The 115343-nt window shown below is 40.2% G+C and carries 93 protein-coding genes and 2 pseudogenes (1 of these 95 running past the window's edge); 57 read left to right on the forward strand and 38 right to left on the reverse strand.

Features of this window, described 5'->3' with window-relative positions; translation table 11 throughout:
• Positions 1 to 75: 75 nt before the first annotated feature.
• Positions 76 to 598, forward strand: a pseudogene (locus RH40_RS08715) (DUF2058 domain-containing protein).
• 36 nt (positions 599 to 634) lie between these two features.
• Here the strand turns inward: RH40_RS08715 and RH40_RS08720 are convergent.
• Both RH40_RS08720 and cspE read right to left on the reverse strand, forming a co-directional pair.
• Positions 635 to 847, reverse strand: coding sequence for a hypothetical protein (locus RH40_RS08720; protein ID WP_009601084.1), 213 nt, complete (start codon positions 845 to 847; stop codon positions 635 to 637).
• Between the two features lie 256 nt (positions 848 to 1103).
• Entirely contained in the window at positions 1104 to 1316 is a 213-nt protein-coding gene (gene cspE / locus RH40_RS08725) for a transcription antiterminator/RNA stability regulator CspE (RefSeq protein WP_009601085.1), read from the reverse strand.
• Positions 1317 to 1740: 424 nt separating this feature from the next.
• Between cspE and RH40_RS08730 the strand changes: the two genes are divergently transcribed.
• Positions 1741 to 1992, forward strand: coding sequence for a DUF3081 domain-containing protein (locus RH40_RS08730; protein WP_009601086.1), 252 nt, complete (start codon positions 1741 to 1743; stop codon positions 1990 to 1992).
• 21 nt (positions 1993 to 2013) lie between these two features.
• Here the strand turns inward: RH40_RS08730 and RH40_RS08735 are convergent, their stop codons facing one another.
• On the reverse strand, positions 2014 to 2376 hold the full coding sequence (locus RH40_RS08735; protein WP_009601087.1) for a MaoP family protein: 363 nt from the start codon (positions 2374 to 2376) through the stop codon (positions 2014 to 2016).
• Between the two features lie 180 nt (positions 2377 to 2556).
• Here RH40_RS08735 and RH40_RS08740 point away from each other — a divergent pair, with 180 nt between their 5' ends.
• From RH40_RS08740 to RH40_RS08755, 4 genes are all read left to right on the forward strand, one after another.
• Positions 2557 to 3453 (forward strand): LysR family transcriptional regulator, encoded by an 897-nt coding sequence (locus tag RH40_RS08740; protein WP_009601088.1) that lies wholly within the window; start codon positions 2557 to 2559, stop codon positions 3451 to 3453.
• Positions 3454 to 3681: 228 nt separating this feature from the next.
• Positions 3682 to 5040 (forward strand): DNA-3-methyladenine glycosylase 2 family protein, encoded by a 1359-nt coding sequence (locus RH40_RS08745; RefSeq protein WP_039954507.1) that lies wholly within the window; start codon positions 3682 to 3684, stop codon positions 5038 to 5040.
• Positions 5037 to 5540 carry a methylated-DNA--[protein]-cysteine S-methyltransferase gene (locus RH40_RS08750; protein ID WP_009601090.1) on the forward strand — a complete coding sequence of 168 codons (504 nt, stop codon included), beginning with the start codon at positions 5037 to 5039 and terminating at the stop codon, positions 5538 to 5540. The genes RH40_RS08745 and RH40_RS08750 overlap by 4 nt, the downstream gene beginning before the upstream one ends.
• A complete protein-coding gene (locus tag RH40_RS08755) occupies positions 5521 to 5949 on the forward strand; it encodes a lipoprotein (protein ID WP_009601091.1) in 429 nt (142 codons plus the stop codon). The genes RH40_RS08750 and RH40_RS08755 overlap by 20 nt, the downstream gene beginning before the upstream one ends.
• Here the strand turns inward: RH40_RS08755 and nhaD are convergent.
• Positions 5938 to 7371 carry a sodium:proton antiporter NhaD gene (gene nhaD, locus RH40_RS08760; protein WP_009601092.1) on the reverse strand — a complete coding sequence of 478 codons (1434 nt, stop codon included), beginning with the start codon at positions 7369 to 7371 and terminating at the stop codon, positions 5938 to 5940. The two genes, RH40_RS08755 and nhaD, sit on opposite strands and share 12 nt — an antisense overlap.
• 197 nt (positions 7372 to 7568) lie before the next feature.
• Complete coding sequence (locus RH40_RS08765; protein ID WP_009601093.1) at positions 7569 to 8873, reverse strand: dicarboxylate/amino acid:cation symporter; 1305 nt, start codon at positions 8871 to 8873, stop codon at positions 7569 to 7571.
• A gap of 362 nt (positions 8874 to 9235) precedes the next feature.
• On the opposite strand from RH40_RS08765, the gene RH40_RS08770 reads away from it, so the two are divergent.
• Together RH40_RS08770 and RH40_RS08775 are read left to right on the forward strand one after the other, a co-directional pair.
• Entirely contained in the window at positions 9236 to 9856 is a 621-nt protein-coding gene (locus tag RH40_RS08770) for a LysE family translocator (RefSeq protein WP_039954483.1), read from the forward strand.
• Between the two features lie 251 nt (positions 9857 to 10107).
• On the forward strand, positions 10108 to 10563 hold the full coding sequence (locus tag RH40_RS08775) for a YaiI/YqxD family protein (protein WP_009601095.1): 456 nt from the start codon (positions 10108 to 10110) through the stop codon (positions 10561 to 10563).
• Between the two features lie 17 nt (positions 10564 to 10580).
• Here RH40_RS08775 and RH40_RS08780 read toward each other — a convergent pair whose 3' ends face one another.
• The 3 genes from RH40_RS08780 to RH40_RS08790 are packed head-to-tail and all read right to left on the reverse strand — an operon-like array spanning position 10581 to position 13350.
• Positions 10581 to 12473 (reverse strand): hypothetical protein, encoded by a 1893-nt coding sequence (locus tag RH40_RS08780; protein ID WP_009601096.1) that lies wholly within the window; start codon positions 12471 to 12473, stop codon positions 10581 to 10583.
• A gap of 57 nt (positions 12474 to 12530) precedes the next feature.
• Positions 12531 to 12929 carry a hypothetical protein gene (locus RH40_RS08785; RefSeq protein ID WP_009601097.1) on the reverse strand — a complete coding sequence of 133 codons (399 nt, stop codon included), beginning with the start codon at positions 12927 to 12929 and terminating at the stop codon, positions 12531 to 12533.
• 10 nt (positions 12930 to 12939) lie between these two features.
• The gene (locus RH40_RS08790) at positions 12940 to 13350 is read right to left on the reverse strand and encodes a hypothetical protein (protein WP_009601098.1); all 411 of its coding nucleotides are present in this window, start codon (positions 13348 to 13350) and stop codon (positions 12940 to 12942) included.
• 396 nt (positions 13351 to 13746) lie between these two features.
• On the opposite strand from RH40_RS08790, the gene RH40_RS08795 reads away from it, so the two are divergent.
• The 11 genes from RH40_RS08795 to RH40_RS08845 all read left to right on the forward strand — a co-directional run bounded on the left by RH40_RS08795 (position 13747) and on the right by RH40_RS08845 (position 31518).
• Positions 13747 to 15339: a type III secretion system effector protein gene (locus RH40_RS08795; protein ID WP_009601100.1), complete on the forward strand. Its 1593-nt coding sequence runs from the start codon at positions 13747 to 13749 to the stop codon at positions 15337 to 15339.
• 2 nt (positions 15340 to 15341) lie between these two features.
• Positions 15342 to 17450 carry a hypothetical protein gene (locus tag RH40_RS08800; protein ID WP_009601102.1) on the forward strand — a complete coding sequence of 703 codons (2109 nt, stop codon included), beginning with the start codon at positions 15342 to 15344 and terminating at the stop codon, positions 17448 to 17450.
• A gap of 433 nt (positions 17451 to 17883) precedes the next feature.
• Entirely contained in the window at positions 17884 to 19209 is a 1326-nt protein-coding gene (locus tag RH40_RS08805; RefSeq protein ID WP_009601104.1) for a sphingomyelin phosphodiesterase, read from the forward strand.
• Positions 19209 to 20153 (forward strand): hypothetical protein, encoded by a 945-nt coding sequence (locus RH40_RS08810; RefSeq protein ID WP_009601105.1) that lies wholly within the window; start codon positions 19209 to 19211, stop codon positions 20151 to 20153. The genes RH40_RS08805 and RH40_RS08810 overlap by 1 nt, the downstream gene beginning before the upstream one ends.
• A gap of 386 nt (positions 20154 to 20539) precedes the next feature.
• Complete coding sequence (locus RH40_RS08815) at positions 20540 to 22879, forward strand: M9 family metallopeptidase (RefSeq protein WP_241209874.1); 2340 nt, start codon at positions 20540 to 20542, stop codon at positions 22877 to 22879.
• Between the two features lie 238 nt (positions 22880 to 23117).
• On the forward strand, positions 23118 to 24305 hold the full coding sequence (locus RH40_RS08820; RefSeq protein WP_009601107.1) for a DUF3103 domain-containing protein: 1188 nt from the start codon (positions 23118 to 23120) through the stop codon (positions 24303 to 24305).
• Positions 24306 to 24874: 569 nt separating this feature from the next.
• Positions 24875 to 26971: a methyl-accepting chemotaxis protein gene (locus RH40_RS08825; RefSeq protein ID WP_009601108.1), complete on the forward strand. Its 2097-nt coding sequence runs from the start codon at positions 24875 to 24877 to the stop codon at positions 26969 to 26971.
• 441 nt (positions 26972 to 27412) lie between these two features.
• The gene (locus tag RH40_RS08830; RefSeq protein ID WP_009601109.1) at positions 27413 to 27868 is read left to right on the forward strand and encodes a DUF4402 domain-containing protein; all 456 of its coding nucleotides are present in this window, start codon (positions 27413 to 27415) and stop codon (positions 27866 to 27868) included.
• 65 nt (positions 27869 to 27933) lie between these two features.
• Entirely contained in the window at positions 27934 to 28365 is a 432-nt protein-coding gene (locus RH40_RS08835) for a DUF4402 domain-containing protein (protein WP_009601110.1), read from the forward strand.
• Entirely contained in the window at positions 28362 to 29057 is a 696-nt protein-coding gene (locus tag RH40_RS08840) for a fimbrial biogenesis chaperone (RefSeq protein ID WP_009601111.1), read from the forward strand. Before RH40_RS08835 ends, RH40_RS08840 begins: the two co-directional genes overlap by 4 nt.
• Positions 29041 to 31518, forward strand: a complete 2478-nt coding sequence (locus RH40_RS08845; protein WP_009601112.1) for a hypothetical protein — start codon at positions 29041 to 29043, stop codon at positions 31516 to 31518. The genes RH40_RS08840 and RH40_RS08845 overlap by 17 nt, the downstream gene beginning before the upstream one ends.
• A gap of 332 nt (positions 31519 to 31850) precedes the next feature.
• On the opposite strand, the pseudogene RH40_RS08850 reads toward RH40_RS08845, so the two are convergent.
• Positions 31851 to 33365: pseudogene (locus tag RH40_RS08850) on the reverse strand (M28 family metallopeptidase); the annotation flags it as partial.
• Positions 33366 to 33447: 82 nt separating this feature from the next.
• Entirely contained in the window at positions 33448 to 35787 is a 2340-nt protein-coding gene (locus RH40_RS08855) for a M4 family metallopeptidase (protein ID WP_009601114.1), read from the reverse strand.
• Positions 35788 to 36954: 1167 nt separating this feature from the next.
• On the opposite strand from RH40_RS08855, the gene RH40_RS08860 reads away from it, so the two are divergent.
• From RH40_RS08860 to RH40_RS08875, 4 genes are all read left to right on the forward strand, one after another.
• Positions 36955 to 38208, forward strand: coding sequence for a porin (locus tag RH40_RS08860; protein ID WP_009601115.1), 1254 nt, complete (start codon positions 36955 to 36957; stop codon positions 38206 to 38208).
• A 10-nt stretch (positions 38209 to 38218) separates the two neighbouring features.
• On the forward strand, positions 38219 to 40342 hold the full coding sequence (locus RH40_RS08865) for a lipase (protein ID WP_009601116.1): 2124 nt from the start codon (positions 38219 to 38221) through the stop codon (positions 40340 to 40342).
• 276 nt (positions 40343 to 40618) lie between these two features.
• Positions 40619 to 41353, forward strand: coding sequence for a 3-oxoacyl-ACP reductase FabG (fabG, locus tag RH40_RS08870; RefSeq protein ID WP_009601117.1), 735 nt, complete (start codon positions 40619 to 40621; stop codon positions 41351 to 41353).
• 87 nt (positions 41354 to 41440) lie between these two features.
• A complete protein-coding gene (locus RH40_RS08875; protein ID WP_009601118.1) occupies positions 41441 to 41686 on the forward strand; it encodes a TIGR03643 family protein in 246 nt (81 codons plus the stop codon).
• Here the strand turns inward: RH40_RS08875 and RH40_RS08880 are convergent.
• From RH40_RS08880 to RH40_RS21165, 7 genes are all read right to left on the reverse strand, one after another.
• Complete coding sequence (locus RH40_RS08880; RefSeq protein ID WP_039954514.1) at positions 41683 to 42603, reverse strand: endonuclease/exonuclease/phosphatase family protein; 921 nt, start codon at positions 42601 to 42603, stop codon at positions 41683 to 41685. The two genes, RH40_RS08875 and RH40_RS08880, sit on opposite strands and share 4 nt — an antisense overlap.
• 344 nt (positions 42604 to 42947) lie before the next feature.
• The gene (locus RH40_RS08885) at positions 42948 to 44072 is read right to left on the reverse strand and encodes an HDOD domain-containing protein (RefSeq protein ID WP_009601120.1); all 1125 of its coding nucleotides are present in this window, start codon (positions 44070 to 44072) and stop codon (positions 42948 to 42950) included.
• 194 nt (positions 44073 to 44266) lie between these two features.
• Positions 44267 to 45496, reverse strand: a complete 1230-nt coding sequence (locus tag RH40_RS08890) for a quaternary amine ABC transporter ATP-binding protein (protein WP_009601121.1) — start codon at positions 45494 to 45496, stop codon at positions 44267 to 44269.
• Positions 45489 to 46388, reverse strand: coding sequence for an ABC transporter permease (locus tag RH40_RS08895; protein WP_009601122.1), 900 nt, complete (start codon positions 46386 to 46388; stop codon positions 45489 to 45491). The genes RH40_RS08890 and RH40_RS08895 overlap by 8 nt, the downstream gene beginning before the upstream one ends.
• Positions 46389 to 46474: 86 nt before the next feature.
• Positions 46475 to 47464 (reverse strand): ABC transporter substrate-binding protein, encoded by a 990-nt coding sequence (locus tag RH40_RS08900; protein WP_009601123.1) that lies wholly within the window; start codon positions 47462 to 47464, stop codon positions 46475 to 46477.
• 229 nt (positions 47465 to 47693) lie between these two features.
• Positions 47694 to 49445 (reverse strand): SgrR family transcriptional regulator, encoded by a 1752-nt coding sequence (locus RH40_RS08905; protein WP_009601124.1) that lies wholly within the window; start codon positions 49443 to 49445, stop codon positions 47694 to 47696.
• A 143-nt stretch (positions 49446 to 49588) separates the two neighbouring features.
• Complete coding sequence (locus RH40_RS21165; RefSeq protein ID WP_009601125.1) at positions 49589 to 49714, reverse strand: hypothetical protein; 126 nt, start codon at positions 49712 to 49714, stop codon at positions 49589 to 49591.
• Positions 49715 to 50001: 287 nt separating this feature from the next.
• Here RH40_RS21165 and RH40_RS08910 point away from each other — a divergent pair, with 287 nt between their 5' ends.
• Both RH40_RS08910 and RH40_RS20890 read left to right on the forward strand, forming a co-directional pair.
• Positions 50002 to 51438 (forward strand): coniferyl aldehyde dehydrogenase, encoded by a 1437-nt coding sequence (locus RH40_RS08910; RefSeq protein ID WP_009601126.1) that lies wholly within the window; start codon positions 50002 to 50004, stop codon positions 51436 to 51438.
• A gap of 351 nt (positions 51439 to 51789) precedes the next feature.
• Positions 51790 to 51963 (forward strand): hypothetical protein, encoded by a 174-nt coding sequence (locus tag RH40_RS20890; protein WP_009601127.1) that lies wholly within the window; start codon positions 51790 to 51792, stop codon positions 51961 to 51963.
• Positions 51964 to 52013: 50 nt separating this feature from the next.
• On the opposite strand, the gene nagB is transcribed toward RH40_RS20890, so the two are convergent.
• Positions 52014 to 52814 (reverse strand): glucosamine-6-phosphate deaminase, encoded by an 801-nt coding sequence (gene nagB / locus RH40_RS08915; protein ID WP_009601128.1) that lies wholly within the window; start codon positions 52812 to 52814, stop codon positions 52014 to 52016.
• 313 nt (positions 52815 to 53127) lie between these two features.
• Between nagB and RH40_RS08920 the strand changes: the two genes are divergently transcribed.
• Positions 53128 to 54300 (forward strand): tetratricopeptide repeat protein, encoded by a 1173-nt coding sequence (locus tag RH40_RS08920; protein WP_039954485.1) that lies wholly within the window; start codon positions 53128 to 53130, stop codon positions 54298 to 54300.
• A gap of 38 nt (positions 54301 to 54338) precedes the next feature.
• Here the strand turns inward: RH40_RS08920 and sstT are convergent, their stop codons facing one another.
• The 4 genes from sstT to RH40_RS08940 all read right to left on the reverse strand — a co-directional run bounded on the left by sstT (position 54339) and on the right by RH40_RS08940 (position 57578).
• Complete coding sequence (sstT, locus tag RH40_RS08925) at positions 54339 to 55559, reverse strand: serine/threonine transporter SstT (protein WP_009601130.1); 1221 nt, start codon at positions 55557 to 55559, stop codon at positions 54339 to 54341.
• 537 nt (positions 55560 to 56096) lie between these two features.
• Positions 56097 to 56549 carry a copper chaperone PCu(A)C gene (locus tag RH40_RS08930; RefSeq protein ID WP_009601131.1) on the reverse strand — a complete coding sequence of 151 codons (453 nt, stop codon included), beginning with the start codon at positions 56547 to 56549 and terminating at the stop codon, positions 56097 to 56099.
• Complete coding sequence (locus RH40_RS08935; protein WP_009601132.1) at positions 56539 to 57153, reverse strand: SCO family protein; 615 nt, start codon at positions 57151 to 57153, stop codon at positions 56539 to 56541. Before RH40_RS08935 ends, RH40_RS08930 begins: the two co-directional genes overlap by 11 nt.
• On the reverse strand, positions 57150 to 57578 hold the full coding sequence (locus tag RH40_RS08940) for a hypothetical protein (protein WP_009601133.1): 429 nt from the start codon (positions 57576 to 57578) through the stop codon (positions 57150 to 57152). Before RH40_RS08940 ends, RH40_RS08935 begins: the two co-directional genes overlap by 4 nt.
• 299 nt (positions 57579 to 57877) lie before the next feature.
• Here RH40_RS08940 and RH40_RS08945 point away from each other — a divergent pair, with 299 nt between their 5' ends.
• Complete coding sequence (locus RH40_RS08945) at positions 57878 to 59128, forward strand: HD-GYP domain-containing protein (RefSeq protein ID WP_009601134.1); 1251 nt, start codon at positions 57878 to 57880, stop codon at positions 59126 to 59128.
• Here the strand turns inward: RH40_RS08945 and RH40_RS08950 are convergent, their stop codons facing one another.
• Both RH40_RS08950 and RH40_RS08955 read right to left on the reverse strand, forming a co-directional pair.
• Positions 59129 to 59764: a DUF2057 family protein gene (locus RH40_RS08950; protein ID WP_009601135.1), complete on the reverse strand. Its 636-nt coding sequence runs from the start codon at positions 59762 to 59764 to the stop codon at positions 59129 to 59131.
• Between the two features lie 159 nt (positions 59765 to 59923).
• Complete coding sequence (locus RH40_RS08955; protein WP_009601136.1) at positions 59924 to 60379, reverse strand: Lrp/AsnC family transcriptional regulator; 456 nt, start codon at positions 60377 to 60379, stop codon at positions 59924 to 59926.
• Positions 60380 to 60550: 171 nt separating this feature from the next.
• Here RH40_RS08955 and RH40_RS08960 point away from each other — a divergent pair, with 171 nt between their 5' ends.
• From RH40_RS08960 to RH40_RS08970, 3 genes are all read left to right on the forward strand, one after another.
• Entirely contained in the window at positions 60551 to 61723 is a 1173-nt protein-coding gene (locus tag RH40_RS08960) for a PrnB family protein (RefSeq protein WP_009601137.1), read from the forward strand.
• A gap of 7 nt (positions 61724 to 61730) precedes the next feature.
• Entirely contained in the window at positions 61731 to 62855 is a 1125-nt protein-coding gene (locus tag RH40_RS08965) for an aminotransferase class V-fold PLP-dependent enzyme (protein WP_039954486.1), read from the forward strand.
• Between the two features lie 460 nt (positions 62856 to 63315).
• Positions 63316 to 65853, forward strand: a complete 2538-nt coding sequence (locus RH40_RS08970; RefSeq protein ID WP_009601139.1) for a glycosyl hydrolase family 18 protein — start codon at positions 63316 to 63318, stop codon at positions 65851 to 65853.
• Between the two features lie 62 nt (positions 65854 to 65915).
• On the opposite strand, the gene RH40_RS08975 is transcribed toward RH40_RS08970, so the two are convergent.
• The 4 genes from RH40_RS08975 to RH40_RS08990 all read right to left on the reverse strand — a co-directional run bounded on the left by RH40_RS08975 (position 65916) and on the right by RH40_RS08990 (position 72082).
• On the reverse strand, positions 65916 to 68030 hold the full coding sequence (locus tag RH40_RS08975; protein WP_009601140.1) for a type I secretion system permease/ATPase: 2115 nt from the start codon (positions 68028 to 68030) through the stop codon (positions 65916 to 65918).
• 16 nt (positions 68031 to 68046) lie between these two features.
• Positions 68047 to 69960: a bifunctional diguanylate cyclase/phosphodiesterase gene (locus tag RH40_RS08980; RefSeq protein WP_009601141.1), complete on the reverse strand. Its 1914-nt coding sequence runs from the start codon at positions 69958 to 69960 to the stop codon at positions 68047 to 68049.
• A 5-nt stretch (positions 69961 to 69965) separates the two neighbouring features.
• Positions 69966 to 70613, reverse strand: a complete 648-nt coding sequence (locus tag RH40_RS08985; protein WP_009601144.1) for a transglutaminase-like cysteine peptidase — start codon at positions 70611 to 70613, stop codon at positions 69966 to 69968.
• A gap of 77 nt (positions 70614 to 70690) precedes the next feature.
• Entirely contained in the window at positions 70691 to 72082 is a 1392-nt protein-coding gene (locus RH40_RS08990) for an HlyD family type I secretion periplasmic adaptor subunit (protein ID WP_009601145.1), read from the reverse strand.
• A gap of 277 nt (positions 72083 to 72359) precedes the next feature.
• Between RH40_RS08990 and pdxH the strand changes: the two genes are divergently transcribed.
• The gene (pdxH, locus tag RH40_RS08995) at positions 72360 to 72995 is read left to right on the forward strand and encodes a pyridoxamine 5'-phosphate oxidase (RefSeq protein ID WP_009601146.1); all 636 of its coding nucleotides are present in this window, start codon (positions 72360 to 72362) and stop codon (positions 72993 to 72995) included.
• 52 nt (positions 72996 to 73047) lie between these two features.
• On the opposite strand, the gene RH40_RS09000 is transcribed toward pdxH, so the two are convergent.
• A complete protein-coding gene (locus RH40_RS09000) occupies positions 73048 to 74868 on the reverse strand; it encodes a formylglycine-generating enzyme family protein (protein ID WP_009601147.1) in 1821 nt (606 codons plus the stop codon).
• A gap of 137 nt (positions 74869 to 75005) precedes the next feature.
• Positions 75006 to 76103: a PEGA domain-containing protein gene (locus RH40_RS09005; protein ID WP_009601148.1), complete on the reverse strand. Its 1098-nt coding sequence runs from the start codon at positions 76101 to 76103 to the stop codon at positions 75006 to 75008.
• 495 nt (positions 76104 to 76598) lie between these two features.
• Here RH40_RS09005 and RH40_RS09010 point away from each other — a divergent pair, with 495 nt between their 5' ends.
• The 5 genes from RH40_RS09010 to RH40_RS09030 all read left to right on the forward strand — a co-directional run bounded on the left by RH40_RS09010 (position 76599) and on the right by RH40_RS09030 (position 83592).
• Positions 76599 to 77414 carry a helix-turn-helix domain-containing protein gene (locus RH40_RS09010; RefSeq protein ID WP_009601149.1) on the forward strand — a complete coding sequence of 272 codons (816 nt, stop codon included), beginning with the start codon at positions 76599 to 76601 and terminating at the stop codon, positions 77412 to 77414.
• Positions 77415 to 77602: 188 nt separating this feature from the next.
• Entirely contained in the window at positions 77603 to 80734 is a 3132-nt protein-coding gene (gene putA, locus RH40_RS09015) for a bifunctional proline dehydrogenase/L-glutamate gamma-semialdehyde dehydrogenase PutA (protein WP_009601150.1), read from the forward strand.
• 13 nt (positions 80735 to 80747) lie between these two features.
• Complete coding sequence (locus RH40_RS09020; protein ID WP_009601151.1) at positions 80748 to 81446, forward strand: 1-pyrroline-5-carboxylate dehydrogenase; 699 nt, start codon at positions 80748 to 80750, stop codon at positions 81444 to 81446.
• A 70-nt stretch (positions 81447 to 81516) separates the two neighbouring features.
• Positions 81517 to 83004 carry a sodium/proline symporter PutP gene (gene putP / locus RH40_RS09025; protein ID WP_009601152.1) on the forward strand — a complete coding sequence of 496 codons (1488 nt, stop codon included), beginning with the start codon at positions 81517 to 81519 and terminating at the stop codon, positions 83002 to 83004.
• 111 nt (positions 83005 to 83115) lie between these two features.
• Positions 83116 to 83592, forward strand: a complete 477-nt coding sequence (locus RH40_RS09030; RefSeq protein WP_009601153.1) for an Lrp/AsnC family transcriptional regulator — start codon at positions 83116 to 83118, stop codon at positions 83590 to 83592.
• Positions 83593 to 83742: 150 nt separating this feature from the next.
• Here the strand turns inward: RH40_RS09030 and RH40_RS09035 are convergent, their stop codons facing one another.
• The 6 genes from RH40_RS09035 to deoD all read right to left on the reverse strand — a co-directional run bounded on the left by RH40_RS09035 (position 83743) and on the right by deoD (position 91051).
• On the reverse strand, positions 83743 to 84447 hold the full coding sequence (locus RH40_RS09035) for a DUF445 domain-containing protein (RefSeq protein ID WP_009601154.1): 705 nt from the start codon (positions 84445 to 84447) through the stop codon (positions 83743 to 83745).
• Positions 84448 to 84708: 261 nt separating this feature from the next.
• The gene (locus RH40_RS09040; protein ID WP_009601155.1) at positions 84709 to 85143 is read right to left on the reverse strand and encodes an acyl-CoA thioesterase; all 435 of its coding nucleotides are present in this window, start codon (positions 85141 to 85143) and stop codon (positions 84709 to 84711) included.
• Positions 85144 to 85459: 316 nt separating this feature from the next.
• The gene (locus tag RH40_RS09045; RefSeq protein WP_009601156.1) at positions 85460 to 87040 is read right to left on the reverse strand and encodes a tetratricopeptide repeat-containing diguanylate cyclase; all 1581 of its coding nucleotides are present in this window, start codon (positions 87038 to 87040) and stop codon (positions 85460 to 85462) included.
• Positions 87024 to 88508 (reverse strand): tetratricopeptide repeat protein, encoded by a 1485-nt coding sequence (locus RH40_RS09050; RefSeq protein WP_009601157.1) that lies wholly within the window; start codon positions 88506 to 88508, stop codon positions 87024 to 87026. Before RH40_RS09050 ends, RH40_RS09045 begins: the two co-directional genes overlap by 17 nt.
• Positions 88509 to 88810: 302 nt before the next feature.
• A complete protein-coding gene (locus tag RH40_RS09055; RefSeq protein WP_009601158.1) occupies positions 88811 to 90280 on the reverse strand; it encodes a hypothetical protein in 1470 nt (489 codons plus the stop codon).
• Positions 90281 to 90337: 57 nt separating this feature from the next.
• The gene (deoD, locus tag RH40_RS09060; RefSeq protein WP_009601159.1) at positions 90338 to 91051 is read right to left on the reverse strand and encodes a purine-nucleoside phosphorylase; all 714 of its coding nucleotides are present in this window, start codon (positions 91049 to 91051) and stop codon (positions 90338 to 90340) included.
• 339 nt (positions 91052 to 91390) lie between these two features.
• Between deoD and RH40_RS09065 the strand changes: the two genes are divergently transcribed.
• The 4 genes from RH40_RS09065 to RH40_RS09080 are packed head-to-tail and all read left to right on the forward strand — an operon-like array spanning position 91391 to position 95453.
• A complete protein-coding gene (locus RH40_RS09065; protein WP_009601160.1) occupies positions 91391 to 92341 on the forward strand; it encodes a YbgA family protein in 951 nt (316 codons plus the stop codon).
• Positions 92331 to 93131 carry a MerR family transcriptional regulator gene (locus RH40_RS09070; protein WP_009601161.1) on the forward strand — a complete coding sequence of 267 codons (801 nt, stop codon included), beginning with the start codon at positions 92331 to 92333 and terminating at the stop codon, positions 93129 to 93131. Before RH40_RS09065 ends, RH40_RS09070 begins: the two co-directional genes overlap by 11 nt.
• Positions 93128 to 94558: a deoxyribodipyrimidine photo-lyase gene (phrB, locus tag RH40_RS09075; RefSeq protein WP_009601162.1), complete on the forward strand. Its 1431-nt coding sequence runs from the start codon at positions 93128 to 93130 to the stop codon at positions 94556 to 94558. The genes RH40_RS09070 and phrB overlap by 4 nt, the downstream gene beginning before the upstream one ends.
• Complete coding sequence (locus tag RH40_RS09080; RefSeq protein ID WP_009601163.1) at positions 94551 to 95453, forward strand: L,D-transpeptidase family protein; 903 nt, start codon at positions 94551 to 94553, stop codon at positions 95451 to 95453. Before phrB ends, RH40_RS09080 begins: the two co-directional genes overlap by 8 nt.
• Positions 95454 to 95490: 37 nt before the next feature.
• On the opposite strand, the gene RH40_RS09085 is transcribed toward RH40_RS09080, so the two are convergent.
• Positions 95491 to 95706, reverse strand: coding sequence for an LPP leucine zipper domain-containing protein (locus RH40_RS09085; RefSeq protein WP_009601164.1), 216 nt, complete (start codon positions 95704 to 95706; stop codon positions 95491 to 95493).
• A 352-nt stretch (positions 95707 to 96058) separates the two neighbouring features.
• Here RH40_RS09085 and RH40_RS09090 point away from each other — a divergent pair, with 352 nt between their 5' ends.
• A complete protein-coding gene (locus RH40_RS09090; RefSeq protein ID WP_039954488.1) occupies positions 96059 to 97402 on the forward strand; it encodes a DEAD/DEAH box helicase in 1344 nt (447 codons plus the stop codon).
• Positions 97403 to 97437: 35 nt separating this feature from the next.
• Here the strand turns inward: RH40_RS09090 and RH40_RS09095 are convergent, their stop codons facing one another.
• Positions 97438 to 99081 carry a methyl-accepting chemotaxis protein gene (locus RH40_RS09095; protein ID WP_009601166.1) on the reverse strand — a complete coding sequence of 548 codons (1644 nt, stop codon included), beginning with the start codon at positions 99079 to 99081 and terminating at the stop codon, positions 97438 to 97440.
• Positions 99082 to 99393: 312 nt separating this feature from the next.
• Here RH40_RS09095 and RH40_RS09100 point away from each other — a divergent pair, with 312 nt between their 5' ends.
• From RH40_RS09100 to RH40_RS09175, 16 genes are all read left to right on the forward strand, one after another.
• On the forward strand, positions 99394 to 100218 hold the full coding sequence (locus tag RH40_RS09100; RefSeq protein ID WP_009601167.1) for a phosphate ABC transporter substrate-binding protein: 825 nt from the start codon (positions 99394 to 99396) through the stop codon (positions 100216 to 100218).
• A 100-nt stretch (positions 100219 to 100318) separates the two neighbouring features.
• Positions 100319 to 101248, forward strand: coding sequence for a phosphate ABC transporter permease subunit PstC (gene pstC, locus RH40_RS09105; RefSeq protein ID WP_009601168.1), 930 nt, complete (start codon positions 100319 to 100321; stop codon positions 101246 to 101248).
• 41 nt (positions 101249 to 101289) lie between these two features.
• On the forward strand, positions 101290 to 102153 hold the full coding sequence (gene pstA / locus RH40_RS09110) for a phosphate ABC transporter permease PstA (protein ID WP_009601169.1): 864 nt from the start codon (positions 101290 to 101292) through the stop codon (positions 102151 to 102153).
• A gap of 36 nt (positions 102154 to 102189) precedes the next feature.
• Positions 102190 to 102939, forward strand: coding sequence for a phosphate ABC transporter ATP-binding protein PstB (gene pstB, locus RH40_RS09115; RefSeq protein WP_009601170.1), 750 nt, complete (start codon positions 102190 to 102192; stop codon positions 102937 to 102939).
• Positions 102940 to 103395: 456 nt separating this feature from the next.
• A complete protein-coding gene (locus tag RH40_RS09120; protein ID WP_009601171.1) occupies positions 103396 to 104796 on the forward strand; it encodes an undecaprenyl-phosphate glucose phosphotransferase in 1401 nt (466 codons plus the stop codon).
• A gap of 17 nt (positions 104797 to 104813) precedes the next feature.
• The gene (locus RH40_RS09125; protein WP_009601172.1) at positions 104814 to 105392 is read left to right on the forward strand and encodes a polysaccharide biosynthesis/export family protein; all 579 of its coding nucleotides are present in this window, start codon (positions 104814 to 104816) and stop codon (positions 105390 to 105392) included.
• A gap of 31 nt (positions 105393 to 105423) precedes the next feature.
• Positions 105424 to 107571: a GumC family protein gene (locus RH40_RS09130; protein WP_050790436.1), complete on the forward strand. Its 2148-nt coding sequence runs from the start codon at positions 105424 to 105426 to the stop codon at positions 107569 to 107571.
• A gap of 21 nt (positions 107572 to 107592) precedes the next feature.
• On the forward strand, positions 107593 to 108768 hold the full coding sequence (locus RH40_RS09135; protein ID WP_009601174.1) for an O-antigen ligase family protein: 1176 nt from the start codon (positions 107593 to 107595) through the stop codon (positions 108766 to 108768).
• Complete coding sequence (locus RH40_RS09140) at positions 108752 to 109621, forward strand: glycosyltransferase family 2 protein (RefSeq protein ID WP_009601175.1); 870 nt, start codon at positions 108752 to 108754, stop codon at positions 109619 to 109621. The genes RH40_RS09135 and RH40_RS09140 overlap by 17 nt, the downstream gene beginning before the upstream one ends.
• Positions 109622 to 110452, forward strand: coding sequence for a glycosyltransferase family 2 protein (locus tag RH40_RS09145; RefSeq protein ID WP_009601176.1), 831 nt, complete (start codon positions 109622 to 109624; stop codon positions 110450 to 110452).
• Entirely contained in the window at positions 110442 to 110894 is a 453-nt protein-coding gene (locus RH40_RS09150) for a glycosyltransferase family protein (protein WP_009601177.1), read from the forward strand. Before RH40_RS09145 ends, RH40_RS09150 begins: the two co-directional genes overlap by 11 nt.
• Positions 110891 to 111361, forward strand: coding sequence for a glycosyltransferase (locus RH40_RS09155; protein WP_009601178.1), 471 nt, complete (start codon positions 110891 to 110893; stop codon positions 111359 to 111361). The genes RH40_RS09150 and RH40_RS09155 overlap by 4 nt, the downstream gene beginning before the upstream one ends.
• Before the next feature lie 135 nt (positions 111362 to 111496).
• Positions 111497 to 112462, forward strand: a complete 966-nt coding sequence (locus RH40_RS09160; protein ID WP_206536089.1) for a polysaccharide pyruvyl transferase family protein — start codon at positions 111497 to 111499, stop codon at positions 112460 to 112462.
• Positions 112449 to 113753: a hypothetical protein gene (locus RH40_RS09165; protein ID WP_009601180.1), complete on the forward strand. Its 1305-nt coding sequence runs from the start codon at positions 112449 to 112451 to the stop codon at positions 113751 to 113753. Before RH40_RS09160 ends, RH40_RS09165 begins: the two co-directional genes overlap by 14 nt.
• Entirely contained in the window at positions 113743 to 114699 is a 957-nt protein-coding gene (locus RH40_RS09170) for a glycosyltransferase family 2 protein (protein ID WP_009601181.1), read from the forward strand. The genes RH40_RS09165 and RH40_RS09170 overlap by 11 nt, the downstream gene beginning before the upstream one ends.
• 8 nt (positions 114700 to 114707) lie before the next feature.
• Positions 114708 to 115343, forward strand: the beginning of a protein-coding gene (locus RH40_RS09175) for an ATP-binding cassette domain-containing protein (protein ID WP_009601182.1). 1020 nt of this gene lie beyond the right edge of the window; 636 of the gene's 1656 nt are visible here — the first part of the coding sequence; the start codon lies at positions 114708 to 114710; its stop codon lies beyond the right edge, outside the window.

The following is a 115343-nucleotide window of genomic DNA, read 5'->3' on the forward strand; positions in this document are numbered from 1 at the left end:
TAAGGTTATAGACCAACTTTATTTGAACGAATGAAAACGCTAAAATACGTACACATTAATACGGTCGGAAAAAAAATGGCTAAACTGACTCTCCAAGAACAAATGCTTAAAGCTGGCTTAGTGAATGAAAAAAAACTTAAAAAAGGCGAAAAAAGGCTCCAAAAAATCTCGAATGCAAGCTCGTGAAGTTAAAGAAGCAGTCGAGGAAAATAAGCGAGCACAGCAAGAAAAAGATCAAGTTCTGAGTACTGAGCAGAAAGAAAAACGCCTTAATAAGGAAATTCAAGCTCAGGTGAAACAACTGATTGACATGAACCGGATAGCTCAGAATGATGGTGATATTAAATACAATTTTACCGATGGTACCATGGTTAAATCTATGTATGTTGAGCCACTTATTCAGTCACAGCTGGCTAAAGGAATTTTGTCAATAGCACGTTATGAAGAGACCTATGTCATTATTCCGACCAGCGTAGCGAAAAAAATAATGCTGCGTGATAATGATACGATTATCGAACAAAACTCCAAAGTAGAAGACCAAGTTGAAGAGGATGATCCTTACGCGGATTTTGTCGTTCCAGACGATCTTATGTGGTAAAGATAAATGACAAGACTTAGAAGCTAGATCGGTTTGTTATGATGGGAGTATACTAAATTCACCAATCATTTCACCGTGAGGGTCAGATATCTGCCCGGTTTCACTTTCTTCACAATAAGTGAAACTGGGGGTAACATAACCCATTCCACCTTTTATTTGGACGTTTTTTCGTAACACGTCACTGTTTAATTGATGCAGTTTGCTCTCCCATTGTTGGGCAGTTTTAAAAATAGTAAAAGATATAATCATTAATCACCTTTGATAAATTTGTTGTTACGTTGGGAATAAAACCAAATACGCTTTCGGCCGTTTGAACGTGCCATAATAAAGACCTTGTAAAATTTGAGATTAGGTGTGACTTAAAGTCGACACAGGACAGTCAAGAGAATGTTACTAAGGGTAGAGAGACTACAGAAGGAGTAAGGGTTGGTGTTCTATAGGGTCAGTAGTTTTTTAAGTTGAGAATACAAGTGGTGACAATTGACACCACTTGTATCAAGACTTCTTAAGCAGCAACAACGTTTGCAGCTTGTGGTCCTTTTTGACCTTGTTCAACTTCAAAAGAAACCTGTTGGCCTTCTTTTAGAGTTTTGAAACCTTCTGAAGCGATTGCACGGAAGTGAACGAATACGTCAGCACCACCGTTTTCAGGAGTGATGAAACCAAATCCTTTCTCTTCGTTGAACCATTTTACAGTACCGTTAGTTTTGTTAGACATAGTGTGTCCCTCTTAAATGTGTTTAAAATTTAATGCGCTGAAAAATCGAACTATTAAATGTAACGATGAAGCTAAGGGAAACACTGAGGATAACAACGGTAACGCGGAATACTAAGAATTTACTTTTGACTTGCTGTTTCACTAATAACTCTGAATTGCAGAGCGAGCCTTATACTACCTGATAACGGAGTAATGTAAAGACAAATTATTGCTAAAGGCGCAATAAAATACATATATCTAAGTAATCAAGAGGTGCTCATTAGTCATTACCAATCAGATAATTAGTAATCCGCTATGATAAATAGAATGAGCACAATGATTTGTTCTTAGTGTGATCTTTTTTATGATTGGGGAATCAAATCTTACCAAAGTTACGTATAGTAGATAGTGTGTAAACTAGGCTAAGTTTGAGTGAGGAATCGCAATGAAAAACGAACTTAATCCAACTAAAATTCTCCAAGCCTTTGAAATTATAATGGAAAAGGGTTCTCCTACCGAGATCGGGCGTATCTACGAAGGTGTTGAAGCGTTTTCTGACTACGATGGTTACAATGTTTATATGAGGGGAAATGGTGTCGAACTTCAGGTTGGCTTCCACAACACATACCATTTGGACTATGAGCAAGAACATCTTCGCGATAGTTTCTTAAAGAAATTGGACGCTCTTGTTGAGTAGGGCAATTTTGCCCTACTAGCATCAATCCATCATAATATCTGCGCTATCGCTATAGTCTTCATAAGGCTCTGTATTTTTTGAATTGCCATTAGACGCTAACACGTGTATCCGCCGGCGGTCGCGTGCTAGTTTTATGTATTTTAGCCATACCCGCTCTAACTTTGACTTTGCTTTTCCCGGCTGTTTCAGAACCTTAACAAAGTGAATCTCCTCCTTGGTTTCTGGAGTCAATTGTCCTAACTCTAATCCACTCATTGTATCGCCGAAAAGTACAAGCATTTCTTCTTCTGCAAGGGTGAAGTGACCAGATTTGGCAAAACCTCTTGGAAACTTCAAGTTATCATAAAAACGTTTTTTGCCATGACGAAATTCGGTGTCTGACATTACAGTTGCCTCATCAATAGAACTGGGTTGAAAATAGTTGGGATTGCTATAGAAATAAAACGAAATATTTTTATCCTAATCATCTAAAAGTTTTATTAAACTTAGATAACGTTTAGTAGATATTTTGATGAGATTATCTTTTTTTGGTGTACATTCTTATCATTTGCAGTGAGTAAATTGATGGACGTAAAAGTCTTTAAAACCTTCCTCGAGCTGGCACAAGTCAGGCATTTTGGCAAAGCGGCTGAAAACCTATACATCACGCAGGCAGCAGTGAGTGCGCGTATTAAGCAACTCGAGAGTTACTTTGATACTCAACTTTTCATTCGAGACAGAAATAATATCAAGCTTACATCCTCCGGAGAGAGGTTAATTGCCTACGCCGAGATCATGGTTAGTACGCTTCAGCAAGCCAAACTAGAATTGTCGTTAGAGAGTGGTAAGGCATTACAATTGACGCTCGGTGGAACGGCTGGTGTTTGGGATGTTTATCTCCAACATTGCTTAAGCTTAGTGACTGATAAGTTCTCTGGTTATGGCTTCATGGCTGAAATCATGGGAAGAGAAACCCTAACGCGGAGCTTACAAGAGCGAACTCTCGACATGGCTTTTGCTTTTGATCAGATCAAGGCAGATGAGTTGTGTTGTAAAAAAGTGGCTGATGTTGTGCTGGTATTGGTCTCAACTCAGGACGATTCCTTGGAGACAGTGTTTGATAAACAATATGTTTATGTTGATTGGGGAACAAAGTTTGCTTCGGAGCATGCTGAGCGTCATCCGAAAATTCCTGCGCCTTACCTTCGTACATCGACGGCGAGAATTGCACTAGATTTTGTTCTTGAAAAGGGCGGGAGCGCCTATTTGCCAGCTCCTATGGTGTCACCTTTCTTAGAGACAGGACAACTTTGCTTAGTTGAGAATGTAGAGAATTGGTATCGTCCTATCTATCTGAGTTATCGTCGAGCGAGCTCGTCTATTGATGCTATTGCTCAGGTTGAAGAGCTCGCTCAATCCATCGACCCCGTCACAGCATTCAGTCTTCAACAAAGTGCGGAGCTCGCAAGTGATAGTGACTAGGGGGGCTGGGTTAAATCTGAACAATTAGTATGCACTATTAACTGAAGTATATTTCTGTGTACTCATCGAAATCAGTAATGAGAATTAGCTTTCCGAGCGCCAAATAGCTGACATATTTTGTCGCTTACGATTGCACATGAAAAGAGTACAGTTCCGAAAATGGCGAGAAACCTTGTTCAGTAAGTATAAACTGATTGAAGTTATAGATATGGGAATATGGGAAAAGCGATGCAGCCTACGGTTTTGGATAGAGAAGAATGTCGTAAGGCAAGGCTATCGAGAGATCGTCGCTTTGATGGTCAGTTCTTCGTTGCGGTAAAAACAACCGGTATTTTTTGTCGTCCTATTTGCCCAGCAAGACTACCTAATGAAAATAATGTTGAATACTTTTTTAATAAAATAGCGGCCTTCGATGCAGGTTATCGTCCATGTTTGCGGTGCCGTCCTGAGTCGGCTCCTTATTCACCTGCTTGGAGGGGCGTTGAAGCAACTTTTCAACGAGCTCTGACTCTTATAGATAATGGATCCTTACACCACCAAGGGATCCCCTGTCTATCAGAGCGGCTGGGTATTTCTGATCGCTATCTAAGAGAATTATTTAGCCGCTATTTGGGCATGTCACCTAAAAAATATGCGATCTACAATCAAATCTTATTTGCAAAGCAGCTACTACATTCAACTCAACTATCCATCACTGACATTGCGTTAGCGAGTGGTTTTAATAGTTTACGACGCTTTAATGATGCATTTGTAAAAGCAATGAATCTTCCTCCAACACACTTTCGTGAGTCCTCTCCCTCAAAAACGGCTGAGCATTACATTGATATTACTGTGAACGGAGAAATAGATTGGCCAAGCATGTTGGATTTTTATCGAGCTAGAGCAGTAGTTGGCTTAGAAAGGGTGACAGCAAATTGTTATGAAAGGTATTTTATTCTGAATGGCCAACGAGGCTGGTTCTCGGCACGCTATTTACCAAAGGGAGTACTCAGAGTTAAGTTTCAACTGGATGATTTGAGGTTACTAAAGCCTTTAACTGTAAAATTAAAACGGATGTTTGATTTAGATTGTGATATTGAAGTTGTGGAACAACACTTGTCTGAACTTGAACCGAATTTGATCCAATCTCTTGGGCTTCGTATCCCAGGTGTTTGGGATTGTTGGGAAGCGGGAGTGAGAGCCATTCTAGGGCAGCAAGTATCTGTAAAAGCAGCGATCTCACAGCTTAATCTATTAACCCAAACATTAACCTCAAAACAGAAGCTCCATTTTCCTACCGCTAAGGAAGTGGCCAATGCAGATCTGTCTTTTTTACGAATGCCTCAGAGTCGCAAGGATACATTAACAAGATTTGCTACTCATATTTCAAAGAATCCAGACTCAGATCCTTTAACATGGACAGAGCTTAAAGGTATCGGTCCGTGGACAGTCAATTATGTCCGTTTAAGAGGGTTATCTGAACCAAATTGTTTTTTAGCTGAAGATCTGGTGGTGAAAAAGTCGCTCAAGATTTTCAATCAGTTATCCACGAAAAGTGTTTCTCCATGGGGAAGCTACGCCACATTTCATTGTTGGAGTCACCAATGAGTTTAGTATATACACGATTTATGTCTTCAATTGGCGAGATTACGATACAAGCCAACACTCTTGGACTTTTGGGTGTCTGGTTTGAGAAGCATACCACACAACCAAAAGACCTTGGTCGTTATTGCCAAAATGATCCTATACTTAGTATGACAATCAGACAGTTAAAAGAGTATTTGTCGGGAGAACGCCAGCATTTTGATATCCCCATAGCGGTAGTAGGAACGGACTTTCAATTGGCAGTATGGTCTATATTAAGGAGTATACCGTATGGTAGTGTGTGGAGTTATCAAGATGTTGCGAACGCAATCGGTAACCCCAAGGCAGTTAGAGCTGTAGGAGCAGCCAATGGGAAAAATCCAATTTCAATCATAGTTCCTTGTCACAGAGTCATTGGTAAAAGTGGTAAGTTAACTGGCTATGCAGGGGGCGTTGAGAACAAGGAAAAACTCCTCGTTCTTGAAAAGGGAAAGGCACTTATTAATGGTAAAGCATTGGACTAACAAATCTATTATTTTAGTTCTGCTCTCAGCAGTTGGACTATTCGCTTGCTCTGACGATGGAGGCGAGCCTGAGGCTACAATTGTAGAGCGGGTGCTAGACCAAGAAACGTATTCTTTCGAAGGAATGTTCGAAAATGAATACAATGGCGACACAATGGAATTCAAAGGCGCCAAGGTTATTATCCTGAAAGAGGGCGGGGAAAAGATGATTAAGCCCTTTCATGTTGATGATAATTACGTCACCATTCAAATGGCCAGTAGCTCACTTGTGACAAGAGAAGATATCGTCATGCGCATACATGGCATGGAGGAGCTCCTTACATGCAATATATGCGCCAAGTATCGCCTTTCAAGTATCTGGCTTAAAAGAAATTTTATTCCCGATGAGAATGATTCCTCAGGTGAATAGTCCTTTGTTCAGCATCAAGTGAACCCCAATACTTGCTGCATAGCCCAGTGCGATGACAGGCATCCACTTTAGGTGCCCGAAGAAGGTGTATTTTCCATGTGCTGCTCCCATTAGAGCAACACCAGCGGCAGAACCAATTGATAGTAGACTGCCTCCAACCCCGGCCGTGAGAGTGACCAATAGCCAGTTTCCCATACTCATGCTAGGATCCATTGTCAATACAGCGAACATGACCGGAATATTGTCGACGATAGCTGAGAGAATACCTACCATTACATTAGCCCATATGGGGTTCCACTGGGTGTACATGACTTCAGATACCATGCCAAGGTAACCAAGTAGACTCAAGCCACCGACACACATGACCACCCCATAGAAAAACAAAAGAGTATCCCATTCAGCATGAGAGACGCGACGAAATACGTCAAAAGGTACCACTGAACCCAGACGTTTTAGTGCATTTTCATCACCTTTTTCAATGGCGATAGATGCTTTCTTCCTCAGAGAAGCTTTGAGTGTTTTTCTTAGGAAAAAACCGAATAATTGTAAGTAAGCAAGTCCCATCATCATTCCCACGACGGGTGGGAAATGCATAACAGCATGGAACGCAACAGCAGTGGAGATGGTGAGAATGAAGAGCGCCACGATTCGCCTTGCTCCTCGTTTAAGCTCGACATTGTGGTGCACAACATTTGGGTGGGTATTTGGTACGAAACGAGACATGATCAGTGCGGGAAGTACATAGCTGACGACAGACGGAATGAATAAAGGCATAAATTGCGCAAAAGATACATGCCCAGCTTGCCATACCATTAGCGTGGTAATATCTCCAAATGGACTAAATGCACCACCAGCATTAGCTGCGATGACGATGTTTATACAGGCTATATTAATAAAACGGCTGTTATCACCTGCTACTTTCATCACAACTGCACACATAAGCAAAGCCGTTGTTAAGTTATCCGCAATCGGAGAGATAAAAAAGGCAAGAATACCAGTAAGCCAAAATAGGCTACGAAAACTAAAGCCTTTACCTACCATCCATGCTTGTAGCGCATCAAATAGACGCCTTTCTTCCATGGCATTGATGTAGGTCATCGCTACGAGTAAAAAAAGTAATAACTCAGCATATTCCAATAGATTATGGTCGAGAGCAGCTTTAGCGACATCAATTTGACCATTTTGGGAATATACATAGCCCAACATGGCCCAGATAATTCCCGCAGCTAAAAGTACAGGCTTTGATTTACGCAATTGTAAATATTCTTCAAGCATCACTAATGCATAGGCGATGGCAAAGATAATAAGTGCGGTATAACCAACGGTCGAATTAGTTAGGGTAAGCTCGGAGTTTATAGAACTAGAATGTGAAGAAAAAGGGAGTATTAACAGAGTAAGAAAAAGAGACCACTGCAACTTCATTTGATCAATCCTTTGAGAAATCGGTTTAACAACGGCTTGATAGTTTAGGGCTGAATCAAATAGTGATATGTGAGGTAGATTTGATCTGTGTCAATTGTTAGCGGTTGCTCATCACTTTTCTAATACTTTTAGTATAGATCGGAATATAAAAAGGGCCTTGATATGAGACCCTTTTTATAATGGAGCTAATTGTCAAATTAGGCTTCTGTTTGTTTGAGTGCTACTGATTCTTCTTTACTTCCCGCCAGTGGGTCATTGAATTTATCTTCATCAAGAGCCCCCTCAGATTTAGCAACAATGATGGTTACCGCACTGTCACCTGTAATATTGACCGCTGTTCTAATCATGTCCAGCAGACGATCGACACCCATGATGAGCGCTATTCCTTCAAGTGGTAGACCAACTTGATTCAATACCATGGCTAACATTATTAGACCAACCCCAGGTACACCCGCTGTACCAATAGAAGCAAGCGTGGCCGTGAGAATGACCATCATATAATCAGCCATGCTGAGATCAATATTGTATGCTTGGGCGATGAATGCTGTTGCAACCCCCTGCATTATAGCGGTACCGTCCATATTCACTGTTGCGCCCAGAGGAACAGTGAAAGACGAGACTCGGTTATCCACACCCATTCGGTTTTTTGCTGTTTCCATAGTGACTGGAATGGTTGCATTTGAAGATGCTGTTGAAAAAGCAAACATAATGGCATCTTTCATCTTTTTGATGAAAGTGACTGGATTAAGTCCAGTGAAACCTTTGAGCATTAAGCTGTATGTGACTAAGCCATGTAAAAGCAATGTACCCGATAATACAAGGAAGTATTCGGCTAGATTAAAAATAGCGTCCAGGCCAAGACCTGTGAACAGCTTTGCCATCAAAAAGAAGACACCGTAGGGAGCTAAATGCATCAAAATTGCAACAAGCTTCATTATCACGTCGTTGAGATCAGAGAAGAAGGATGCAATTCTCTCTCCCGGTTTACCCGCGGCACTGATGGCAATACCAAATAGAACGGCAAAAACAATTACTTGAAGTGTTTTTCCCTCTGCCATTGCATTGATAGGATTTGTTGGGAACATACCAATGATGACTTGTCCCAAGGACGGTGCTTGTGCTGACTGAAAGGAGCTAGCAGCAGTCAAGTCGGCGCCAGAACCGGGTTGAAAAAGAGACCCCATAAGGAGTGCTAGGCTGATCGCAATCGCTGTCGTAGCAATATAGAATGCAAGTGTTTTACCCCCCATTCTACCGAGTGTCGAAAGATCCTTTAACGAACTTGTACCGCATACTAATGAGACGAAAACAAGTGGCACGACCAGCATTTTCAAACTGGCAACGAATATCTTTCCGCCAACTTCAAACAATCCATTTACAATGTATGCATCGACAAATCCATTGTCAGCAAAAAGGCTGCGTATAGCAAAGCCCGTCAAGATACCTGCTACCATGCCGAAAATAACTCGGCCAGTAAGCGACATCGGTTTCTTGGTATTCATGGTGAACACTCCTTAATAGTTATGCACCTTGAGGTCACTTCAAGGCCGAAAGGAGGTTATCAGGCGAGCTAGTAAAGAAGAAATTAAAATCGGACATTGCGTGAATAGATGTGATCATTATCAACAAAAAAGGCAGAGAAGTAACGATATTTTAACCTTAATTGAACATTGATTTTTCTTTTTGTTTCATTGGTTAACCTTGTGGTGTCTGTTTTGTTTACTTCATGAACACTGAAAGATTGTGCGATTAATACGTATCGATCTCATAGACACACGGTAGATGAATAACTAGTCAACCTTTAGTTTTGTTGAATTTATTGATAGATTTGTACTCATTGATTCAGATACTGCGACTAACTTTTATGAATACCGCTATGCTGGGAATATTTATTCCAACGTTCTTTCTCGTTTCTATTACACCGGGTATGTGTATGACTCTGGCATTGACGCTTGGTATGAGTATTGGTTACAGAAAAACACTATGGATGATGTTGGGAGAACTTGCTGGTGTTGCTTTGGTTGCGATCACTGCGGTCATTGGCATCGCAGCTGTAATGGTGCAATTTCCATGGTTGTTTCTTACATTAAAGTTTATTGGTGGGGTTTATCTTATTTATCTGGGCATTCAGATGTGGCGTTCGAAAGGAAAGCTTGCTCTTAATGCGGGCGATGAGACCTCTGGAGAGATTGAACGTAAGGAGCTAGTCCTACAGGGTTTCGTTACAGCGATTGCGAATCCTAAAGGATGGGCTTTTATGATTTCTTTGCTACCACCTTTTATTGATAATAGTCTCGACATTACTCCACAACTGATTATGCTGGTTGCCGTTATCCTACTGTTCGAATTTATTTGCATGTCTCTGTATGCGCTTGGTGGTAAAGGGCTAACCGCATTACTTAGTCGTGGAAAAAATGTGCGTATTTTAAATCGTATTGCGGGAAGCCTTATGATGCTTGTTGGGGGATGGCTGTTTATTGGTTGATTTAAATGCCTTAACCTATCCTCTCGAGATTACTTAGGTATATATACCCAAGTGACTTCAAAATGCAGGATTCAGAGCGATACCACAGTGTTGAGTTCAAGGAAAATAACGCAGCGGATGAGCTCTTACCAAGTTATCTGACGATGAAATCGTTGCCTTGCCTGTAAAGCAAGCCATTCTCACTTAACCTAGCATCTTGAGGTTACTTATAGGTATACTGGGCAAAATTATAGAATTAAAGGTATGAGACATTGAAAATTTGGGTTGATGCGGACGCTTGCCCAGTTGTTGTTCGTGATATTTTATTTCGAGCCTCTCAACGTACTGGTGTTGAAGTGACGCTGGTCGCTAATCAGTACATTCGCACACCGGCCTCGGTCAAGATAACTATGTTGCAAGTTCAGTCCGGTTTTGATGTTGCAGATAATGAGATTGTTAAACGCTGCTCAGAACATGATCTCGTCATTACCAGTGATATTCCTCTTGCCGACGAGGTGATAACCAAAGGTGGGCATGCCTTGAGCCCTCGTGGTGAACTTTATACAAAAGAAAATATAAAGTCTCGACTCAATATTCGAGACTTTATGGATACGATGCGTAGTAGTGGTGTTCAAACGGGTGGGCCTCCTCCACTAAGCCAAGCTGATCGTCAGAATTTTGCCAATCACTTAGATAAGTGGCTCGTAAAGCGTCAACGTTCTTTGTAGTTTTGTAACCTTATTCTTCAGGGTTTGGGAACAATTCCGTACAGTAGCCAGTTTCTTGCATCAACGAGTGCTTTATGTCTGTGCTGGCGTATGAGTTGATCGATTCTTTCTTGCTCACGCTTAAGTTCTATATCGACAAGGTATTGGTCTAGTGAACGGACATTATTTGGCTGGGCGAAGTTTAATACCTTCATGTTTTTGTAAAAATAATCAGGAGTATCATCATAGCCCTGTTCAAAAAGTTTATGATTCAGACATCTTTTCTGTTGAGCTTCGGTATAGGGGTAAAGGGGGCAGCCATATTCATCAGCTCGTGTTACTAAAAATTTAGCTTCATTGAGCTTCTCAACAAAGTAGAACCGCTGGTTTTTTATCACACCTGCAAACCTTCCTTGAAAAGCTACTTCTGAAAGTTGTACTTTAGCAAGATTGAGTCCTGTTAAGCTATTAGAAATGTTGAGAACCAAATCATTGAGCCTAAAAGAAATAAGTGTTGATAAATTGAGCTTGATTTCTTCTCCGTTCCCGACACTTTTTGTAAAGAGTACCTGGCTCGTGGGTAAGTGTTCTAATTCGATTGTGTAATCATGGTTATCTTGCACTGAATAGGTAGTTGAGACCGTGATTGGAAAACGAAGTGGCTTGAATGAAGGTGTAAACACACATTTATCTTCGAGTAACATATTAAAGGGCGAGGGTAAAACCCAATCATCAGATTGACAGCCATGACGCTGTATCTCTCCAAGAATAACAGTGGGTACTTTACTTAGCACCGAGCTGATAACTGTGCCAACTGCGAATGTTTTACCATAATTAAGAGTTTTAAAGTTGTCTGAAATTAGACCTTTCATACTCACCGCTGATTCTGAAAGCTGACTAATTTCACCTTGTGTGGTCAGTAGCTTAATCGTTGAATTAAATAATCGGCGTAGGTTAGGAGTGATGGCTTTACGGTAAATATTTTTTGCAATGTCATCACCAACAGTTAATTGTTCTAATAAATCTAAGCTTTTAGCATTGAATTGATTTACCGTGAATTCGTGTTCATTCTGATGAAAATAGATACGAAAGTTAAGTAGGAAACGAGCGATATCGTTATAAAAGGGTAAAGGGAAAGCAATTCTATGACTTTCTAGGCCATCGATTTCGATAACGTCGTGCATGATATAATCTATTGCAGATAATTCGCTATATTCTCTATTGTTGTGACGATTACTATAGTGCTCAACGATAAATGTCGTGGCACTTTGATCCTCGATTAAAACATTGCTGTGATTGTTGAGGATGTCCTTAAAGATATTGTCGAGCAAAGCTAACATAGATCGTCTTGCATCTCCTTGCGCCATTCTCTGTTCGACAAAAGCTGTAAAGAGGTCGATAAACGCCCGTGATAAACGATGACTTAAATCATAGAATTCGTTAAATTCAGGGATATTCCACTGCTTGTCATTAAGTAATAGCCTATCGACACCCTTGTAATCTATAGGGGTATGGCCGCTATTATAATCTAATACTTGTTTGAGCTTTTTCTGCTTTAGCAGCTCATACCTTACTTTTATAAAAGCAAGTGGTACTGTCACTGAGGTAAAAAGCTCAACATCACTACCTAACAGACGTTTTGATTCCGTGATGTAGAGAACGATGGCAGTTTGTAGGTGTGTTGAAGTAATTGGCTCTTGAGCAATCATTTCAATCGAACGCATTGTCCCTTCACAAGTTTGTATGCCCCTTATACAAGACGTTGCCAATTGAAGCTGGTACTGAATAAGCGTGTCTGACTCAGCGTCAGTTAGTCCATAATGAAACTGGCCAAGTGAACTATCTAAAATAAAGCTGCGAAGATTGTCAGGAAGTGAATTCGCACTCACTTTTAATGATATAAAAGCAATAATTAAAACAATTTTTTTCATATTTTGAATTTATATTTAATATTTAGAAGGTTAGCAATTAAATTGCTAACCTTGCTATTAAACTCGGGTTAGAGTTAGAGCCCTAAGAGTACCTTTTTCAAAAAGAGTCTTGTAACCATTCATCGTATTATAGTGGCCATCCTCTTTAAGAACGGTAAAAACAGACCAAGCAGAATTAGAATGATCTCCGGGTTGAGCGTGATATCCATTAATACATGCAACACTAATATTTCTCCAATTTGCCTCTGTTATAAGAAATGTCGTATATAATGCTTGTGTATTTACAGACGATTCAAAGTTCATCCAACTACCTTCCAATTGGATATATTCATTATTTTCATCAGTGTACCAGTACCAATCACTACCATCGTCCTTTCCACAATAGATAAATGTATTAGAAGCTGAGCACACGTTACTAAACGCTAAAAGCATTAAAGAGAATAATAAGTTTTTCATGATATCTTCCTTAATAAACCCGAATGTCTCTTAACCTAACCATGTTCTCAGATATGTAGACATTTTCGTATCCAGGAAGAAGAATTCGTGTACCATCTGGATTATTGACGAGAAATCTAGACCAGTCTGATGTTACCCATCGTCCTGGTTGAGGAATATAGCCTTCTCGACAACGAATATTGAGGTTGATGAGTGTTGATAGTTCGACCTGAAAAGGGGTGCGAAGTAAATTCTGATCACTACTTTCATCGGTTACTGGTAAAAGTAACCAGAACCCCGGAACTTCGACATAATTACCACTATCATCTTCGTACCAGTACCAATCAGATGCATCCTCTTTACCGCAGTATATATAAGTAACTTGAGAGAAACCAAGAGTAGAAATAGAACATAGTATTGTAAGTAATAATATTATAAACATAAAAAACCTTATGAATTAATTTTTAATAAACCACCTAATAACTCGCCTAGAAAATTGCTATTAATAATTTTTGGTTTTATTGTTATTATATTATTTTATGAAGATTATATATAAATCTTATCTGTATTTTTATCGGGTTAAATCTTACCTTTTATTTTATTATTTTTATTTTATTGGTCTATTTATTTGTTCTCTGTCACTAAAAAAAATAAAATCTATAAAACAGTATTATTATGTTTTTCTATGTGATAGAAGATTGAATATAATCAGAATCTCATTTTATTGAAATTTGTATTAAGTGGATTATCGATTTATAAATCATCTTTGCTTTGAAATTAAGAATGTAAATTTCAATTGTAAATTATACAAACAATAACTATTTTATTAAGATTTGTAATGAAAAAAATATTTTTTAGTATTATTCTTTGGTTTTCTTTTCTACCAATACCATTGGCTTCCATATACTACGGTCCCCCAGATGGTAAAAATATCATTGATATTGGTAGTCCAGAAGGTTACCTATTTAAAGTCGAAAAAGGGGTTTTTGTTCAAACACATTCAGAAGATTATATTCTTGGTATTGCACGTCTAATTGAACAGTTGAAACGAACTCGTACTGGTAAAGCGATCATAGGCCAAGTATCTTCTTATCAACCAATCTCTTTACCCACTAAACCCCGAGCATTGGCATTTTCGGATACGCGAAGTTCCCTACAAGCAATAGAAAATATTCATGTTGTTATCAGACCACCATCGGGAGGAAAGCGGTTTGTTACCGAGCCACTTATATCCCATTTTGATTTTGCGCCGCACCAATCCAACGGTTTGGGTGTACCAAGCGTTATATATTTTGATATCGAAAATACAGTATTGATTCCCGGAAGTTCAAGAGCAATTGAGCCAGCAGTTGCGTTGGGACATGAGCTTATCCATGCCAGAGACTACTTGAGTGGTGGATTGCCTGTCGGAAGTCAGAGGATACGTCATCGCGCACCTCAGCAAGGGGTGAATCATATTGGCGAGGAATTTGAACAAGGAGATATGGTTGAATTCAATTTGATGTTGCGTGAGTTTGAAGCGACAGGGCTGTCTTATCAAAAAAGTGTCACCAAGCCCAAAGAACTAACGGCTACTCGGCGTCAATCGATTGAACGTCGAGAAAGCCTGTTACAAATCTGGGATGAGGCAAGAATAAATAAAACGGTGTCAAAAGCTGATTACAAACGTGTGCGCACAAATATTGCGCTTTTAAAATCAGAAAAAGCGGTATCTGAATATCACCTATCCCTTGAATTAGAGGCTGATACGCGAGATATGTATTGGCCAGGTAATATGATTAGCTATGCCTCCGTTCCTGCCGAAATGCCATCATCTGATATCGGTAGCGCTTTCAGTAGTACATCTGGTGTCTTGAGCAATGTAAAGATAAATACACGGGTACTTGGAGAACATTTGAGTCAATATCCAAATTCTGTAATGTTGATCAGCAGCAGTCTTATCGAACAACAAAATGGTTTTCCACGCCTTAACAAGACATTAAAAACAGCCATAGAAGTAGCGGTAAAACTCGATCGGCCAATTGTTTTTTTACAGGGTGATCATTTTTCGACTCTATCCAGGTCAGAGCAAACAATGACCATTGCGATGTTGGAGAAATCGATTTCGAGTTTGGGAGGTAATCAAAAGATTTTAACTATGGTGAGTCACGAACAAGGAGAACTTGGCGGTACTGGACGGTATTTGGTAAGTAATTCTAGCCAAATTTCAATACTTTCAGCACGGGATGAAATGGTCACATTAGAGATTTCAGAGTCTCTCGCCAATAGTTCTCAGAAGCTATTGGTGAGTCGGTTAGGTGGCATTTCTTTTAAGCCAAACGTGTTGCCTTTTCAACAGAGATTACGATGGTCTAGTCTTTCGGAAAATGACAATGTTACTTTGATTTCAAATTCAGAATTACCAAAATCTAAAAAGTGCTGGAGTATGTAGTTATGGCGAAATATTTTTTGGCAGGAATTTTAGTCATTCTCACTTTTCAAGTCTCGGCAACAGAGCTTTGTAACTTGGGAGAACTAGAGCTCGAAGAAGAACAGGAGTGGTTGGCTAGACTTGACTCTGAATTTATCAATGAAATTAATGATATAAAAGAAGTAGAATCATTAAATAAAATCCCGAGTTTGGTTTTCTCGGTCAATGACAGAATTGGGAACTCCGTGCAGTGGTCTAAGCTTATGCATGCGTTAAAAAACAAACCGGGCCATGTGCTTAGCGGTCAAAGGCAAAGCCAATTTCGACAGATATTAGAGCGTAGTACCATTAAGCAAGTGTTAAGTGCCAGTGCAATGGCTGCATCAACGGTCGTTGATATCGCTTTAATTGTACCATGGTTTGAGCAAGTGACTAGAGTGATGTGGGATGACTCAGCAAGTTCATTACATCGATTGAGCGTTGTTTTTCAGCCTATTCCTTTTATTGGTTTTGCACTGAGCTATTATGATTACCTATCTATGCTTGAAACGCCCGAAACGCGTTTAAGAAGCTTTATTCAAAGCGGCCATTACAGCTATCGTCAAGATACTATTGCACAGCAAATTAATTTGGCCTCAGCAGAGGATATTACTCATCAATACCATCGTTTGAAAGTACACACGAATGAACTGGTAAAGCGGTTGGTCTCCGTGCATTTGTTACATTATGACGCAACGTTTAGTGCAAAAGTATTAGAGGTTCAAGGGCTGCTGAGTAAATCATTTGCGACGTTAGATGCAGATTACACCAGTCTAATGCTGAAGAGATATAATCAAGCACCGCAGGTGAACTATCCTTTTGGTGATGAGATGTGTAGCGAAGAAAAGCGCCAAGCCAAACTTGAGATCGATCGGCAAGGTACTGTAAGCCGCAACACACGTAATTTACTGAGATCCTGCAGTTATCATCGTTTAGTAGGCAATATCGATAAACTGTATGGTATCGGTAGGTATGCCCATATCGAAAAGGTACGAAACGAATCTTATGCTCGAAAAAGAGTCATTGTTGATGGGGCATTGGATCACATAAGGTCGTGGCGAGATACCTTACTGAATCAGCAAAAAAAAGCGATCGAGCAAGCGGTGGCGGTAGTGATTAATAATGGCGAAATTATCAACTATCATGAAATGCTAATTCAGAAAGCCCGTAAAATTGCGATCAACAATTTTGCGATGGTTGCGGTTGGGCGACCTGCCACACAAGAGGAGCTGGCATCAGGTCGATTTTTAGTCGGGCAGGGAGAGCTCGTTTGTGGTATTTACAGCTGCCGTCGTTATCAAGGACGTGAAGTATTGTTTGAAGAAGCGGCTGACCCATTGCTGAGCCAGCTTAAGACTCCGTTGATTGACATTGATGTCAGTCAATATATTGATGTTCATCTTTCTAAAGGCTGGACGAACTCTGAGCTTGATGCGCCCTATATTAATCTTTGGGAGCAATGGAAACATAAACAAAACCAGAGTTTCTCTTCATTACCGTACCGAGGTAATCCGTCAATGGAAGTGATACAAAGAGATATGCCTGCTCTCGTAGAAGTTTTAGAGAAAATTCCAGTGGAACTTAATGGGGAAAATGCAAAGCCGTTACTTTATCAATTAATCAATCACGAACTCTTTCGAGAAGGTGCTCAATACGCTTGGTCAATTATGGGCGACTTTGTCTTTCGTTTTCAATATGAACAACGCCAGCATCAATCGATAAACTTTTTACCTAAAAGATGGCAGCGGGAAGCCTGGCCCTCTCAGCCTTCTAGCGTACTTTTTAACGCGTTTTTAGATAAATCAATGCTGTATTACTCAAGCTTACAATGGAGAGAAGCGCTCCCTCATATAGATAGCAAAATAACAACAGACTGGTTTCTATATCAAGGAGAGGGTCAAAAATATTATCTGACTGAGCCAGTGGATGAAGATGTCTATTTGAGTGACTCATTTTGGTCAGAAAGAAGTCAGCAATTGGGTTATGTTTTATCGTTACCTCAGGTTCGTTGGAGACCATTTGAATACCTTATATTATTGGACATATGGTCTCAAGTTATTGAAATTGAATCAATTGCAAACTTAAAGGTATGAGACCTTAATATAAACTAGGCTATTAGGCTTTAGAATATAAAAACTCTAGAGCCTTTTTATTAAAGCTCCTCATTAAAAGTAGTAGGATATTTGTAACATAATCTGGATCATATTTTTTGAAATTAATATTTTAATAATATTAATTTATTTTTAATTAAATATTATAATCGGAATTTATAATATCTAGGGTAAATCTCTAGTTATTTTCCTATAAAAAATGTGGTTACTGTCAATTAAAGTATTTATTTAATTTATTACAATTTGATCTCTTTCCAGATATTTTAATGCCTCCAATATTTATCTTTCAAAATATTATTAAGTAATTCACAAAATTATCACTGAATTAGTTTGAATGTGAATTTTTGTGTATTCATCATCGAGGTGTAAAGCATATGCTCTAGTTTCTAGTTACCCAAGCGAAAGGAATTCTCTTATGAAACTAATGCATTACTCAGTTGCTATCTCTGCAATGCTCTCAGCTTCTGTGTTAGCAGATACAGATATCTATCTCACCAATAACTCAAGCCAAGTGCTAACCATTCAAGTACGCCATGATGGGACTGATATCCTTAAAAGCGGTGAAGAGTGGCAGCAACATCGTGAAACTATTGGTCCTTGGGAAACAAAGTCTGTTATGAGCTTTAATCGTTGGAAAGGCATTAAGGCAGGTGAAGTGTACAATTTTGAAACGGTTGTTTCTAATCCGGATGGTCAAACTGTATCACTAAAGCAAGTGATGAAAGGCCATTGGTACAACTCAACAATTGAATATGGCCTGTCAAGTGCTGATATCGGCTTATCTCTCAAAAAAGACAGGAAAATTCATCGTGACTTTAGTAATGATTTTGGCAAAGAAAACACAGAACTTGCCTTTAAATCGGTGAAAACCGCTCGATATGATGATATCTACTACACTATAACGCCAGAAAAAGTCGATGAGATAGTTGAGCCTGATGAAAATGCATTGAAAGTCATGACTTACAATATCTGGGCTTTACCCGTCATTGCAAAACATATCGGCGATAGGTACCAAGAAATACCGAAGCATGTGAAAGGATATGATGTACTTGCACTCCAAGAAGTGTTCGCCGCAGGACGAGGTGAGTTTTTACGTGAGCTTGCAAAAGAATATCCTTATCAAACCCAAATGCTAGATAAGAAAGGGCCTAATATTTATGATGGTGGAGTGACCATCGTTAGTCGTTATCCCATTGTAAATCAAACTCAGTTTGTTTTTCCTGATTGTACGGGAACAGACTGTTTTGCTGATAAGGGGGTGAACTATGCTGAGATTATTAAAGGGGGCGTCGCATATCATGTGTTTGCAACACACACAGCCTCGTATGACACATCAACAGCTCGAGAGTATCGTCAACGTCAGTTTAAACAAATGCGCCAACTTGCTTCTACTCTTAATATTCCAAAGAATGAAGCTGTGATCTACGGTGGAGACTTCAATGTGAACAAGCGTAAGTTCCCTGGCGACTACCAACAAATGCTCTCAAATCTCAGCGCAATTGAGCCAAGCTATTCAGGGTATACAGAATCAACCTTTGATCCAAGAGTCAACAATTTTGCTGGAAAAATAAGAGAGGATAATGGCAACGTCGAGTATCTAGATTATGTCATGGTAAGTAATGAGTACCTCAATAAATCACATAGCGATAATCGAGTCGATGTTCCTCGTTCAACTTCAGAGGGTCTTTGGAAACATTTCAACCTATCTGACCATTTTCCGGTTAGCTCGGTAATAAAATAATGAGGCTTTTTATCATATTCACTGTACTCACCTTCCTGGTGGGTACAGGATTTTGGATATCCTTCGATGGTGATACAGGCCAGACTTTCACTGAAGTAGCGAACTCCAGTCAAAAAAAAGAACCTGTGGGGGAAAATAGTTCAAAGAATTCGCGCATTGATCTGAGTGTTAACAATGATAACGGGAGCGAGCGTCGTATAGAGTTGTTGGACCAATTGCAAGACTCAGAAGGACAAGCGCTTCAAAACATAATGGACACGTTTTGGATGAGTTGTCGAGCCAACAATAACTGCCAACAGCTTTTGGCAGAGTACCAGGCGAGATTATCATTAAGTGATTATCGATTGTTGAAATACTATCCGGAGTTAAACAAACAGTGGCAGCAAGTGTTGGGCGAGCTTGAATTGAATCAAATAGCCACCTTATCTGAAAGGATCGAAGAATTGAAAAATCAAGCTAGTCTTGTATGGGGAAGTGATGTTTCGCGGATTTTACAAGATGAATTTGCTCTGTATGATTTTACCCTTGAGTCTCATGCTTTAGAGGCAAATAATCCAGAGCAGTATATAGATAACTTTGAAAACTTTATTGGTCGCTGGGAGGATAAAGCTCAACTTTTAGGGATTGATAGCGATAGTGCAATCTTCGAAATAGGGATTGATCTTATTCCGGAGCATTTCGATGCTTCTGACCGGGAATATATAAGCGATAATTTGGCAAGTACTTATCTGAGTGCTCTTCAAAAAGAATCTTTGTTGCTTCGACTTCAGCAAGTTGCCGCTCAAAAGCAGAATGTCAAAGACTACAACTCACAGTTGCTACAACTCAAAAATGACTTAAACCAACAGCGTTCATCATCAGCAAGCAATATGAGTGATGCTGAATGGAAAGTGTATTATGAAACTGAAATAAGGAAGTTTAGAGTTAACTTTTTCTCCCACTAATTATATACACCCAAGTAACCTCAAGATGCTAGGTTCAGCGAGAATGTCTTGCTTGACAGGCAAGGCAACTTTAATCATTTCAATTAATAATCTGGATTTATGTATCCTTGCGCTACTCATTACTAATTTTTATTTTATCACTAAATATAAGGCGATATAGATATAACCAGAGAGTCTAATTTTTATTTAATAAAAATAGGAAACCGATTGCTCATAATGACATTAATATTATTTCTGAATAAATGTCAGAAAAATTGATATAGAATATATGGCGGTTAAATTGTCTCTGATATATAGCACTCGATTTTTTCATTTAAAACATGGTGTTATATATGAATTTATATAGAAGTAAACTTGTCAAAAAAATATATTTAGCTGGATTATTAATGGCTAGCAATCAAGTCATGGCGAGTGACGATTGCCAATTTGGAGGTTTAGTTAATCAATCTGACTGGGTAGAGAGAGTCTCTCTAGCGAGCGATGATTGTTATAAATCTTGGTTCAATGCGCCGAAAGGAACAGCTCTTTCTTTATACAGTGAGTCCTCACTGAAAAATATCGTCTTAGAACTGGATAAATCGATAGTTTCTTATCGAGGCGAAGAGAGTGAAGCGAAACGCATTCATAATTTGAGTGAGTTCATTCGCGCGGCTTATTACGTTAGATACAATAACAGAAGCGAGCTTGGATCATTTTCCAAAGACTTTAGCGTTATGGTAGCGCACATTGCTGATCGCTTTATCGGTTCCGATAATGCGAGACTTCTGGGAGCAGAGCAAGCTGACGCAATGTATTCTGTAACTTTACTTGTCGATAATATTAGACAACTGCCGATTACTATGGACTCGATGCTTACTCTTCTAGAGTCTATAAACCCAGAAAACAGTCAAAGCTATGAGTTTATTTGGGGTGTCAATAACTTATTTGTTGCTATGTTTGGCCACATTTATCTTGATGAATTCTATGAAGACTTACTCCTTCATCCAGAGTATTTAGAACGTTTAGAGAACTTTGTACATGATAACTTATGGCTCATGGGGACTGAAGCAGAAATGCTTTTGCACCATGCTGTTAGAGAGATAGGACGTTTACTCGTTAGCGATAAAGAAGCGATTAACCAATCTGTAGTTCGTTTCCTCAAAAAAGTTATGCGGGATCATGGGTTGGACGGTGAGCAACGGAAGTTGTGGGTTGCCGCTGCCGAAATGCTGCTACATTATGAGCCGGAAATTGCTGAGAGCTTAGATATTCCAAACCAAAAAATAGTTTTGGAGCAAAATCTATTTGTCCATCGCTATCAATGTGAGGGACCAGCCGTTATTCGCTCACAGAATTTAACGAAAGAACAAGAAGTTGAAGCATGTGAAAAATTACGGGAGGCAGAGAACGAGTTTCATTCACTGGTGAAGTCAGGCCAAGTTCCTGTAGAAGACGACTATAATAGTGAGCTTGAAGTTGTGGTATGGAAAGATAAGTCCTCATATTCGACTTTTTCACATTTCTTGTTTGGTAACAGTACGAACAACGGCGGTCAGTATTTGGAAGGGGACCCAACAAAGGCTGATAATACCGCTCGCTTTTTGGCTTATCGTACTGATAGTGACACTTTATCAATCCTCAACTTAGAGCATGAGTATGTTCATTATTTGGATGGAAGGTTTAATTTATATGGTGATTTTAGGCAGACGATGGCAAAGGGAAACATTGTTTGGTGGCTAGAGGGTTTTGCAGAATACGCTCATTACAAGGATAAAAACCAAGGGGCAATACGAGTGATTGGTAAGGACAATTACTCTTTATCGGAAGTCTTGGCAACCAGTTATGATGACGATGCGAACCGAGTCTATCGTTGGGGCTACCTAGCTGTCAGATTTCTATTTGAAAAGCATCCAACTGAAATTGAACAGCTGCTTGGTTATGCAAGAAAGGGAGAATATTCGACTTGGTCAAAAGAAGTGCAACGTTTAGGCTCGGATTATGACCAAGAATTTACACTTTGGATAAAAAGCTTGGCGAATGATAAAGGCCAAGAACCGGAGAGTGAAGAGCGACCAAACTCAGATAAAATAACTGAAATGTCTTTGAATAGTAGTGCAACTTATTCTGCTAAAAAGTATCAAGAACATTTATTTTACATCGATGTACCCGATAGGGTCACTGAATTTAAAGTGTCTATCAAGGGAGATGGAGACGCGGATCTGTACGCAAGTTATGATCGTGTAGCTCATTACTTTGACTATGAAACGGCAGATTATAAGGTTGGGGCTAGTAACGAAGCGATCATATTCGAGCCTCAAGATGATGGGTTTGTTGTGCCTGGGCGTTATTATTTTAGTTTGACTGGACGAGACAGCTTTCATAAGGTCATAGTGTCGAGTGTTGCTGAAATTGAAGCAGTCGAAGACTCATCGCAAAACTATCCAACGGTACTGGAAAATGGTCAAACTGAGATCATAACAGTTGATGGTGTTTACTACGTAGGCTTATACGTTGATGAACCTGGCACAGTGAATGTGAGTGTAAAGCCAGTGGATGACAAACATGGAAATATTGATCTGTATATAGGCTTAGACGCATGGGCATCCAAAGAAAATTTCGATATACCTGCATATGATATACTTGATTATAAATATGTTAATTTCGAGGCCTCTAAACCAGGTTACGTATATTTTACCTTTGACTCCGTAGCTGATAGCCGGAAGTTCGAACTTACTATCTCTCATTAAATCAATAACTAAAAGGTCGTAAAATGCGACCTTTTAGTCAATAATTCTATCAATTTAAGAATAAAGGATATAAACGCTACTGATGCTCAATTGAGCAGGTTTATATTGCAAAGTGATCTATAGCCGAAAAATCGATCAAAAACTGATCGTTTTCCTTCCTCTGATTGATTTAAGTGATAAGTTGATTAGGTAGAGTAAATACTCTCCAGATGCATAATTATTACAAAGAGGGAATTGTATGAGATCGAATCTATCGACAGGCTTCATGCTTGCTACAGCTTTGGTTGGCTTCCAAACAAATGCAACAATCGTAAATTCTGAACAGGTGGTAGCCGTACCACAAGCAGAAAAAATCGCTCAACAAAAGAGACAACTGGCTATCCAGTTTGGCACACACTATCGTGAATTAGAGAGCAGTCTTAAAGCACAGATAAGTGAAAAAAACCTTTCTGCACCTATGGAAAATATCCGTGCGGTAAAGCCTTACTCTAAGCTCAGCAGGCAGATGCAGAAAGCTGACCATGATTACCGTGTCATGAAAGGTGTGGAACAATTCACTGACTCACTGATTGAGTTACGTCTGGCCGATGAGTCTATGCTTGAGAAGTGGAAGATGGGTGAGAGCCCTTTATTTGCTTTCGAGCCATCCGGTGATGAGGCTGATTGGAAATATATTGAAGCGTTTGACGTTAATGGTAAAGAGTACTTCTTAGATGTGTATCAAATGCCAGATAGGCCAGTTTTTGTTGTCGATAATGACAGTTCAAAAGAGATGAGAGCTGGCCTCGAAGCGATGCGAGCTGAAATGCATCGATTGGGGCAGAAAGCTGACTTAATAACCAACGATAAAAAACCAAAATTTAAAAAGACTAAAATGATGCGTGCTATGGTTCAAGATATAGAGCCGTTAAGTACCACGCAACTGACAAAAATTAGCCTGGATAACGACAGAGAACCTTGGATTTCAAAAGCAGAAATTTACGCCATGATTATGGGAGTGAATCCAGATCGCGCTGAACCTCAAATAGACATGGTTGAAATGCCTTATTTGGATGATGCTAAAAAAGACTACTATCCCAACCAAACCATTATTTTTTGGGATCGTTATCGTTGGGGAGCTGCTGACATCATTTTGATGGAGCAGGATGATAAAACCAATTATAAAAAGTTGGCGCAGTTAGTGGTGGAGTTGGCTGAGGAGATTCTCAAGAACTACCCAGATCCTGAGGTACAAGGTTACGCTATCATTGCACAGATAACGAATAAAATTATTGCCGCTTTACCGGATGAGTGGATGATCAACAACGACGACTATGTAGATTCTTATTACACAGTTATGCAAGATACGCCTTATGTTGATAGGCCAGGAGCAAATGGTAATGCGATAGCAACATTTGAACCTGTGACAATCGACCCAACACACTAGTTCGCTTTCACCTTCAAATAACTTAGAAAGAGCCTTCGGGCTCTTTTTTATATTGCAATAATCATTGCTAAAAGCCATATTGTGTGATTTTTATCCCAATTGTAAAATCAGATTAAGTTTTATTTTAAATAATATAAGATTCTGATTAGATTGGTTCTTTATTTTTATGTTCTAATTTAATGACTAGAACCAATAATGTTGAATTGTTAGCTTATACCCAAGCATCTTGAGGCTACTTGGGTATATATTTCTTTATCCAATTTTATTGGAACCTAGTTTTTAATAAAAAGTTTTATTTAATATTTGGGTAGGGAGTATTAATTTTTAATATAAAACTCTCGTTATTAGATAAATAAAGATATGATACATTTTTGCTGTCTAAAGGAAGGGGATTTGATAATTTTGGTCGGCGAATAATAGCTTTTAAATTAAATGTATTTACTATCGAAGCGGGGTTTTTAGGTTGATTTTTAGTTGCTTTTCTACTAATTCAAAGAGAAGTGAACAATTAATTGTTGTGATTACAATTTTCCTGTGCATGGATTGAGCGAAGAAAAGTTGAGGGACAAATGTTTAGTAGCATACGTACAAGATTAGCGGTGAGCGCTGGTATTGCAATGGTGTTTACACTTTTGATTGCAATGGGAGTAACAACAAGAGCCTTCACTGATGTCAATATCAAAACAACGGAGAAGGTGACTGCTCAGCTCAAGGAGTCTACAAACGAAAATTTAGAATCGACAGCACTGAAGTTGGGGCAGACCATTGCAAATAGTCTTGGCCCAGTATTGATGAATTTATCGCAAATACGTTCGATTATTGAATTGAGTGGTGAGCAGCAAATGGGTGCAGACATGATTGTTGAACAGTTTTTGTCCGCGATGAGGGTGCAAGATGCTGCGGTGTTTGCAGGTTACATGGTGTGGGAAGAAAAAACATGGTCAATTGAGTCGGAAAGTTCTGTTCCGAAAGCGTTCAATAAAAATGGATTTTTAGCTCCATTTTTTTATGCAAATGTGAACCAAGAATTTGAGACGGTTGCTATGGATAGCTTCCGCAATAGCGCCATCAACAAACATGGAGAAAGAAAGGATGATTGGCATCTCATGCCGTTTGAGACAGGAAAAACATTTGTCATGGAGCCCTACATGTATCCTGTTCTCGGAAAAGATGAGTTGATAACCACGATCAGTCAACCAATCAAATATCAAGGCAGGATTATTGGATCCTTGGGCTTTGACCTTTCTCTTAAGGAATTGAGTGAACAAAGTGCTTCTTTGGCGAAAGACCTATTCGATGGAGAAGGAAATATTATTATCACGACTTGGAAAGGTGCTGTTCTCGCCAACACGATGGATGAGAAGTCAATCGGCGAAAAGGTTTCTAATCAGCTCTTTTCAAGTTGGGACAAAATTCAATCTAATGCAAAGCTTGGTATCTCCAATATTATCACTATCGACACTTATGAGTATGCGGTTACTGCAGTTGAAACAGATGACTCACCATGGATTGTTATGGTCTCGGTACCTACGAGCAAATTGACTCAAAGTATTGCGGAATATCAAAATTGGAGTGATGCACAAAATAATGCTGCACTAACTCAAGGTATTTGGGCGGGGCTGGCTGCAATCGTAGTTGGGATCGCTGCAATGGCTTGGTTAGCCAATTCGCTTGGGAAAGTACTTGAAGATCTAGTGGAACGCTTTAAAGACGCGGCGCAAGGTGAAGGAGATCTGACTTATCGGATAGAGGTCAAAGGAAAAGATGAAACTGCCCAGTTAGCCCATTGGTTCAATATGTTTCTCTCCAGAATGCAAGAGGCGCTCTGTGTGGTAATGTCAACGGCTGACAAAGTGGATGAGAATGCGAGTAGCGGCCAAGCTAGTGCCGAAAGCTCAAAAACGAAATTGAATGCACAACTTGCCGAAGTTGACTCTTTGGCAACAGCGATTAATGAAATGAGTGCGGCATCACAAGAGGTGGCTAATGCCGCGATTTTAGCAGCTACTTCTGCAAATGAAGTTCAGAACAACAGCTCTCAAGGTATGGGGCGTATGAACGTCGCAGCCGATGCAGTAAGTGCTCTTGCTGAGAAGGTCAACCATGCGAAGAGCCAGACAGAAAACTTAGCTCAATCGAGTGCCGCTATTCAAAATATCTTAAGTGAAATCGGCGGCATTGCAGAGCAAACCAATCTGTTGGCTTTAAATGCGGCTATCGAGGCTGCTCGCGCGGGAGAAGCGGGCAGGGGCTTTGCTGTTGTTGCTGATGAGGTGAGAAACTTGGCAACAAGAACCCAGACATCGACAGAAGAGATCCGCAGTATGTTGAGTAGATTAGAGGGTGAGACGCAGACCATTGTTTCTCTGATGCAAGAGAGTCAACAGCAAGCTGAGGAAACCAGAGATGAGACTCAGCAAGTACGCCAAGCTCTTATCGGGATTAACAAGGAGATCGAAGTTATCAACGATATGAACAATCAGATAGCATCTGCTGCCGAAGAGCAAAGCTCGGTGTCTGAGGAAATCAATCGTAATGTTGTGATGATTAATGATACCGCTGTTGATGTGATGGGGTCTATGGCCCAATCGGTAGAAGTGAGTAATGAACTTTCCAACAGAGCAGCGGAATTACAAGTAGAGCTGAAACGATTTAAAATTAGCTAAATACCTATCTAATTACTTTTTAGATCAGAATATTATATTGATTAAAGTTTCAATATGTAACTGATTGTAATATTCTGATAAATGGCTTTTATATTGTCATTATTAAAGATTAAAGAACCTTGGTATATGAATTATTCAGAGTAATATTCCGGGTTCTTTTTATTTTATGCTTACACTGACTGAATGTAACAAATATTTTTGAGACTCTTTGTGCATAATTATCAAAAAAATTTAATGTGATCTAAGTTGCTTCATAAATTACTTCTATTGACAATAGTGTGATCTTAATTCCAATGCTGTCTATATTATTTCCTTTGAAGAGAAAAGTATTTTCATAACCAATGGATTGGATATATTTTATTTGTGTTTCAAATATATGTTTAATTACAGATGTTTGTCTCAAAAATAAGAAAAACTTTCAGATGAAATAAAGGTAATAATATGAAAAAACTAATTCAAGTTGCTGCGCTTTCTGCTTTCACTTTTTCTGCAACCAATGCTCTTGCGGTTACTGATACGTTCAATGCAACGCTTAAAGTTAAACAAGCAATATCTCTAACTAAAGATAAAGATCTAGACTTTGGTGAAGTTCTTACAACTCACAATACAGATATCGTTGTTGGTCAATCAGATGCTGGTGCAGCGAAATTTACTATCAACGGCGAAAATAATGCACCTGTAACTGTAACAATTAATGATACAGATCTGGTACATACTGATGGTACCAATAAAATCGCTGCTACATTTGATTTTAACGCTACTCCTACTCTAAGTGGTACTGGCGCTGCTGATCTATTGATTGGTGGTACTGCAAAAGTGGCAGATGCGGTTACTGCAAACAACTTCATTGCTGGTACTTATCAGGCAGCTGTAAACGTTGACGTTGTATACCAATAAAGTCGCCTTTTATTAGATTAATTTTGGAGGGCAGTGAACCTAACTGCCCTATATTAATCGATATGATGCATCGTTATTTTATTTTTTTAATCTTGTTGCTTATAGCCGGTAAGAGTATTGCTGCTTTGGCTATTGTTCCTGAAAATATGGACATTCAGTTTCCAGGAGATTATATTTCAGGCTCCACTCAAATTGCCATCTCTAAACCCCAAAACAATCAACTTTTTGTTGCACGCTTTTTTGTCAGGGGAGAACCCGGAAAACGTATTATTATTACTGCGCCCAAAAATCAGTATATTTTCCACGAGAAGCTCAATCGAAAAATAAAAATCCAACGATTTTTTTATGGCTGCGGATTTTCTAAACGTGGCGTTGCCAAGATAAAGAATAATGGTGAAAGCCGATTATTATGCGTTGGAGCCAAAGCAAAAGTCGGCGCAAAAGTACCTTCTGGTGTTTATTCAGGTTCTCTTTCATTTGAGGTCAATTATAAATGAAGTATTTTGTGATGTTTTTTGTACTTGTGTTTATGTCGTCACCGACATTGGCACAATTGTTAATCGCCCCCACTCGTGTCATTGTGGATGCCGATAGCCCCATAACGGAAAAGTTTATCGTAGAAAATACATCAGACAAACCAATACGGGTTGAAATTAAGCCTATTTATCGACCACTAAAATCGAATCACTCTAGAAGGCTAGATGAGGGTATTGAATCTACGGAAGATCTTTCTGAGTTTTTGCAAGTCTCTCCTCCAGTAATACGAGAGTTAAAGCCAAACCAACGCCGTGTCGTTCGGTTAAGGACACTACGACTTCCTGCGAATAAGCCAGATGGTGAGTACAGAGCTTACCTCTGGTTCGCACCAACGGTGTTAAGTGCGTCAGAGGAACAGGGAATAGAACCAGCAACAGGTTCGGCCTTTGAGCTCGACTTTATTATCAATAGCTATATCCCTATTTATGCTCAGAGAGGTGATACCGTTGAGAATATCGATATCCAATGTCGTAATGGTGAATTGAAATTACTGAATCATAGTGCTTATCAATTTAGCGCGATGCTAACCGCCAATGACCATGAAGAAAAACTGGTGATCTTACGCCAAACAGAGATGGATAAATCGTTTGCTAAGGAGACGAAAATAAAGGTGAATCAAGGTGAGCGCTTGATTCATGAGTGCATTTTGTAGCGGTCAGCACTGCATTTGGTACAATATTATCCTATTGAAAATGCGAAAGGGTAGTTGGCGATTTTGGCTCTTATTTCTATTTATTGTTAGTCATTTATCGTCTGCCAGTGCCCAAGATTTATACCCTTCGAATATTGAGGTTCGATTAGGGCAAGTAGGGGAGAGTTTCTACAGCGTTGTGATGGATGATTATGAAAATCCTTACCTGCCTGTAGAGAGTTTTCTAACCTACGTTTTGGAGCTATCTGGGGAATGCGAAGAGGAGATATGCTTTTTCTATCTTCCCCGAGACTCTGCGAGAGAAACGCCTCCGTTTATTATTAATCTCGACCAGAAACAATGCCAAAGAGATGAAAGTCAACCAAGAAACATTGAGGTGGTCAACCATAATGGAGCTTGGTTTATTCATTGGAAACATTTATCACAATGTTTGCCCATAGATGCGAAATGGTTCCTAGATTCCTATCAACTTTTGGTGGATCAAGATTACAGATCAAAATCTGAATTAGAAGAAGAAATACAAAAATTAAAGCGTAACTCACGTGAGAAAGCGCTTCAATTTGAGACACTTAATCGACAAAAACCGGTCGAGCCCTTGGAACAATTGGGCTTAGCAACTCGGTTAACCACGACCATAGATTGGACAAAAACAGCGGGCGAAAGCCTTTATTTTCTTTCTGATTCGATCATTGTTAGTGAGCAGTCACATACACAGGTTTCCCTAGACTCTCGGGAAAATAATCCTATCCAGTATTACCATTTTCTATACGATTTAAACCCAAAGGGTGCTCGCTTCGAAGTGGGTCATGTGTTGTTTGATGGCAATGTTTTTAGAAAGCCTCAAAGTGTTGAAAACGGCTTGTTATACAGCAATCGCCCCGATGTTACTCAGTACGGCCAATATCAGCTCGAAAAGTTGACTGAGCCGAATATTAGTATTGACGTGTTGGTAAATGGCATTTATCAAAATACCTATCAGTCAGATCAATTCGGGCGATTTCGCGTTGAAGAAGAAAATATCGGTCCAGGAGATACCATTAGTTTTCGCTACTACTTGTCAGAGGGTGTTTGGCAGCAAGAAGATATTACGGTGGCAGGTCTTGATGGTATGTTCATCTCGGAGGGAAATTGGGGCGTTGACTTGATGGGAGAATTTGCGTCTTCTGAGGCTGGTTCAGTTATCGCTGAGTATGGGGTGAGAGACGATTGGACTTTGGGTGCAAGTACAATAAAGTCGGGCAAGGAATATCTCCTTGGGTTTCAGACACGATATTTACCAACCCACTGGCTTGCAACAGAAATTGGATGGCTTCCTGAACTTAATTACGTGCCCGTAGAAGTGGAGTTGTTATTTTCTCAATCTCAGTCACTTTCCCTTGAGCTTTATAAGCACGATAAACTAGAGCGTGATGAACCCAACTATCATTTACTTACTTATCGTAATTCCAATAACTATGTAAATACTCGAAGTCAGATAAGAGCAGATGATGATTCCTACCAATTTGAATCTAAGATAGGGGGCAAGCTTTCTCCCTTACATTTTTGGAACTATAAATTGGACGCCACCTATCTAACAGAATCCGACAGTTATAATTTTTATCATGGTATTGAGATCGCAAAAAGTGGCTTTTCGGATACCAGTTGGAATCTCATGACAAATTTTGAAAAGGATGGGACCCTAGATAGTATCTTATTCGGGATACGAAACAAATGCTCTGATTGCTGGTTCAATCAAAACGGGTATGTTGAACAGATAAGCTCGAATGCCTCAATAAGCTATCGAAATAAGAAATTCAAGGTTGCAGCGTCAATGGAAGTTGAGGTCAATCAGTATACCAAGGTTAAAGTATTCATTGAGCAAGATGAAGTTGGAGTCGCTTTTACAGGAGAGTTTGGTGCACGAAGTTTCGTGGGCGAAGAGGGTGCTGATTTTATGCAGTGGGGGCAATACAGTTATGCTAAAGTCATTGGTCAGGTTAAAGACCAGCAAGGAAACTCACTCGCCAATGTTGGCCTCAGAATTTTAGAGCAACGCGTATCCAGTGGTGAAAATGGTGAGTTTGTTTTTGAGAAAGTACCTGCTAGAAAACGCCTTCCGCTATACATTGAAGAGGAGACATTAAACTTAAACCTTGTACCTAAACAAAATCCTATATTGCTCAACACTCGACGAGCGGGCGTCACTCATGCCAATCTTGTTTTGGTCGCCTCTTTTGGTATTGATGGTTTGATCAAAGGTAATCTCGCCGATAACAGCTATATCCATTTTAAACACATTGAGAAAAATCTTGAATATTCAAGTTATGTTGAACCAGATGGTTTTTACATGGTTGAGGGTCTTGTGGCGGGTGATTACAAAATTGTTCTTGAGAGTGGCTCTACTAGAAGAGTCTTGGAACGTCACTTAGACAGTGATTTTTGGCTTAGCGGCTTAGATTTTCATGTGGATGAATTTCACTAGGGTCAATAGACCCTAGTGAAAGAGAGCTCTATGTTTTGAGCCCTCAATCTTAATTAGTTGCTTTCGAGAAAATTATAGTGGCGATTTTCCGAACAGGTACCAGTGCTGGTGCAGACTTGGTATTCTGCATTGACAGTTCCATCATGCTCTAGAACATCGACGTATTCCGTGTAATCGGTTGCACCAACATTAACCCCATCACGCTTAACAATAAAATAGTCTCCTGATTCCGTAAGGTCATATTGCCAAGTAAGGGAAATACTTGCTTCTCCGTCTTCTCCCTTTTCTCCACTGGCCAAGTCTAAAGGAAATCCGGCCTCTGAGGACTCTTCAAATGTGGCAATGATGGAGACATTATCAAAATTGCGATATCCACGAATCATAATGTTGAATTGACCCGCCGGCTTATCAAAGACACATTCTTCACGGCTACCATTTTGGAATGGGCGGCAATCAAAACTGTCGACGTTAACATCTTTTTCGTAGGAAACGTACAGATCGGCGTCTCCAGAGGGCAGGCCATCAATCTTAAAGGTCACTTTACCTGGCGAGGTTGAATTGAAGACGAAGAATTGCTCATCACCATAACCTGCTGTAAGGCCCTCAACTGGGACATTGTTCTCCAGTTCAATGACTCCTGCGTCTGGTTCATCCATGCTCGTTTCAACCAAGTAGGCAATAGCAAGCTTTGCAAATTTTGTCGCGTGAGACGCGGTTGGGTCTGAGTTTTCTAGCGTATCGTCTGAAGTGTGAATATGGCTGTTATAGTCGGAGAACATGCTCTCAAACGGCATGGCTGCAGGGTAGCCCTGATTGTGCCAAGAGGCATGGTCTGAACAAGCGTAGCCGCATCGGTCAGAACTATAGGTTATTTCACTGGTGTAGGTATCAATCAGTTCCTTCAAAAACTCAGTTAGGTTGCTGTCGGTATAATCCTCCATAAAGGTAATATCGTGTGCTGAACCATTGTAGTTGGTCATATCAAGTTGCAAAACAGAGATCACATTGGCCTGTTCTTCCTTTAGGGTTTCTGCGATATCTTGGGAACCACGCAGTCCAACTTCCTCTGCTGCGTAACCGTAGAACTTGATGGTACGATCCGGTTGTTGACCAGTAGACAACATTAACCTGAGGGCTTCTGTCACCGTAGCAATTCCTGATGCATCATCGTCAGCTCCCGGTGAAATCGTACCTTCTGTCGTCCATGATCCCACGGTTGAGTCTAGGTGTCCGCCTACAACAACAATTTCGTCTGGATATTTTGCACCGAGTAGCGTCACTTCGACAGACTTTTGAGGATACTCTTCGTGAGTAATTTGTCTCGCTGATGCGTAGGAAACACCCTCGATTTTTTCCTGCCAGTAGGAGAGTAGCCAATCAGATGCAGCAATACCCGTGGAAGTTGTGTAGAAACGGTTGGTAAAGCCCATTAAACTCTCAATCGTGCTAACAATATTCTGAGGCTCCACCTGAGAAATCAATGGATTGACAGTATCTTGATGGCTAATAACTGGCTTCTCAAATGTGCTGATGACTTTCGACATTGATGATGCCTTTAATGCAGCAGATTTACTTTCATGCACCATGTAACCGCCACATCGATTTTTAGCTTGATGCATGTGACTTGAGAGGGCCGCTAATTGTTTAGGATTAATCTTTGCAACGACAGCATTTTTGTTGCTGATACCGGGAAAGACGGTTGCGCCGTGTTGCGCGATCAGATGTGATGCATCAGCGTCTGTTGTAATCCAAACATCGTCTTTCGTTGAAGTCGGGATCCCAAGTGATGCGTAAGCCGAGGTTGTACCAAGCAGAGCTAAAGCCAATAGGGTTTTTTTCATAACCATGGACATTCCTTATCAGGATTTATAGTTTTGTTTTGTAGAAGAAGGGCTCCTCGCGGAGCCCTGAGTTAAGGTTTAGAGTGGATTAGTTACGTTTGATGAAACGGTAATGTCTTGTTTCTGAACAGATATTTCCAGAAGTACAGACTTGGTATTCAACATCAATTGTTCCATTATGTGTGAACTTATCGAGGTAGCTATTAAAGTCTGTTGCACCGACATTCTTACCATTACGTTTAATAATGAAGTAGTCTTCTGTGTCGTAATCCCACTTCAGTTTGATACGAGCTTGTCCGTTTGGATGCTTGTTACCAAATTGAAGTTTCAGTGGGAATGCGTCTGTTGCACCATCTTCAATCTTGATTGTTTGAGTGCTCGTTGTAGCCGCACCAGCGTTATCCGTAACTGTTAGAGTTACCACATACTCACCTGCCGATTCGTAGGTATGACTCGCTGTTTCGCCATTTGCACTGTTACCGTCACCAAGATCCCATGCGTAAGAGACGATTTCTCCGTCGCTGTCGCTACTTGTGCTGCGTAGCTCAACACTCATTCCCGACACAGAATGGTCGAAGGAGGCGACAGGTGGAACATTTGGTGTGCTTTGATCGTATGTCGCTTTCAAGCTTGCATCAGCGTACTCAGAATAGCCCAAGACGTTGATGGTATAGCGTCCAGCCTCTGGGTTTTCAATGATACAGACTTCGTCGCGCACACTGTCACTCTTACAAATATTCTCTGTTGGACTTGGCGCATAATCTAGACCAACATAGATATCTGGGTCACCACTTGCAACAGCTAGCTCAACGGTAAGCATATCTTTGCCTGCTGGTACTTCGATATCAAAGTAAGTCTTCGAACCTGTGCCTCCGGCAACAGTTGTTGCTTGGCCATTTTCCAACCTAGTATATTCTGGCTCTGGTGGTAGTGGAGGTTCAGCACAAGGCTCTACACCAACTTCCATAAAGGCGCTGACAACGGCAGAGGTATCGTATTCATAGTCTGTTGCCGCATTTTTAACGCCACAGGCACCTTGCCAGTAGTCACTGTCTTCAGCCCAGTAGATTTGGTTTGCGAGAACAAAGAGCTCAAATGCTTTTTTAGTATCCCAGCCTTCCGTTGTGGCTAGATGATAGAAGGCTTTATTAAACACGCCTGAGCTGTAGTGTACGTTTAAGCCGTCGTAGTAATCTTGTGCATGATCAATAGAAACACCATCACGCGATGGCATATCCATATAACGCAAGGCCCCTTCTTCTTTAAAGATGTCTTTACCAACCATCCAGTCGTTGGTACCTTTCATGAAGTATTCAGCAGCTTCACCAGCAATATCTGAGAAGGCCTCGTTCATGCCGCCTGATTGGTTGGCGTAGATAAGACCAGAGTTTTGCTCAGTAAAACCGTGGCTAACTTCATGTGCTGAAACATCAAGGCTGACCAATGGGTAGAAGAAGTCTTGGCCATCACCAAAAGTCATCGCTCTTCCATCCCAGAAGGCGTTTTCATAGCCATTACCATAGTGGACGCGCATCATGAGCTTGAATGATAGCGGTGCAGTATCAAACCAGCTCTTATACATATCAAAGACAACGTTACCGAAGTAATGGGCATCATTGAGCGGTGAGTAAGCACCGTTGATTTCTTTGTGCTCGTTGCGAGGACATTCAAAACTATAAGGTGTCTCGCCGTCTGTGGCACCATTGAGGTCGACAGTAACAACGTTTTCTGATTCCATGACACAGTTTGTGCCATCTTGTGCTACGTTCAAGAAATGGTAGTCTGTACCGTATTCATAACGTCCAGTTTTTTCGTTACCGCCGGGGCCTTCACCAATCTCTGCATGAGCGATACCTTCCCAGCGTTTAACCATATCGCCAGTGTGAGCATCAATCATGGTAAACGGGCGAGTTGGCTTCGCCGAACCTTCAACAAGGTAAGAAATTAGATAGACAAGACGCGTTTTGTCTCCATCCTGATAAATATAGAGATCATCTTTGACATTGGTGAGGTTTTTTAGGCCAATCGCGCTTGCTTTTAGGTTTTTACTCGCAAGCTCTCGCGCTTGAACTCGGTTCAGCGTTGGCTTAACAAAAGATCGCTTAACATTTACGTTCTTTAAATAGGTACCTTGTAGAGTTTTAAGAGCCCCTCCCTTAAATGTTTGGCTCGCATTCAACGTGTGGCCCCAAACAGGCACGCCGTAAATGTTTTGTTGATACTTAACTTTATAAACCCCTTTCTTTTTAAGCTTCACTTCTTTAACTAGTTTAAAGCTTGATGCTTTGTTGACACCCAGTTGTGCGTTTAAGCCAGAAAAACTTGTGAATTTGACGGGTTGTTTTAGGCTGACGGTCTCACCAGCGTGTACGGATAGAGTCATCGCGCTCGATACGGCTAAAGCAATCAGACATTTTTTCATTTTCATTGTAATTATCACTCTCCATGATGTAATCATTTTCAAGCTAACAAAAAAAATTGTAAGAAATTACATCATTCGGACTGATAAATTAGTTTTAATATATTGGGCATTTTATTCTATGAAAGTAATAAAATTAAAGATTACAGGTGTGGTATTAATATTGTGTTTTTACGATCAGCTTATTATTAAACAAAAGAATATATGACACTTCTGTTAAATATTAATTTTTTGTTAAAATTAAGTTAACTTTAACTGCTAAGAGAGAGGGAGGTTAGGTTTTTATTTCAATTTTTTCTTAAACTCTAGATAATCGTTATACAAAAATAAAAATTTGCCATATTTAAGCAAAAACGTTCATAAAAAAGCTTGATCTAGAACAACTAAACAACACGAGTCCTTAAATATTTGAAAAAATAAACTGTTATAGTATAACATAAGTTAATAAATTGTTAATGCTTTGTGGTTTTCAATACCTGTTATTAGTCATTGGTTATCACTTAATCATATGATTTTTATATGTCTTATATATTTCATTGTTTTTATGAAAATATGTTAATGATAAGTTTTATTTAGATATTTACCCAAATTCTTAGTTTATCTAATAAAGGTCACTTCATGATCAAACTAAATAATAGTGAGGTTGAGAAAGTGAAAACGACCTATATCTAAGTGACTTCAAAATGCAGGGATCAGACAATGCCACCGTGTTGAGTTTGAGGAAAATAACTCAGTGGCATGCTCCTAAGAGGTGAGTTGTTTAGCTTTACGTACGTCTCGATTTTCAATTTAGATGACACTAACTGTAAAGCAAAATACTTTCGTTAAACCTAGCACCTTGAGGTTATCTATATAAACGCCGTCTAACCCTAGCTTATCTAATTTGATCTATGTCTCATATTTCACGGCTTTTTGTTTCAGTTTTGTTATTTGTGTGAACTAAATGTTTGATTTTTCGCGTTGAGATCGACAATATGCGCTGTTCAGACCACTTTGCATGGAAATATTGTATTTAATACGCACTTTTTTAATCACATTTTAAATTGTTTGAGTGTCTTGCAAAGCCCAAAGGGGCTCAGGAAAACTCTAAGTCCAAGCGTGACTAATACAGCGTCTATTGATGCGAATTGGTTTGGCAAAAAATAATCATAATTATTTACCCTAGGAGGGGTACAAATGAATAACAAGCAGCGTTCTTTGTTGGCAATGTCAGTTTTCTTTGCGTGCGGCGCGCAATCTGCAGGGTTTCAAGTGGCAGAGCATTCAGCATCGGGCCTTGGCCGCGCATTTGCTGGGGAAGGGGTTGTTGCCGACAACGCCAGTGTGTTAGCACGCAATCCAGCGGCGATGACCTTATTCGATAAAGCGGCGTTCTCTGGTGCGCTGTCATTTGTTGATCCTGAAGTGGATGTTTATGATGTTCAGAATAAAGAGCAATCCAGCGATATCGCTCCTACGCAAATTGTCCCAGCAGCTTACTATATACGCCCGATTGACGAAAAGTGGGCATGGGGCGTGGGGCTGTTTTCTAATTATGGCGTGGCGACCGATTATCCCACCGATATTTCAGCTGGCGATATGGCCGGTCACACTTCGCTAAAGTCAGTTAACCTCAATCCGAATATTGCGTATCGTTTAAATGAGCAATGGAGTTTTGGACTGGGTCTAAACCTTGTTTATGCTGAAGCCGAATTAACCCGCCATTTGGGTGAATTAAGCTATTTTAACGGCAAAGTTCCCTCTGATAAGGCCATTGATATGACCGGCGATACCTTCGGTTATGGCTGGAATGCGGCGCTAATGTTTGAGCTTAATGAAAACTACCGCGTATCGCTGGCGTACCGCTCTGCAGTTGACCTGGATTTTGATGATGGCACCTTCCGTGATTACACAGGTAAGTACATTCAAAATGGTCAGCCGTCGGTTACGGGGAAATTAGCGGTTAAGTTGCCAGCAATCTTCGAACTGAGCGGTTTTTATCAACTCACTCCTGATTGGGCAGTGCATTATAGCTGGCAGCGTACCGACTGGAGCTCATTTACTGAGCTAAAGGCCACCAGTAATGACTGCAAAGATGGCGTTTGTTTTGAAAAGCCTGAGCACTATAAAGATAACGACCGCCTTTCAATTGGTGCAACGTATTCGTTCAATTCCGATTGGACGTTTAGAGCGGGTTACGCCTTTGATGAGCAAGCTGGTAAACCGACTTTAAGTATCCCTGATAGCGATCGTCACTGGTACAGTGCGGGCGTGACTTACCAGTGGACCGATAACCTCTCTATTGATGCAGGTTTTGCGTTGGTGATGAGTGAGAAAGGCAACTTCACAGAAAAAGGCTCTGGAGCCGCTGCGGCATTGGGAGAGCGCCGTTTTGAATCTACCGGTAAAGCGTATATCTCCGCGCTTCAGCTTAACTACCAATTTAACTAAGGATAGTATCATGAAAACTAAGCACGTATTTAACCTAACTTTGCTGTGCTCAGCTTTAGTGCTTTCAGGCTGTGGCGGTGGTGGCAGCGGTGATAATAAGACCAGTTCAGGGACAAAGCTCGAGCCTTATTTAGAAACTTCAATGGCGAGAGCGACTACGCAAACCTTCATTCTCGAGGGTGAAAATAAGCATGTGCCATTTAATAACAACTTTTTTTATGACACTGATACCCAGTCTTTGAAGTTCCCCAGCGATGGCAATGATGATATTTCAAACCCCAGAGCGGCGCTAAGCTATGCGGGCGGGTTTTCCACCACTATGCCGATTTATATCGAGTTTTCTGGGGTTGGCTTTGGTGATAGTGCTAAGTCTACACTTTTGGGAGAGATCTCTCCGGATGCTGCAAAGTTAGTGAAGACAGAGGAAGATGGCACTTTTAAACTACTTGAATCAGGACGTGACTTTTTCGTCGCGACTCAAGGAAATAGGGTGAGTATTATTCCTTTGAAACCTCTAGACGATAGTTCTAACTATCTGGTTGTCGTTACGGATGAACTTAGAGATAAGAATAATCAACCTGTAGGTGTTTCTAGGAGTTACGCTCGCCTTAAATCGAATAAGAGAAGTTACAAAGGCGGTGCACTAGAAATTGCGCAAAATGCCATCAAACGCCAAGAGCAACTGGCTGACCACAGTGGTATTGATACCACAAAAATCGTTTACTCAGCGTTGTTTACAACGGCACCGGTGGGTAAAGTACTGACCAATACTGCAAGTCTGTTGGCTAAAAACTCAACAAAATTAGCTTCAGTATGGAATGGGAGTAGTAATCCAAAGAATGTTGATTTAGAAAATGCCTATACGTTTCATTCGATTAAGAACAAGACATCATATTATACTGGCAAAGTAAAGCTTCCTTACTTTTTAGAAACAGATCCTGCGAGCTATGACTCGGTGCCTTTTGAGCCTACTGTAGCCCAAGGTAAGGCGGTAACCCATTATCCGAAAATCAAGTCACTGCAAGACGTTCCTTTTGTTCTGTATAGTCCTGCGAATCCCACTGGGATCGTGATTTATCAGCACGGTATTACCACGTTTAAAGAAACGGTGGAGTCTATTGCACCAAAACTGGTAGCTAAGAAGTTAGCTGTGATTGCTATTGATCACCCGCTGCATGGTAAGCGCAGAATTAGTGACGAGATTGTGGCCGATAAAAAAAACGCTGATGTTTATCTCAATCTTGGAGCGCTTCCCGTTGCACGCGATAATATGCGTCAAAGTGTATTAGATATCATTGGTTTAAGAATTGCGCTAAGAGATCTAGAGCTAGAGCGAGATGATCATGAACTCAGGACGTTACTTGAGAATGCAAAGGATAATGTTAAATTCCTTGGTCATTCAATGGGAGGTATTGTTGGTATACCTGCGGTATCGATTGCACAAAACCTCTCATCTGACCCAAACAATAACATTAACCTTGGGTTTACATCAGCCGTTTACAGCAGTGCAGGTGGGCATATCGCTGAGCTGTTATTTGCTTCAGGATCTTTCGGGCCTGATATAAAACATAAACTGCTTATGAAAGCTAGTCCAGATTATCAAAGTCTGGCGAACAGCCATTGTAGTGTTAAAGATGCGAGCTGTTTTATAGACCTCGAAAAGAATTACTCAGAAGTAATAGCGGCGATGGAGAAGGGGTTAGTGCCTTTTAAAGTCGCAGCGCAGACGCTGGTGGATGTGGTTGATCCGTATTCTTTTTTAGGATCTTCATACAATAAAGGGGCTCTAAGTGTACCTACTATGCTGGTACAAATTAATGGAGACAAGGTCGTCCCCAATGGTGTTGTTGAGGGCGTTGGTATGTCCTACGGCACTAATGGTTTGTTTAGTCTATTGAACTTAGAAGCTCCAAGTAAGGATAAAAATAGAGTTTTTGCCAAATTCACAAGCAGTAATACTTTCCACTCAAGTCTATTGTTTCCTCTTTTGGATGAAGACGGCAAACCTATACCAAAACCGATTGGTGTTGGTTTCATTGGTGATTTAGAAATGGAACAAATTCAGACCTTGGTCGTTGACTTTTTGAAACATAACAAAATGGGCATCGATAAAGTAGGTTTTCTAACCAATTAATAGTCTGAGTTAAATCTTCCTATCCCATACCGGCCACTGCGCCGGTATTTTTTTATTTTTTTATTCATTTTCACCTTGTTGCATACTAAGCTTAGTTGTAGAACAATCAGTTACTCAGTTATTTGCTATGCAGTGGCTCGCACCCTGTCATTGAAATGTCGCTTGATTGCCATAAGGATGTCGTGACAAACAGACACACTATCAGTGTCAGCGTGGGCCAGAAACGGTTTTTAAATCAATTAACCCATGAATTTAGCCCAAATAAAGGATAAGTGAATGTTTAACAACAAAATCTGTTTGGTTACGGGTGCTGCTCAAGGCATCGGAAAAGCCATTACCCTCCGACTGGCCGAGCAAGGCGCCGAAAAAATTTACGCACTCGATATGAACCACGAAATGCTCAGTAGCGCCTACGCCGATCATGCCAATATTGAGCCGGTGACGGTGAATATTTGTGACCGCGGCGCGGTGCGTGATTTGGTAGAATCTATTGCTGAGCAAGACGGTCGCATCGATGTTTTGGTTAATAATGCGGGCGTGACTCGTGATGCTTTGATTGACAAGATGACAGAGCAAGAGTGGGACTTTGTTATCGATGTTAACCTCAAGGGCGTTTTTAATCTCACCCAATTGATTGCGCCTATGATGATGGAGAACAACTACGGCTCGATTGTGACCATGTCCTCTGTGGTCGGTACTGACGGCAATATTGGTCAAAGTAACTATGCAGCCACCAAAGGCGGGGTAATTGCTATGACCAAAGGTTGGGCCAAAGAGTTTGCCAGAAAAGGGGCAAACGTGCGCGCAAACTGCGTTGCCCCTGGCTTTATCGAGACACCAATGACGGTTGATTTACCAGAAAAAGTGCTTGATGGCATCAAACAGAAAACGCCGCTTGGCCGAATGGGTACCACAGAAGACATTACCAATGGGGTCGAGTTTTTAGCCAGTGACAAAGCGAGCTTTATTACCGGTCAAGTGCTAAAAATTGATGGCGGTTTGGTGTTGTAAGTACGGCGAAATTTAAAATGCGGCAAACCGTTTCACTCTTACTGACGTATACATAAGACCAGTTACCACAGTAAGAGTGAAAGTATCGTGAAAGACGATGATTATTCAAGAATTATTGAAATGGCGTGGGAGGATCGCACTCCCTTTGAAGCTATTCACACCCAGTTTGGTTTAAGCGAAGCAGACGTTATTCAACTGATGCGCCGGACCTTAAAACCAAGCAGTTTTAAGCTTTGGCGCAAGCGTGTTGCCGGGCGAGCCACCAAACACTTCTCATTGCGCAGCCCAAATGTGACTCGCGGTTATTGCTCCACTCAATATAAGCATCGCTAAACTAAAACATTGACGGTCAATGCCACAAAAGCGTGGTCACTTGCATACCTGTCTTGTTGTGAGTGCGGATTGATAAGGTGCTTATCAAGCACAATATAATCGGCAATTTCGAGCATCGAGCAGGGCCAGTCTGGGTCAAACTCCTGAGAGACCAACAGGTAATCGAGCACATTACCTTTGGCATAATGATAATGTGTCGGCACCCTGCTGTCTGGCGTACCAAACAGTGACCAACTGTCTTTGAGGTTTAGATCTGTAGTTGTGTGCGCTGGCTCTGTCAAAGAAGCGAGAATATCGCTACTAAGGCTTTGGTTCATATCGCCCATAAGTACTGTCGGTGTTGGACATTTGGCATATTCGGTCTGCATAAAAGCTCTTAACATAGCCGCTTCCCAACCACGCTGGATTGCAGATAACCAGCGCGCGACCAATGGCTCGAGGTCTTCTGTTTCTGTGGGGCGCTGAGATTTAAGGTGGCAAACGTATACCGTCATTTTACCAAGTTTAGGGATTTCTATGTGAGCACAAATGGGCTTTCGACTGAAGTTTGGTATGTTAAGGTGGTCGTGGTTGGTAAGCTCTGAGACCGCCATACAGCTTATAATGGGGTAGCGAGAAGCCAGTGCGACCACAGGTTTGGCATAAATATAGTCTTTTTCTACTTCGGGCTCATCGACGGTAGCGAAATAGGGGTAGCCGATTTCAGCCATTAACTCGCGAGCACATCCGATACTGAACACTTCTTGAAGGCCAATAATGTCGGCATTAAGCTCTGCTAGTGTGTGCTGGGTCCAACGGCATTTGTCTTGCCATGCTTGGTTATCGTAAATATTATCAAATTCATAACATGCGTTGGGAGGCGCTAAGAAATTAAATAAGTTTGCACTGGCAAATGTGAGCGTCTTTTCTTTAGGCAAAACAGCGTCCTGTTCGATCTTGTTATGGCTAATTTTATACCCAAATGACTTCAAAATGCAGGATTCAGAGCGATGCCACAGTGTTGAGTTCAAGGAAAATAACGCAGCGAAATGGTCGGCTCTTACCAAGTTATGTGGTAAACCCCAAAGCACGATTGGGCTTGCTTTCCTTGTCGACCATATCTCGTTACAAAGCTCAATGATAGTAGCCTGATTTTGGTAACGAATTTCCAAGGGACTTTGAGTTGCTTGGGTCCTTATAAAGTGTACGTCTATTTGCGCAGTTGCGTGCAACCGCGGTGTAAAAATAACGGTTGCGATCAAAAAAGTGCCAGTGATTGGCGCTACATTTGGTAGGTTTTTTCGAGTAGGGTGATGGTGCCTTCTAAATGGAAGTGAGCAACAAAGGTAGGATTAATTTCTTCTTCATTAATCATATTGTTCGCTATATATACGGCACAGCCTGGACTAAAATCACGCTGCATCAGTTTCTCGGGATCATTGTGCGCGATGACATTTTCGATGATAGGGAGTGGGAAACCCCACAAGTGGAGCAAAAAGCCACCGAGTAACTCTGAGCGAGCCTGAAAAATGTACTTTTCGAGTTGTGAACTTTCGTTTTGGGTCGCTTGTGCATGAAGGTAGTTTTTCATCAGCTCTGGAGAAACTTTTATTTTCACATATTCACCAATATCATGCAGGATACCAACCAAGAAGGTGGTATCTTTCATGTCGTCTTCAACCAGAGAAGAGGCAAGAGTGGCTACACGAAGACTTTGGGTTTGTATTTTTTCAAGTGGCAACTCGGGTGCATCGTCGGTCATGGCGTATATTTCAAGCATGGCAATAATGTTTGTAACGACATCACTACCCAAGCGTGTGATGGCTTGAGTGATATTTTTGACTTCTTTGTGGCCGCGGAAAAGGGCATTGTTTGAAAGGTGAATGATTTTGGCACAGATCGCAGGCTCCTTGCTTATGAGCTTGGCGATGTCCCCAATCGACGCATGATTATCACTTAATGCTTGTTTTACCTTGAAAAAAAGCTTGGGCTCTACGGGTAGAGAGGTGATTTTCCCAAGTGCATGTTGTATCGCTTTATTGGGGAAAAGGGCGATAAGGTTTTTAATACGCTCTAGCTCTGAGTTAATGACGTCAGGATCGCAAGGTTTTAGAAACGCTTGATGGGCAAAGAAACCACCTTTGATGGCCATAGATGTGTCGTCGTAGCTAGAAAGCGAGGCACGAATTATCGTAGGGTGGCGTTTACTGATCACTCGAAGTAGTTGTGCGCCGTTTACTTTAGGCATCGACATATCACAAATGACCATGTCTATTGGACGCCTTTTAAGTAATTTGAGGGCATCATACCCATTTTGGACCGTGTAGATTTCATAGCCAGAGCGAGACAATACGTGATGAAGCTCATCCATAGAATGTTTTTTATCATCAACTAACAACAGTTTCATCGCGTGTCCCTCTCGTTATGATAATAGCTTCAAATTACCATAAATTCGCTTAAATGGGCATGATTTTTGTCTCATACCCTTGACATACGCATATTGTAGCCTATCGATCATGATTTAGCTCTGCTACTGAGTTCTTTGTTGTTATCTTAAGCAATAAACGGGACAAAAGATTAGCTGATGAGGGAGTATAATGGTCAGGAGGCTTGCTCCAACTCAGATCCGTTTGCTGGCTTTTCTTCGGTGTTATCAGCCAACACTTCAGCCACGGCGCTGCGTTCCAATTCGCCTTGTAACACCCCATTTTCATCAACGACGGGCAGAGAGTAGTCACACGACATGGTGTCCACTAAGACTTCTTCAATTGCCGAATCAGGGGAAATTGCCGGGACTTCTTCATAAAACTCTTGGGTAATTTCTTCTTGGGCGGACGGTCCTTTGGCTGCATCCATTAACCCCTCTTTGGTGAGAACGCCTTGATATCCCTGTTCAGTAACATGATAGGCATAGCCTTGCTGACACCCTTTCATTTGCTTGATCGCCTCTTGTATTGTATTGGCCGTGATACGATAGGCGGGTGCGCACATAACGGTTTCAACGGTTAAAGCTCGCGCTCTATTAACATCTTTGACAAAGGCTTCAACGTAGTCATCAACAGGATGAAGTAAAATCTCTTCAGGCATACCTTGTTGTATTAACTCCCCATCACGTAAAATGGCGATACGATCACCCAAGCGCAGTGCTTCATCTAAATCATGGGTAATAAAAATGATGGTTTTGTGCAGTTTTGCTTGTAGCTCAATCAGTTGATCTTGCATTTCACTACGTATCAGAGGATCTAGGGCGGAGAAGGCTTCGTCCATGAGTAGGATTTCCGCATCCGTACATAGCGCTCTTGCCAGCCCCACTCTTTGCTGCTGACCACCTGAGAGTTGCGACGGATATTGATTCTCGTACCCTTGTAAGCCGACACTTTCTAACCACTGTATTGCGGTATCGTGTCGTTTATCTTGTTCGACTCCCTGAATTTCGAGGCCATATGCGACATTGTCAACCACAGTTCGATGTGGCAGCAAACCAAAACGCTGAAAAACCATCGACATCTTTTTACGCCTGAAGGTTTCGAGCTGTGTTTGGTTAAGCTTCATCACATCGATACCTTCTACTTTTATTTCCCCTTCACTAGGATCAATAAGGCGATTGAAATGGCGAATCAAGGTTGATTTACCTGAGCCCGATAGCCCCATAATGACAAAAATTTCACCAGCCTGGATTTCTAGGTTGATATTTTTCAGTCCAACGGTATGACCTGTTTTTGTAAGGATTTCCTCTTTCGTTACTCCGTTTTTAACGTGAGAGAGCACCGATGCCGGATTTTGGCCAAATACTTTATATAGGTTTTTGATTTGGATAAGTGGTTCAGTCATGCTTGAGGTTTCCTAAATGGGCTTGAGTTCGTTTGGCGTATGCTTGTGAGGCGCGATCAAATAAAATTGCCAGAGCCACGATGGCAAAACCATTGAGCAAACCAAGTGTAAAGTATTGATTAGTAATGGATTTTAAAACAGGTTGACCTAGACCTTTGACACCTATCATAGACGCGATAACAACCATAGAAAGTGCCATCATAATGGTTTGGTTAATTCCTGCCATGATAGTGGGCATAGCAAGTGGCAGTTGCACACCAATTAACCGCTGTTTTGCGCTAGCGCCAAAGGCCGTTGCTGCTTCCAATACTTCCTTGTCGACTAATCTGATCCCCAAATTAGTCAGGCGGATCACCGGAGGAATAGCATAGATAACGACAGCAATGAGTCCCGGTATTTTACCAATGCCAAGCAACATAACCACGGGAATGAGGTAGACGAAAGCAGGCATGGTCTGCATGACATCCAGTAGTGGCGTCACCACTGATTGAACTCGATTGGATCGCGCCATAGCAATCCCTATCGGTATGCCCAAAATGATAGAGAGTAAGGTGCAGACGGTAATAATGCTTAGTGTGCGCATTGTGTCTTCCCACATCCCAAAGTAACCAATTAAGAGCAGCGATATGAAGCAACCCATTGACAGCTTCCATGACCGGCTTGCTAGATAGACTAGGCTTGTGCATATAGCGAGTATAATGAACCAAGGCGTGCTGATTAAAAGTTTCTCAAACCAAACTAAAAAGCTCAGTAGTGGGTCAAAGAAAGATTCTATTAGGTCACCGTATTCTCGCGAAAAATCACGGTAAGCACCATCGAGTGACTTGCGGATTGCTCTAAGATCAGAGCGTTCCATTTCGGGAAAGCTGGTCAACCAGCTACTTGTTGACATGGTAATATTCCTTCTTCTCTGCTGCTGCCATGGAAGACAGCAGCAAAGTACTACATTTTATTATAGTGTTTTCTGTTGAGATCGATTCAAAGTGCTTGTTTTACTTTTTTGGCAACATCTTGTGGAACCCAAGCCTGCCAAATTTTTGGGTAGCTCTCCAGGAAGTAAAACATTGCTTCCTCTCCATCCGCTTGGTTATCCTCCATCCAAGCCAAGATTTGATTCATATTATTGTTTGTGAATCCTCTCTTCGTGAAGTATTCGTAGGCTTTAGGTGCCCGTTTGGCAAATTCTTCGGTCGTTATAGTGTGCACCGGAGAAGGCGGGTACATGGTTGGTTTGGGTGCTTCACAGTCAGTTTGTGTAGTGCAGGAGACAAATTCTTTTTCATCTACGCCACTACCAAAATCAACTTTGACCATATCGTATTTGCCGAGAACAGCGGTGGGTGACCAATAGTAGCCAAACCATGCCTCACCGCGTTCATAGGCTTTGGCAATTGAGCCAGACAACCCTGCACTTGAACCGGGATCGACAATCGTAAAACCAGATTTATTTAAATGCATGGCTTTGAAAAGATTGCCTGCACTTATTTGACAATTCCACCCAGCAGGACAGGTATAAAAAGCAGATTGTTCAGGATCCTCAGGATGTTCAAATAGCTTAGCGTGTTTTTTTATCCCTTCTATTGTGGCGAGGTCGGGATACTTTTTGACCAAATACGCAGGAACCCAAAATCCTTCCTCACCGCCATCGAGTAGAGACTTACCCGCATAGCGAAGCCGCTTTTCTTGAACCCCTTTATCTAGCGCTGTTTTAAGGCTATTGCTCCACAATTCCGGCGCGATATCGGGCTGGCCTTTTTCTATCATGGAAGTTCCGGTTGGCATTGTATCTCCGGGGATGAGTTCAGCGTCACAGCCGTATCCATGTTTGAGAATAAAGCGATCGACATTGGCAATTAAGGTGGCGGAGTTCCAGTTCATATCCGCAATGGTGACTTTTCCACAGCTTGCAGCTTGAGCCTGAATGGTGAACAAAACTAGGCTCAACACGAGGGCCATTTGAGGTTTCATTTTAATTTCCTTTTTAATGAATACCTTATCAAAATAGTGAATTAATGATTAGAGTTCAAATTAATAATTCAGTAATTGGAGCTAGCTCAATCACTTCTTTAGCACAATATAAGCCTTTAAAGTCTAATTTTGATCAATTTGTGAGCTTAATTTAGTGTTTCATTTTTATTAAGCTTTGATTAAAGTTTCGAGTACGAATTATTAGTGAACAGGCTTTTTATCATGGTGATCAGTGGTTTGACCATACATTAGTAATATCAGGCCAGCCCCAGTTTGTGAGTTCGACGTCCTCTAATACTCCCTGAAATCGGAGAGTCAGCCGATGGTGAAAAAGTGGGATAAGCCAGTCCTGATGTACCAGTACCGAAGCAATAGGTTCAATCCTATCTAAGTATTGATTCAGTGGTATAGTTGCGCGTAAGGCATCAAGTTGCTCTTTTAACCAAATGGTAGCGGGCAGACCAATACCATGGTGTATTACCGGATTATGGTACAAACCTGAAAATGCAGAGGCATGTCGATTGTCATCTAGATTCAGGTTGTTGATGATCAGTGTTTCTTGCAGTTGGTTGGTTTGTGCAAGATGATTAAGTTCGCGATAACTGTAGGTGTTGATCGTGACATTGATGCCCTGTCGCTCAAGCAGTTGTTGGATTACAAACGTACAACTTTTCATTGGAGCGTAGTCATAAATTGCGATGCTGATAGATTCAGGTACTGTGACTTCAGGTGAAGTAGGGCGAGTTATTGGTTTCCACATTGGTAATAGACTTCGTGCGATCTCACAACCAAACAATAAGCCTTCATGTTCAAGACCGCGATAAATTGCTTGGGGAGTTAAGTAGCCAGAAAGGTATCGGCGTTGATCCGCTGTCAATGGGAGCTGCGCTCTTTGATTGAAGAGAATGTACATACTGCCTTCCTCAATACGTGTCTGATTGACATTGTGATCGATATGCTGACTGACGGCATGAGAAACATAGTACTTTTCGTTATGTGGCTTTCGGTCGCTACGTCTATCGAATGATCGCTGATTTGTTTTTAATTCTTGCTCATCTAGCGGCCAAATGGTGACTTGATCGGTGAGTGCTCTACACGCATAAAAATGGTCGAAGGCTTGTAAACAGAGCTTACTTTCGGAATGTTCTGTAACTTGAAAAGGTCCACTGCCGACAATGTGTTTGTTGCTTGAATCATTGACTTGAGAGGGCGGCTGAATGGCATACTTTACCCCAGATAGGAGACCGCCGAACCCTCTGTCGGCCCCAGTGAGCTTGAAGATCACCTTATTATTTGTTGGTGAATGGATCGAAGCAACATGCTTTAGCTCGTTTTTGTAATGATCGAGTGTGATTAACTTATTGAATAGTTTTGTTATGCTGGGTCCGTCTATGGGGGTACCGTTATGAAAGGTTAACCCGGGACGTAAATAAAAAATCCATGTAAATGCCATGGAGTCGTACTGCCAGTGATGTGCAAGTTGTGGTTCCAGCTCGCCCTGATGTGTACTTTTGACCAAACAGCAGTAGAGCTGGCGAATGAAATAACGTTCACTCGCACGTTGAAGGTGGTGTGGTACTAACCTCTCAAATGGCCTTTTATAGGTTAATTGGATGTGCAGTAAACCTTCACGAAGTGATGCACCTGAAGTGGTTTGCAACAAGCGTCCAAATGTCATTTGATCTTGTTCTAATATCGTCAACGCTTGTTGGTATTTTCCGGCTAAAATTCGTTTGCTCGCGAGCAGCTCTTTGAGTTCGCTAAGGTGATGATTGAGCACTAATGTCGAGCGTCGGCTGCGGCCAACTTTAGGGGTCCAGTTTAACCAATCCAGCACTTGCATTTGTTTTAGTAGGTTCCTCGCATGTCTTGGGCTGGTGCACATTATATCTGCCAGGTCAGGAAGCGCAGTTTTTAGCTCTATGCCAATGCCGAGTACTGCAAGACGCTGATAGTAGCGAACGAGATTAAGATCAGACAAGTTATTCTACCTATAAAACTAGAAATGAGATTTTATTTTACTTCCTATTTTATCAGGAAATAAGGCAAAAACCCGTTTTTATAGCTGATTCAAACTTATTGAGGAAATAAAATAAAAAAATATGTCGGTTTTTGTTTTCCTTATTAAGGGGCACAATAATTTGGTGGGTTTTCACTCACCAGTGCCAGCATACATGCTCCTGACCCCCAAGAACCGTAAGCTGGCGCTGCCTTTTGGTCAGTCTGTTGTTTTAAAACAGACTGTTTCATTATCCGTACCGTATAAATGGTATATAAAATGACACTACGTATCAGGGTTGTGCAATACGGAGCTTGTATTACCTTCCCCAAACTATAGAGTTTGTTATTCCGGAACAAAGGCCGATTCAGGGTTTGCTAAACGATAGGGGCCTCTAGAGCATTGACAGCAAAAGAGTCAATGAGGCTAATAAACAAGGTACTCTGATTACATTCTAATTCTGTGTCGTGTGTACGGGACTTCAGCTCGACTTAGTTTTAACATAGGACCAAGGCACTATGGTAACGTAGGAAATAAAATGGAAAAAGTTGTAGAGCTCAATCAATGGCAGAAAGAACACGTTCAAACCGCGTGTGACTTACAGGCACTTTTTGACCAAGTACAAGATGCCTACCTTCAAACTCCCTTCGTTCCCTATCAGGATAGGATTGACTTACTTAAAAAGTTTAAAAGTCAACTCTTACTGGCGAAAAAAGACTTGGTAGAGGCGTTAAGTAATGACTACGGCTACCGTAGTAGTTTTGATAGCCTAATATGCGATATATTGCCTGCGGTGTCGCACATTGACTATACGATCAGTCAGCTTAAGTCATGGATGAAGCCCAATAGGCGAAAGGTCGATCTTTTGTTGTTTCCATCTCGAGTTAAAGTTGAATATCAGCCTTTGGGTGTGATTGGTGTCATTGTTCCTTGGAATTTTCCCGTTGTATTGAGCGTTGCCCCTATTATAACTGCACTTGCTGCGGGTAATCGCGTTATGGTCAAACTGAGCGAGTACACACCAAGAACAAACCAAGTCATCGAGGGTATTTTTTCCCATTTGAGTGATCATATCGTCACTGTCCAAGGTGAGGGCGAGATAGCACGTTATTTTTCTGCACTACCTTTCAATCATTTGATATTTACAGGCTCAACTCAAGTTGGAAAGCTTGTTGCCGCCGCAGCTGCTCAAAATTTGACACCTGTAACACTAGAGCTCGGGGGAAAGTCTCCAGCTATATTGGCTGAAGATGCCGACGTTAATGCTGCAGTGGACGCGATTTTATTGGGTAAGTCGATAAATGCAGGTCAGATTTGTGTTGCTCCTGACTATCTTCTTTTACCGCAGCATAAAGAACAAGAATTCATCGATCGGTATTTGACTAGATTCAATAAGTTGTACGTCAAAAAAGGCCGAATGCACTCATCAACTCATATAATTAATAATGCCCACTATCAGCGGCTTCAAGCGTTACTCAATGATGCCCAAATCCAAGGTGCAAAAATACATAAGATTGAAAAGGTGGAGTCTGAAGGAAGACAAATGCCTCCTTATTTACTTACTCAAGTTACTGACGATATGAGAGTAATGAAAGAAGAAATCTTTGGTCCAATCTTGCCTGTTATTAGTTATCGAACATTTGATGAGGTGTTTGATATCATCAACTCAAGGCCACGCCCATTGGCGTTGTATTTGATGTCTAATGACAAGCAAAAGCAACAATCTATAGTTAGGAATACTCATAGTGGCGGTGTTGTGTTCAATGACACACTTGTTCATGTCGCAGTAGATGATGCTCCATTTGGCGGTATCGGTGAATCAGGAATGGGACACTACCACGGTAAAGAGGGCTTTTTAACATTTTCTAAAGCTAAAACGGTGATGTCGACTCCGACGTGGCTTCCAAGAAGTGCATGGCTGTTACGATTTCGCAAGATAGCGTTATATGTGCTTGGAAAGTTATATATACGATAAATAACGTGATTGTGCTATTCACATCGATGGTATGGGTTATCGGTTTTGCTCAATGTTGGTGAGGCGTCAGGGAGGAACCAACACTGATTCAAGTTGAGACAGTGCCTAGGTGCCGATATTTTTGCAACCAGAACAATATTCGACCAAGGCTGCTTTTTTACACTGTAAATGTTGAGTTCTTTTTCTCGTTCTCGATGAATACTTTAAATTTTCCAAACCAGTCTATTTTTCCATGTAACTAGATATGAATTCAATTTTTAGTTCAGTTGACTCAAAATAATTACCGTATCCCTGACTAATTTATGTATATACTCAATAGTGAGAGGCAGATTAGGATCAGGGCATAAACCGATGGAATTACGCAATGAGAGGGGGGAGGTGACTCGGGTCGCCGATAACCTGACTTTGAAAGAACTATTAGAAATGGGCTATTCAATAGATTTATGTGATGAAGCGTTTGACCCCAACGAACATTGGATTGCCAAGGCTTCAATACCAGATAACTCCAACCAAAATGAACGATAAGCCTATATAAAAGAAAATCCTACCGTGGTTAGGATTTTCTTTTTTGCTTATTAAAAACCTCTAATGTTGTCAGCTTCCAACTCAGAAAAATATTTAACGGTTTTCACTTTTAATTCCTGTTGTGATGGCTCATCACAGACTATTACTGCTTTGGGATGGAGTTGCAGTGCGGAGACTGTCCAGAGGTGGTTTACGCATCCCTCAACAGCCGCCTCCAGAGCGAGAGCTTTGTTATGGCCAGTAACTAGAATCATAACTTCTTCTGCATCCAACAGTGTTCCCACTCCTATGGTGAGTGCGAATTTGGGCACTTGTTCTATGTCACCATCAAAGAAACGTGAATTGGCGATACGCGTATCTTCGGTTAATGTTTTTATTCGTGTACGTGACGATAGAGAAGATGCAGGTTCATTAAAGGCGATATGTCCATCATTACCGACACCTCCCATGAAAAGGTGAATTTTCCCGTAAGATGATATTTTTTCCTCATATCGTTGGCATTCAGCTTCATTATCTCCTGAATTACCATCAAGTAGATTAATATTTTTTTGATCAATATCTACGTGGTTGAAGAAATTTTTGTACATGAAAGAGCGGTACGACTCCGGGTGGTCTTTAGGGATCCCTATGTACTCGTCCATGTTAAAAGTTACAACATTTTTAAAGCTTAACTCCCCTGCGTTATAAAGTTTAATGAGTTCTTTATAGGTCTCAAGGGGGGTCCCACCGGTAGGTAAGCCGAGAACAAAAGGACGGTTTGGTGTTGGGCTAAACGCTTTAATGCGTTTTGCTATATGTAATGCTGCCCATTTGCCAACTTGTTTAGAATTATGTAGTGGGATTAGTCGCATTGTCGTCCTCTAATATGTGTACATTCAGATAGTTTGATATTTTTTATTATAAAATAAGTCTGTTTTTTGATCCATTATTTTTACATTACCACAAGTTTTTCTGTCTTTAAAATAGACTTTTTTAGATTTTTATGGACAAAAAATTCGCCTTTAAAAAAAAGTAAAATATTCAACGGGTGTTCCACTTACTGGACTTCAACAAGGAACTCAAAGGTGACACTGGTTATACTGTGTACATGCGGTACTAAATTATAGAGCTTTATCATCTATGATGAGTATCAGAATTGTATGAAGAGAATATAAGAAAAAGAAAATGAGTATAATGGGGATCGCGATTGGCGCGACAGGCCTACTTTTGTTGGGCATGTTTTTGTGGATGTTGGCGCTGTCAATGCGGAAAAAAAGACTTGAGCAAGAGCGAAAAGAGCGAGAAATCGCCCAGCGTAAAGCTCTGGAAAAAAATCGTCAGAAAGAACAGAGTGAGCGTATCGCGAAAGCAGAAAGCGGGCACATTCCGACGATTCTGTATTTGGCCAAAGAAGCTGAGAGGGCACAACCCGAAGAAGCTGTGTATTGGTACACTCAAGCAGCAAAGCTAGATAATATCGCGGGTATGTATGGTGTTGTTCGTTTGAGTGATATTTTCAATCAAAACGAGGTACTAAAGCAGCAAGCCGCCTTCTGGAAACTTTGTATTTCTGCCGCAGAGGGGAGTATAAACGATCAGTTTGAAATGGCTAAGGCACTATTGAAAGGTGAAGGCACAGACGTCAATATGGAGAAAGGCGTCGCCGTTATGGAATCTGTAGCTGCCCAAAATCATCTTGGGGCTTTATTGTATCTTGGCGATTGGAATATTGCTGATAACAACCCAAAGAAAGATAGTAAAAAGTCCACTCAATTCTATCACAAGGCTGCCTTAGAAAAGAGCAATGAAGCTCGGATGAAGCTTGGCTTGAGTTATATTCAAGGTCGGGGGGTCCCGAGTAACTTCGAGCGGGGGATATATTGGCTCGAACGTGCCGCAGAAAAAGGGTATCTAGAGGCCATCTATAAAGTGGGTGAAGCTTGGGTTGATCATAAAAAGAATGGAAATGCCATTGCTTATATATGGATGTTTATCGCTGGTAATCTTGGCCACAAAGATGCCAGTCACAGACGTGACGAGATTGCTGGCGTTATCGGTATTGACTCAGTGGTAGGCCTACAAAGTATTGCAAAGCCAATGGCGAAGAAGATCGCGGAAAAGAAAGTCGTCAAGCACTCGATAATCAAAGCTCTCAATCGGCTCCACTCACGCGATATACCAGTAAATGAAAATACGGAGCACTCAGAAGCTTCTGCGGTAAGTGATGAAGATAAAGAGTCTGTAAGCGGTGAGAATAGTGAAAGTAATATTGAACAAGCTGCTATTCCTAGTGGAGATGAAAGTATTAATACAGAAGAAAAGTTAGATTTCTCAAAATCTCCGATAGATAAGCAATAACAAGGGCCTCGTGAGAGGCCCTTTTTACAAGAGATGATTTAAGCGCCAGCTTGTCTTTGTTTTGCTTTACAAACTGCGGCAGTGAAAACGACGTCGGTAGAGCTATTCAGTGCTGTTTCAGCTGAATCCTGAACAACTCCAATGATAAACCCAACAGCAACTACTTGCATCGCTACTTCGTTTGGAATCCCGAAAAGCCCACAAGCTAGGGGAATAAGAAGAAGTGAGCCGCCAGCAACACCTGAAGCTCCGCACGCCGAGACAGCAGCAACAATACTTAGCAGCAAAGCTGTAAAGATATCGATTTGTACTTCCAAAGTATGAACGGCTGCAAGCGTCAAAGTGGTTATTGTGATTGCGGCGCCAGCCATGTTAATTGTTGCGCCAAGTGGTATAGATACTGAGTACGTATCCTCATCTAATTTTAACTTTTCACATAGCGCCATGTTAACTGGAATGTTTGCTGCACTTGATCGAGTGAAGAATGCTGTAACACCACTTTCCTTAATACATTGAAATACTAATGGGTATGGGTTTTCTCGAGTTTTAACCAAGACGATAAGAGGGTTAACAACGAGTGCAATAATAAGCATTGAGCCCAGTAGAACCGCAAGTAAATGTGCATAGCCTGCCAAAGCATCGAAACCTGTTGTGGCGAGTGTGGAGGATACTAAACCAAAAATACCGAAAGGTGCTAGGCGAATAATAAAACGAACGATTTGAGATACACCGTGGCTAAGATCTTCAAAAACGGCTTTCGTTGTATTAGATGCATGATGCAGAGCTAGTCCAAGGCCGATTGCCCATGCAAGGATACCAATATAATTGGCATTCATAAGAGCACTGACGGGGTTATCGACGACTTTGAATAGAAGAGTGTTCATTACCTCTGCAATACCTTGGGGAGGCGTTGCTCCTTCGGCGCCAGAAACAAGAGTCAATGTTGTTGGGAAAAGAAAGCTCATAGCGACTGCAGTAAGGGCAGCAGTGAATGTGCCAAAAAGATAAAGGACAACAATAGGACGCATGTAGGTGTGCTGGTTTTTTTTCTGATTTGCAATCGATGCTGCAACGAGAATGAAAACCAAAATAGGCGCAACTGCTTTGAGCGCACCAACGAATAGACTTCCGAGTATACCGACGTTTTGGGCATGTTGTGGAGAAACGGTGGCTAACCCAACACCTAATATGATGCCAGCTAGTATCTGTAAAACCAAATTACCACGTGCAAAACGTGCGAAAAAAGAACTTTGTTGCATACTTATTCCTACAATGAATATTTGTATTAAATTCTACCAATTTCAATCATTGAAACTGAAGACGCTATACTAGCGACTTGAAATATTGTGTCTAGAATTAATTGGAAATTGGGATTAAAAATTAAATTTATACACTTATTGTTGTTTTAATGTTGATTTTTTGTATTTTTTGTAGTTCAAATAAAAATATCAGCTGGTTAACTTTTAGAAATATATTTTATGGTTTTGTCGGGCGTCTATTAAAAATAGAGATGTTTTTGAAAAGAATGAGTATCGCGATTGCTCGGTCAATTTCGATATTAACTCAGTACGCAAGTGACTTCAAAATGCATTGTTCCCAAAGGGCAAGTTGACTTGCCTTAAGAGAAAACTGTTCCCGATCCATCAAGCATTTTGAAGTAATTTGGAATTGATAGTTTATGTCTCTAATAAATGCAGAAAATAAAGCGAAGATACACAGTGTTAGAAAGGCAAATTTTAAAACCCAGTGCCTAGCCCTCAATATAAACGCTAAGCACTGATATGAATTTAGGTAAATTAATGATGATGCTCGTGTTTCATTCCACTCATCACTTTTTTAATCGGTGCCTCTAACTCTTGGGTTTCCCCGTTGGCGAAAGTAATTTTTACTGGGATCGTATTTCCCTCAGCTAGTGGTTTTTCCAAGTTGAACAACATAATGTGTAGACTACCTGGTTTTAATGTCACACTGCCGTTTGCTGGAATCTTAATTTTCTCTACCTGACGCATTTTCATCACTTCACCATCCATGATCACGTCGTGTAGCTCGACTTTACCTGCTGCTTTTGTCTCTGCTGAGACAATGTAGCGATCTTTATCACTGTGATTCATAAAGTGACCAAATAAGGCACTAGTTTCTGCAGAGGGCGGCGTTGCACGGGCGTATACATCGTGAGCCATTATCTTGGCACAAGCGGAAGTAAAAGGGCTTATGGTGAGTAGGCTGAGCAATAATGCTTTAATTTTCATTATGATATTCCTTTTGAGCTAATAAATTAAATGCTTTAATAAGCGGAGCTGGGGTCAATGTATGGGGTACTTTAGTAATCAATGTCCCATCTGGCTTTAGAAAATAGAAGTAAGAGCTGTGGTCTAGGGTGTACTTTAGCTCGGAGTTTTCTAGCTTCGTTTTACGAAATAGAACGCCATATCTATTTGCCAATGGCGTGGTAATGTCGAGAGGCGCGGAAAGGCCTTCAATCATAGGATGAAAATATTGTGCATATCGATACGAATCTGCGGCTTTATCTCTTTCTGGATCCAGTGATACAAACATGGGTCTAAATTTGTTTTTTGTAGCCTCGTCTATCTGGTTAAGAGCACCAGCTAACATGGCAAGTGAAGTCGGACATACATCAGGACAGCGGGTGAAGCCAAAATAAACGACTCTAATACGACTGTCATTTGTGTCAAAAATTTCGACAGGCTGCTCATCTTTACCGTATAAAACTACATTTTTTTTAGGGGTACTTTTTACTATGGTCTCTGTGACTTCGTCGTTGGTGAAATAGCTTTTTATTCCAAAGCCAAGCGCAAATGCTAAGAGCAAGACTAATGACCACGTTTTACTCATTGTTCCATCCTTATCGATGTGTTTATTAATTGTTCTCCATCCGTCAATTGTCCGAACCATGTCATGCTGTTTTCAGTACAAACAGGTAAGATGATCTCTCCAGAAAAGGAGTGGTGAGAGGTTTTATCCAGTCTGAACATGACTTCTCCCATCATCATTTCGTAACCCTCAAGAGTAAGCATGAGATAATCCTGCTTACTATTTGGCCAGTAAACATCGATTTTTGTTGGTTTGAGCGGTTGGGTAATATCTTTATCTGCAATAATAGAAATTTCGTCATGCACGCAAACAACTTTACTCACAGAGCAATTGGTCGCAGGTAAACTTTTAGCGTGTTTGATTCCGAGCACTTTAATCAACTCATCTAGGAAGAATCCCCCAGCCAGAGCTATGAGGATAAAGGAAAGCTTCAATAAATTATTCATGTGCTGCTTCCTATTATCAAGAGCACAGAATGTTAACATAACAGGAGGTGTATATCTTAGCCTTGTCTTCAAAATAGAGACAAAAAAAGATGAATCATGGCGTCTGATATCTTGTGTTTATTGAATCAAAGGTAGACGATTTTTTTTGTAAATAAATGAGTATTAATAAAAGTTATTGCATTAAAATCATATGCATATATCACAATTTATAAAACTCGTGCAGTAAAGAATAGTCCGATTCACTTTGTTTAGTTAACCTGCGGTTTGAATATCCTATTAACTAAGAGATATTAGTGGTCATGCTGCAAACCGAAAGAGAAATATCTGTAGATCTAATTCAGGCTGCTTTTGTTATCGCATCGACAACAGATATTCTTCGCGAAAAAGAAAAGAGCCACAAGCAAAAAGTCGCATATATATCATATTGTTGTGCACAGAAAATGGGTTGGGAAGCTCAGTTATGTCAACAAGCATTTGTTGTTGGCCTTATCCATGATTGTGGGTTTTCTTTGAAGGGTAAGCAAGAATTTTTACTTGCTCAAAATCGTTCAGATCTTGAACAGCACGATTTGATGAGAGGCTATTTGATGCTTAGGGAGTGCTCTCCATTTGCCCAGCTAGCGGAACCAGTTCTTTATCAAAAAACAGATTGGAAGTTTTTGCAGAAAATTACCACAACATCAATCTATAACAAGCACATGGCTGCTCTTATTCATCTTGCTACTTTTATCGAAAAAAGAATTACTTTGGAAGCCCTAGATCAATATCAAAACATCAAAAAATCGGTAAAGGATAGGCTTATTCAGCAGGTATTGTCATACTCAGGGACAAAGTTTCACCCTCAACACACAGAAAGTATTAAAAGCCTTTTTCATTCGGATGGTTTTTGGTTTTCTATGGAAAGTCATTTTATTGAAGAGTTATCGAATACATTTTCGTGTGAGCAATGGTCTCACCAACTATCCGGGGTATCAGCTGCAATAAGCGTTGCCGAGCTTTTATTAGAGATCATTGCAGGTAAGAGTGATTTTACCTATACACATTCGATCAAAGTGGCAAAATTAGCTCTATATCTTGGGAGTAAAATGGGGTATTCCGAGGAAAATGCACAAATGCTCTATTTAGCTGGGATGATCCATGATATAGGAAAAATTAAAACGCCAGAATACGTTTTACATAAACCAAGTAAATTGGATGATGAGGAGTTTACTTGTATTAAACGTCATGCAACAGACTCTCACTATCTACTTGGCAAAATGTTTCGGCATCGATACCTAGCAAATTGGGCAGCGAACCATCATGAGCGGCTTGATGGTTCCGGGTACCCATTAGGTTTAACTGCTAAGTATTTGGACGAACCAAGTAGGATCATCGCGGTTGTTGATGTGTTTCAAGCACTCACACAACATCGTCCATATCGAGGTGGTATGTCGTTGCCTCAAGTGCTTGAAATCTTGAAGCAATCGGTTTATCACAAGCAGCTCGATGGAAATGTTTTTTCGCATTTACTCCAATATGCTGATGAGTGTTTTAGTATTTCTACGGCTTAATCACTTTTGGTTTATATATAGCTTGAAGCGTTTTTGCGTCTCAATATCTGCCTTTTGGTACCAAAAGTGGAGCATTTCTTCAGCTGTATTAGGGTCTACATTCATTGATTGACTCGGTGTTTGCTGAGTCATTAGTGATGCTGAGATTGTTATCGCTGCGCTGCCACCATTGCGATTATATTTGGTCATCTCATCTTGAAAGTTACGACCAAACTGTATGCCATCTTTAGTTAATGTGTCCTGTTTCACTTCGATGGCCTTACCATTGATATCGTTGAGACCCCATTGTAAGTCTTTTATTTTTCTCATGCCCTCTTGTTCATTTCGATAATTAGGGAGGACAAACTCCAGTTTAGTGTCTGCGGCAGTGAACGTTCCAATGGTCGCATTACTTTCTAGAATAGAACGATCTTTTCCTTGATCAAAGTATGGCTTATAAGTAAATAGAATCTGGTTTTCACCATTAGGAAGTGTAAGGCTTTCTTTAGATGAAAAAAAACCATCAGATAAATCGGGCTTTTCACCATTTACCAGAAGTACATCAACCTGTTTTGGTATTTGTAGTTCAACGCTTGCTGAGGCGTAGCTACTGACTATTAACGGGAGGAGTGTTAGTGCCGCGACTTTGAGTTTCATTTTTATTCCAGATAAATTTAAGCATTATCGACTGAGAATGCCTTGCTTATTGGTGTATTTCAATCATCTTATGTTAGAAATTTGCTAAATTTGGATAATGTAATCACCCTGTCGATTAATGTCTCTTTAGTTATTGGTATTGCTTGGGTATATCGATATTTAATCAGTGGGAAGGGTAGAGCGTTGAAAGACCGACTTTAGCTCGACCGTTGATTCAATTTTTGCAATACAATCAATGGTCGAGATTTGTTTTTTTAACAGGCTTTCATAGTGTGCTAGGTCTTTTGCTACCACCTTTATAAGGTAGTCATGATGTCCAATGATAACTGAACATTCGGTTACCTGAGGTATATTAACGATACTTTTCTCGAACAACTCGCCAGCCTCCTCAGAGTTGCTTTTTAAGCTTACAAAAGCATGAATCACAACATGGTACCCAAGTTTTTTCGGATCGAGACAGCACTTATAGCCTCGTATTACCCCACTTTGTTCCAGCTTACGAATTCGTCTGAGGCATGGTGTGTCTGACATATTAAGAGAAGCTGCCAACTCACTAATAGCGATACGTCCATTATTCTGTAAAGCTTCTATGATAAGTCTATCTTTGTTGTCCATACAACGACTCCTTGATTGCATATCGATACAGTATATCTAAATTATAAAAAATTCCTCTAATATAAAAGCAAAAAGTAGCGAATTTTAACTAAATTCACTCCTTCATGTTTGTTAAAATTTAGATAATTAATTGTTGAATTTTATCTTAGTAAAGATGTTGGAGTGGCTATCATGACTGAGAATACATGGAAGTTTGATGAGTGGATTCGCACACAGTTTGTTGAGCATAATAATGAACTTGAGTGCCTATATTGGCAGCAGTCGGATAAAGCGAATGTTGAGGGTATTGGGGAAGAGATAAAAAAATCACTTGTTGAACAAGGGAATTACTATATTTCCAAGCTTCTCCAGGAAGGTAACACCGATGAGGGGTTTGATGCTGACTTTGACTTGTTGGGTAATGTTGGGTTGTTTATGGCCGCGTGCCGTAGGCACGAAATAACAGAACCTTCACGCGAGCGTGTCTCACCGCTACACGAAGCTTCCGCTCTATCTATGCAAATTGGTGCATCTATCGGTGTTACACCAAGGTTTGCAACTGCACATTTAACAACGCACAACCGAGCTGTTAACGGTCGTTATAAACGTTTCACGGACCTTGATGCCGAAAAGCTATTTGTTGACTACAATACGCGCGGAATTTTAGCATTTAAGCGTGCGGCAGATGCGTTATTAAAAATTAAGCCCATTGGTGTATCACACCCCATGGCAGAGGACCTTTTTAAAGTTGCCTATCAGGCCTTGGCTGATGTTTATCAATCCAACGAAATTTTATTTTCTGAACTCGACTCTGATGCGTTTTTTTATCAAGTTAGACCTTACTATAAGCCTTATCGCGTTGGCCAACATATTTATCGCGGCGCAAATGCAGGAGATTTCGCGGGAATTAATGTTATAGACCTACTTTTAGGCCTATGTCTGGCAAATGAGTCCTCTTATTCTCAGCTATTAGTGGATAAGTTTCTCTATATGATGCCAGAGGATCAAAGAATTCTTCGAGATTGTATGAGAATGACCTCACTAATGGATGAGTTTATTTCAGTGATGGATAGAAGTCGCCATCAAGTCTGGTACAAAAAGCATTTAGCTCTTTTTCTTAGTGTATGTGAGATGCATGGTAAGACAGCCCAGCAACACCATAATCAATTAGTTGAAAAATACATTGCGGTTCCTGCTAACTCAATGAATCAAGAGCATATGGATAAATTGACAGCGAGTGGTCCTCCCCTCAACGTTTTATTGGGAGCGCTAGAAAAGTTAAAAGACCGAAGAAACGCTGTTAAGCGAGATGACATAGTCACTCGTTTTGATGATATCCAGAAACTTAAACACTCACTAAGTTAAGGAAAGTATGATGAAGTCTGTGCTTAAAAAAAGTGATTTTTATTGTCCTAAAGGAACGTATCTACTAAGCCATTCTGTGGGTCGTCCGTTCAGATCACTAAGTGAAAATATTCAAAGTACCTTCTATTCACCGTGGCAGTCAGGCTCTACAGAGCCATGGGGAGAATGGCTAGAGATACTGCAAAACTTTCGCTTAGAATTAGCAAAACTATTTTGTGGTGAAATCGAAGAATTTTGTCCTCAAGTTAATCTTTCATCATCTCTGACTAAAATTGTTCAATCTCATCATCGTCTTGCTCGAAATCCTGTGATTTTAATGAGTGAGCAAGACTTTCCGAGTATGGGGTTTGTTCTCAACAAAGCACCACTGGAAGGTGCAACAATACGGTTGTTGCCTAAGGAGTGTGATGTATCAGACCCAAATGTTTGGCAAGATTATTTACGTCCGGATATTGACCTAGTATTTGTGAGCCATGCTTACTCAAATCTTGGCCAAAAAGCTCCGATTGAGCAGGTGATAAAGAGAGCCCGCCAGCTTGATATTATCTCGATAGTCGATGTTGCACAATCTGCCGGCATCATTGAGTTAAATTTAACAGCCTGTAGACCTGACTTTATGATTGGCTCATCTGTTAAATGGCTTTGTGGTGGCCCCGGTGCTGGCTACCTTTGGGTAAATCCTGAAATTGTTGATTCGTGTCACCCGAAAGACGTCGGTTGGTTTAGCCATGAAAATCCATTTGAATTTGATCTCAATAACTTCCGATATCATGGCTCGGCGCTCAGATTTTGGGGTGGGACGCCTTCGGTTGCACCGTATGCCGCTGCGGCGCATAGTATTGCAAGATTTAACTTGGCGGGGCTAGATCATGTAATGGAACATAATCAAGTGCTAATTGAATACCTAATCAGTCAAATGGGTGAATGGATAGTTTCACCACATGATGTGGCTAAGCGCAGCGGGACAGTGATTGTACGAGTGCCTGATAGTCCCGATGTTCTAGAGAAGCTCAAGTCCAACCAGATCTGGGTTGATCAACGACAATCCGGTCTGCGTGTTTCTCCTCATATCTACAACTCAAAACAAGATATGGATTTATTTACCGAGCAATATTTGGCACTTTGTGGGTGATCATATCAGGTAATTTCACTACTTCTGCATGCAAAACGAAAGGTTGGCCCAATTTAAGAGGGTCAACTACATGATTTAAGGTTATTTTTCTTGGAAAAATAAGGCTCATTAAATTTTGAGATATTTTATGTTTTTGGGACAAAATAGGTAGTTTTTAATCTCCTATAAACTCTTATATAGATATAAATATCATCAATTCATGATGTTAAAATTAAGATAATATCTGTTCGTGCCATTTTCTCACATTGAACGCTTTCATTCCGTTGAATTTCGAGTCAACACCTTATGTTTATGTAACTCTAATCTAGTTAAGCATTAATTTTCAGTGTTCTCTCGAAAATGATGTTAATTTTTTTCGACTAAAAAAAAGTCTCTTAAATACTTAGAACGGTGTTAAACCCAGTTTTAGGCTGGGTTGCTTGCGCTTTTTGAGCGCACTTAAAAAATGAGAGAGACAGGTATGAATGGTTTCAAGTTTGGGGCAGCATTTTGGATGCTATCCGCTATCGGGTCAGTCAGTGCTGCACCCTCTGTACCAACAATTGATGTTTATGGTTCAAATAATCTTCAGTTTTCAAAAATAGAGCTAACCATGGATTCGACTTCAGGTTATTACGATATGGTTAAATATTCTGATGAAGCTGAGGTGTCGATTAAGTTTACCCAGTGGAGCGGTGATCCGGGCGATAGTTATAAAGTTTATTTCGATGATGTTGAGGTCGCCTCCGGCGCAATTTCTGGAAATCAAACCACCGCAATATTTTCCATGGCTCAGGGAGGTCGATATAAGGTTGCAGTTGAAGCTTGTGATTCCACAGGTTGCAGCCGCAGTGCAGAACAACAACTTATTATTGCAGACACAGATGGTTCACACCTTGAACCCTTGAACATGAATGTCGATCCTAACAATAAAAGCTACGATACAGACCCAGATACAGTCGTAGGTACTTATTTTGTTGAATGGGGAATTTATGAACGTGAGTATACCGTAGATAACATTCCTGTCGATAACCTTACTCATATTCTCTATGGCTTTATCCCTATTTGCGGCCCCAATGAATCGTTAAAGTCGGTGGGGGGGAACAGCTATAATGCATTGGTGACAGCGTGTCGCGGTGTTCAAGATTACGAAGTTGTCATACATGATCCTTGGGCAGCATATCAAAAGAGCTTTCCTCAAGCCGGACATAAATTTAGTTCTCCGATCAAAGGTAACTATGCGATGTTAATGGCGTTAAAGCAGCGAAACCCTGATCTAAAAGTTATCCCTTCAGTTGGCGGGTGGACGCTATCCGACCCTTTTTATGACTTTACCAACAAAGCTTATAGAGACCGTTTTGTCGCTTCTGTAAAGCGTTTCCTCCAAACATGGAAATTTTTCGATGGTGTTGACATTGACTGGGAGTTTCCCGGAGGCGGCGGGGCAGGGCCTGATCTTGGAGACCCAATTAATGACGGACCTGCCTATATCGCTCTGATGCAAGAACTGAGGGCAATGCTTGATGAACTAGGAGCTGAAACTGGTCGAACTTACGAGCTTACGTCGGCTATTGGAGTGGGCTATGACAAAATTGAGGACGTAGATTATTCCAACGCAGTCCAATATATGGACTATATCTTTGCTATGACTTACGACTTTTATGGGGGGTGGAATAATGTCCCAGGGCACCAAACTGCTCTCTTCTGTGGACGTTTCATGCGTGCTGGTCAATGCGATGGCTCAGGAAACGATGACAAGGGCGTTCCTTATAAAGGGCCTGCCTACACCGCTGACAACGGAATCAAACTTTTATTGGCTCAAGGTGTACCCGCTAACAAACTCGTTTTGGGAGCGGCTATGTATGGTCGTGGTTGGGAAGGCGTTTTACCAGACACATTGACCGATCCACTTGACCCGATGACAGGGAAGGGAACAGGTAAATTGAAAGGCTCTAAAGAGCAAGGTGTTTGGGAAGAGGGGGTCATAGACTATAAAGGCATTAAACGTTTTATGCTGGGTACCGATAACCTCGGCGTAAATGGTTTTCAGTATGGATATGATGATCAGGCACAGGCACCGTGGGTTTGGAATCAAGAAACTGGACAATTGATTACCTTCGATGACCCACGCTCAGTGATGGAAAAAGGTGCTTACGTTAGATCATTAGGGCTTGCTGGATTATTCTCATGGGAGATCGATGCGGACAATGGGGATATCTTAAATGCAATTCATGAAGGATTAGCAGCGGATAAGCCGCGCAATCAACCACCAGTGGCTCGAACGAGCTCAGATATGGCAGTGGTTGGCCCAATATCGCTCAATCTTGATGGTAGTAATTCAGAAGACGCCGATGGTCAAATTGTCCGCTTTGAATGGGAGCAGGTTTCAGGCCCCAGAGTTTCTCTTTCTGGAGAGAACAATACGATAGCTCGTATTGATATCCCTGAAGTTCTACAGAAAGAGGTCATAGCGTTTGACCTTACGGTAACAGACAATGGAGGAGCAAAAGATACAGACACTGTTCTTGTAACCGTAAGTCCTAAAGGCACTTCACCAAATAACCGTCCACCGATCATCAAAGTCTTGGCTCCACAGACGGTTAAACGTGGAGAAAGTGTGGTTATTGACGCTTCTGCAACGTCTGATCCAGATAGCGACCCTCTGTCTTATCAGTGGACAGCGCCACCAGATATTATCCCAGTAATTACCAGCAATAAGCTTACATTCAATGTTGGTGACTATAAAGACGATAGAGTGTTGGAGTTTAGCCTTGAAGTGTCAGATGGTACCCATGTTGTAAAACAGCCTATTGTTATCAAGGTCATTCGTGGTTCTGGAGGCGGAGACTTGTGTTCAAACCTGTGGAGTGAAGAAAAAGTTTATAACGGTGGGGACAAAGTAAGTTGGGATAATAAAGTATGGCAGGCAAAATGGTGGACTCAGGGTGACAATCCTTCAATGTCGGGAGAGTGGGGAGTTTGGAAGCTCATCGGCAATGCGGATTGCCCAACATCTTAGCCAGATAAAAACGGCCACTCTTTTTCGAGTGGCCGCAAGCAGTCTAGGGTAATGGCAGAATTTTAATCTGCCGCTTTTACTTTCCCTTGACGAAGATTGTAAAGGACTTCCGCTTTAGGGCCATCAGCAATAACACTGCCTTTTTCTAGCACTATGATACGGTCAACAACATCTAACATAGAAGTCTTGTGTGTAATTAACACTAAGGTTTCGGTTTTCTTTAATTGAGCTAACTGTTGTTTGATATGCATTTCTGAACGATTGTCCATAGCACTCGTCGGTTCATCTAGCAGTAAAACAGGCGGCCTCCCAACTAAAGCTCTCGCAATTGTTACTGCTTGGCGTTGCCCGCCAGATAATAACATTCCCCCTTCTCCCACTTGGCGTTCAAGACCCGCTGGATCTTGCTGGGTAAAAACGGTAACTCCTGCTCGGTTTGCGGCATCAAGTACGTCTCTATCATCCGATAACGGTCTACCTAGAGTAATGTTATCTCTGATCGTACCAAAGAAAAGTTGGCTATCCTGCGGAACACAGCCAATGTTTCGTCTTATATCAACGTGGTGGAGCTGCTCAATATCGGTATCATCGATTCTAACGTGGCCTTCTGTGGGTTTGTAAAGGCCCATAATGAGTCTTTCTAAAGTCGTCTTACCTGACCCTATTCGTCCTATAATTGCGACTTTTTCTCCAGGGTTGATTGTAAAGCTTAAATCACGAATCGATGCCACCGGAGAGTCTGGATAAGAAAAATTCACTTTATCTAGTTCGATTTTTCCATGGATAATCGGACGATGAATATAACGCTTGCCTTCTTCTTGCTCATCAGGCATTGCCATTACCTGTTCTATAATTGTCATCGCGGATTTAGCTTGATTATACCGAGTAGAAAGAAGCGACAGTTGGACTAGGGGACCGATTGCTTTGCCACTCAACATGGTCGCTGCAATCAATCCACCCATTGTAAGCTCGGCCTGCGAAATTAGGTAAACACCCAAAATAATCATACCAACATTCGACGCTTGTTGGACAAAGCCTGCGGTATTTTGGATGCCATCAGTGATGCGACGACTCTTGATGTTCCAATTTGACATATGAGCCACTGCCTCTTCCCAACGAAACTGGAACTGGCTTTGTGCACCGAATAATTTAACAGTCTCTAGCCCAGATAGACTCTCTATTAGATTGGCATATTTTTGAGAGGAAAGACGAGAGCCTTCTTCAATAGTATGTTTTAAAGGTCCCTGAACAAAGTAGGCATATCCAACTAAAATAATGACACCAACAATGGGGACTATGACTAAGTTGCCTGCCATCATCCAAATTAAGAACAAAAAGAGCAATGCAAAGGGGAGATCGATCAGAGCACCTATCGTTGCCGATGTGAAGAATTCTCGGATTGACTCAAACTCTTGTAAGTGGCGAGCGAATGCCCCAACCGATGCAGGGCGTGCCTCCATCCTTACACCCATGACTTTGCTAAAAAGTTTTGACGATATGAGTATGTCCGATTTTTTTCCTGCAACATCGATAAAGAAGCTTCTGAGGAGCTTGAGGAGGAGATCAAAAATGAAAATGACAAAAATACCACTGGCGAGTACCCACAACGTTTCGAAGGCAAGGTTGGGCACGACTTTATCGTAAACAATTCGGGTGAACATTGGAGCCGCGATGGCAAAAAGATTGATTAGAAGTGAAGCAATGAGTACGTCACGGTAGATTTTTTTTGATTGCCATAGCGTACTCCAAAACCAATGACCTTCACGACTTTTTAAAACCCCTGGTGACCGCTCATCGTACCTAAACTGTTTTTTAACTAGAAAATAACGGCCAGAATATTGCTGTTTTAGATCTTCATAACTGCTTGATATGGGGACAAAACCTGAACCATCGGTCACTATCTCGACTTCAGTTTTTTCTTCGTTAACACTATTTAAAACACAAGAACCCCCATCTTTCAGCATCAACACAACCGGAAGCACTAGTGGTGATATTGCATCAAGCTCACCTTTATTTTCTTTTGCAACCAGTCCCGCTCTTTCTGCTGAGCGAGGGAATAAATGTGGGGTAAGCTTTCCATCTGAAAGTGGCAGACCGTTAATAAGAGCTTCCGGTGAGTTGGCCAACCCATAGTAACGGCTCACGTAGATAAGGGAATTGAGTAACGGATCCTGCATGCTGTGCCTTTTTTAATTATTTATCTACGATAAAGCCTTGGAAGACTTCAATAAAATGTTCCGCGAGTAAGTTTAACTGATCTTTAGTCTCTACCCTAGATGCAATCGTTTTTATACCTAGGTTATTTGCAGTTCGCGATATCGAAGTCAAAGTAAATTTTTGGTTTTCATCATCAAGATTATGAGTGTATAGATAATCAAGTTTGACGTAGGCAGGGCGGAATTCATTCAGGTAATCAAGTGATTGAAAATTACGTCCGTAGTTATCGACACCAAACTCAGCCCCAGCAGATCGGATTGCATTACAAAATAGCGCTGTATGATGAGGAGAGTTAATAAAGCAGTTTTCCGGTACCTCAAAATGTATCAAGTGCGCCAAGGCACTATTTTTCGACAAAAATTGTGAAACCCAGCGGATAAAGCTCGGTTGAGAAATACTGTTTTGTGAAATGTTAATTGCAAACGGTACATTTTTTTCTAGAGATTTCTGATGTTTGGTAATGGACTCAATAACATGCTGATCCAAAATATGACTTGAGTTCAATTGTTCTAGAGCATAGAGGTATTGATTCGCTGTGAATCTTTTTCCATCGTCCGTCTCAATGGCAGAAAATACCTCTTTATGGTAAGTGTTTCCCTCACCATCGTTGGCGGCTTGAGTACGAAAAGTTACCCAACCATTGTGTATGGCCTCCTCGACTAAGTTCTTCCATTGCTGTTTGCCCATTAGGTTCTCATCATTATCACCCGTGACAAAACCATAGTGAATTTGCGGGTTAGTTTTTGCGCTCGCTAGGGCATTATCGAGCATAGTGAGTAGTTCTGTAGAGCTTGTTTGAGTGCGGCTAAAGGCAACACCTAAAGAAAGGTTTGACTGGGCCATTCCTGTGGGGTCAGCATTGAGGTCATGAACATATGTTATCAAACTCTCTGCGACAATTTTGACTTCTTCCTCATCTAGGCTCGGAAGAATAATGCCAAATTCCTCTGATGATATTCGCGCTATTGTTACTTCAGGCGAGGTAAGTGAGACTTTGAGATGTCTTGCAAATTCAGCCACCATTCCATCACCGGCTTCATAACCTTTTTCTTCATAGAGATCTCTAATAAAACCAGCTTCTAATATCGCTGCACCACCATGACCACTTTCTCCAAGCCATGAGTTGAGTTGGCTCATGAAATAGGCTCTATTTCCAAGTTGAGATACAGGGTCAATGTACGCTCGTTCACGTAATTGCTGTGCCTCTTTGGCTTGTGCCTTGAATGACTTTTCTAGCTGTACAGACATACTATTGATGCCATCAACCACATAGATTAAATCTTGTGTATTCGGTCTAGGTAGTGGCTCTCCAAATTGATGTTTTGCAACTTGCTCCATTTTATTCACAATAAGTTGAAGCGGGTGTAATGCTCTTTTTAAGATGAGTGAAATAGATATTAAGGCAAAAAACATAATCGCAAAAAAGGCGATGATTAGGCGTTCAAAGGCGACCCATAGTTGCGAATAGGCATCGCTAGGGTCGCTGGTAATTTGAACCTCTGCAAGTTGTAACCAACCGCTAGTCACGACCCTCTGGTCGACAATGGGCTCAAATAAGTCGAGTGACAGGAACCACTCGGGTACTTGTGTTGATGCTGATGAGTATGATCGAATAATTTCATCACCAGTATCAAGGAACTTTAGTTTTACTGTTGAGTAACTACTTCCATCAAATAGAGCATTGATGACTGACTCTACAGCAATATTGTCACTGTTTTCTAGGTAGGGAGCTAGCGCAAGGCCTACCGTATTTATCGTGTTGTTCATTTCTGAACGCTGCTGTTGAATAAGGTTGTCCCTTGTTGTGTTGAATTCGATAACATAGACCGAAATCAATAACATTAAGATAACCGTAATCATTCCTGCGATAAGCTGTTTATATAAAGTCATACTACTTACTCATCAAAGTTAACTAATGGTTTGTTTAGTTTTAATGATTTCTCGCGATTTCTTAGATCATTCCAAAGGCTAAGCCTTGAGGAATTTCCCGCTAATTGTCCTTTTTTAGACTTCATAAGCCAAAGGTTTTTACCATTAAAACTGTAAATTGGTAATAAGTCTCTTCTTTTCGATGCTCGCAAAATGGAGGGATTTAAATTATCCAACAGAATAGGTTCTGAACTGGGCTTAGCATAGTAAGCCAAAACCATATGAAACTGGTTGATATTTAACGCTTTTACATACACCAAGCGGAGTTTTTTATCTGAAATCCCTAGCTCTAAAAGAGAAAAGTATTTCGCTATAGTAAAGTCTTCGCAGTCACCCGCATTACTTCCTAAGAACTCAAGAGGAGTCGCCCAATAGTCGTTTTTTCCCCAAAGCTTAATATCATCGACAAAGTAAAGTTGATTAAAAAAGTTATTTACTTGTTCTAATTTTTTTCTTTCTGGTAGCGAAAAAAGTTGGTGAATTTCATTACGCCATGTTCTAACTCGCTGAGCCGCCCTTTCTCCATAAACATTGCGCACAGCATTCGTCCACCTCTGTTCTTGAGAGCTAGTAGCGACTGTGGATGTCGATGGTAAGGTTGCGATTAATATCATAATACATAACCGTAAGGTTAGGCTCAGTTTCAAAAGTCGCGACCTTTATGCACAAAAAAGTAAATAATCATAAGTTCCTACTCCTTCAGAGCATTACTTTGAGCATTGAGAATTGGTTTCAAGAGGTACTCCATAATGGTCCTTTTACCAGTAATAATATCAACAGAAGTCGTCATACCCGGAATAATGGGCAAAAGCTTATCTTTATTAAGACTAGTCTCTTTTGTCCGAACTCTAACCAGATAAAAGCTATTTCCTTCTTCATCTGTGGTCGTATCAGCACTGATATGCTCTAGCGTACCCTCCAAACCACCATACTTAGTAAAGTCATAAGCACTAAATTTAACAATCGTATGTAAATCTGGTCTTAAGAAGGCGATGTCTTGAGGAGCGATTCTGGCCTCAATTAACAGCGTATCTTCACTAGGTACAATCTCTACGATATCCATCCCCGGTTGAATGACGCCACCTACCGTATTGATATTCAATGTTTTGATAGTTCCCGTAACCGGTGATGTAACGACGGTTCGGTTTACCTTGTCTTGTAAACCGATGGTCGATTTATTTAATGATGAAAGTTGGTCTTGAGCACTATTAAGCTTCTCTTGCTGTTCAGAACGAAATTGTTGCGCTGTGTCGATTCGGCTCAGGATAGTTTCACGAATTGCAGATTTTAATACGGGTACTTTTAACTGGCTCGATGTAAGCTCACGTCGGGTGTCATTGACCTGTCTCTGCAACTTGAGTAATTCAATTTGCGGAACAATACCTTCATCAGCCAACGGTATCGTAATTTCTAGTTCTTTTTTGGCAAATTTATAGCTTTCACGGAGGTTTTGGACACGAGCTTGTATTTCTACCAGATCTTGTTGTTTTTGTTTTACTTGTTGAGACATCAATGACATTTGGTTTATCAGTTCTTTTAGATTTTGACGATACTCAGCATTTTGTCTATCAATCAACGTAGTTTGTTTTTCAATGAATGACTCTGGAAAAGACAGTTCATTGATAGTGATAGCAACGCTATCTTCCCAATTCGCCTCGTCGAATTTTTCTCTAATTACCACACTACTGATAGAGGTTGATAATCGCAGCACACTGGCCGTTAAGTTGGCAATTTGCTGTTCTCTTTCTCTGTAATCAGAGCGAAACCGAGTATCGTCAATGAGCAATAGTCGTTGTCCTTTTTCGACTTGCTGCCCTTCTTTGACCAAAATTTCTTTTACTAATCCACCTTCCAGGTTTTGAACAACCTGAATCTGTGATGAGGGAACAACTTTTCCTTCACCCACAGTAACTTTATCTATCTCTGCCCAAGATGCCCAAATGGCAGCGAGGATGAAGAAAGCCACCACAACCCAGAGCAGGATTTGGGCACTGTTTGGCGTGTTGAGTAACAAAGCTGCTGTTTTATCGTCAACATAATCCAATTCATCCGGACTCAATTGGTCGAATCTGTTCCCACTCATTAATAATCCCTGATATATAAAGTTAGTCTATTGATTTTATTACTCGCTGAGCGAAATGTTAAGGATTAGACGTGAACTTTGTAAGATTAGAATACAATTTGGAGGTATTTTTCAATTTAGATAACTAGATATTCAAATCGTTGTCTTGCCTGTCAAGCAAGTCATTCTGGCTGAACATAGAACTTTGAGGTTACTTGGGTATAATAATCATGACTTTGAGCTTGAGTTATTACGTATATCAGAGCACAATCGCGAAAAAGTCCGCTGAGGAGTAAAAATGGAAATTGACGACATTCGCCGCGAATATGCGAAGGGTGGTTTACGCAGAAAAGATCTTCTACAAAACCCTATCGACCAGTTTGACTTATGGTTGCAACAAGCAATTGATGCGAACTTATCTGATCCAACAGCGATGACGGTCGCTACGGTAGATGCTTCGGGTCAACCTTTCCAGCGTATCGTACTTCTTAAAGAAGTCGACTATAAAGGTTTTGTATTTTTTACAAACTTTGGTAGCAGAAAAGCTCAACAAATTGCAAATAATGGCAAGGTAAGCCTTCATTTTCCATGGCATTCTCTTGAAAGGCAAGTACATATTACAGGTGTTGCTGAGAAACTACCTATGTCAGAAAACATAAAATATTTTTCATCACGACCGAAAGGAAGTCAGTTAGCTGCTATTGCTAGTAAACAAAGTAGTCGAATTAGTGCACGAGGGGTTTTAGAAGCCAAGTTTCTCGAGCTGAAACAGAAGTTTGATGATGGTGATATCCCGGTACCTAGCTTCTGGGGAGGCTTCAGAATAAAGCCTGAATCAATTGAGTTTTGGCAAGGTGGCGAGCACAGATTGCATGACCGCTTTTTATTTTCTCGAGATAACGAGTTGTGGAATATTGATCGACTCGCCCCTTAGTTTTTAGTTTCGATACACAATAAAAAAGGAGGCGATTGCCTCCTTTTTCATTCTAGTTAATATCTCTTACGACCCTAAAACCAAGATAATTTGCCGCCTCAAAAGTAGATAGAAATAGTTGCTGGTCCGCAGCGGCCATGTCTGGAGAGAAATTCCAAGCTCCACCCTTAGCAATACCTTTCGGACTGCTTGTCCATTGCCATACATTTCCGACAACGTCGTAAAGTCCTAGACCATTTGGATTAAATGCACTTACGGGGGAGGTACTTTTATTTGACCAAGGTGTCCCACTCCAGCCAGTGTTGGCTTCTCCAGAGACAAAATCATCACCCCACCAATATTTTTGGTGACTACCTGCTCGAGCTGCTACCTCCCATTCATCTTCTGTGGGCAGCCTGTATGCTGCGCCTGTTTGTTTCCGCAACCAGTTTGCATAGGATTTTGCATCATTTTGGCTGACGCAAACAACAGGTGAGTTGGGGTATTGCTTAAAACCAGGATCTCGCCAGCTACTTTTTTCTACAGGAGTGACTTCACCCTTTATGAGTGCAGTACAGGTATTTTTCAGTTCTGCGTCGGTTTGATAGTTGGTACTTTCAACAAAGTCTGTAAATTGACTTACCGTTACCGGAGTGGCTCCGATTCCGAAAGCATGATCAAGGTAAACTTGTTTCGACGCATTCTCGCCTGTGTAGTATTTACCTTGCAAAACGGTGATCATCTCAGGTGCTTTACTATCATTGCTCAGACCATCAGCAAAGCGAGTTCCTGCTTTGAGCGGGTTTGATTTTTCTTTAAGAACTGCTCTGAGAGAGGTATCAGTTTTAATCGTGACTTGCTGTGAAAAAGGTTTATAACCGTCTTTTTGAACAATCACATCATGTAAGCCTATTGGTAGCATAATTTCTATGGGAGTGCTTCCATAGGAGACACCATCGATGAATACCGCATCATTAAATTGGTTTGAACGTAGGGAGAGTGTTACCCAAGCAATTTCTTGGGCTTCTTGAAAGTCACGTTGTGCGCCAGGGGCGAAGCAATAGTCGCTCTCCAGTTGTAGCAGATCACAAGCCACCTTGTCTTTGGGGCGAGCTTCTAGCTCCACATCCATTAAGGTACGATACCTTGCACCATCATAAAACCCAGCCTGGTTGGTTGTGTGTTTTATAACGTGAATATTGAGTGAGACATTATTGAGGTTCCGAGCTACAAGAGCGCTTTCACTCGTGTATTCTGAAATCTCTGACCGAAATTGTTTCACTGCTTTTTGGAGAGCCAGCTCTTTTGTTTGATAGTCACATTGTGCGAGGGTGAGTGATGGCTGGCAGCGGTTCGTAAAGCTGACTGATATCTGCTTTGGTTGTTGCAGTTCCATTTTTAGCTGGTTGACTCTTGCTCGTTTCTTTTTGTCTTCAAGTTGAGCAATTTCTTGTTCAACTTTTTCTAAGCTACTTTGCTTAGATCCGAGTTTAGTTTGCAGATCAAATAACGTTTGTTTGCTGTCGAGAATCGCTTTTTGGTTTGCCTTAACAAGTGCCCAAATTCCTTGATAGTCACTTTGAAAGGCAGCAATATCGATTGAAGGGTCATCAATCATTCGTTGGTAGGCGCTTTCTAGTTTACGCTTTGCTCCGACAAAACTCTCGTCTAGAGCTTTTGCTTTCTTTTCTAGAGCTTTTAAATCTGACTGCTGTTGAGCGAGCAAATGCTGTTGCTCATCTTGTGCTTTCTGCGCAGACACTAGCTCATCATGTTTAGTGAAGAGTCGGTCATCAATTTTAACCAGCGAGTTTTGAGGTTCTTCTGCGTACGCGAAGGACAGCAATAGACACTGAGAAATAGCTAACAAAAGGGCTGATAAACCTAGGCGCATTGTTTTTCTTCTACATCTGATAATTAATTTATACATACTAATCGAAAACGCCACCTTGTCTTAAGTTATCCAGTAGTAACTTAGGATCAAAATGGCGTTTTTACTCACCTTTGTGAGTCTGGTGCATTTTTCAACACTCATCCACTCGGACGAAGTTTTACCCAAACAGTATCATTGTTCGTCACGCGTATCACTCGGTTATATGTTTCGAAACCATTTTTCGAAACGGTAACCTGATGTTGTCCGCGAGGTAAAACGACTTCTACCGGAGTGCTGCCATAATTGATGCCATTGATAACGACGGAATCATCATACTGGTCTGAGCGAACAGTCACATTCACCCAATTCTTATCACTTTTTTTGACCTGCTTTTCTTGGGTGCCCTTCAGGCAATAGCGTGTCGATACATTGAGAAGCTTACAAGCCGCTGAAGCTTCTGGGCGAGCTTGGAGTTGAGACTGCATCGTCGTAAAGTAACTATTATTGCCTTCAAAACCAGAGTTGATGATTTGACTTTCTTGCACATGTACATTGAGCTGCACTCCTTTGGAGTTCTGCTTCGCAATGTTAGACTCAGTTAAACGGTCCATGAGTTTGGCTTTAAAAGTTTTGACCGCTTTTTGCTTAGTCAGATAATGCCCTTGGCTGGTACATTCACCAAGCGTCATGGTTGAAGAACAGGTCGTCTTGTAGCTTGTCTCGAGAACGTCACTCTCTCTAAGTTCTGCCGCTAGCCGTTTGACTCGTGCTTCTATCTTCTGCTCTTTCATGTAAGACAATTCCGAAGTCAACCGAGCTTGCTTTTGTTTAACCTGAGACAATCGCATTTCACTCTCAGTGATGGCCTGCTGGTTTTCAAGTAATGCGGATTGATTTCCCTTTACTTCAGACCAAGCATCTTGGTAGGCCTTTTGAAACGAGACAAGGTCAATGTCTGGATCGTGCAATAGCCGGTTATATTGTTTGTCGAGCGCTGATTTTGTTCTGTTTCGTTTTGCGTTAAGTTCCTCTTCGCTACGTTTTAACTTATTTTTTTCATTCTGAAGTTCTTGAAGACGATCGGCCTCTGAATCAAATTCTTTAGCCATAGAATTCATTTCTGTTTGTTTGTTTTCCAGTCTATTTTCGATTTCGGAGACCGGGTCTCCTTGCACGTTTTCTTCCGCAAAAATCGAAGTCGAAACCCAAAAAGGGCTTAGCGCAAGTAAAAGCGCTGGGATGCCACGTATGATCATAAGTCCCTGCAACAATTAACGTTTAAATTACCAATGAAAACCATTTAAACCTCGAACACGTTACTAGTCGTGCCGCTCAAATTTAGGAAAAAAGGCAAACTTTCGACAGTCCATTGCAAAGGTGCCTCGCAAAGGTCTATTTCTTCCATTCCTGAATCATTACTCATAAAGAGTCATAGCTAAGCTTATCATAAATCGAGATAAACTTATCTACACTTAATTTATTTTGGGCGGATTAGAGAAATATGCAAGTAAAGAATACAGATCGGAGATAGGTAATGGTGTAGAAACGACATAAGCCGTAATTTATGTGCACTTGATCATTCTTCCAAAACATAAAATGATGAGAGTTTCAGTGACTAAAAACGTAATACTTGGAATGTCATCCCAAATAGCATATGCAACCATGCTTATATTTAACTAACAGTAATTTCGAATTATTAGATTTTTGAGATAATATGACGGCATGTTTGAATCTGCTCACAGCAAAAGCTTATGCCTAAACTCCCGAATATCATTGGAAATACTGAGGTGACTAAAAAGGCATTACCGTGGCCCGCCGAGCTAATTACCTTACCGTCTTATATGGACTGTCATGATCACGCATATACTCAAGTTGTTATTGGGCTGAAAGGAAAAGCTGAGTTTGAGGTCAATGGTCAGGGAAGCTTAATCGGCCCTGGACAGGGTTGCGTTGTAAGCGCAGAGACAGGTCACGCATTTGGTAGCGTCATCGAGCAGGCTGATATCTTAGTCTTGAATATGCCTGAACCGGGACTAAATAACCCTCTGATGTTACAAAAGATGAATGAACTCAGGGGCCGTGAAGTCTATTTTCAATTGAATGGGCAAATCCAGTCCTTAATTCAATTATTGGTTATGGAAATGCGTGCCAGTCCGGATGACTTATTATTAAGCAGAGCCTGCAATGATACTCTTGTTGCGTTACTACAACGGCATATGCTTGCTTCTAATGTTCATAGGAAAGACTCACGCTTCGATTTAGAAACAGTCGATCGCTATATCGAGCAACATCTTGGTCAACGTATCTCCGTAGCACAGCTGGCAGGCAGTGTTTTCCTCGGAGAAAGCCAATTTCATCTGTTGTTTAAAGAGCAGATGGGAATTACCCCACATCAATACGTTTTAGGTAAACGTATTGACCTTGCGAAACAACTCATTGAGAAAGGTCAACTGACTTTGGGTCAAGTGGCTGAACTGACTGGGTTCTCGGGACAAAGTGCATTTACTCACACATTTTCACGCCTTCAAGGTATCTCCCCTTCTCAATATAAGAAACAAATCAGTTAAAATAACCCCACAAAACCGAATATAATTTTGTTCAATTTGATGTGACTCTGTATTTGTTTTGTTAATAATCCAAGTTTTTAGCAAAAAGCTCGGAGTTTTTGACAAGTAATCTTCTCAGGCTCAAAATACACTTCGGGTCATTATTAGAAAGCCTGAGAGAAATTCAGGTGTGATATTGAGGAAAGCGCATGTTTACAGCGACTGACGTGTTGAAGTCAGAGTTTGTTGAGAAACCACTTAACGAGCTGTGGTCTTTAATATCCCCATTGTATATGGTGGATGAATCACAATGGCTAAGCCAACTATTGCCTTTGGCGACACCTACAGCGGCTGAAAAAGATCAGATGTCACTAAAAACGACGCAACTGATCGAAGCTATAAGAGCAGACAAAAAATCAATTCAAATGATTGATGCCTTGTTATTGGAATACAGCTTAGATACTCAAGAAGGAATACTTCTGATGTGTCTTGCTGAGGCTCTAATGCGTATCCCTGATGCTGCGACTGCGGATGCTTTAATCCGTGATAAACTAACGGTCGCAGACTGGAAGTCTCACTTGAAGAATTCTGACTCAGTGTTTGTAAATGCATCTACATGGGGTTTGATGCTGACTGGTAAGGTGGTTGGTCTTTCTGACAAAGAATCTCAAAGCCCTGCTAGCGCAGTGAATAAACTCGTTAACAAAATGTCTGAGCCCGTTATCCGCAAAGCAATGCATCAAGCAATGAAAGTTATGGGACACCAATTTGTATTGGGTCGCACAATTGCCGAAGCACAAAAAAATGGGCGTTCGATGCGTGATAGAGGCTTTACCTACTCTTACGATATGCTCGGCGAAGCCGCTTTGACAACAGCTGATGCGAATAAATACTTTAAAGATTACTTAATGGCAATTGAAGCTGTTGGCCGTGATAAATACGTAACAAAAGACAGCCCAGCACCTTCAGTTTCGATAAAACTCTCGGCTCTGCACCCACGATATGAAGTGGCGAACGAAGAACGCGTTCTGACGGAGTTGTTTGACACGATTCAGCAGTTGCTCAATCGAGCAAAAGAGCTTGATGTGGCGATTACGATTGATGCAGAAGAGGCTGATCGCCTTGAGTTATCCCTTAAATTGTTTGAGAAAGTGTATCGTAGCAAATTGGTGCAGGGTTGGGGTAAATTTGGACTAGTTGTCCAAGCTTATTCCAAGCGAGCACTTGGCGTTCTTGTGTGGCTAAATGGCTTAGCAAAGGAACAAGGTGATTTGATCCCATTGCGTCTGGTTAAAGGTGCGTACTGGGATAGTGAAATTAAGTGGTCGCAGCAATCTGGCTATACCAACTATCCTGTTTACACAAGGAAAGAAGCAACAGATGTTGCATACCTCGCTTGTGCGCGCTTTTTATTAAGTAATAATGTACGGGGTAATATTTTCCCTCAGTTTGCCAGCCATAATGCTCAAACAGTGACTGCTATTGCGGTTATGGCAGAGCACAAAGATTTTGAGTTCCAAAGGCTTCATGGTATGGGAGACTCCCTATATAACCATGTAATGTCGACGCACAATCAATCGGTTCGAATCTATGCGCCAGTTGGAAGTCACAAAGATCTTCTCCCTTATCTGGTTCGTCGCCTTCTTGAAAATGGAGCAAATAGTTCTTTCGTTCATCGTTTGGTTGATGCTCGCTGCCCTGTTGAATCATTGACTCAACATCCAGTCGATATGCTAAACGCATTTTCTACGCCGAATAACACTAATATTCCTCTGCCTCCAAGTGTTTTCTCGGAACGCAAAAACTCCTTGGGTATCAATGTTGACATTGATAGTGAGGCAGAAAAGTTTGACCATGAGGTTGAACACTTCTTGAAACAGACCTGGGTTGCGGGTCCAATCATCAATGGTGAGTCTCTTGCCGAAAGCATGATCAAGGATGAAATCAATATCGTTGATGTTAGAGCACCTTACGATCGACGCATTTCTGTTGGAAAAGTATCCTTCGCGACTGAGGCACTGGTAAATCAAGCCATTGAAGGTGCGTCAAAGGCATTTTCAATGTGGAGTACTACTCCTAAATCGCAACGAGCAGTTATCCTTGAGAAACTTGCTGACCTGTTAGAACAGAACCTTGCAGAACTTGTCGCTATCTGTCACCAAGAAGCAGGTAAAACAATACACGATAGTATTGATGAAGTAAGAGAGGCTGTTGATTTTTGTCGTTACTATGCCAAACAAATCGATGCTTTAGGTGATAAGACCGTGAAAGGTTTCGACGGAAAAAATCGCATCGTATCGCAGCAAGGTAGAGGGGTCTTTGTTTGTGTAAGTCCGTGGAACTTCCCACTCGCTATTTTCCTTGGTCAAGTTGTGGCTGCTTTGGTTGCTGGTAATACTGTGGTAGCGAAACCTGCAGAGCAGACCAGCCTGATTGCGGGAAGAGCTGTTGAGCTGATGAAAGAGGCGGGCTTTCCTGCTGGAACGATACAACTTTTACCCGGGCGGGGCTCGGAGATTGGTACAGCATTAACCTCGCACAATGCGATTTCTGGTGTTGCTTTCACGGGCTCGACCGCGACAGCGCAACGTATCAATCAGACGCTTGCCCAACGTGACTCTGATCCTGTTCCGTTCATTGCTGAGACCGGCGGACAAAATGCCATGATTGTCGATAGTACTGCATTGCCTGAACAGGTAGTAAGAGACGTTATTCGCTCTGCTTTTGCTTCCGCTGGCCAACGCTGTAGCGCACTCAGAGTACTTTATGTACAAGAGGATATTGCAGAACGCATTATTTCTTTGATCAAAGGCGCGATGCAAGAATTGCAGGTTGGTAAGCCTTATCTGCATTCAACGGATGTCGGTCCTGTTATTGATTCATTGGCTAAATCTAAGCTCGATGAGCATATTGCGCGCATGACGAAGACTCAGACAAAAGTTGCTCAACTTAAATTGACTGATGAGCATCAACACGGTGATTTTGTTGCGCCTAGTGCGTTTGAAATTGATAGTATTGACTGTTTGGAAGAAGAGCAATTTGGTCCAATTCTTCATATTGTCCGTTTCAAGGCAAGTGACTTAGCGGCCGTCGTTGATCAGATCAATTCGACAGGCTTTGGTCTTACAATGGGCATACACAGTCGCAATGAGACGACATATCGTTGGATTGAGAAACATATTCGAGTTGGCAATTGTTATATCAACCGTGATCAGGTAGGTGCCGTTGTCGGTGTTCAGCCATTTGGTGGACAAGGGTTGTCGGGTACAGGACCAAAAGCTGGAGGTCCACATTATTTGTTCAGGTTCACAACCACAACGTTTTCTGAGTCAGCGGAATAATTAAGAGGTAAATATGGTTCATCAAGTCGCTCGTTTTTCCGATGCTTATACTGCTTGGGAAGGTTGGAATCTCACTACTTTTGACTTCAAAAGAGATTGCTTAAATCAAGTACAAAAAACGCTTTTTAGTAAAAATGCGCAGTGGTCTGCTATTATGGACTACCATATCGAGCACGCTACACGTTTATTAGGTGAGACACATCACTTAGTGGGTCCTACTGGAGAGACAAACGAGCTCTATACAGCGGGACGTGGTGTGACTCTTATCATTCAGGAGGATATTCAAGACGGCGCTAGGAAAGCTGTACTGTCTCAGCTTACTTGTGCTTTAGTGGCGGGTAATAGTGTTATTGTATGTAGTGATGACAATCAATTTAGTGAAATGCTTGAGTCTACATTCCAAGAAGCATCGTTTTCGCTGAATGTTGTTCAGTTTGTTTCTCATGATGCATACCAGCAACTACTCGATTCCGATATCCGTAGCATTGGTTATATTGGTAACCAAGAAACGGAAAGAACGCTCAATCGACAACTTTCAAAACGTCCTGGCGCTATCGTCAGTCTGACGTCTGAAACGGACCTTGAGGCAACGCCCGTTGCTCAGGACCCCAATCTATCGCTTCGTTTTATTACAGAGCGCACTAGAACAATAAATATAACAGCAGTGGGTGGAAATGCGACCTTGCTAGAGCTAGGAAGCGAAACCCACTAACCTTCGATGAATTGCCCTCAATCATGATTGAGGGCTGCAGGGAAGGTGATTTCAAAAGAGGACAAATCACATGGAAAATAGCTTTGCTATTACGACCACGTTTATTACGTATCTATTGCTGATGCTTGGGATCGGTATCGTTGCGTATCAACGTACGAAAAGCTCAAGCGATTACTTTTTGGGGGGACGTTCATTAGGTCCTTGGCCTGCTGCACTTTCCGCTGGCGCATCTGATATGAGTGGTTGGTTATTACTTGGCCTTCCTGGATACGCTTACGCATCAGGTATTGAAGCTTTTTGGTTGGCTGGTGGACTGCTTGTAGGTACTTGGCTCAACTGGTTAATCAGTGCTAAACGCTTACGTACTTACAGCATAACGACGGACTCTCTAACGTTACCCGAGTTTTTGTCGCGTCGCTTCAATGATAACTCGAAACTTATTCAGGTTATCTCCGCATTCTTTATTCTACTTTTCTTCCTGTTCTACACGAGTTCAGGTTTGGTAGCAGGTGGTAAGTTATTCGAGACTGTCTTTGGTCTTGATTATTCAACAGCGGTTATCATTGGTACTGTTTGCGTTGTTTCGTACACATTGTTTGGTGGATTCCTAGCTGTATCTTGGACTGACCTAGTACAGGGGTTACTGATGTCTGCGGCATTGTTGATTGTTCCGATCACTGCAATGAATGGTGGGCTGAATACACTTGAAACTGATTTGGCATCAATTAACCCTGAGTTATTAACACTCTGGAATGATTCAAATGGTGAGCCGCTGTCAATTATTGCCATTATTTCTCTTGTTGCGTGGGGTCTTGGTTATTTTGGACAGCCTCATATTTTGGCCCGTTTCAAGGCATCTCGTTCAAATAAGGATCTGACGACCGCACGCCGTATCGCCGTAATCTGGACAGCTCTGTCGATGGTTGGCGCAATGCTTGTCGGCCTGGTAGGTTTGGTTTATGTAACAAATTCTGGCGTGAGTGTTGATGACAGCGAAAAGATCTTCATGTTGTTGGTAAATTCTTTATTCCACCCTGTGGTTGCAGGCATCTTACTCGCGGCAATTCTGGCGGCTGTGATGAGTACCGCGGACTCTCAATTACTTGTTTCTTCTTCTGCTCTGGCCGAAGATTTCTATAAGCAATTGTTCAAGAAAGACGCTAGCTCTGAGGAAATTGTCCTTGTAGGTCGTGTTGCTGTTATCGGTATATCTGTGGTTGCTCTTGTTTTGGCAATGAATCCAGAAAGCTCAGTGTTAGGTCTTGTATCTTATGCTTGGGCAGGTTTTGGGGCTGCGTTTGGTCCTGCCATAATCTTAAGTTTGTACTGGTCAAGAATGAACAGAAATGGCGCTCTTGCAGGTATTCTAGTCGGTGGTACCACTATCGTCGTTTGGAAGCAACTTGAAGGTGGGTGGTTCGATGTTTATGAAATTGTTCCTGGAATCATTTTCTCTTCGTTAGCCATTATCCTGACCAGTCTTCTTACTGCAGAGCCTGAGGAATCAGTGAAGTCTCAACACGAGAAATTTAAAAAACAGCTTATTGAACTAAACTAGTTCTTTTCACATCAGGCATGACTAATAATAAAGCCCCTCGTCGAGGGGCTTTATTTTTTCCTGATGATCGACATAATATCAGGATGTCACTGAAGGTTATGGTTAAAAATAATGGAACTAGACAAAATCGATAAAGAAATTTTAAGGGCATTGCATTTAAAAGGGAGACTACCGATCGTCGAATTAGCAAAGCAAGTTAACTTAACGACGTCACCTTGCTCAGACAGAGTAAAAAGACTTGAGAAAGAGGGGTTTATTAGTGGTTATCATGCGGAATTAAACCCTGAGCGTTTGGGGTTGGATGTTCAGGTCTTCATCCATATACGACTCGATCAATCAAGCTTTTCTATTTTTGAAAAATTTGCTAGTGCGGTAAAAATGATGCCTGAAATAGAGCAATGTTACTCATTATCTGGAGATTTTGATACCATGATCAAGGTTAGAGTCAAAGATATGAAAGCCTATCAAAACTTCATGTCTAAAAAGCTCGGCACGCTTCCTGGAGTGATTCAGACGCGAAGTGAGGTGGTTATCGAAGAGCACAAAACCAGTTTTGGAGTCAGTTCTGAGCTCATCGATTGCTTATAGAAATTAAGCCTTACATTTCTGAGAAACTATGGTCCGCATATTTCCAAGTGGCTTTAATATTTAGAATTGAGAGCATTGTAGCTTTGCTGTATTTAAGGAGAATAATGCTCTAAAAAAGAGGGCTTTCCCAGTATGTAACCATGTTCGAACTCACGCTACAAAAGAGGACAAGACACCGATAAGCCCTCCAAAGACGCCACCCCAGACAACGAGCCACCCAAGGTGCTGTTTAATCATTTTTTGCACCATTTCTTTAACTAATTTAGGTGTTAGTTCTTCCAGTCTCTGATCAATAATGTTCTCAACTTTAACCTTGATGTCAGCGAGCATCTCAGGCGTTTCTAGTTGGTCTTTCAAAGCTTCCCTTACGTTGTCTGTTTTACTCATATCAACAAGTGACAACTTCATTCTATCAACAAATGGCTGTTTCAGTGGTTGTAGGGCTTCTGTACCACCTATCATGGACAACATTCCACCAAAAGAAGATTGAGAAATTACATTAACTAATGAGTCAAATGCAGGGCTTAAATCGACCTTGGATATTATAGGTTCGAGGTCGAAGCTTTGATTGGAACTAAGCTCTTTGCTGATGAATTTATCTATGTTTTCATCGGTAAAGAACTGCTCCATCATGAGCGTTTTAATTGCTAGTTTAAATTCCTCAAAGCGTGCAGGAATTACTCCTGAGCCATATAAGCCAGGGATCTTTTCAAATAGCATATGTATCGCTAGCCAATTAGTGATCGCTCCAGAAAAAGCAAACAGTCCAGCGTAGAGAAGAACTTGATTATTGAGTTGGTAACCAGCTGCTAAAACAGCCAGAGCGATAAAGTTGGTGGCAAAACTTTTATTCATCAAGGTATCGAGTTTTCAGAAAAAGATACTCTCGATTATATCGTATCTACAACTGGCCGCAAAATTGATATATACCCAAGTACCCTCAAGATGTTAGGTGCATTGAGACAGCGCGCCCAATGTGAGAGTGGCACAGCGTCCATTTCATGGTCAAATAACTTGGTGAGAGCCCACTCTTCTAATACGTTATTTTCCTCAAAATTTACGTACCTAATCACTTTGATGTTACTTGAATATTTGGCCTTTGCGACAATAAGAAAATTAAATATCGATATTTTCTAGAGTGATAATCGCTTTTCTTACTTCTTCTGGTAGGCTCGTTTTGGTGTTTTTTTCAAAGTCAAACATAACACAAGTCGCTTTTCCTATTGTTGAAACCTGATTGAGTTTTGTACTTACAATCTTATATTCCATCGTGAATCGATCGTCCTGTAAGTCAACGATTCTTGCACCAATGGTCAATGTGTCTGGATAAGTAATGGGCAATTTGTATCGGCATTCAGTGTGGCCCAAAACGGGACCTATTAAGCTAGATTTAAGGTTAACGCTTAATTTTATCCGATTAAAATACTCCAGCCTTGCTGTTTCAAAGTAGCGAAAGTAGACCACATTATTTACATGTTGTAGTGCGTCCATTTCTCCCCAAGCAACGGTGACATTGGTGATAATAGGGTATTTTTCTAATAATTCGCTCATATTCTGCTCCCTTAATTCAAAGACGATGATATCTTCAAAACTGTTTGACGATAGAAGTTTGTTGCTAAGTTGTGAACTTGGTGAAGTAGCAAGTACAGTTCAGAGATATGGAAAAGAGGGAACTTGGCCACTATTACCAAGTTGTTTGACGATGAAATCGGCACTGTGGCATGCTCCCTAGGGCGAGTTGTCTTGCTTTACATGCTTTGTTACCGATTTTCAATTTAGATGACTAGATTTTCAAATCGTTGCCTTGCCTGTAAAGCAAGCCATTTTCGCGGAATTTAGCATCTAGAGGTTACTTAGGTATATATTTTTATTCTACACAGACTTGATTTCTGCCGCTAGCTTTAGCCCTGTAGAGAGCTTTATCTGCTCGATGAAAAGTCCTTTGAGTGTTTTCTCCCTCTCTGTGTAGAGTAATGCCAATGCTTACGGTAAGAGCCCGCTCTCCTAATATTTGCTGCCAGTCATATTGAAAGATCGCTTCTCGGTATTTCTCAGCATGTATTTCAGCTTGATGAATGTCTGCTTGCTCTAGAATAACGAGAAACTCTTCCCCGCCGAAACGCACACATGATGTTGTACCAAATGAGAAATATTCTGAGAGTATCTTTGAAACTTGTACGATTGCTTTGTCGCCCACTAGGTGGGTTAATTCATCATTAATAGATTTGAAATGATCGATATCAACAACAATCAACGCAAAGGGGATATTATGCATGATAAGCTCTTTGAACTTAATATCTAGCCATCGGCGATTATGTAATGATGTGAGAGGGTCGGTGTGAGCATCTTGTTTGAGCTTGGCAACGGTATCTTTTTGATTTTCTGTCGTTTCTTTGAGCTCTCGATTCTCTTGTTCTGACAGTATCAGTTTTAATTGCAGATCAAATCGAGATAGCCTTCTGAATTGACTTGAGCCCAGTTCACCGATAGGAATTGTTCTTAATAACTCACTTTCGATTTGATAAGCTTGTCTTTGATAATTGAGCGCGTTTTTAAAATCATGATTATTTTCTGAAATATCACTCATAACAATAAAGAACTTTAAGTTAATTTCAGGTGAGGCGAATGACTTTGCACGTTGTTGAGCAGACTCTAAAAGCCAGATAGCGAGGTGCGATTTATTAATGGCATCTAAACATTGCGCGAGCTCCAATCGAATCATGTTTAACAGCCATTTTGAGTGGATATTATTTGCGACAAAGTGAATATCACCCAAACAGTGAAGTGCCAGTTCAATTTGTTGATTTTTACGATGTAGAATCGCCTGACATAGTTGAACTTGCCCCGCTAAGACCTTGTCACTCACAAGGATACTTAGCTCTTCACATTCTTTGAGTAAAGCCTCTGATTCTTGTGTCTTCTCGGTGTTAATATAAGCCTCGAGCATAGATAATTTATAACTAAGACGTAAAGAGCGACTGCTTATAGCATGGTCAATCTGATCTACTTTTTTAAAGTACTTTAATGCATGCTTGTTATCGCCATAGATGTTACATAATTGTCCCATGCCAAGTATTGAACGAGCGTATGCATCAATAAAACCGTTATGGAGTGCGATGATTGATGCGCTGGCATACTCATCTAGTGCTCCTTTATAATCTCCATGGCTCAACAAGCGTTCTGCAAGTCCACTTTTTACATCAAGGATAAGTTCAGCGTCTTGAGGTAAAGACAGATAGTTTAGGGCTTCTTTTAATTCATCAATGCTGGTTTGGAATTGTTTGAGTTGATAGCGAAACTCTGCACTAATGACCAAACAATGTGCTTTTTCTTTCGGTGTTGCGGCGATGTATTTTCGAATATGCTCCCAAAATATAATGGCATCATTACCGGATACCGAAGAGGCGTCCAAGTTCGAGCTTGATATTTTATTAAGTAGGGCTTCCATCGCCGTTATCCTTTGACTGATAATTTTCAAGTTGTTCTAGGGTCAGAGGAAATGTAAGTACGTCCTGAATGGTTACTTGCGGTTTACTTCCTTTGAGGCCTTTTCGTTGCCATGGATAGATACTGAACATTTGAGCCAATATCTGGTAAATTTCCAATGCACCGTTTGATTTATTATCCAACAATATCCCGAGCCTTTCGCCACTCAGTCTAGAGAGTATATCATTCTTGTTGCATAGTGAGTGTGTTAATTCGGCACAGACATCAATATAATTTGAGTCTGGATGATAGACAATAATAACCGAATGTTTTGTGTGTTTTAGTTCAGTTTTCAGCACAACCAGCTTTTGCCACCAGTATGTTTCGGCAACCATTTGATTTAGGTGTTTGTCTGGGTCATATTCGTATTGGCGACGAATTCTATTAATAAGTCTGGCTGCCTTTTGTTGTAACTGTTGTTTAGAGGTTCGAATTCTGTCATTGGCAACTCTGAAGGTTTGCTCTTTAGAGATATTCAGAGAATACTCTCGGTACTGTTGAAAAAATTTAAGTGCTGATTGATAGTCTTCGAGTTTCTCTGCTGCAATTGATTGATAATAAGATATCTCCCTCATAAGCTCGCTATCATCAAAACCAGCAGCATATTGGGCTGCTTCGGATAAAAATGTGCTAGCGTTTTCTGGGTGGTTTCGCGCAAGCTTAACCTTTGAGCGGCTGATGCAGCACTGAACCTGCATCCACAAACAGTTATTCTCTATCGCTAATTCATGTGCCTTTTTTGTTGCAGAGTCGGCATCATCTGTCCTTTCAAGCCCAAGTAATGCGAGACCACGATAGTCCCAGAGTTCAGCGTGCCAGATCCAATTGGAGCAATGCTCTGAGAGTTCACTCGCAGAGTCTAGTATAGAAAGCATCTCGGCGTAATTTCCGAGACTATAGTGATCGCGAGCTAACAAGAGTCGAGCCTTACCTTCAAGTTTCGTAAGGCGTCGGTTGTTAGCAACCATTACCGCGAGTTCATGTGTTTTGCGCGCAAGGTTCACTTCATGAGTGATTCGCCAGATATTCCCAAGACCAACTAATGACTCGATCTGAATCTCAATCTGATCGACGATCGTAGATTGCTCTAGAGCGTTAATCCAATATTGTTGTGCCGAGAAGTATTTTGCTTGGCCCGTATAGAGTAATGCATAAACATGATATATTTCAGGTAATAAATCATAAGTATCGAGCGCGTTGAGTTTTGCATGAGCTCGCTTGATAGTTTTAATACCGGACTTATAGTCCATTAAACACCCTGCACATCTTGCGATAATAATTAAGCATCTAATTTCGCCCTCAAGATAAAGGACTTGAGATGACCTATTAGCACAGTCTTCAGCAAGTAACCGAACTTCTTCCGGCTTTTGCTCGATGTTTTGTGTCAATCGCTCTATCTCGACTGCAATACTTCGCTGGCTTGTATTCAATGAATCAATCCCTCAAAAAATGAACACCACTCTGGGTAAGTAGTCATTATATTAATAGGACTGTATCAAACTCTACCAAAAGCACCAAAAAACTTTACTAAGGGTACAATTTGTCGCATAAGTGATATGCACAGGTGATACTATGGTTGATGATTTACAGTTCTTGTCCTCTAGGGTGAGCGTTTGACCTACAAAATTGTTGTTGGTTCTCAATCTAGATTGAATCCAGCTTAAAATCTTTCTGTATCGAGTGCCAATATTGTTCCATAAACACGGAGCTATTGTGAGAGGTCTTGGTATAATTACGAAAGTAACTGATTCAATGTCAGGGGGTGTTCAGTCAATTCAAGTAGCTGAGCAGCTGTTTTTCCAGACTTGTTTTGATAACACAGATTATGCCATGCGCGGAAAATATCAAGCATAGGCATCAACCCACCAGGCCGAAGTTTACGTCTTGGCTCGTTAACAAAGCCCTCGAATAGAGTTTGGAAGCGTTCCTGATAATATTCAATTTGTTTTGTCGAAGCATTGACTAGCCATTGTTCTGGTTGGCTATTACTGCCAGCAAGATAACATATGCCTTTCGCACTACCATTATTTCCGGCGATAGCCCATTTATCTCGCCACCACCCCATGTAAACGATATCTATTTTTTCCATTTCAGAGTTTAGGTTCCAACCTTCGTCTTCATCAACATATAATAAATCTATATTATCTCTCTGAATTCTTGGTAAAAAAACACTCAATGCTGCAGAGCGCAACAAGGGGTCTTGAGGTAAATATATTGAAGTATGAACATCGGTTTGGCAAAGGTCGAGAACATGTAAAAAGTGTGCGTAAGAAGTATAGGGAGGTCGCACGAGAGCGCCTTTTGATGGGTAGCATAGTTTGGTTAAATTACCCATCGGATCTTCAACATTGCCTCTGGCTAGAATCGTCTGGTATCTTTGCTCTATCCTCTCCCTGAGTTTTTCTGATAATTCAGGACTCGCAGAATTAGATTCGGAACAATATTCGTAAGGTACAAACTTGGCAGGTGAGTCGTAGGGATCATGGTCGAGCTTACCCTTTGGTTCTTCTGATGCAGAATAATTAACATGCTGACATAGAACATAGCCACTGTGTGCCTCTCCTGTCACTATCCAAAATACCCCGTTGCCACTTTGTTTTTGCAGTGGGGTATAATTTGATGCGAGTTCATAGTTCGCGGCATAGTTGAGCCAGCGGGCATCAAATGTCGCGAGTTTCCTACGGCAGCGGCTGGCAATATGATTTAGGTGGTCGTAGAACGTTTTCGGGTTTACCTTAAGCTTTCTGCAGATCTCTCTTACTGAATATCCCATAAAGAGAAGCCCTAACAGAGCCTCTTGAAATTCGAGTTTTTTATTTTCTCCTGACCACTTATCAACAAAGGTAGATTCACAAGCTTTACAGCGGTATCTCTGGCGGTCACCACTGAAACCGAATGCGTGATAGAGGTGTTTATGAGTATGGACTGAAAGGCCGCTATTACGGCACGACGCATTTCTGCATGCAGGTAATCCATCGCTGTGGAGTTGACGCAAACGGTGGAGTTCTTCTACAACATCCTGATTATTTAGTAATGGAGGAAAAGCGCCGCACTCTCTACAAACCATCGCTGGACGTTTGGGATTTGAGTGCTGTATAACATAGAGGTTACCATCACTTAGTCCGAAGTTTTTGCAGGTCAAGGTTTTACAAAAGTTAAATTGCAACCCTTGGCTTTCCTTTGGCAATCCGCCGCTTGTCACGCGCTTTTCCTCGATATATAGATAGCAAGTAACCCCAATGAATACTGGGAGGTAGAGTTATTCGATTGCTATCGCTGTTTCGAGCGCGACTTTCATCATTTCATTAAAAGAGTGCTGCCTATCCTCTGAACTCAACTTTTCTCCACGGAGGATATGATCTGAAACTGTTAGGATAGTTAGTGCCTTAGCTCCAAGCTCAGTCGCTACACCATATATGCCCGCAGCTTCCATATCTACGCCTAAAATGCCCATTTGTTTGAGTGTATCGAAAACATCAGATTCAGGAGTATAGAAAAGGTCTGCAGAGAATATATTTCCAACTTTTACATTGACGTTTTCTTGGCGTGCTTTGCTGACAGCGACTTCAAGTAATCCAAAATCTGCAATTGCTGCAAGGTCATGATGCTTGAAACGAAGTCTATTGGTTTTTGAATCGGTTGATGCTCCCATAGCAATAACAACATCCATGAGTTTCACATCGTCACGTACTGCTCCACAACTGCCCACTCTTATTATATTTTTAACGTTGTATTCAGTGATAAGTTCGTGAACATAGATACATGCAGATGGTATCCCCATGCCATGCGCCATGACTGAAATACGTTGTCCTTTGTAATATCCTGTATACCCAAACATGTTTCTTACGTCGCATACCTTCCTTACATCTGTGAGGAACGTGTTGGCGATGTATTCGGCACGTAGCGGATCTCCTGGCATGAGTATTGTTTCAGCAAAATCACCTAGTTGTGCATTTATGTGTGGGGTTGTCATAGTTTGTGCTCCGAAGTTATCAGGAAATTAATCGACTAATAACCAATTCTGTTGATCCTTAATATTTACTGCGCTCATGATAGCCACCTGTTGCTTATTGTCGTGAGATTCTAATCACAAAAATGAGTGTTTTAGAGCTTTAATTTAAGTGTGATAACTAAAAGTGTTGAAAGTGAAAACGCAATCGTTTTTGGTAAACGTTTGCAGTGTTAAGTGAACTTAATTACCAAGCTCAACGTACAAACTTGTACAAATAATTGATTTGTACATAGCACTCAGCTATGCTAAAAATTATACAATAATTTTTTTTGTACAGCTATAGTCATGAAGGAAACCATCATGGAACAACAAATCAAAGTTGGTATAAGCTCATGTGTTCTTGGCGAGAAGGTTCGGTTCGATTCTGGTCATAAGATTAGTAAATTTGTAACTAAGGAATTGTTCCCATACTTCGAGTTTGTTCCTATCTGCCCCGAAGTTGGCTCTGGTATGACTGTACCTAGACCAACTATCCGGCTTGTCTCAGAAGAAGATAGGATTGCATTGGTAGAGACCAAAGACGCATCGATTGATCATACTGACCAAGTTGTTTCTTATTCCAAAGAAAAAGTACGCCAACTTATGCAAGATGATTTGTGTGGTTACATCGTGTGCGCAAAATCTCCGACCTGCGGTATGGAGCGTGTCAAAGTCTACAAAAAGGGGGGCGCAGAAAGCGTTGGAGTTGGGCTGTTTACCAGTGAGCTAATGCGAGCCATGCCATGGTTACCCGTTGAGGAAGATGGGCGCCTAAACGACCCAGTTTTGAAAGAAAATTTCATCACACGTGTATATGCGTTAAACGACTTTTATCAGTCCATGGGGAGTGCACCCACTCGTGGAAAAATTGTGGCATTCCATTCAAGGTACAAACTCATTCTCATGGCTCACCATCCAACTTCGTACAAAACGTTAGGAAAGTTAGTAGCGAATATCAAAGACTACGATATTATAGAGTTCTATCAGATCTATCGAGAAGGCTTCATGAGTGCAATTGCTCATCGTGCTAGCAGGAAGAACAACACCAATGTACTCATGCACCTGCAAGGCTACTTCAAACGCTCCTTAGACAAGTCTGAGAAACAGGAGCTAAGACAAGTTATTGACGATTATCGTGTTGGATTACTTCCTCTTCTCGCTCCATTAACACTTATAAAACATTATCTGTCTGCACATCCAGATGCTTATCTGTCCGGGCAGACCTACTTAGAGCCTTACCCACAGGAGTTACGTTTGAGATATGGGTTGTGAAAAAAAGTTATATGCCATTCGTGAGGTAGCGGAGAGAACAGGGGTTAAGCCCGTTACTTTGAGAGCTTGGCAGCGTAGATATAATTTAGTACAGCCTCAGAGAACTGATAAGGGACACCGCTTATATACAGATCAGCATATTGAGTTAATCAGTGAGATACAGAGTTGGCTCAGCAAAGGCGTCCCCATAGGTAAAGTAAAAGATATCATCAATGCCCAAGACACCAAATCCCAGTCTGATTCATTCATCACTTACCAATTAGATGAAGTAGACACATTTCTTCAGGCTTTGTCTGAATTGAACAAAGCCAAGGCAGAGTCCGTCGCGATGAATGTATTCAAAGAGTATCCGATGGATGTTGTTGAGCGTCAATTTATACGTCCTATCGAGAAAGCAGTGTCATTAGTGCGCTATGGGTTACGTTCAATTCAAAAAGGGTTGATGGAGTCGATTCTCAGCGCCAGATTAAACACGATAATAGATGCAGATAACAAAGCAGCTCGTGAAGGAAAATGTCTTTTCATTAATTGTGATAGTCTCAATGATATACAGTCACGCCTATGGGCTATAGAGTTATCCAGTTTGGGAATGCGAATGGTGATTGTCGATGGCGTTGATGACTTGTCAGGATTAATTGAGCACTCAGGATTAGAACCTTACAAAGCCCTTGCCCTTTTTAGTTCTCGTCCTCTTAGTCAATCTCAGTCTAATTTGATCAGCAAAATAGAGAAGTCTTTTAATGGTAGTGTACTGCTTTCAGACTTCATTAAAAATGAGGCGGTGATATGAATGTTGTCTGGTTTAGGCGTGACTTGCGTGTGGAAGATAACACTGCGCTTATAGAAGCGTGTCAATCTGGAGAGCCAGTTGTTGGTGTTTATTTTGCCACGCCAAAAACCTGGGAAAGACACTCGCTCTCCGCGATACAAGCTGACTTGATATATCGCCGTTTATTTGCTTTGCAAGATGATTTGCGGAAGCTAAACATACCGCTTTACTATGCTGAAGTTGATTCTTACAAAGACTGTGTGGAACTCATAGCCGATGTGATGACTTCATCAAGTGCATCCGGACTGTTCTTCAATAAGCAATATGAATTTGATGAAGTTCAACGGGATTCAGCAATTGTTCAACTGCTCAAAGAGTCAAATGTTGATTGCTCAGCTCATGAAGATAAATGCTTTTTACCACCGGGTTCAGTTCTTAATAAGCAAGGCGGTTACTTCAAAGTTTTTACCCCCTTCAAAAGAGCATACCTCCAGCAAATGGAAGTGACTCCTCTCAATGTTATTAAAGCCAAAAAGCAGTCCAATACATTGCCTACTTTAGATAACACAAGACTGAGATTGTTCTCGCAAGATAGTCCATTTTCATATCCTCGTGTTTCGAGTAATAACTATAAAGTGGAGACTACAGAGGTTATTCAAGCGCTGAGAGAGTTTGAAGAAAAGAAGGTTAAACTGTACGCTGAGAACAGAGATTATCCTTCTGTTGATGCAACGAGTATTCTTTCTCCCTATCTTGCTGTAGGTATTTTGTCGATAAGACAATGTATGGCGAGAGTTATGTATCAACAACAATTACCATTGTCAGGTGGGAGGGAAGTCTGGCAAAGTGAATTGATATGGAGAGAGTTTTATCAACATTTAGCCTATTTTGAGCCCAAGCTATCGAAAGGGGAGAGCTTCAACCCATGGGGTGAGCACTTACGTTGGGAAAATTCGCAAGTTTTTCTTGAGGCTTGGAAATCTGGAAAAACTGGTTATCCTATCGTCGATGCAGCGATGAAACAGCTCAATGAAACTGGATGGATGCATAATCGTTTGAGAATGATAGTCGCGAGCTTTTTGATAAAAGACCTTCATATCGACTGGCGAGTTGGAGAACAATATTTTATGTCAAAACTAGTGGATGGAGACTACCCAGCGAATAATGGAGGCTGGCAATGGTGTTCTTCGACGGGGTGTGACGGTCAGCCTTATTTTCGTATTTTCAATCCGATTACTCAAGGTGAGAGGTTTGACCCAGATGGACGTTTTATTATTCGTTGGTTACCTCAACTTGCTGAAGTACCGAAAAAGTTTTTACACCAGCCTTGGAAGTGGTCACGGGCTAGTCAATTAAAATATCCAGCGCCTATTGTCGACCACAAGGTTCAAAGAGGTATAACCTTAGATTTGTATAAGCAGGCTAAAGAGTACTCCCAAGATGCGTAGCTATATCGCTGTGGCACTTTTAATCAGCGCTCCGATTTTCGCGGAGTCCTATCGCCTTCCAAAAGAGGACAGCAGATTGGTTGGGCGAGTGCAGTACCATCAAGTAGAAAAAGGAGAAACCCTCGCTGGTATCGCCAAGCACTATCACATTGGCTTTCTTACGCTTATGGCTGCAAATAAAGGAGTTGACCCTTTTCTACCTGCAGAAGGACATGCACTTACTATTCCTACTCAAATAATATTGCCTGATGTAAAGAGGGTCGGAGTGGTTATTAACTTGGCGGAACTCCGTTTGTACTACTTTGACCCTGACGGGCAAACAGTACATATCTTTCCGGTAGGTATTGGTAGAATTGGCCGAGACACACCAGTGATGCAAACAAGTATCAGTCAAAAGCGCATCAAGCCAACATGGACTCCGCCAGATTCAATTCGAAAGTCCTACTTGGCCGAGGGCATTAAACTTCCACCTGTTGTTCCCGCTGGGCCTGATAACCCATTAGGAAATCATGCGCTTCGATTGGCTTATGGAGCTGGTGATTATCTGATACACGGAACAAATAAAGACTTTGGCGTCGGCTTAAGAGTGAGTTCGGGTTGTATTAGAATGGAACCTAATGATATCGAATGGTTATTTTCTCAAGTTCAAATTGGCGAGAGAGTAAAAATAATCAATCAACCGATAAAAATGACATTAGAGCCAGATAGAAGCGTGTTCCTAGAAGTGCATGAGCCTTTGACTAGAGGCGATGGGATAAAAACTGAGTTGAGTCTACCTTTGGAGCTTTCTTGGTGGTTTGAAGAATTCAATCTCTCTGATAGCAAAGCAAAAGCGGCTATAGCTGCCCAAAACGGTATTCCAGTAGAAATTGCACTCCCGTCTGTTAATAAATGATAAATGAAAAGGGCCATTAGCCCTTTCCTATCTGGGTCTATTTTCTGTAAGACTGAGCGATATTATCGATACGTTCATTGGCGCGCTTAGCCTCTTCTTGAGCCGCTTTCGCCGCGTCACCAGACATACGAACATCTGATTGTAGAGCTTTGACCTGGTCACTTAGCTCGTCAATTTTCGCCGATGTTGCTGAATTTGATGCACAGCCTGCTAGCAGCAAAACAGTCGCCGCTGCAATCATCATTTTGTTCATAGGGGAACTCCTTGAGTATAAAAACTATTTATTAAATGTACTTTCGCTAACTTTCTGTATAGTACAGTTAAGCAGTTTAGCCCAACTTTTTATGCATTATTGAGCTAAAGAGACAAAAATACCCGATAAGATAAGTGATTATCAACATTTATTGACTTATGTCGCATAGATGTTTCAATAAAAAGAGAGAATAAACAGCTAATCTTTATTCTCTGACAATTAGGCCCCATTTATTTAGTGATAAATAGTGGTTACAAGCTACCCTAAACGAGATAATATCGTTAATATACCCTGCTTTTAATTTCCTCTTTGGGCAGATTCTTATACGAACGCTCGATAACATACCATTTAACTGGAGAAGACTTTGCAGTTTAAAGACTTGGGCTTGGACAATCGTCTACTTAAAAACCTAAAGCATTTTGATTTCAAGAATGCGACTAAAATTCAGCAACAAGCAATACCTGTGGCTATTGCTGGAAAGGATCTCTTAGCCTCATCTAAAACTGGATCTGGAAAAACACTTGCATTTGTACTGCCTATTCTTCATAAGTCATTGAAAAATAAATCCTTTTCAGCAAAGGATCCTAGAGCTTTGATTTTGGCACCAACTCGTGAGTTGGCCAAGCAGGTATACGGTGAGTTGAAGTCAATGCTTGGTGGGCTTTCTTATGATGCATCATTGATCGTAGGGGGGGAAAACTTCAACGATCAGGTAAAGGCTCTTCGCCGTTATCCAAAATTTATCGTAGCAACGCCGGGACGACTTGCGGATCACCTTGAACATCGATCACTTTTTCTAGACGGACTTGAGACGTTGGTTTTGGATGAAGCGGATAGGATGTTAGATCTGGGCTTTGCCCCAGAATTACGCAGAATACACATGGCAGCCAAGCATCGTCGTCGTCAAACACTCATGTTCTCAGCAACACTTGATCACGCGGATGTGAATGATATCGCTCTTGAAATGTTAGATGCGCCGAAGCGAATCGCGATCGATATCGGTAGCGCAGAGCATAAAGATATTTCTCAAAAGTTTTATCTTTGTGATCATCTTGATCATAAAGAATCTCTCCTTGAGAGAGCAATCCAAGAAGCCAACTATAAACAATTGATCATTTTTACGGCAACGCGAGTTGACACAGAGCGCTTAACTGAAAAGTTAAATAGTGATGGATTAAAGGCAATTGCTCTTAGTGGAAGTCTTACCCAAACCCAAAGAAACACGATCATGAGTCAGTTTGAGAGAGCGGTGTTTAAAATCTTGGTCACAACTGATATAGCCTCTCGAGGGCTCGATATTGCCAACGTAACTCATGTAATCAATTTTGATATGCCAAAACATACTGAAGAATATGTGCACAGAGTAGGGCGTACGGGAAGAGCAGGTAATAAAGGAGATGCAATTTCCTTTGTTGGCCCTAAGGACTGGGATAGCTTTAAGAGAGTTGAAACTTATTTACAGCAGGATATCAACTTTTCTCAATTTGATGGTTTAGAAGGTAAATTCAAAGGTTTAAAGCCAGCGAAACAAGATTACAGAGGAAAAGCGAAATCGACGAAAAAACCGTCGAAAAATACCAAGCTCAAAACGAAAAAAGCCATTAAGAGAGATAAAAGTTTTCATCAAAATGTCTCTGTTGGTGACAATGTCTTTATTCCGAAGAAAAAAAGCCAACCTAAAACTGATGAAGATTAGTAAATAAAAGGGCTGTCAATTGACAGCCCTTTTATTTAGACCTGAAAAAATGAGAGCTTTTGTTTCTGATCTTCAGCGAGTTGAGAAAGCTCTTGGCTCGCTGTTGCAGCTTGCGTGACTCCCGCAACATTTTGGCTCACAAGTTCGTATATATTGCCAAGATTCTGATTGATATCCACTGTGACTTGATTCTGCTCCTCAGAAGCCAGTGCAACTTGTGCATTTAACGAAGTGAGTTCTGTAATGGAGTGACTTATGTCACCGAGTGCTTCACTGACAACCAGTCCTTGAGCCTGATTTTGAGTTAACATATTTAAGCTTGAGCGCATACTGTCATTTGCAAGGCCTGATTGGTTTTGTAGTTCTTCGATAATGGTTTGGATTTCTTGAGTTGACTCTTGAGTCCTTGCAGCGAGCATGCGTACTTCGTCAGCAACAACGGCGAAACCACGACCTGTATCTCCAGCGCGTGCCGCTTCTATCGCTGCATTGAGAGCGAGTAAGTTGGTTTGTTCAGAGATGCTTTCAATCACTTCTATGACTTGCCCAATTTGTTCAGACTGTTCTTTTAGGCGATTCACCACTTCAGCAGCCTGTTTGAGATGAATCGCCATATTTTCACTATCGCGAACATTTTCTTGGAATATTTTGAGACTATTGCGAGCGAGTTTATCCACTTTCATTGAAGCAGAGTCAGCTAGGTTGGCATTTTGTGACACTTCATGAGCAGTGCCCTCTAGCTGATTTATCGCAGTACTGACTTGCTCGACTTCACTTTTTTCTTGGTCTGAGTTGGCACTAGATTGGGTCATTACAGTAGCGAGTTCAGTGGAAGCTGAAGCCACTTCAGAGCTGATTTTTACCAAAGAGTCCATTGTACTTTGTAGCTTTAGAACAGTTGTGTTGAAGTCGCATGATAGAGCTGACAACTCGTTATTGCCTTCCTCTTCAACACTGATTGTTAAGTTCCCTCGTGCCAGTTCCATCATTGCTTTTTGCAATACCTTTATTGGTTTGACAATAATTCCTGCAAGTAGCCAGCTCATAGATAATGCAGCAATAAGTACCAAAATCGCGCCTACTATAGATTGCTGTATTTTGGTGGAATGTTCCTGTTCATTTTCTATCACTTGATTAAAAGCAATGTGATTGAGCTTCTTTGATAGCGTTTCAATTGCTGAAACCATCGTTCTGCCTTTTTCACGGTACGTTGCCGAGGACTGAATATAATTTTGTTGAAAATCGTCTGAAAGTGTGGGGTTAGAGTGCTTAATTTTCAATAAAGGTAACATAGTACTGATTGAATAACTGACATAATCTTCAGTCGCAGCTTTCATCGCACGGACTTCGGTTTGCAGACCATCAACAGAATTCAGTGATTCTAGCAGTTTAAGGCTATCTTTACGTTTCTCTACCAAGCTTGCTTGTAACTGATCTACATCTTCTGAACGAAATAGGCTGTAAATTGCTTTGATACGCATGCCGTAGGTATTGTCGATAATTTGAGTGAGTTCATCTTTGTGGAGAATAAGCTCTTCTGTGGATACAGTGACTTCATGAAAAGTGCTTTTCAAACTATTCGAACTGAGAATGATACCAACTGTTAATACAGAGAGGGTGGCAATAACAAGTAAGATAATCTGAACTTTTATAGATAAGCCATTGAGAATTTGGCGCATTAAAATCTCTCTATTGATTTTTTTGTAAATTAAAAAGAAGAGAGTTTAATCACTTTGGTGATTAAGTGAAAGTAAAAAACATAACGAGACATAGAGAAAAAAGTCTAAGAAACAGAATAATAGCCAGATTATCGTCTGTTTTATAAAATCGGTAGTCCAATTGCTGTTAGTAACATGACGTCAGCTAAATACAAAAATAACATCTGTCACTTAGGCTTCAACTAAGTGAAACACAATTGTCATAATTGCACCCTAAAGTGAGCAACGTTCAAAGCAAATACAACGGCAATAACGCCTCTTAAGGAAATTGTGATGAAAAAGACAGTAATCGGTGCAATTGCACTTTTTGGTGCAGTGTCAATCGCTCAGGTCTCAGCAAAAGAGACGATTTCTGCAGTCGGCTCAAGTAGTGTGACGCCTCTTATGGAAGTGTTCTCAGAAACTTATATGAAAACACACAATGATGTGTTTATTGAAGTTCAAGGACCAGGCTCATCAGCTGGTGTTAAGGCAGCAAAAAATGGAAGTGCTGATCTTGGCATGTCTTCTCGAAACTTAAAAACTTCTGAAAAAGAACCAACCATCAAAGAGCTTACTGTCGCGATGGATGGTATTGCGGTAGTTGTAAATCCAAAAAATAAGCTCGGAAACCTGACTACTGAGCAAGTCACTTCTATCTACAAAGGCGAAGTTACCAGCTGGAAACAAGTGGGTGGTGAGGATAAACCTATCGTAGTTGTCACTCGTGACACTGCGTCTGGCACGCGTGGTGCATTTGAAGACATCATGAAACTAAAAAGAAAAATTGCAGGTAAAAAAGTGTCTGCAATTTCTCAAAGAGCTCAGGTAGCGAATGGAAATGGTGCGTTAAAAACTATGATAGCTTCCAACCCATATGCTATTGGCTATATTTCGTTGGGAACTGTTGATAAGTCAGTGCATCCACTAGCCATTAATGATGTTCAACCTAGAGTTGACAATGTGAAGAATGGTACTTACAAGGTAGCACGACCATTTCTTGTTCTTTATCGTGAAGGCCAGGTATCAAAAGAAACACAGCAGTTTTTGGATTGGATGACATCCGAGGAAGCTCAAGGTCTTGTTGATAAAAAAGGCTATATTTCTGTACACCAATAGAAACATCTATTTTTTAGATTTAACTTTGCTCGGCCTACTTTTCGGCTGAGCACTTTTAGTTTTATGAACTAATTAAGAGCTTGATTTATGAGATCTTCATATGACCATCGCAAATAGTGAACAGATTATGCAAAGTGAAATTAGACCTTTAGCAAAGACTAGTCTGAGGGAAAAGAAACGGGTTGATTGGCAAGAAAAAGCCTTTCATGCTCTTTTTTTGACGAGTGCCATCATTGGCATTGTATCTCTTGCTGTTATTGCCTATTTCATCATCAAAGAAAGCATACCTGCTTTTCAAGAAGCAGGAATTTCAGGCATTGTCCTTGGCCAAGATTGGTTGCCTCCCGCACTCTATGGTGTAGCTACCATGATAGTGGCATCTTTGGTATCTACGTTGGGTGCAGTATTGGTCGGTGTCCCAATTGGTGTATTAACTGCAATATATATTGCTGAACTCGCCCCGAAGAGTATCGCTAATGTCATTAGGCCCGCTGTAGAACTTCTTGCGGGGATCCCTTCGGTGGTTTATGGGTTCTTTGGCTTAATTATTATTGTTCCACTGATCCAAGAGATTTTTTCCGTTCCAGCAGGCAATACAATTTTGGCAGGCATAATTGTACTTGGCGTTATGATTTTACCAACGGTAATAACCGTCTCCGAGACTTCAATCAGAGCCGTCCCTAAATCTTATAAAGAAGGGTCTCTCGCGCTTGGTGCGTCAAAAATCTACACGATATTCCAGTTACTAGTTCCTGCAGCACGAAGCGGCATAATGACCGGTGTTATTCTTGGCATCGGCCGAGCTTTAGGTGAAACGATGGCAATTATTATGGTGATGGGCAACGCACCTGCAATGCCTGAGGGTATTTTAGACTCCGCGCGTACGCTCACTGCAAATATCGCGATAGAAATGTCATACGCGAGCGGCGTTCACGCAAACGCCCTTTATGCTACAGGAGTTGTTTTACTGATTTTCATCATGTCACTCAATGCAATCCTTCTTTATTTAAATCGGGAGAAAGCGAGGTAATCTTTATGTTAAGTAATAATAAAGAAACATGTGTTTCCGAGATGGAATTGATGAAGCTAAAACAAGCTCGCCAAAATAAAGATAAGATCCTTCATGGATTGGTATGGTTCGCAGCGGCCGTGACCGTAGGGTTTTTATTCTGGATTATTTGGTACATCCTTTCCAATGGTCTAAAGCATGTTGATTGGAATTTTGTGACTGACAATTATACTCGTACCGGTGAAGAACAAGGTATTTTCCCGATGATCATTTCAACCGTTTATATGGTTATCGCATCTATCGCAGTTGCAGCTCCTCTGGGGATAATGACGGCAATTTATCTTACTGAATACGCAAAAGTAGGTAGTAAACTTGTCAAAGTCATTCGATTTTGCACCGAGTCTTTGGCTGGGATACCCTCGATAATATTCGGTCTTTTTGGTATGACATTCTTTGTTGCGATACTTGGACTTGGGTTCTCAATTCTATCAGGTGCGTTGACGTTGAGTATTTTGATTCTACCTGTGATTATCCGAACAACTGAAGAAGCCTTGATGTCAGTTCCCCAAACATATAGAGAGGGTTCATTTGGTCTAGGGGCATCTAAAATTTATACAGTATGGCGGCTCATACTGCCTAGCGCAATGCCAGGTATTTTGACGTCAGTAATACTGAGTATTGGCCGAGTTATCGGAGAATCCGCTCCCGTCTTTTTAACCGCAGGTATGGTTGCGCGTATACCCGAGTCTTTGCTTGACTCCGGTAGAACGTTGACCGTCCATCTCTACAAGCTAACAACTGAATTATTTACAATCGATGAGTGGAATCAGGCATATGGTACTGCCACTGTTTTGATCGTCGTTGTGTTAGCCATTAATACAATTACTAAGTTGATTGCGCGTCGTTTCAATACAGCCAGCTATTGAGTTTAGTGTTTTAAAAGTTAACAATTGAGAGAAGATATGAATAAGTTTAATATTGAAAACCTAGACCTTTTCTATGGTGACAATCAGGCGCTAAAATCAATAAACCTTCCAGTTCCCGAGCGACAAGTAACTGCACTAATAGGCCCTTCTGGGTGCGGAAAATCAACGCTGCTACGTTGTTTAAATCGTATGAATGACCTTATTGAAGGTGTGAGGATAACCGGACGTCTAGAGATGGATGGGCATGATATTTATGGGAATATTGATGTCGCTGACTTAAGAATTAAGGTCGGTATGGTCTTTCAAAAGCCTAATCCATTTCCAATGAGCATTTATGAAAATGTCGCCTATGGCCTAAGAGCACAAGGTATCAAAGATAAGAAATATATTGACCAGGTTGTTGAGCAATCTCTTCGCGGTGCAGCTTTATGGGATGAAGTGAAGGAGCGTTTAAAATCTCACGCTTTCGGGCTTTCTGGAGGACAGCAGCAACGTTTATGTATTGCTCGCACTATTGCTATGGAACCCGATGTCATTTTGATGGATGAACCAACTTCGGCATTGGATCCGATAGCAACCCATAAAATCGAAGAGTTAATGGAAGAACTAAAGAAAAACTACACGATAGTCATTGTTACTCATTCAATGCAGCAGGCTCGAAGAATTTCGGACAGAACAGCATTTTTCTTGATGGGCGAGCTTGTTGAACACAACGAGACCAATGTGATTTTTAGTGAGCCACAAGATGACCGCACGCGAGGTTATGTCAATGGTGATTTTGGATAGGAACACACGAATTAATTTCAGGGTGTAAGAGCATAGTATTGCCACGGGGCTCAGAATAGCAGAAACAACGAGCCTTTTCCGGGACCTATATGGTCATCGATACTGTGACGTGTTTCCGCGGAACGAGTTGGCCTGACTTTTAGGTGTGTTTTGCTTTTTTATTATAACTATAAGCGATGGACTTTTGCCCCAGTATTGGGGCTTTTTTATTTCTGATACAAATTTAATTAATTCTTACCATTTACTCATATAAAAATGAACTTTTATTCATAATTGAGAAACCATCTCAACAATAAGATTATCAAATATCTCAAAAAAAAGAATCTAAATATAAAAGAATAAATTGATATTCTTTTTTCTAATGAAAAACAGCATGATATAAATTATCAGTAAAACAAGATATAACTCGAAAATAATTTAATTTTTGATTAAAAATTGACCTAAAGTTGGCAGACTATGAAAGAAATTAGCGTAATAAAAAGTCATGGAGAGGAAGATATACTTATTTATCGCTTAGTTGATATATTTATAATGCTAGTTTCTTTCCTATTAATATCATACCTTTACTTAGGTAGTTGGCCCAAAAATTACATATTGGCCATGGCTGTAACAATTGTTATTTTTGTCATTAACTCTGAGTTAGTAGGGCTGTATAATTCAAAAAATTATCAATATCTAAAATATATTCTTACAAAAATAGTAATTTCTTGGTTGTGCACAATTGCTTTATTGTTAGCTATTGCATTCGGAATAAAGGTCACAGAGTCATATTCAAGATTCGTAATGGGAGTTTGGCTTTTTTTTGTTCCTTGTACTTTATTTTTATATCGTTTTTTCTATTTAATTAAGTGCTCTCGTTCTGTAGACCAATGCTACACGCAAAAGTGTATTATTATTGGTGCAACGCATGCAGGTCTTGCCCTAGCTAATGAGATAGAGTCCACACCTTCGTTAGGTTTAAAGCTTTTTGGTTTATTTGATGACCGAACTCCTGAGCGATTATTTGAAAATAGTAAATACCGTACCGTTCATGGAAATATTGATGAAGCTGTTGCGCTTGCAAAGGATCGAAGTTTTAGACATGTTTATGTTGCCCTTCCGATGAATGCCTCCAATAGGATTAAGTCAATTATCGATGCTTTTTCAGACAGCACAGCAAATGTATATATAGTCCCTGATTTTTTTACGTTTGATCTTATCCAGTCGAGGTGGCGAAATGTAGGCAATGTTCCTACCCTCAGTATCCACGATACACCATTTAATGGAATGTCAAGATTAGTAAAAAGAATAGAAGATATAGTTTTATCGACATGTATTTTAATATTAATTAGCCCAGTTCTATTATTTGTTGCTTTGGGAGTGAGGAGCTCTTCCCCTGGACCAATCATTTTTAAACAAAATCGTTATGGCATTGATGGCCAGCAAATTAAAGTCTGGAAATTCCGTTCGATGACAACTCTCGATAATGGAAGTGAGGTAAAACAGGCTACCAAGAGTGATCCACGCATCACCAAGTTTGGTGCTTTTATTCGGCGGACTTCGCTAGATGAACTCCCCCAATTTATTAATGTACTACAAGGCAGAATGTCTATCGTTGGACCAAGACCACATGCAGTGGCGCACAATGAGCAATATCGCCTAATCGTTGATAAGTACATGCTAAGGCATAAAGTTAAGCCCGGTATAACAGGATGGGCTCAGGTAAATGGTTACCGAGGTGAGACAGATACGATAGATAAAATGGAAAAACGAATTGAATTTGACCTCACTTATATTAGGAATTGGTCACTCGGTTTAGATATAAAGATTATTTTGATGACTCTTACTAAGGGCATCTTCAGCGATACAGCTTATTAGAGACTGGTGTATTTATTATGATTAGAGTATTAAGTCTCGTAGTATTTTTATTGATTATGTCTTTGCGATCATCCTACGCAAATGAGAAATACCAACTCAGTGCAGGTGATGTTATAAGAATTTCTGTGTATGGAGAACAGGATTTATCAATTGATAGTGTAAAAATTGATGATAGAGAGGCTTTTGATTATCCATATCTGGGAGAGATAGATCTTAGTGGTAAGACATTAAATGAGATAAAAAATATTATCTATTCAGGTCTAAAGGGTGATTATTTAGTTGATCCTAAAGTTAGCGTCTCGATAGTAAAATATCGAAATATTTATGTAAATGGGATGGTTAATAAGCCTGGTGGTTATGAATATCAACCAGGTCTGACTGTTCAGAAAGCAATATCACTTTCCGGTGGTGTGATAAGTAAATACCGAAGAAGCGCTAAAATCTATCATATCAAAGCGTCAGAGTTTAAGAAATACAAAGACTATTCACAAGATGAGTTGATCAATAAGTTTGAGTTAGATATGAAAAATGAAGCAGCATCTCATAGCATTATTAACTCTGGCGATACAATCTATGTAATTGCGTCTTTTTGGTAAGCTTCAACAAATTATTATCAAGGATATATTTTTGAAAGTTGGGATAAATGATAATCCTCAGAGTGAGGAGCCTGTTATTGACTTAGGAAAATACTTAGCTCTTATTTTGAGGAATAAATATAGAATTTTATTATTTTCGGTAGTGTGTACGATTGTTTCATTTATATATATATCCAATGTAACTCAGACTTATACGGCCACTGCAACATTAATTTTAGAGACCGAGGCTAAGAAAGCAGTTTCAATAGAGGAAGTTGTCGGAATTGACCCAAGTCAAAAAGGTTATTTCAAAACTCAACTGGAGATCTTAAAAAGCCGAAGAATTGGTATGAGAGTAATCGAAAAGCTCAACCTATATAAGCAACCAGAGTTTAACTCATCTCTTGTTACTACGACCTCGCCAATCAACCTTGTTAAAGGAAAAATTAAGGCATGGATGAGATCATTAACAAATGATGTTGAGAGCATTCCTTCTGATAAAGAATTACAAGAAAAGCTGAGCTATAAGATCTTTGAGAAGTATCGTAGTCTGCTGCATGTAGAAGCTGTACCAAAAACCCACCTTGTAAAAATCCATTTCACTTCACGTGATCCTAAAATAGCGTCCCAAATAGCAAACGCGATTGGTGAGGCGTATATAGAAGAAAATATATATTCACGCCTAGATGCAACCAGACAAACATCAGGCTGGATTTCTAGTAGACTGAAGGAATTACGGCAAGAATTGGTTGCATCAGAAGAGATTTTAACCCAATTTCTTACGGAAAATCGTTTGATTGATGATGAAGGTATCGACAATCAAATAAGTAATTCGATCAATGAACTCAGTTTTAAATTGAATTCTATTGTCGAGAACAGAGTAGCGTTAGAGGCAAAATTTAACACGATTTCAAATGCAGATAGCTACACTCCACTTCTCGGTCAAATATCCGAACACCCGCGAATCCTTGCACTTAAAGCTGATCTAGCCAGAGCAGAACAAGAGATCAGCCAATTGTCGAAACGATACGGTCCTAAACATGATGCAATGAAAGCACAAACTGTGCGCCGCGATAATGTACTTGAAGAGTTAAACAGACAAATTAAGCTTGTGATCGCGGGACTAGGTAAAGACCTAGAAGCGATGAAAGTACAAGAGTCAATGCTGAATAATGAACTAAAACAAAAGAAAGATGAATTTCACAGACTTTCTGTTGTTAAAAGGCAATATGAAGCTCTGAAAACTGAAGCGGAGACGAATAAGAATATACTCAATGTATTCTTGAATCGATATAAAGAGACAACCGCAACATTAGATTTTCACTCAGAAAATGCACGTTTCACTGATTTGGCTGTTGTTCCAATGTTCCCATCAAAGCCAAATAAAAAACTCGTAGTTTTAATCTCTACAGCCCTTTCGTTATTGGCTGCTTCGGCTGCAGTTATCGCTATGGATATCTTAAGGAACACAATAGAGTCGGTAAAACATTATGAAGAGAGGACTGGGACATTACCGTTAGCAGGCATTCCAAATATTGGAAGCAAGACACCTATAAAGTCGATATTTAAAAATCTGAAAACTATTGAAGGCTCGAATCTGCTGGAGTCTCTCCATGATATAAAGATAAACCTCTCTTTATCAGATACAAAGAAAAAGTATAAAACAACGGTTATTACCTCATCATTGGCTGGGGAAGGTAAAACGTTAGTATCTGTTGGTCTTTCATCGGTCTTTAGTCAAACAGAAAAAACTCTATTAATAGATGCAAATCTAAGAAATCCAAGTATTGGTGAATATTATAATCTAGATCAATCAAGAGCGGGTTGGTCAAATTATCTTCTCGAAGAAATAACGTTATCTAATTGTATTTTTGAGCAAGGAGAAAATTATCCGGATATTTTATTGGTTGGCAATATGCGCGTAAACCCACAAGAGGTATTAAGCTCTCTAAAGTTTGAAGAAATGATTTCTGAACTTGAGAGTAAATATGACCGGATTATTATTGATACACCTCCAACATTGGTAGTAAATGATAGCTTAATTATTTCCAAAATGTGTAACAATGTTGTTATTGTTTTACAAAGCAATAATACAAGGTTGCAAAGCCTACGAAATGTAATTGCAAAATTTAAAAAACATGAAGTAAATGTAAGTGGAGTAGTTGTCAATAAAATAAATAAGCGATTCTTTGCCTCCTAAACTATGAAAAGAATTTAAATTATGTATTTAGATAACATAAATAGTCTGATTAAATATCGTACAAACATATTTTTTTCAATCATAATTCTTTTCTTGATTTTAGGAATAAGTGCTAGATATACTCACGGTGCACATAATATACAGAAAATATTAGCTCTCATTATTCCTATTTGCATGGTAATAAAGTTTGGCTTAGAGTCCGGATACATAAAACATTTTATTATTTACCTAACTACAGTATTCTTATGCTATATATTTTCAGATCAGAACTATGTAGATATAAGTCCTTTAACATTTTTAAGGGCGGTTTTAGGTTTTGGAATTCTATATGTCATAATGCTAGTAAAGAATGGTACCTATTTAAGGTCTTTGACTACCGGGCTTGTACTGTTGCCTTTGTTCATGGTCCTTATATCATCAACATGCCATTTTTTATTTAATATATCTGTGACAAGCGGTGGGAACCGATACGGAGCAGGAATATCAAGTGCACATTTTGCATTTCTTACCTACTTCGTAATTCTTTTCTTAGTTTATGAATCTTTACTAAAAAAACGAGTATATTTATTTTTTATTGCAGTCACATTAATGATGATGCTGCTCTCTGGGAGTAGAGGCCCGCTGTTGGCCGCGCTACTACCTATAGCTTTACTTCTTCCATTCTTGAAACTTAGAGATATACAAAGAAAAATTATTTTGACATCACCGCTTATCATTATTGTCGGTAGCAAGTTAATATTGTCAATGGTTGAAAGATCAAAAATGACAACATTTGATAGTGATGGTGGGCTAAATCTTTCTGGCCGAGAATATGCTTGGAGCTATTTTTTAGAAAAAATTGAAGGTTTAAATTTATTTGGTGGAAAGCTGGGCTCTATAACTAAGGTAACCGAAGGGGTCAAGGAATATAATCTTTACGTATTTACTGTTCCTCACAATGAGTTTATTCGGTTTTATATGGAGCTTGGAATAATTGGTTGTTCATTATTTTTCTTAAATATAATATTTATTATGTCAAAGACATATAGAATTAGCAGCTCGACAACGAGGAAATTCTTAGTTACATCATTTATAGGAATGTTCATTCTTACTTTATTTGATAATTCCCTAAGTACTTTACAGTCATCGGTCCCGTTTGCATTACTTTTAAAGTATATACATTTTAATGAGAAGTTAAGACATGAAGAAAAAATCTAGAATACCATTGGTTTCTGTTTATATTCCTACTTATAACCGATCATCGCTCTTAAATAGAGCAGTTAAATCAGTTCTTTCTCAGACAATTAAAAACATTGAAGTGATTATTGTTGATGATAATTCAACAGATGATACATTTGAATTGATATCAAAACTGAAAGAAAGTGATGATAGAGTAATATATCTCAAAAACAATAAAAATATGGGAGCCTGTTTTAATCGAAATAGGGCAATATCTGAGGCAAGAGGGAAGTTCGTTACTGGTCTCGATGATGATGACTTTTTTTTACCTATGAGATTAGAAAATTTTATTAATTATTGGGAAAATAAGAATCCAGATGCAATAGCTTTATTTTCAAATAAAATTGTAAAATATACGAATGATATAGAAAGTACGTATGATAGTAAAAATTTAGTATCTTTTAATGATTTGTGTTTAAAAAACCAAGTAGGAAATCAGATTTTTACACTAAAAAGTACGCTAAATAAATTCAAATATGACGAGGGATTATCTTCGTGGCAAGATTTAGACCTTTGGTTTAATATTCTCAATAGTAATAGATCTAAATTTTTTGAAAATACTAAACTAAAAGATCATATCATTGATAAAAGTCATCCTCACGAAAGAATTAGTAATAAAAAAGTATTATCTTATATGGATTCTTTTATGACAATAACTCAAAAGTATAATTTTTCAGAAAAAGAAAAATATAAGTTAAAATGTCAAGTTTATGCTTATGATACACGTAAATTTGGATTATATAGAGTTTTCAATGATTCTATTAAGACCCAAAATATATATGTCATTTTAAGAATGACCAAATATTTTTTGTTTAACAAAAGGAGTTTTTAAATGCCGAAAAAGCTTCTCATGCTCACAACGTGTATTGTAAATGAAGAGAATATACAAGATCTTCTCAGAATGGTGAGATCTTACAGAGATGATTTCTCTAATTGTATTCATCTTATCTTATTGCAAGGAGACTTGAGCAACTTTAAATCTGCTATCAGTGCCTTGGAACTGTCAACGTATATCATATCAGTTCCAAATGTTATCTCATTATCAAAAGCTCGAAATATAATGTTTGAGCATGCTATAAGCTCAGGATTTTTAGACCTGTGTGAGGTGATTGCTTTTCCTGACGATGATTGCTGGTATCCCGACAATAATCTTTCAGATATCTTCACTTTGTTTGAAAAAAATAAAACCCTTGATTTGTTAGTATGTCGATATAGCGCAAGTACACAAAGCTTACATCAATCAAAAGGCCAAAATTTATCGCTAAAACAGCTTGTTAGCTACGGCTCATCCGCCACCCTTTTTACAAGAGTATCATGTTTGGATAAAAAGAACTTTTTTGATGAATCTTTAGGTATCGGTTCACCAAATAATGGAGGAGAAGATTTAGATTTTGCGTTACGAGTGTTTAAAAAATCAAGGCATGGAATTTTTTTCGATCATCCATTAGTTGGTCATAGCGACAAAGTAGTTACAAAAAACTATCGTTACTTCCAGGGCAGCTTTAGAGCACTCAGAAAAAATTTATTTTTGCATCCATTAATTCCTCTATTTTTTATTCGTAAGTTTTTGGTCGGCATTTATTATGTATTACGCTTTGGGATGCCTGTAAGAAAATTCTTCAGTTCACCGCAAAAATTAAAAGGATTTAGTAATGAAAAATAAAAAGCTTCTCTTTGTGGCTTCTCCCGGAGGCCACTTGGTTCAATTAGGGTTGATTGCTGAATGTTTTGATGATGTGGAGAGTGTTATCGTAAGTACATATAAAGAAAAACCAGCGTTTCTTTCTGGTGATGATTATCGAAGAGTTGACGATTTTAGTCGTGATAATCCACATTTAGCATTTAAAGTTTTTATGCAGTGTTTCAGAATATTACGTCGTGAACATCCCGATCTTGTTGTGACAACTGGTGCTGCGCCTGGCTTGATTATGGTGATAGTGGGTCGACTTTTAAGAGTTCGCTGTGTCTGGGTTGATAGCATTGCAAACTCGAAAAAGCTGTCACTTTCAGGTAGGATCGCGTCCAAGTTGGGAGTCTCCGTGGTATCTCAATGGAAAGAAGTCGCCGAAAACTCAAATCTTATCTACAGAGGTCGTGTAATATGATTTTGCTTACAGTAGGCACTCAGTTACCCTTTGATCGTTTGGTAGAGTCGATAGACAGACTAGCTCTTAAGTACCAAATTGAGGTTAAAGCGCAGATTGGAAAATCAGATTACCAATCACAACAGATAGAAAGCCAAAAGTTTTTTACTCCTGATGAAATTGAACAAGCCTTCAAAGAGGCAAGCATTGTGATTTCTCATGCTGGGATGGGCTCGATCATAAACTGTCTACGCTATAAAAAGCCTGTGATTATCTTCCCAAGGCTGTCTAAATATGGTGAGCATAGAAATGATCATCAATTGGATACTCTAGAGTCATTTTCCAATATTCAGGGAATCTATCCAGCCAAAAATGAAGATGAACTTGAAAAGCTTATTTCTAATATTGACAAATTAAAATCTCCACTAGGGCTATATACTCCAGAACGCGACCTTCTTATATCTTACATCCGAGAAAAAATGCAGTAAATACAGTTTAAAATACTATAAAACCAGTGCTCTTCCTAATTTTGAGAATGCTAATAATTTTTAGTAAAGAACGTTTTTAACTATGAAAAAATTAGTTAGAGTAGCCATGTAATTTTTATGATCTTAGAGGTAAATGTGAAAGAAAACTATCAAGTAGAATGGAAAGAACGTTTAGACAAATTAAAAAGTATGCACAAAGATATCGCTGACTATTGTCAAGGTAAGAAATTAGCTTATCTTGATATCCCTATGCACTTTAATGTGGGTGATCTTCTTATTTATGCAGGTACTGAACAGTTTATTAGAGACTACAGTTTAAATGTGACTTATCGTGGGTTTGATAGTGGAATTGATCACAAAGAGTTAAGAAAAGTTGATATTATACTTATTCACGGTGGTGGTAATTTTGGTGACTTGTATCCTAGACATCAGATATTTAAAGAAGAAATTGTTACAAAATATCCTGATAAGAAAATAATATTCCTTCCTCAAACAATATATTTTAGAAACAATGAAGAGAAAGTTAGAAGCGCTTCTATATTCCGAAAACATAATGATCTTCATATCTTCGTACGAGATGACAGAAGCTTAGAATTAGCAAAAGAATTCTCCAATAGTTGTAATATGATGCCAGATATGGCTCATAGCTTACATCCTCTCATTGACCATTCAGAAGTAGAGAATATAAACATTGATAAATTTAAGATATTAAATCTACGTAGAATTGATATTGAAAATGTTTCACTAGAAACAGATATATCTAAGAAGACATTTGATTGGGACCATCTAATAACAAATGAAGATAAGATTCATTTAAGACTTTCAAGTAAATTAAATTTAATCCCTTTTCTTAGAAAGAAGATATTGAATAAATGGCACAGAAGATCCGATATTTTGATATTTAGATCTATTAATTTTTTCTATCAATTCAATGTTGTTTATACTGATAGATTGCACGGTGCTATATTAGCCTACCTTCTAGGAAAAAATATTAAATTAATAGATAATTCATACGGTAAAAACACAGGGTATTATACAAATTGGCTTGATGACAAATTTTTAATAAAAAATATTTCAATTAATAAAAATGAAAAAAACTGATCATATTGCAATACTATCACTTTTTACTTCTTTAATACGAGTTCTCGGAGGCCCGATAACCATACTTATGGTAAGTAGCCACCTAAGTCTAGAAGAAATGGGGTTTTACTATACATTCTTTAGTTTTATAGTAATGACCCAGTTATTTGAAGTAGGTATTGGTTTTGTTTTAAAACAGTTTTATAGTCACGATTGTAAATATAATGATCAAGGTGTCTTATCTAAAAAATCTTTAATTAAGTCAAGTAAATTGTTTATTTTTTCGTGTCAGTGGTATATGGGTCTTGCCATCATTTATTTAGTACTTCTTATCCCTTTTTCAAAGTTTTACTATTTTAATTATGAGGGGAATATTGAATTTGAAGGCCCACTGTTACTACTTTTAGTCGTTACATCTTTGAAGCTTGTCTCGAACATAATCGACACTTATCTAGATGGTATGCAGAAGCAGATCATTTTACAAAAAGCTCGGTTATTTTCCTCAATAACAATGTCTTTAAGTCTATGGGCGCTCATAAGCTTAGACTATCAATTATATTCAATTGGTTTGAGCTTATTTCTATCAATACAGGTCTTTGTTCTCGTTGTCTTATATTATAAGAAAAATATAGATTTTAAGATTATAAAGGCAGGAGTTAATTACTCTTTCTTGGAACAATTTAGAGAAATATTCCCATTATTAAGTCGATCTAGTCTAGTTTGGTTTTTTGGGTATTTTTTTTGGAATGGTTTCACTTTGCTAGGCTTTCATTTATATGGTGCGTCTATTGCAGGTCAGATCGGCTTTTCTATCGCTATGGCAAAAGGAGGTTATGATGTTGCAAATTCATTTTCTGTGAATCAAAGAACAATAATTGCTAATAAGATAGCTAATGACAAGCTTAGAGAAGCTATTGAAATATTCTTTAAATATTCAATTTTCTCTTTATCGGTACTAACTTTTGGATATTTAATTATCATTTCAGTCAAGGTCTATTTAAGTGAATTTGAGATTGTATCTAAAATGCTAGATACACAAAATCTAATCACTTTGTTCTTGTTCTATATTTTTATATTGGTAATGACAAGTGTCAACAATTTTGTAAGATCATTTAAAATTGAGCCTTTTGTATATTTGTCAATCTATAACTCTACCTCTTTAATGGTGACATTTTATTTATCTCATTATTGGGGATTAAAAAATATATTACTCCTATCAATGATTTTTCTCATACCTTCATTGATATACTCTTTCACATTCTTTTTAAAAAAAATTGGATATATAAAATTAGGTATAGCTGATGTTAAATAGTAAGCTAAAGATAAGTGTGATTCTACCTGTATATAATGTTGAGGACTATCTCGTAGATTGCTTAGAATCAGTTTTATCTCAATCTTATACTAATTATGAGCTTATTGCAGTCAATGATGGTTCAACCGATAAATCAAAAGATATTTTAGAAAGTTATCTAAGTAAATTTTCGGGAAGGTTGAGAATCTTTAATCAAAGTAATTCAGGTCTTTCTTGCGCTCGAAACACCGGTTTAGATATAGCTTCTGGTGATATTGTGTATTTCTTGGATAGTGATGATTGGATATTATCAAATACGTTTTTTGATTGTGTTGGTTTCTTTAAAGAGGACGATACGGATCTTGTATTGTTTGATGGTAACGCATTTTGTGATGGTATGTCAGAGGATAATTTAGATCGATACAACTACATAAGGTCTTTACCAAATACACAATATCGAAATGGAAAAGTTTTTCATGATTCTGTTGTTACTGGTACTTATGTTGTTCAATCTTGTTGTTATTTTTATCGAAGAGAGAGATTTTTGAATCTTAGGTTCATCCCAAAGATTTTACACGAAGACAATTATTTTACTACGTGCCTTCTATTAAGCGCAAAAAACATAAAAGTATCGAAGAATAGATACTTCCAAAGGCGTATAAGAGAGAATTCGATAACGACTACACGTCTAAGTTTCAGACATGCGGATGGCTACTACGTAACGACAGATAAACTATTGGAGCAAGTTAAGTTCGATAATATTACCGAATATTCTTTGAGTATATTTTTAAATCGATTATTACGAAAAGGATTTTCTATAGAAAAGGAGGTTAAGGGGAACATGCCTATATTGCGTCGTATTGAATTATATAGAAGTTACTCATCGGTATTGGACATAAAAAGTTCGCTGTGGCTCTTTTTACCAAATGCCATGTCACTAGTTGCTCGGTTAACGAATAAAAAATAGGAGTGGTCATGGGTAATTGGGAACAATATCAGATCGTTAGAAGAAAAAACCTCATTTTTATCAGTGTGTTCTCTCTTTTTTTTAATTTACTTATGCTCGTTCTACCTTTGTTTAGTATTCAAGTATTCGATCGTGTGCTCACCTCAAGAAGTATTGAAACTCTGATAACACTATCTTTAGTTGCCATTGCGTTACTCGTATTCCAAGCACTATTTCAATACACTCGTACAAGGTTGCTCGAACATTGCGAGGCTCATTTCGAATTGTCATGTTCTTCATCCATAATTGAAAAAATCATGTATCTTCCAGGTCAGAAGGCACGGCAATTACATGATCTGAGGGAGGGTAAGTCATCACTTAGCTCGCACTTTTACCTTTCTTTGAACGATATGCCTTGGTCCATAGGGTTTACGTTCGTTCTTTTTTTGCTTCACCCCAGCCTTGGTTGGTTCACGGTTATTGGCATCTTCCTCCTTCTTGCTATTGTTTCGTCTAATTACTTCCTCGCTAAGAAACTAGCGGGTAATCTCACTCATTCCGCTCTAGCAAGTAACGTAATGTCTCAACAGATTATTGATAAATTACATTTGGCAAAGTGGACTCCAGCGTTACAGCAACTACTAGGGAAGCGTAAAAGTATTGCT

The organism is Vibrio caribbeanicus ATCC BAA-2122 (assembly GCF_000165125.1).
Taxonomy (GTDB): Bacteria; Pseudomonadota; Gammaproteobacteria; order Enterobacterales; family Vibrionaceae; genus Vibrio; species Vibrio caribbeanicus.

Excerpts from the sequence above, each read along its gene's own strand:
- RH40_RS08720 (WP_009601084.1), bottom strand. The coding sequence starts at position 847 with ATGATTATATCTTTTACTATTTTTAAAACTGCCCAACAATGGGAGAGC.
- cspE (WP_009601085.1), bottom strand. The coding sequence starts at position 1,316 with ATGTCTAACAAAACTAACGGTACTGTAAAATGGTTCAACGAAGAGAAA.
- RH40_RS08730 (WP_009601086.1), top strand. The coding sequence starts at position 1,741 with ATGAAAAACGAACTTAATCCAACTAAAATTCTCCAAGCCTTTGAAATT.
- RH40_RS08735 (WP_009601087.1), bottom strand. The coding sequence starts at position 2,376 with ATGTCAGACACCGAATTTCGTCATGGCAAAAAACGTTTTTATGATAAC.
- RH40_RS08740 (WP_009601088.1), top strand. The coding sequence starts at position 2,557 with ATGGACGTAAAAGTCTTTAAAACCTTCCTCGAGCTGGCACAAGTCAGG.
- RH40_RS08745 (WP_039954507.1), top strand. The coding sequence starts at position 3,682 with ATGCAGCCTACGGTTTTGGATAGAGAAGAATGTCGTAAGGCAAGGCTA.
- RH40_RS08750 (WP_009601090.1), top strand. The coding sequence starts at position 5,037 with ATGAGTTTAGTATATACACGATTTATGTCTTCAATTGGCGAGATTACG.
- RH40_RS08755 (WP_009601091.1), top strand. The coding sequence starts at position 5,521 with ATGGTAAAGCATTGGACTAACAAATCTATTATTTTAGTTCTGCTCTCA.
- nhaD (WP_009601092.1), bottom strand. The coding sequence starts at position 7,371 with ATGAAGTTGCAGTGGTCTCTTTTTCTTACTCTGTTAATACTCCCTTTT.
- RH40_RS08765 (WP_009601093.1), bottom strand. The coding sequence starts at position 8,873 with ATGAATACCAAGAAACCGATGTCGCTTACTGGCCGAGTTATTTTCGGC.
- RH40_RS08770 (WP_039954483.1), top strand. The coding sequence starts at position 9,236 with ATGAATACCGCTATGCTGGGAATATTTATTCCAACGTTCTTTCTCGTT.
- RH40_RS08780 (WP_009601096.1), bottom strand. The coding sequence starts at position 12,473 with ATGAAAAAAATTGTTTTAATTATTGCTTTTATATCATTAAAAGTGAGT.
- RH40_RS08785 (WP_009601097.1), bottom strand. The coding sequence starts at position 12,929 with ATGAAAAACTTATTATTCTCTTTAATGCTTTTAGCGTTTAGTAACGTG.
- RH40_RS08790 (WP_009601098.1), bottom strand. The coding sequence starts at position 13,350 with ATGTTTATAATATTATTACTTACAATACTATGTTCTATTTCTACTCTT.
- RH40_RS08795 (WP_009601100.1), top strand. The coding sequence starts at position 13,747 with ATGAAAAAAATATTTTTTAGTATTATTCTTTGGTTTTCTTTTCTACCA.
- RH40_RS08800 (WP_009601102.1), top strand. The coding sequence starts at position 15,342 with ATGGCGAAATATTTTTTGGCAGGAATTTTAGTCATTCTCACTTTTCAA.
- RH40_RS08805 (WP_009601104.1), top strand. The coding sequence starts at position 17,884 with ATGAAACTAATGCATTACTCAGTTGCTATCTCTGCAATGCTCTCAGCT.
- RH40_RS08810 (WP_009601105.1), top strand. The coding sequence starts at position 19,209 with ATGAGGCTTTTTATCATATTCACTGTACTCACCTTCCTGGTGGGTACA.
- RH40_RS08815 (WP_241209874.1), top strand. The coding sequence starts at position 20,540 with ATGGCTAGCAATCAAGTCATGGCGAGTGACGATTGCCAATTTGGAGGT.
- RH40_RS08820 (WP_009601107.1), top strand. The coding sequence starts at position 23,118 with ATGAGATCGAATCTATCGACAGGCTTCATGCTTGCTACAGCTTTGGTT.
- RH40_RS08825 (WP_009601108.1), top strand. The coding sequence starts at position 24,875 with ATGTTTAGTAGCATACGTACAAGATTAGCGGTGAGCGCTGGTATTGCA.
- RH40_RS08830 (WP_009601109.1), top strand. The coding sequence starts at position 27,413 with ATGAAAAAACTAATTCAAGTTGCTGCGCTTTCTGCTTTCACTTTTTCT.
- RH40_RS08835 (WP_009601110.1), top strand. The coding sequence starts at position 27,934 with ATGCATCGTTATTTTATTTTTTTAATCTTGTTGCTTATAGCCGGTAAG.
- RH40_RS08840 (WP_009601111.1), top strand. The coding sequence starts at position 28,362 with ATGAAGTATTTTGTGATGTTTTTTGTACTTGTGTTTATGTCGTCACCG.
- RH40_RS08845 (WP_009601112.1), top strand. The coding sequence starts at position 29,041 with ATGAGTGCATTTTGTAGCGGTCAGCACTGCATTTGGTACAATATTATC.
- RH40_RS08855 (WP_009601114.1), bottom strand. The coding sequence starts at position 35,787 with ATGAAAATGAAAAAATGTCTGATTGCTTTAGCCGTATCGAGCGCGATG.
- RH40_RS08860 (WP_009601115.1), top strand. The coding sequence starts at position 36,955 with ATGAATAACAAGCAGCGTTCTTTGTTGGCAATGTCAGTTTTCTTTGCG.
- RH40_RS08865 (WP_009601116.1), top strand. The coding sequence starts at position 38,219 with ATGAAAACTAAGCACGTATTTAACCTAACTTTGCTGTGCTCAGCTTTA.
- fabG (WP_009601117.1), top strand. The coding sequence starts at position 40,619 with ATGTTTAACAACAAAATCTGTTTGGTTACGGGTGCTGCTCAAGGCATC.
- RH40_RS08885 (WP_009601120.1), bottom strand. The coding sequence starts at position 44,072 with ATGAAACTGTTGTTAGTTGATGATAAAAAACATTCTATGGATGAGCTT.
- RH40_RS08890 (WP_009601121.1), bottom strand. The coding sequence starts at position 45,496 with ATGACTGAACCACTTATCCAAATCAAAAACCTATATAAAGTATTTGGC.
- RH40_RS08895 (WP_009601122.1), bottom strand. The coding sequence starts at position 46,388 with ATGTCAACAAGTAGCTGGTTGACCAGCTTTCCCGAAATGGAACGCTCT.
- RH40_RS08900 (WP_009601123.1), bottom strand. The coding sequence starts at position 47,464 with ATGAAACCTCAAATGGCCCTCGTGTTGAGCCTAGTTTTGTTCACCATT.
- RH40_RS21165 (WP_009601125.1), bottom strand. The coding sequence starts at position 49,714 with ATGAAACAGTCTGTTTTAAAACAACAGACTGACCAAAAGGCAGCGCCA.
- RH40_RS08910 (WP_009601126.1), top strand. The coding sequence starts at position 50,002 with ATGGAAAAAGTTGTAGAGCTCAATCAATGGCAGAAAGAACACGTTCAA.
- RH40_RS20890 (WP_009601127.1), top strand. The coding sequence starts at position 51,790 with ATGGAATTACGCAATGAGAGGGGGGAGGTGACTCGGGTCGCCGATAAC.
- nagB (WP_009601128.1), bottom strand. The coding sequence starts at position 52,814 with ATGCGACTAATCCCACTACATAATTCTAAACAAGTTGGCAAATGGGCA.
- RH40_RS08920 (WP_039954485.1), top strand. The coding sequence starts at position 53,128 with ATGAGTATAATGGGGATCGCGATTGGCGCGACAGGCCTACTTTTGTTG.
- sstT (WP_009601130.1), bottom strand. The coding sequence starts at position 55,559 with ATGCAACAAAGTTCTTTTTTCGCACGTTTTGCACGTGGTAATTTGGTT.
- RH40_RS08930 (WP_009601131.1), bottom strand. The coding sequence starts at position 56,549 with ATGAAAATTAAAGCATTATTGCTCAGCCTACTCACCATAAGCCCTTTT.
- RH40_RS08935 (WP_009601132.1), bottom strand. The coding sequence starts at position 57,153 with ATGAGTAAAACGTGGTCATTAGTCTTGCTCTTAGCATTTGCGCTTGGC.
- RH40_RS08940 (WP_009601133.1), bottom strand. The coding sequence starts at position 57,578 with ATGAATAATTTATTGAAGCTTTCCTTTATCCTCATAGCTCTGGCTGGG.
- RH40_RS08945 (WP_009601134.1), top strand. The coding sequence starts at position 57,878 with ATGCTGCAAACCGAAAGAGAAATATCTGTAGATCTAATTCAGGCTGCT.
- RH40_RS08950 (WP_009601135.1), bottom strand. The coding sequence starts at position 59,764 with ATGAAACTCAAAGTCGCGGCACTAACACTCCTCCCGTTAATAGTCAGT.
- RH40_RS08955 (WP_009601136.1), bottom strand. The coding sequence starts at position 60,379 with ATGGACAACAAAGATAGACTTATCATAGAAGCTTTACAGAATAATGGA.
- RH40_RS08960 (WP_009601137.1), top strand. The coding sequence starts at position 60,551 with ATGACTGAGAATACATGGAAGTTTGATGAGTGGATTCGCACACAGTTT.
- RH40_RS08965 (WP_039954486.1), top strand. The coding sequence starts at position 61,731 with ATGATGAAGTCTGTGCTTAAAAAAAGTGATTTTTATTGTCCTAAAGGA.
- RH40_RS08970 (WP_009601139.1), top strand. The coding sequence starts at position 63,316 with ATGAATGGTTTCAAGTTTGGGGCAGCATTTTGGATGCTATCCGCTATC.
- RH40_RS08975 (WP_009601140.1), bottom strand. The coding sequence starts at position 68,030 with ATGCAGGATCCGTTACTCAATTCCCTTATCTACGTGAGCCGTTACTAT.
- RH40_RS08980 (WP_009601141.1), bottom strand. The coding sequence starts at position 69,960 with ATGACTTTATATAAACAGCTTATCGCAGGAATGATTACGGTTATCTTA.
- RH40_RS08985 (WP_009601144.1), bottom strand. The coding sequence starts at position 70,613 with ATGATATTAATCGCAACCTTACCATCGACATCCACAGTCGCTACTAGC.
- RH40_RS08990 (WP_009601145.1), bottom strand. The coding sequence starts at position 72,082 with ATGAGTGGGAACAGATTCGACCAATTGAGTCCGGATGAATTGGATTAT.
- pdxH (WP_009601146.1), top strand. The coding sequence starts at position 72,360 with ATGGAAATTGACGACATTCGCCGCGAATATGCGAAGGGTGGTTTACGC.
- RH40_RS09000 (WP_009601147.1), bottom strand. The coding sequence starts at position 74,868 with ATGCGCCTAGGTTTATCAGCCCTTTTGTTAGCTATTTCTCAGTGTCTA.
- RH40_RS09005 (WP_009601148.1), bottom strand. The coding sequence starts at position 76,103 with ATGATCATACGTGGCATCCCAGCGCTTTTACTTGCGCTAAGCCCTTTT.
- RH40_RS09010 (WP_009601149.1), top strand. The coding sequence starts at position 76,599 with ATGCCTAAACTCCCGAATATCATTGGAAATACTGAGGTGACTAAAAAG.
- putA (WP_009601150.1), top strand. The coding sequence starts at position 77,603 with ATGTTTACAGCGACTGACGTGTTGAAGTCAGAGTTTGTTGAGAAACCA.
- RH40_RS09020 (WP_009601151.1), top strand. The coding sequence starts at position 80,748 with ATGGTTCATCAAGTCGCTCGTTTTTCCGATGCTTATACTGCTTGGGAA.
- putP (WP_009601152.1), top strand. The coding sequence starts at position 81,517 with ATGGAAAATAGCTTTGCTATTACGACCACGTTTATTACGTATCTATTG.
- RH40_RS09030 (WP_009601153.1), top strand. The coding sequence starts at position 83,116 with ATGGAACTAGACAAAATCGATAAAGAAATTTTAAGGGCATTGCATTTA.
- RH40_RS09035 (WP_009601154.1), bottom strand. The coding sequence starts at position 84,447 with ATGAATAAAAGTTTTGCCACCAACTTTATCGCTCTGGCTGTTTTAGCA.
- RH40_RS09040 (WP_009601155.1), bottom strand. The coding sequence starts at position 85,143 with ATGAGCGAATTATTAGAAAAATACCCTATTATCACCAATGTCACCGTT.
- RH40_RS09045 (WP_009601156.1), bottom strand. The coding sequence starts at position 87,040 with ATGGAAGCCCTACTTAATAAAATATCAAGCTCGAACTTGGACGCCTCT.
- deoD (WP_009601159.1), bottom strand. The coding sequence starts at position 91,051 with ATGACAACCCCACACATAAATGCACAACTAGGTGATTTTGCTGAAACA.
- RH40_RS09065 (WP_009601160.1), top strand. The coding sequence starts at position 91,391 with ATGGAACAACAAATCAAAGTTGGTATAAGCTCATGTGTTCTTGGCGAG.
- RH40_RS09070 (WP_009601161.1), top strand. The coding sequence starts at position 92,331 with ATGGGTTGTGAAAAAAAGTTATATGCCATTCGTGAGGTAGCGGAGAGA.
- phrB (WP_009601162.1), top strand. The coding sequence starts at position 93,128 with ATGAATGTTGTCTGGTTTAGGCGTGACTTGCGTGTGGAAGATAACACT.
- RH40_RS09080 (WP_009601163.1), top strand. The coding sequence starts at position 94,551 with ATGCGTAGCTATATCGCTGTGGCACTTTTAATCAGCGCTCCGATTTTC.
- RH40_RS09085 (WP_009601164.1), bottom strand. The coding sequence starts at position 95,706 with ATGAACAAAATGATGATTGCAGCGGCGACTGTTTTGCTGCTAGCAGGC.
- RH40_RS09095 (WP_009601166.1), bottom strand. The coding sequence starts at position 99,081 with ATGCGCCAAATTCTCAATGGCTTATCTATAAAAGTTCAGATTATCTTA.
- RH40_RS09100 (WP_009601167.1), top strand. The coding sequence starts at position 99,394 with ATGAAAAAGACAGTAATCGGTGCAATTGCACTTTTTGGTGCAGTGTCA.
- pstC (WP_009601168.1), top strand. The coding sequence starts at position 100,319 with ATGACCATCGCAAATAGTGAACAGATTATGCAAAGTGAAATTAGACCT.
- pstA (WP_009601169.1), top strand. The coding sequence starts at position 101,290 with ATGGAATTGATGAAGCTAAAACAAGCTCGCCAAAATAAAGATAAGATC.
- pstB (WP_009601170.1), top strand. The coding sequence starts at position 102,190 with ATGAATAAGTTTAATATTGAAAACCTAGACCTTTTCTATGGTGACAAT.
- RH40_RS09120 (WP_009601171.1), top strand. The coding sequence starts at position 103,396 with ATGAAAGAAATTAGCGTAATAAAAAGTCATGGAGAGGAAGATATACTT.
- RH40_RS09125 (WP_009601172.1), top strand. The coding sequence starts at position 104,814 with ATGATTAGAGTATTAAGTCTCGTAGTATTTTTATTGATTATGTCTTTG.
- RH40_RS09135 (WP_009601174.1), top strand. The coding sequence starts at position 107,593 with ATGTATTTAGATAACATAAATAGTCTGATTAAATATCGTACAAACATA.
- RH40_RS09140 (WP_009601175.1), top strand. The coding sequence starts at position 108,752 with ATGAAGAAAAAATCTAGAATACCATTGGTTTCTGTTTATATTCCTACT.
- RH40_RS09145 (WP_009601176.1), top strand. The coding sequence starts at position 109,622 with ATGCCGAAAAAGCTTCTCATGCTCACAACGTGTATTGTAAATGAAGAG.
- RH40_RS09150 (WP_009601177.1), top strand. The coding sequence starts at position 110,442 with ATGAAAAATAAAAAGCTTCTCTTTGTGGCTTCTCCCGGAGGCCACTTG.
- RH40_RS09155 (WP_009601178.1), top strand. The coding sequence starts at position 110,891 with ATGATTTTGCTTACAGTAGGCACTCAGTTACCCTTTGATCGTTTGGTA.
- RH40_RS09165 (WP_009601180.1), top strand. The coding sequence starts at position 112,449 with ATGAAAAAAACTGATCATATTGCAATACTATCACTTTTTACTTCTTTA.
- RH40_RS09170 (WP_009601181.1), top strand. The coding sequence starts at position 113,743 with ATGTTAAATAGTAAGCTAAAGATAAGTGTGATTCTACCTGTATATAAT.